Genomic DNA, 113,276 nt, shown 5'->3' with positions numbered 1-113,276 from the left:
CATTGGTGAAACGTTTTACTTCTTCTGTTGGAATGACACCAACATCAAGAATAGCTTTAGAAACATCAATGCCGATAAACAGATTCTTTCCCATAGTCTTTCTCCTTTCCCGTTCTTGCAGAATGCGGGATCCAGATGGTCCCCAGTCAACTGTTCGGGCTATTGGGAGGAAGGGAATGACGCCTTACGCTCTGTGACGGGCTTGGTGTCCCAAAACACGATCAAGCTGTCATTCCCTGGCTACTTGAAAGAACATTAGATGCTACACGCTGAACATACAAGGTCACAGAGGTCACAGAGGATTACAAGAAAAGACGGCAAAGTGAAGAGGTCGCTGTTGGATCTCTCTATTGTTTTCCTCCGCGAGCTTCGCGGCTTCGCGTGAGTAACTGCCGTTTTCAGGTTTACAGGATACATATTCTTCAGGGAGTTTAGGTATGCGACAATTAAAATGGATGATGGCATTGCTGGCTGTATTCTTTGTAAGCTTGATTACTGTTCCGGCCCAGGCGGGCATCCCTGCGCTGACCACCCCTGCCACCAGTAACCTTGGGGCCAATCAGGTTACCCTGACCGTGCAGGCCAGTGAAAACGGCACCGGCTATATTACGCTGCTGCCCGGCAGCGGCACACCGTGCGGCACCGGCGCGCAGGTGAAAGACGGCCTTGACAGCAACGGCAGTCCGGCATTTCGACGTGGCTCTTTAAAGCTTTCTGCCAATTCCTCCGGCAGCTACACCATAGCTAACCTGATCCAGACGACAAATTACACCGCCTGTTTTACCGCCGATGACGGCATATCCCTGCAGCCGACCCCGGTGACAGCAAACCTGACCACAGTTGCCGCCGCAACCTACAGCAATCCGGTATGGGAGCTGCTGGGTAATCCCGGTTTTACAAGCAGTAGCGACTATCATGCGCTTGCTTATGCACCGGATGGCACACCGTATCTGGCGTATTTGCACAATACATCCGGTACGGTGCTGAAGTGGGATGGCGCTGGCTGGGTCACCGTGGGGAGTCCGGGATTTTTCACGAGTGATTATCCCATCTCTCTGGTTTTTGCTCCGAATGGAACCCCCTATATTGCGTATGAAGATTCCGTAAACGGCATGAAACCCACCGTGAAAAAATTTGACGGCAACGACTGGGCTTCTGTGGGAAATGCCGGGTTTTCATCTGGTATCATCGACTATATGTCTTTGGCGATTGCCCCGGACGGGACCCCATATACTGCTTTTACTGAAGTTGAAAATAGCATTACCAGGGTAATGAGATATGACGGCAGCAGTTGGATGCCCGTGGGTGGGATTGCATTTTCAGATGCGACAAGAGCGGCTCTCGTATTTTCACTGAAATTCAGCTCGGCCGGAGTTCCGTATATCTCGTATCTCAGCTCTGACCCAACTCAAGCTTCTGGTATGACAATCGGTGTAAAAAGGTTAAACAGCGATAGTTGGGAGCTGGTGGGAAACTCGGCGTTTCCCTTTGCCACCCCCGGGGGGTGGGGGCTTGCGTGCCCGTTGGCCTTTGCTCCTGACGGCACCCCCTATCTGGTGTATTCGGATGCAGTAAACGCTGGTAAAGCCACGGTGATGAAGTTTAACGGCAGCAGCTGGGATCTGGTGGGAAGCGCCGGATTTACACCCGAAGCAGGCTGGGCTTTCTCTTTGGCATTCGCACCTGATGGCGCCCCCTATCTGGCATATGCAGGTGGCGTCGGCCTCCAAAGCGGTGTAATGAAATATACCGGCGGCAGTTGGATTACGGTCGGGGACGCCGGGATCATGAAAGCGAGAGACACATCTCTGGCATTTGCTCCTGATGGCACTCCCACTGTAGCCTTTAAGGATTCTCAATTCGGCAATAAAATTACCGTAATGCGCTTTGCAAGCCCTCCTGTCCCGCCGGTGCTCATCTCAATCTCTCCATCCAGCGGCCTTGCTGATGTCAACACAAACGTAACCATAACCGGTACCGGTTTTAGCAATGCATTGCGTGTGATGTTTGGCAGCAAAAATGCCATAAGTTTTGTCGTCAACTCAGACAGCCAGATCACCGCCGTGGCTCCTACGGCGGCAATTGGTGATGTGGTACATGTTACGGTTACAACCTACAACGGTACCAGCGCCACCAGTAGTGCCGATCTGTTTACCTACGGCAAGTATGCCCAGAACGCTATTTTTACTGCAGCCCCTGTCATTTTCATTGGGGGAACCGGCGTTGTCAGCGCACATTCTTCGCTTGATGACGCATTGTTACACCTTCCTGCAACCTACAGCTCACTGACCCCGGAAACCTGTACCATAACAAGTTCATACACCATCGATACCACCTTTACTGGTTCCACCTATTATTACGTAAGTACGTCTCTTCATAAAATTACGGATTACGCCGTGATCAAAGCTGATAAAGTAGGTACCTGCACTATTGCGGTTGATTTTCCTGAAACTGCGGATCATGCCGCAGTACGGGGGACTCAATCTATCACCATAATCCCTGCTGTAGCGCCACCCCTCACAGCTCCGACAGTATCCAATCTGGGGGCCAACCAGGCTACCCTTACCTTTCAGGCCAGCTATGACAGCATCGGCTGGTTTACCCTGCTCGCCGGCAGCAACGTCCCCTGCGGCAGCGCCAATCAGGTGAAGGCCGGCCTTGACTCCGCCAACAATACGGCCTACAGACGTGGCTCGCTCTCACTTACCGGAAACACTCCCGGCCACTACACGGTCAGAAACCTGTCAGGTAATACGCAGTACACACTCTGTTTCATAGCAGACAACAGCATGATTCAGCCGACACCGGTAGCCGTCAATCTTACAACCAATGCAGCAAAGAACTTTGCCCTCCCTGTATGGGTAGTTTCAACGTACCAGGCCATGTATGAGTCTCCCAGTGTTGGCGGCATCAGCTTCGCTCCGGACGGCACCATCCACGTGGCGTATAATAAGGATGATCCAAGTGTTCGTTATTCTCAGACTCACCAACAAGTAGATCGAATTATCGGCAACAATGCATATAATCTAAATGAGTTTAATTGGTTAACGTGGACAGGGTATATCGGTACTGTCAGTCCTGTATTCGCCCCGGATGGAACACTGTCCATCATAGATGCTCGCTCAGTGCAATCATATATTTCTTACGGCGGGGGCAGTGGATGGAATAAAAAACAGTTAACCACGGAAGATATTTTTAGTGGGAGCGTCGCCTTTGCTCCCAACGGAGAATTATACGTGGGGGCAAAGGTAAAGCTTGGTGGTATAGATTTGGATCTGGTGCGCAGATTTGATGGTACAAACTGGGTTGATGTCGGCACGCAGTCGCTATTGCAGAGTCCAGGGGCGTTTCCTAATAACTTCATTGCTTTTGCCCCGGATGGCAGTCTCTATCTGGCAGGTAACCAAAAATTTCTGAGGTTTGACGGCAGCGACTGGGTCTCCGTGGGGGAGTTGTCTGCTGATATTACTGCATTTGCCTTTGCTCCTGACGGAACACTCTGGGCGGCTGCAGGAGCACCAAGTAAAATCTACAAATTTAATGGCAGTGACTGGTTCGATATGGGTTCCGATGGTACCACGAGCGGACGTGGGGGGGTCACTTCCATCGCCATTGCTCCCGATGGTACTCCGGTTATTGCCGGAACCGATGGTGTTTGGCCGGAAAAAGTATATGTAAAGAAATTGAGCGGTAGTAGTTGGGTGTCGCTGGCAGATCTGGATTTACCGGATAATATGTCTCGATTGAATAACTCCAGGAATGTCGCTGTTACCTTTAGCCCGGATGGCACCCCGTATGTGGCATACGCTCCTTTTTCTCCTAATACCTACACAGTACTGCGTCTGGTTGATACCGCACAGTATGTCACCTACAACGGCAATGGCAACAGCAGCGGCAGTGTGCCGGTTGACACTACCGGCTATGCCCAGAACGCCACAGTCACGGTTTTGGGTAATAGCGGCGTACTGGCAAAAAACGGTTATGTCTTTAACGGTTGGAACACGGCAGCCGACGGCAGCGGCGCCAGCTACCAGCCCGGCGCAACCTTTGTCATGGCTGCCAGCAGCACCCTCTACGCCCAGTGGGCTGCCCCGGTTGCGCCGCCGTCAGGGCTGGTCTCCTGGTGGCGAGGGGAGAGAAACGGGCTGGATGTTCTGGGAACAAACAACGCCACACTCCATAGCGCCACCAGCTTTAGCTTTGCATCCGGCAAGGTTGGTCAGGCCTTCAGCTTCAGCGGGACGATCTCTGAATACCTTGATGCGCCCAGCAGTGCTTCACTCAACTTCGGCACGGGTGACTTTGCCATCGCCACCTGGGTCAAGTCCAGCGACAACGGCAGCTACCGGCGGCTTGTTACCAAACGTACCGGTGGCACCTGGTACTCTTTAGCTCTTAATGACGGCAAGGCTTTCTTTGAAATAGCTGGTGGTGTTAATTGCACGTCTTCCACCACTGTTGCCGATGGTAAGTGGCATCACATTGTTGTCAGCAGAGATCCAACAGGCACCTCGTCCCGGAAATACCGACTTTACATCGACGGTGTTGAGAACACGTCTCTGGATGATGGCGGCCTGAACCTGGACAACAGCGCCCCGCTGGAGATCGGCAAATGGGCTGCCGAATCCTATGGTGGCATTTACTCCGGCCTGATGGATGAACTGCAGATCTTCAGCCGTTCCCTGAGCGCCACAGAAATCCATGGTATCTACAATGCCGGACCAGCCGGGCTGGCACTTGTCCCAACCGTCACCAACATCTCTCCATCCAGTGGTTTTGCCAGTGGCGGCACCAGTGTCACTATTACCGGCAGCGGCCTGAACAACGCGACCGCAATTAAATTTGCTGCAACTGATGCCACCGATTTTTCTGTTAACTCAGACACCCAGGCAACCGCCACCTCTCCAGCCGGTGTAATCGGCCAGACCGTAGATGTCACCGTCACCACCCCCGGCGGCACCAGCGCCACCAGCAGTGAAGACTTGTTCACTTACACCCTGCAGTACCAGGCCAAAAACCAGACCACCGGTAATTCCTACAGCACCCTGGCCGAGGCGATTGCCGTCGCATCAGCCGGGCATGAGATCCGGGCCTATGGCGGTCAGTTTGACGGTACCGTTACTCTTGGCACCTCGCTTAACCTGTACGGTGGTTATGATGGCATGTTTAGTGTTAAGGGCAGCCTGCCCACCACCCTGAACGGCAGCCTGACCTTGAACGGCGGTACTACCAAGGTGGACAGCGTCACCGTCAAAGGTGTTTTGAGCATCAAGGGCGGCAGCTTGCAGGTAAGCGGGGTGGTGGTGAAATAGAAAATAAAATAAATTCAAGTGGTTTTGTTGCATTGTCGGAGTTTTGTGCTTTAATTGATTAGAGCGTTCTTTCTATAAAGAACGCTCTTTGACTTCTACGTACCACCATGAAGGGCGGTTCTTATATGAGACGACTTGTCCTGATGGCAGTGAGGCTCATGTTATACCCAATAAAAATGAATCAGGAGACTAGCATGAAACAGATCAGGGCAATTTCATTTGTACCAGCAGCAGTGTGCTTTATTGCTACCTGCACCCTCTCGTCAACAATGCTTTATGCCGGTGATACCCAGATAATCGGAGACCTGAAAGTTGATAGGCTCTACTTTAGCGGTGACCCGAACCACACGCTTATTACAAAGCCTTCGGATTTTCCTGCACCATGGACAATCAGCAATACTGATATTTATTACCAGACCGGCAATGTCGGTATCGGTACCCCGACTCCTTCACAAAAACTGGATGTTATCGGAACAATAAAGGCAACAGCATTTCAAGGCGATGGGTCAGCATTAACCAACATCTCTGCCATTGCCACAATTGCCGATAACAGTATCACTGACGCCAAAATAAGTGGACCGATCTCTGCCGCCAAACTGGACCTGAGCACCGTTCAGAAGAAATACGGCAAGGTTGCCGTTGTTGCCCAGAGTGGTGGTGATTACACAAACCCTGTAACTGCAATGGATGAAGTGGCCTTGTGGTGTGGTACCCCGTCATCCACCAATACCTGCCTGCTTAAGATTATGCCGGGGACATACACCGTACGATCCCCCGGTCTGGTCATGCTGCCCTACATTGACATCGAGGGATCAGGGGAAAAGGTGACGAAGATAACCTCTACGTTAAGTTCTGCATCATATCCACTCACCATTGCGACGGTGATGGGGGCTACTAATGCCGAGCTTCGTTTTCTTACCCTGGAAAATATCGCTACGGCAAATTACTCAACGGCCTTGCTGAATATCTCGGCATCGCCATCACTGCTTCATGTAACAGCTACCGTATCCGGGACGGCATTAAATAACTATGGCGTAGCCAGCATCGCATCCTCGTTCCCGACCATGACCAATGTAACCGCCACCGCATCAGGAGCGACAAACAGCAATGCTGGCGTTTTCAACAATTCATCATCCCCCAAAATGACCAATGTAACCGCCATTGCATCGGGGGCGGGAAGCAGCAGCTATGGCGTAGCCAACATCGCATCATCATCCCCGACGATGACCAGTGTGACAGCCACTGCATCGGGAGGGGCATCCGAAAGTGCTGGCGTTTTCAATAATGTATCTTCTTCCCCGGTTATGATCAATGTGACAGCCAGCGCATCGGGGGCTACAGTCAGCAACTATGGTGTTATGAATAACGCCTCTTCATCTCCGATGATGATCAACACCAACGCGGCAGCCACCGCATCGGGAGAGACAGGCCTCAACTATGGCGTTTTTAACAGCAACACCTCTTCCCCGACGATGACCAATATGACCGTCACTGCATCGGGTGGGGAGGTCTCTTTTGGTGTCAGAAACAACAATTCATCCCCGACAATGACGAATGTGACGGTCGGAGTATCGATGGGTTACCACGCCGCTGTGGGCATTTATGGCGAATCTGGCGGAACGATCAAGATTAATAATTCTGTGATCAAGGCACCGACGCATACTATTCACAACGATACTGGTACTGCGATTTTTGTCGGAAACACACAACTTGATGGAGGATATGCAATTAACGATAACGGGGCGACGCTTACCTGCGTCGGGGTTTATGATCGGTACTATTCATCACTTTCGAGCACGTGCGAGTACGTGCCAGTAAAGTAAGCTTGTTTCGCGCTCTCTCTGTCTCTGTAAAGAACTGTGTCAAACCTCTGCCTACCATCCTGAAAGGCAGCCTGCAGGTAAGCTGGGTAGCGGTGCCGTAGCAGGTAGAAGCTTGGAAAAATAGTTTGCCGCTAAAGAACACAAAGAATCACAAGGAAAATTGTTTTCAGTACCTCATGAAAAAGGAAAAAGGTCGCTGTTGGATTTTTTAGCTTTTCCTCCGCGAGCTTCGCGGCTTCGCGTGAGTACCTGCCGTCTTCTGGTTTATGGGATACACCTTCTTCAAGGAGTTTTGCATGCGACAATTGAAACTGATGGTGCTGCTGCTGTTTTCAATGCTGTTGCTGTGCAGCAGCCAGGTCTGGTCACTGGATCGCTTCGTCGATCTGAATGACGGCACCATGCTTGATACCGTCAGCAGTCTGCGCTGGCTGAAGAATGCCAACTGTTACGGGATACAGAATTGGGATGCGGCTAAGTCGTCTGCAGCCGGTCTGGCATCACCATCCTGCGGATTGAGCGATAGTTCCACGACAGGTGACTGGCACCTGCCCACCATTGATGAGTTGAGTGTTTTTGTTAATGCCGGATACCGCGATGATACGCTCAATGCTGCCGGGTTTAACAACGTCCAGGCGGACAACTACTGGTCTTCCACTGACTGGTTTTACTACACCTTGGACGCCTTGTTCGTGGGCATGGGCGACGGCAACACGGGTGCCGCCAGTAAGGTCTTCTTCAACTACGTATGGCCAGTTCGTGCCGGACAGCATTGGTCATTGGGGGCTTTGGTTATTTTGGGGGCACCGGATTTTGGCAACCAGATTCTTGGTTCTGTTTCGTCTGGCCATCAGTTTACGTTGCAAAACAGCAGCGCAAACCCGCTTACTGTTACCTCAATCGCCCTGAACGGAACGGATTCCGGGCAGTTTACCCTTGCCACTGGTGGAACAAACCCCTGCAGCAGCCTTACCTCGCCAACCCTGGCTACCGGTGCAAGCTGCACCGTGCTGGTCAGCGCCAAACCAACAACTATCGGCAGTAAGAGTGCCAACCTGACGGTTACTTCAGGCGGCTTGAACGTGAATGTGCCGTTGACTGCTACGGTTTCACCTCTGTCTGTTACCTACAACGGCAATGGCAGCAGCAGCGGCAGTGAGCCGGTTGACAGCACCGGATATACCCTGAACGCCACAGCTACGGTTCTGAATAACAGCGGTGGGCTGGCAAAGACCGGCTACGTCTTTAACGGCTGGAACACTGCAGCCGATGCCAGCGGCACCACCTATCAGCCCGGCGCAACCTTCAACATTGCTGCACCAACCACGCTCTATGCCAGATGGACTGCCCCCATTACACCGCCATCATCGCTGGTCAGTTGGTGGCGGGCCGAGGGTGACGCCCTTGATACACGCGGCGGTCTTGTGGGAACAGCGACTTCAGGCATAACCTACACCGCAGGCAAGGTTGGTCAGGCATTCAGTTTTAGTGGCGTTTTTAATGGTGCATCGCCCTCATACATTACCGTACCTGATAATCCTCTGCTTAACTTCGGTACACACGAATTTTCCATTGCCACCTGGATCAAGACGACCAATACCGGTAGTTATAAGCGTATAGTGACAAAACGGATAACTGACGGGGCAACGGCATGGTATTCACTGGCTGCCCATAACGGTAAAGTTCTTTTTGAAACTGGTGTCAACAACATTACCTCTTCTGCCACGGTTACTGACGGGCAGTGGCACCATGTTGCCGTAACCAGAGACCCGGCCAGCAGTTCACCGCGAAAATTTCATTTGTATATTGATGGGGTAGAGGATGCTTCAGTGCCTGACAGCGGAGCGAATCTGGATAATGCCTGCCCACTTGAACTGGGCAAATGGTTCAACGAAAATTATTACGATGGCATTTATTCCGGCCAGATTGATGAACTGCAGTTCTTCAACCGCGCCCTGGCAGCTGTTGACGTTCAGAATATCTACAACGCCGGCAGTGCCGGACTGGCGCTTGTTCCGACTGTTACCGGCATCTCCCCTGCCAGAGGTCTGGCAACCGGAGGAAGCCAGGTGCTGATCACCGGGACTAATCTGGCCAATGCCAGTACGGTGAAATTTGGCGCTACAACAGTCGCCGGTTTTACCATTGTCTCCGATACCCAGATTACCGCGATAGCGCCTGCTGGTACAGTTACCAGCATCGTCGATATCTGTGTAACCACGCCCGGCGGCACCAGCGTTGCCAGCAGTTCCTCGAAATTTACGTATACCGGGCTTGTCAGTTGGTGGAAGGGTGAAGGAAACGCCCTTGATGCGGTGGGTGGTCTTAACGGTACGGTTGGTTTGTATCCATATTACACTCCCGGCAAGATCGGCCAGGCATTCTTTTTTACCGGCAATCCGACTGGATATGTCACCGTACCTGATAATCAGAAACTACGCTTCGGGGTGGATGAATTTTCCCTGGCTGTTTGGGTGAAGACATCAGATGTCGGTACATGGACACGGGTTATAACAAAACGTCCTGCTTCCGGTGCCACTGCCTGGTATTCATTGGGGGTTTCCGGCAACAAGGCGATCTTTGAAATCACCGCTGGTACCCCACTAACCTCTGCACTGCCGGTTGCCGATGATGCATGGCATCATATCGCCGTAACCAGAGATCCTGTTGGCAGCTTACACCGAAAATTCCGTCTGTACGTTGATGGTGTCGAAGATGTTACCATGGATGACACTGGCGTGAATCTGGATAATAACGGCCCGCTGGAGATCGCCAAATGGGCCATTGAAACACCGGGCGGTGCAATACTCAGGGGATCTATCGATGAAGTGCAGCTGTTTAATCGCGCCCTGACAGCCACTGAAGTTCTGGAGAATTACCATGCGGTCCCAGGAGTTGCATGGCCACTTAGCGTCACGAAAACAGGCAGCGGCACGGTAACGACCAATGTCTCTCCCGGCACCTTAAGCTGGTCAGACAATACCGGCACGGCAAGCTACCCGGATAGCACTTCGCTCACGCTGACCGCCATTCCTGAAAACGGGTCCGGTTTTAGCGGCTGGGGCGGTGACTGCAGCGGCACTGATACCTCCCGTTCACTCAGCATGTTTGTCGGCCATACGGCAAGCGCCAGTTTTTTTGTAAACGATTATGTCCGGCTTGGCGCTTTGACAACCCCCTATGGCACCCTGCATCACGCCTATGCTGCGGCACAACCTGGTAATCTTATCAAGGCGCTGGGATTGACCTTTACGGAGGATCTGACTATTGATCGTGGCCTGAGCGTCACCCTGCAAGGCGGGTATGTTGCCGGTTTCGGCAGCCGTAGCGGCAGTACGACATTGAACGGCAGGCTGACAATCAGCAGCGGTAGTCTGGTGGTGGATCAGTTGATCGTGGCTGGTGCCATATCCGAGTGAAGATCCTGAAAGTTCTGCTGCTTGATAATGTCTGATGGCTACTTGCTTTGACGGCTGTTTTCGGTATTGCCCTGAACGGTACTGATGTCAATCAGTTTAGCGTGACAATCGGCGGCTGTTCATTCTGCATCAGCCTGTAGGTAAGCGGGGTAGTGGTACAGTAGCAGGTAAGGGCTTGGAAAAAGCAGTTGGCCGCTAAAGAACGCAAAGATCTCAAAGAACTGAAGAGTAGTTAGAATGCGTTTCAAACCTGCCTGCAAGCGGTTGCGTAAAACATAGCTACCAGTCTGTTCTTCTTTTGTTTCCTTGTGCTCTTTTGCGGCAAAAACCGTTTTGGATGTTTTTAAATAACTCAGGTGGTTTAGTTGCGTTGTTGAAGTTTTATGCTTTAATCAATTGATTGTTCATTCCATTGTCAGGGGAAAGTTGTTCACCGCAGGAGATAATCAGGCAACATGGCCGTTTAACCGGAGTTTGTTGCCGGTGAACGGCCATGTTTGGTAAGGAGGATCATATGAAAAGGCATCTTGTTGTATGTCTGGCAGTAACGATTTTGATTCTGACAGGGTACGCCACGGCCCAGTGCGGCTCATGGTCATTACTGTTGGGCGGCAATAACAGTGATTCTGCTGCCTCTGTCCAGCAGACAGCAGATGGTGGCTTTATTGTTGCCGGAAACACCTCTTCATTCGGCACAACTGAACAGGATGCCTGGGTACTGAAGCTTAACGCCTCTGGCGAAGTGGTGTGGCAGAAAACCTATGGCGGTGAAGGGTACGATTCAGTCAGTGCCATCCAGCAGACCGCTGATGGCGGCTATATTGTGGCAGGTTATACAAATTCCTATGGCGCAAATAGCAATGGAGATGCCTGGGTACTGAAGTTGGATGCCTCTGGCGAGGTGGTGTGGCAAAAAACCTATGGCGGTGAAGGGTACGATTCTGCCAGTGCCATTCAGCAGACAGCTGATGACGGCTATATTGTGGCAGGCTTCACAAATTCTTTTGGTGAAAGTTACGATGCCTGGGTGCTGAAGTTGAATGCCTCAGGCAACGTGGTGTGGCAGAAAACTTATGGGGGAACCACTGACAGCGACGAGGCTGTTGCTATTCAGCAGACAGCAGATGGCGGTTATATTGTTGCCGGAACCACGTACTGTTTTGGTGCCGGCAATTCTGATGCTTTGATAGTTAAATTAAGTGAGAATGGAACCATAGAATGGCAAAAGACTTACGGTGGGACAGGTCTCGAGAGTGCTTCCGCAATCCAGCAGACAGCCGACCTAGGGTACATTGTGGCTGGCGTTACCACCTCGTTTGGCGCGGGGGGGCTTGATGGCTGGCTGTTGAAGCTGGCGGAAAATGGCACAGAAAGTTGGCAGAAAACCTGGGGCGGGTCAGGTGGAGACAGTTTCTCTTCTGTCTGGCAGACAGCCGATGGTGGCTATATCGTTGCCGGATCAACAGGATCTTCCGGCGCCGGCAACGGGGATGCCTGGGTGCTGAAGCTGAGTGAATACGGTAGCGAAGTGTGGCAAAAGACCTATGGCGGAGCAGCCGGTGATTCAGTCAATGCGGTTCAGCAGACATCTGATAACGGCTACATTGTTGTCGGCTCAACAGCCTCCCTGGGACTGCAAACCTTCGATCTATGGGTGATGAAGCTTGAGCAGGATGGCAGTTTGGATGGTTGTTACAGCATTGGTGAAACCGCAAATGTACCGCAGAACAGTGCAGCAGGAACAGTCGCTTTTTCCTCACTGACGCTTAGTTCATCCACAGCGACTGCCGTGGACTCACAGGCGACGATAGCCGAAACATCAGCTTCCCCTTCCATCTGCTCCTTGACTCAACCCCAACTGACACTCTCGGTTTCAAAGTCAGGTCAGGGAATAGGAACAGTAACCAGTTCACCATCCGGCATCAGTTGCGGCACGAAATGCTCGAATTACTTTAACAACCATGCATCTGTAATCTTGTCTGCCTCTCCTTCAAGCGGTTCCTACTTTAGCGGATGGGGGAGTGCGGAGGGCTGTACCACCGGCACCTGTACGGTGACGCTATCGGATTATAATCGTGGTGTCACAGCCGCATTTGGCCTGATTGTTAACGGAGCCTGTGGCAGCAGCCAGGCGAAAACATTTGATACGGCCCCGACTCAAAATCTCTGTCTGACCGGAACCCCCACAGTTGTAGGCTATAACGATGGTAAGTGGGTCTGGAGCTGCAACGGATCGCCAGGCGGCTCTACGGCCAGCTGTTGGGCCCACATCACCCAGGTCGGCCTTTCGGTTTCAAAAACCGGCAATGGCACGGTTGTGAGTAATCCGGCAGGCATCAACTGCGGAGATGACTGTGATGCATTCTATCCATATGGAACACTGGTAACCCTTACGGCAATCCCGGAAGCGGGGTTCAGAATTGGCGGGTGGGGTTTTTGGGGCCCGTCGTGCCCAATTAGTGAGACTTCCTGTGGACGTGCAATGACGTCACCCGCAATCGCGAATGTCACCTTTCTCCTTGATCCAAAGGCAAGGATCGGCAGCACAGCTTTTGGTACGTTGCAAACCGCCTATAACGCCGTCGGTAACACCGGCATTATTGAAGCCAAGGCAGTGACCTTTAGTGAAAATCTGACCCTTGACCTAGGAACCTATTTTACTCTGAATGGTGGCTATGCAGATGACTATCTCAGCCGCACCGGCTATACCACATTGGATGGCAATCTGATTATCAGTAGTGGCGGCCTGACAGTTGACCGGCTGGTGGTGAAGTAGCCGGATGGGGGTTTGATAGTGAAATGTCTTAAATACATCTCCCTATATGATTTTCTTGTCCTAGCGCAATATTATGATCGTAAAGTTACACAGGCCGCTCCCAATCGGGGCGGCCTGCTTTTATGTCAGGGAACGTCTGCTTGAGCTTGAAAAGAGTCATCCACCCCTGGCCAGAATCTACGTTTTAACTCATTCAGCAGGGGGACAAGAGATTTGCGGTCAACGGCGGAGATGCTGATGGCGTTGTGGCGGCGTTTGGCCTGGGCTATCCGCAGGAAGGCGATGGTGTCTTTTTTCTTCAGTCCTTCCAGTTGATCGGTCTTGTTAAAGACCACCAGTTCCGGTTTTTCAGCCAGACCCAGTTCGGCCAGGATGGTGCGGACCTGGGAGATCTGGTCTTCAAAGCGGGGGTTGGAGGCATCCACCAGATGCAGTAGCAGGTCGGCATCCTGCAGTTCCTCCAGGGTGGCCTTGAAGGCACCCATCAGGGAGACCGGGAGGGAGCGGATGAAGCCGACGGTGTCGGTGATGATGACCTCCCGCTCACGGGGCAGGCGCAGGCGGCGGCTGGAGGTATCCAGAGTGGCAAAGAGCAGGTTCTCGGTAAAGATCTCGCTCTGGGTCAGTCCGTTTAACAGGGTGGATTTGCCGGCGTTGGTGTAGCCAACAATGGAGATGATCGGTATCCCGGCCTTGACCCGGCGGCTGCGGCGTTGTTCTCGATCGCGGGAGAGTTCCACCAGTTCCCGCTCCAGTGCGGTGATCCGGTCCCTGATCCGGCGGCGGTCGATCTCCAGCTTGGTTTCACCCGGTCCACGGCCGCCGATACCACCCATCAGCCGGGACATCTGGACCCCCCGGCCGGTCAGGCGGGGCAGCAGATATTTCAGCTGGGCCAGTTCTACCTGTACCTTGCCATCACGGCTTTTGGCCCGTCCGGCAAAGATATCCAGAATCAGCTGGCTGCGGTCAAGGACCTTCAGTTCTGTCATGGTGGAGATGGCCCTGACCTGGGCCGGAGTCAGTTCCTGATCAAAGATCAGCAGGGTAGCGCCTCGCTGCAGGGCACGGATTACCACTTCCTGCAGCTTGCCTTCTCCCATCAGGGTGCGGGGATTCAGCTTGCGGGGCAGCTGGATAAAGCTGTCCAATACCTGTACCCCGGCGGTGCGGGCCAGTTCCTGTAGCTCTGCCAGTGAATCATCCACCTCACGCCGTTCACCACCGGCCCTGACCGAGATCAGGATCGCCCGTTCCTGGCCATCTTTGGCCTGCGCCTCTACCTGAATCGCCTTGTCAAGGCTGCGCTCCAACGCGGTGATAAAGGTACTGTCGTACTCAACCGCCTTTTCCAGCAGTTGCGGAGGAAGTACGCTGATGCCGCCCGGTTCGGTGGAGAGGTGGGCCAGATGCACGATACTGCGTCGCCCATCAAGGGGCCCGATTGCGGCGATCAGGTCAAGCCTGAGCAGCTTCAGGTCGGTCAGGTCATCTTCGGTCAGTGGTTCTGATTTCAGGTGGGTGTGGAGCAGGCGCAACCCCCGCAGCCGTTTGCGGCCCAGGGGGTACTCTTTCAAGTCGGGGATCAGCAGCCCTTTTTCCGTACCGATCAGGATCAGTTCGATGGCGCCGTGACGGTTAACCAGCAGGCCGATCTGGCGGCGCAGTTCAAGGGAGAGTTCAAGCAGGCGGATGGCCAGTTCAGCTGAACAGAGTTCATCAGCCGGAATGCGGCGACGGTAGAGACGTTCTACCGCCTGAATCTGGCTCTGTTTCAGCCCTGCAAGGTTGCCGTGGATTTCTTTGATGGGACGGTCTCCGTTAGATGCCGGTTATGTTGTAGCCGGCATCAACGTAATGGATTTCACCAGTAACCCCGGAGGCCAGGTCGCTGCAGAGGTAGAGGGCAGACTTGGCTACTTCTTCCTGGGTGATGTTGCGGTGCAGAGGTGCCCGCTCTTCAACGGTGGAGAGGATCTGGTTGAAGCCGTTAACACCGGCTGCTGCCAGGGTCTTGATCGGGCCGGCCGAGATGGCGTTGACCCGGATGTTATCTTCACCCATGCCGGCAGAAAGGTAGCGTACTGATGCCTCCAGTGCTGCCTTGGCAACCCCCATCACGTTGTAGTTGGGGAATACTTTTTCTGCACCGTAGTAGCTCATGGCCAGGGCGCAGGCATTGCGTCCGGTCATCAGCGGCTGGGCTGCTTTCAATAAGCCGATCAGGGAATAGGCGCTGATATCCAGGGCGGTGGCAAATCCTTCCCGAGTGGTGGAGAGGATGGTGCCTTTCAGTTCTTCCTTGTCAGCAAAGGCGACGGAGTGGATCAGGATGTCGATTCCGCCCCAGCGCTGCTGTGCCAGATCCATCAGTGCTGCTATTTCTTCATCGCTGGTTACGTTACAGGGAGCTACGCTGGCTCCTATCGATTCAGCCAGGGGGCGAACCCGCTTTTCAATCGCCTCACCGGCGTAGGTCAGCATCAGTTCCGCACCTTCGGCCTGAAACAGTTTGGCCATGGCCCAGGCAATACTTTTTTCATTTGCAACGCCAAGAATAAGCGCTTTTTTACCTTCCAACAGTCCCATCAACTCCTCCGGAAACCGTATCAATGACCTCTGCCGATTGGTTGGCTGAGGCCTGATGGTGTAGTATCTGCTGCTCAAGACGGGCAATCCGTCCTTCAAGCCGTATAAGTGTTGTGTGTGATTCCATAATTTGACGCCGCAGCCCCAGCAACAGCATGGGCAGACTAAGCCAGATAGCCGCAAAGAAGAGGCCCAGCAGGATCGACATGATCATGAATCCGCCAACAAATTCCATTGAACCGGATGCCCCCTTTCTGCGTCTAATGATAAGCGGATAGGCTATACCATACCTGAGCATAAATGGCAAACATGCAAAAGACGTGAAAAAACAGGACTGCTATGCTACAAGTCGTGATTATGCACACACTTATTCCGATTACATCCCCTCTTTTTCTGGTCGGTGCGGAGCTTGACGAACAACCGGCATGGTCTACGATCTTTGGTAACGATAATCCGCTGGTGCTGGAGATCGGCTGCGGTATTGGCGATTTTGTGGTTGCCATGGCGACCCGGCACCCGGAGCTTAATTTTATCGCCCTGGATTTCTACAACAAGGGCTGTCTGAAGAGCTGCAAACGGGCAGATCGGGCCGGGTTGACCAATGTCAGGATCGTGCGGGATGAGGCCCGCACGTTTATCCGGCGCTGTCTGCCTCTGGCTTCACTGCAGGCGGTCTTTATCAACTGCCCTGATCCGTGGCCCAAGCGCTGTCAGCGCAAGCGGCGGCTGGTGAACCAGGAGTTTGTCAGTTTTATGGAACCGTATCTGAAGCCTGGGGCGCTTTTTCATTTTGCCACTGATTTTGATGATTACGGGGTTGATGTGGCTAATCTGTTGCGACGTCAGGCCGGATTTGAAAACCTGCTGGCACCTGATCACTGGCGCCATGATCTGGAAGGGTTTCCCCGTACCAAATATATGCTGAAGTTTATGGCTGAAGGTAAAGAGATCTATTTTGTGCAGTACCGTCGTCGGGCGGAGGAGTAGGGCAGAGGAGGTACAGCCATGTCGGATAACGGCGAGAAGCGGAGCATCAATATCTTTAGACCGCTGCAAGGCACCATGCGGGGTGAGGTGCAGGTGATCGCCCTGTTGCTGGCAGCCTGTCTGCTGGCGGTGGTGGGGACCCAGGTGGGGATATGGGTTTTGGAGGAGTCACTGGATGGCTTCTGGCTGACGGAACTGATCTTCTTTAACCTGCCGATCCATTTCTGGATTTCGGGTCAGTTTCTGCCACTGCTGTTTATTGTGCTGGGCCTGATATTCAACCTTTGGATGGATCGCCATGAGCTGCGGCGGATGGAGGGAACCATCCGTTTCAGGGCGACCGGTCGCAAAAAAGGGGAGGTGCCCTGATGGTGGCAAAAGGTGTGCAGTTTATACCGCTTCTGATGGTTGCCGGCATGTTTCTGCTCTTTATTGTCAGCGGTCTGGGCAGCAAGATGCGCCAGACCAGCGATTATGGCTTTTCAGGCAGCTACAGTGGCCGTGTCGGCAGCGGGGCAGCCATTGCCAGTAACTGGATGAGCGCTGCCAGTATCCTGGGCCTGGCCGGTCTGTTCTATCTGAAGGGCTATTATGCCATGGCCTTTGTGATCGGCTGGACCGGTGGCTATGTGCTGCTGCTGGTGTTGATGGCGACCCAGATCCGGCGTTTTGGCAAGTTTACCGCCCCTGATTTTGTCGGGTTCCGGTATGAGTCAGCCACTGCCCGTACCCTGGTGGCCCTGATTTCCATTGTTATATCGGTCATCTATTGCGTAGCCCAGTTCAGGGGGATCGCCCTGCTGGTCTCCTGGCTCTTTGGCCTGCAATACAAGGAGGCGGTCCTGACCGGCGCTGCCCTGCTGGTTGCCTTTGTGGTGGTTTCCGGCACCCTGGGGGTGATCAGAAACCAGCGTCTGCAGTACTTTGTACTGATCATCGCCTTTGTGCTGCCGTTGATGTTCATGAATCGTAAGCTGGGCTACTTCTGGGTGTTGCCACAGTTTGGCTATGGCGAGGCAGTCACTACTCTCCAGGAACAGTTCGGTTTTTTCTGGTCAGAGCCGTTTGCCTCCATCTCGCTCTTCCAATGGCTGGCACTCTGCTTCACGCTGATGTTTGGTACTGCCGGACTGCCCCATGTGCTTTCCCGTTTTTATCTGGCTCCCAGTATGCGTGATGCCCGTTGGGGCGTAGTCTGGGGCCTGTTCTTCATCTCGCTGATCTACTGGTCTGCCCCGGCCTACGGGGTGCTGGCCCGTCTGTTTGATGCCCGGGCCGGTAACACCTTTAAACTGCCTGATCCAACCCAGGCTGATCTGGTGACTTTGACCGCAGCCATCCAGGCTGGTCTGCCGGTCTGGGTGGTGGGGTTGCTGGTGGCAGGCGGTATGGCTGCAGCTTTTTATGCTGCTGGCGGATTGTTGCAATCCGGTGCAGCAGCCTTTGCCTATGATATCTACCCACGCCTGATCCGGCCCAGCGCCACAGATAGCGATAAGGTGACCGTGGCCAAAGGGGTCTTTCTGGTTCTGGCCGGGATTGTGATGGCATTTTCCCTGAATCAGGTGGGGTTGATTGCCGAGATCGCTGCGGTGGCCTTTGCCCTGGCTGGAAATACCATCTTTCCTGCCTTTCTGCTGGGCATCTGGTGGAGTCGCACCAATGCCTCCGGTGTGGTGACCGGTATGCTGGTTGGCGTTTTGATTACGTTTTCATCATTATTGCTGGGGGATCTGGTCCCGCTGGTGAAAGTGATTTTCCCGCTGACCTCATCGGCCTTTATCGGTGCGCCGGTGGTCATTCTAGTGATGATCGTGGTTTCTCTGCTGACCCGCCCCCCCTCAGATGAGATGGTGGCCTTCCTGATTCGCGATGTTCACGACACGGGAGGGAAATAATGGCGCTGCTGCTTGCAAAAGGTGAAGATTTTGCTTCCTGGCGCGGGGTGGAAGAGTTCGCGGTTGCCTATCGCGATGCAGCGGTCAGGTTGGCAACCCGGAAACATCCTGAGGGGATTGCTCATCTGCTGGAATTGATGGAAGATCTGATAGCCGCTGTGGATCAGGAAAACAGTGCCATGGGCAATGAGCTGGGGCGATTGGTTGATGAACTGGCCCATGCCTCAGAACAGGGGCAGCTGCGCAGTCTGCTGACCGGCTTCTACGATCGTGCCTATCAGCATTTTGCCCGTTTTGGTTCGCCGGTTGCCCTGTTTCGTATGAGCGAGACCTTCTTGCATGCCTTGGCAGATTGTTGCCTGCGGTTGGCCAGGAATCAGATTGAAGACCCCTTGCCACCGGTTGCCTTGGTGGTGATGGGGCCGGCTGGCCGTCGTGAAGCAACCCGTTTTTGTCGGGTACAGCTGGCGCTGGTCTGGGATGGCGAGGTGCCTGAAGCGTTGATGCTGCAGTTGGGAGAGGAGCTGGTGGCCTGGTTGCGGGTCTGTGGTGTTAGCCTTGAAGAGACCATAACACCGCAGAATCCTGATTGGCGGGGCAGTTTGGAGCAGTGGCAGGACCGCTTTGAATCAGCAGCAGACAAGCAGGATCAACGGGTGCTGATCGAACTGCTGCGTCTGGCAGACCGGACCGTGCTGGTGGGTGAGAATGGGGTTGCTGACAGGTTTGGAGTGTTGTGCCAGCAGTATCTCAGTCAGCGGAGCTTTGTTGGTAATCTGGTTGATCGTTGTCTGACGCTCTCCAACGGCATCGGCATGATGGGTAGCCTGAAACTTGCAAAAAGCGGTCCCCACCGGGGCGGGTTTTCGCTGCTGGATCACGCCTTTCTACCCCTGGCAGCCGCGATTGGCGGGCTCTGTCTGATGCACGGTGTCGATCTGGTTGGGACGCCGGAGCGGTTGCGGGGGCTGGTTCGGATCAGCAAGCTGGATGTTGATCTGGCAGAGCGGACCCTGCATGCCTGGCACTGTTTCAGCGAACATCGACTTGTCCTAGAACAGACCGCCATTCCCGGTCAGGACTGCCGGGATATCCTGCATCTGATGCCATCAACCCTGAAATCAGCAGAGGCAGAACGTCTGAAACTCTCTCTGGAAACCGTTGCAGACCTGCAGCGCTATCTGCAGGTAAGTTTTGGTGCCTATACATGAGCAATGGTTTGAAGATATCGCTTTCAAGCGGATCTTTGTTTACCCTGCCAATGCGCCGGGCCTTTGAGCTGTCTGCAGAGGCTGGTTTTGACGGGGTGGAGCTGATCATCAACCAGGATTTCCAGCGGGTAAACCCGGTTAAGGTGGTGCGTTCGCTGCAAGAGATTGCGCCGATCAACTCCATCCATGCCCCCTTTATGCCGCTGGACGGCTGGGGCGGTCCGATTCAATCGCTGTTCCACAGTATTGAGCTTGCCGCAGATACCGGTATCCCTCTGGTTAATTTTCATCCACCCTCCTGGATGGGGCTGGAGGTCGGATTCTGGCGTTGGCTGTATCGAATTCGTGATTTCCAAAAGGAGATCGGCCTTGATGGTGAGGTGCTGGTCACCATCGAAAACATGCCCTGTGTCGGTCGCTTTAAGCTGAATCCCAATATCCTCGCTGCAACCGGGGATATGATTACCTTTATTCATGATCACAACCTCTTTCTTACCTTTGACACCACCCACATGGGCTCAGGTAAGGCCAACTTTATCAACGACTTTTACCTGTTTTACGAGTCAGGCCGGATTCGTAATATCCATTTCTCTGACTATGGTTTTGATCGGGAACACCTGATCCCTGGCCACGGACGCCTGCCCCTGACCCGCTTCCTGAACCACCTGAAAAATACTGATTACAAAGGCTGTGTCACCCTTGAAGTCAGTCCCCATGAATTTCCAAAAAATGAAGAGGTCATCCTGCAAAGTCTGAAAGAGTTACAGACCTACATGCGGGTTGAAACCGGGATGCTGCCGGTTGAAGCGATGGAGCGTTTTGAGATGCCACCTGTTGATATTGACGAGGGGGAAGGTAACGGGTCTGACCAAGGAGGAACAGGGTATGACAGCACCAATACTGCTGGTTGAGATTGCGGACGGTAGTGCCATCATAACGGTCAACAGGCCGTCCAGCATGAACTCCATGACGCTTGCCACGCTACAGGAACTGGACAGGGCTGTGCGGGAACTCTCAGCCTCTACAGAGGTGCGGGCGGTCATTATTACCGGAGCAGGTGAAAAGGCCTTCATCGCCGGTGGTGATATCAGCATGTTGAAAAATTTGAGTCCTGTTGAGGCACGGGAATTGGCCCTGCTTGCACATGGGATCTGTAACGCCATTGAGCAAAGCCCCAAACCGTTTATTGCCGCAGTGAACGGCTATGCCCTGGGGGGTGGCTGTGAGCTGGCCATGAGTTGTGATATCAGAATAGCCGCAGAACATGCCCGATTCGGCCAGCCAGAGGTCAACATCGGTACCCTGCCCGGTTTCGGTGGTTCACAACGCCTGCCACGTCTGGTGGGGAAGGGCAGGGCACTTGAGATGATCCTGACCGGTGACATGATTGATGCCCAGGAAGCCTGGCGGATCGGCTTGGTGAACAAGGTGGTACCTCAGGCAGAGTTGATGAACACGGCCAGGTCCCTTGCAATAAAGTTGGCAGGCAAAAGTCAGATGGCCCTTAAACTCTGCAAAGAAGCGGTGATCAATGGCCTGGAAATGGACCTGCAGCGGGCCTGTAGCTACGAGGCCGATCTGTTTGCCCTGAGCTTTGCCACCGCAGACCAGCAGGAAGGGATGGCCGCATTTCTGGAAAAACGTGCGCCGGTTTTTCATGATCGTTAACCACTGACAGCAGACTCTGGTTTGGAAAGGAGACTTGATATGCAATCTGTTTTTCGTATGCTGATACTTGTGCTGGTACTGGTATGTGGGCTGGTGACAAGCTCTCCAGCAGTCGAGTGGCAGCTGAAGGAGATGGGGGTTGGTATCTATGATGAGTCCCAGGGGTATGACACGGTACTCACAGTGCTCCAGCGGGGTGAACGCTGGTCGCAAAAACAGCTGTATGACCAAGGTTATTTTGCCAACCGGGAAAAGAAATTCGGCGCCTGGCTGGTGGGGCCTCCGGTGGACAGCTATCTGAACCGTTTCGGAACGCCACAGTTTGGCTGCAAATACCGCCTGACCGAGCCCTCCGGTAAAAGCACCATGTTTGGGCCCCATGGTTTTTATAAACCTGGATTTACCACTGTTTTTATCAATGCCAGCGGCCAGACCGGCTCTTGGAAGATCGAATTTTATCTCTGGAATCGTGACACTGACAGAGAAACTCTGGTGGATAGCAGGGTGTTCGTTATTGAACCGTAAAGTGAGTTTGTTTTTGTTTTGGGGCTGTTCTAGATAACTAAAATTGTCTAGGACAGCCCCGAATGGCGCTAGTTTAAGGCATTTCAGCATGGTAAAACAGCTGAAAATATTTGCTATAAATGGCATAATGTGTCATGAAAAATTCACAGCCAATGTTCCCCGATTTTCATCTCCAGACTCTCCGTCGTAAGCCTCGTTCAGAGGCACAGAAACTTGCCGAAAAGCTGGCACTACTTCAGCAAAAATCGTCCAAAAAAATAGGCGAGCTCTTTGAAACGTTCATCCCCAAGGTTTTTCTCAAACCGGAGAAGGAAGGGGCTATGAGCTGCAGAAGGTTGTTTTCAAAAGAAAATACCTTTTGGGCTTTTTTTAGCCAAGTACTCGACGCAGATGGCGGCTGTAAAGAGGTTATTCGTAAGCTCCAAGCCTACGCATCTCTCAGAGGGATTTCCTTTCCTTCATCATCAACAGCCTCCTACTGCACAGCCCGCAAGAAGCTTAGCATAGAAACCCTCACCGGTATCTTTGAACATACCGCCAAGGATCAAGGCAGGTTGTCAGGGACTGGACGTCTAAATAACTGCCGGGTGATTGTTGTCGATGGCACGGGCGTAAGCATGCCGGATACCTCCGAGAATCAGGAAATCTGGCCGCAATCGTCAGGTCAAAAACCGAGATGTGGATTTCCTACTGCCCGCATATGCGCCTGTTTTTCACTATCAAGCGGGGCCTTGCTCAGCTATGCAATCGGAAACAAAAAGAGCCACGAGCTCCGACTATTCCGCCAACAGTGACTTTTTTTGTACAACCCCAAAAACAAATTTACCTGCCGCCAACTGTGCAAATAGCACCACAGCTATCCGCTAGTCCCCACCAATCCCGTACCGTTTCATCTTACGCCAGAGGGTTGTCTTGTTAATTCCCAGCAGGCGGGCGGCCTCCAGTTTGCGTCCATTGCAACTCTTCAGCACCCGCAGGATATGTTCCTGTTCTGCCTCATCAATCCGCAGCGGTTCTTCTTCAGATGTACCGACAGATTCACCCTGACAGCCGATCAGCAGACTTTCCGGCGTCAGTTCAGACTCGGCTTCCAGGATCATGGCCCGCTCAATGATGTTCTCCAACTCCCGCACATTTCCGGGATAGTCATACTGTTCCAGCAGCCGCATGCCGGTTGGAGCAATACCGGTGATACGGGGATTAATGGCGGCATGGCCGGCCAGAAAATGTTCCGCCAGCAGCCGGATATCTTCACGACGCTCCCTAAGTGACGGCACCTGCAGGGTAACCACCCCCAGCCGATAGTAGAGATCAGCGCGGAACCTGCCCTGACGAGCCTCTTCTTCCAGGTCCAGGTTGGTGGCTGCGATGATCCGGCTGTCAACCGGGATGGAGATGCCACCGCCGACCCGCTGTACGACCCGTTCCTGCAGCACCCGCAGCAGACGCACCTGAAAGGCGTTGGTGGTGGTGCCGATCTCATCAAGAAACAGGGTGCCACGACTTGCCAGCTCAAAATAGCCGATCCGTCGGGCATGGGCACCGGTAAAGGCCCCTTTTTCATGACCAAACAGTTCGCTTTCCAGCACCCCTTCGGCCAAGGCGCCGCAGTTGACCGCCACAAAGGGCTGTTCCCTGCGAGGCGACCATTGGTGGATCGCCCGTGCCACCAGCTCTTTGCCAACCCCGGTTTCACCTTGAATCAGCACTGTGCTGTCAGTGCGGGCAGCCCGTCTGGCAAGATCAAGCAGCTGTTGCATCTGAGGATTTCTGGTGAGGGGTATGTGGCGTGAGCGCTGGCGCTCCTGTTCGCTACGGTAGAGTGCGACCTCGTCTTCAAGCCGCCGTTCTTTCAGTGCCCGGTTGATCCGCAACAGGACATCATCAGGATCAAACGGCTTGGCGATAAAATCGTAGGCCCCCTGCTTAACCGCAGCAACCGCACTTTCCAGGGACGAATGCCCGGTAATCACAAAGACAATCACCTGCGGATCAAGCTTGATCAACTGTCCCAGCAGCTCCTGCCCCCCCATGCGCGGCATTTTCAGATCAGTCAGGACAATATCAGCGCCGTGATGGCTGAAATGCTCCAACGCATCGGCACCGTTGCTGAAACTGTGTACCTGATAATCCGGCCCCAGCATCCGGCTCAGAATCTTACAGGTCAGGGAATCATCATCAACCACCAGTACTCTGATCATACGCTGTTCTCCGATATAGTTTCCTGAAAACGGCAGCTATTCACGCGAAGCCGCGCCTCCGCGTGCAATGGTTTTAAGGATTATTCACCGGCAGCACCACGCTAAAGGTTGTTCCTCTGCCAGGCTGGCTTGCAACATCAATCCGCCCCCCCATCCCCTGCAGCATGCCGTAGCTGACCGAGAGCCCCAGGCCGGTCCCCTGCCCCACCTCTTTGGTGGTGAAAAACGGGTCAAAGATCCGGTCAAGATGTTCAGGAGGGATGCCACAGCCGGTGTCTTCAAAGTCAATCTTCAGGTGATCGTTGTCCGGTGTGACGGTAATGGTGATGTTTCCGCCCGGCGCGGCATCAATGCCGTTTAGCAGGATATTGACAAAGACCTGCCTCAGTTGATCACCATCCAGGAAGAGCATTGGCAACTCACCCCCTGCCTCCATTTTTAACGTAACCTGCTGTTTTTCGGCGCGCAGGCGCACCAGTGAAACCGCCTCAAGCAGCAGATCTGTTGGATTATGATTGGCAGGACTACCTTCCGAGCGCCGGGCAAAACTGAGCAAACCACCAATGATACCGCTGCACTTGCCGGCCTGATCAGCAATATCGTTCAGATCCGCCACTAATGCCGTTCGGTCGCACTCCCCCTGCTCAATCCCTTTACGGCTTAATACCGCCAACGCCTTGATGTTGCCCAGTGGCGTGTTCAGTTCATGGGCCAGTCCGGCAGCCATTTCGCCAATAGAGGCCAGTTTTTCGGTGTTGCGGATCTGTTCCTCCACCCGCAACTTCTCTGCTGCCTGCTGCTGCATGGCATCTGCCATCCGGTTGATCTCGGTGGCCAGAAAACCAACCTCGTCTCCGGCAGTAACACTGATCCGCTCTGCGGGATGCTGCCCCATCCGCCGCACCCCATCCACCACCTCTTGTAGCGGACGGGTTAAGGAACGGGCAAAATAGAGCGAGACTGCCGTTGCCAAAATCACCACCACCACGGCCCACAGACCGGTCAGGCGCCCAATGGTGGCGAGCGGTTCCAGAAAGAAATCACGCTTGGCATTGACCACCACCACCCAGCCCCGGTCTTTCTGGGCATAGGGGGAATAAAAGGCATGGGCCAGCATATCCCGGCTGCGGGGATCACGGGTGACACCATGGTCGCTGGTCAGCCAGACAGTGGTAATTTCTGGGGGATAATCGTTCAGGACCGTTCGATGACTGCCGGTCTGATCGCCAAATTCGCAGGTGGTATCCCGATGAAAGAGATAGATGCCGTTGCGTTTTTTGTCGGTCGGATTACGCTCCACCAGAAAGGCGCTACCCTCCTGCTCAGCAATGACTCGGTTGATCAGCCGACCGGCCTGATCCCCCCAGACATTGATCACCAGTACACCGACACGTTTATCGCCTGCCAACAGCGGTATGGCAAACCGGACCATAGCAGGACAGAACGCCTCTTCCTCATCAATCTTGCCCCGTTCAAGGTTTGAGATCAGGATACTGTTCTCCGGCAACTGCAGGGCAGATTGAAAGAAATCCCGGCCACCAACAAAATGCACCATCGGCATTCGGTACGGCGGCTGTGGAAGCCCGGCAGCCTGATTCACCTTGCCCTCCTTGACCTTGACCAGTACATGCCCGGCTGGATCAATCAGGCGGATCGCCTGTAGGGTTGGATCAAGCTTTTGCCACCCCAGAAAGCTCTGCTCCATCCGTGCAAGCGCGGTTTTCAGCTGTAACTGACTGCCCGAAAGCGCAGCGACACGGAAGGCAGCAAGCTCTGGCGATGCAGCCATAGTCCGCAAGGTGGTCTGCGAATGATCAACCAATTCTGCCAGCCCCTGGGCAGAGCGGCTAGCCAGGGTGCTGACCTGACGCCCAGCATTTTGCTGCAGAATATGGGCGGTGGTCAGGATAATCAGGGCAGAGAAGGCGATCAGGGCAGGCACTGCCACGCCCAGCAGGGCAATCAGGGTCTTACGACGAATTCCAAGACGTTGCATGGCAACTCCATGGTGCAGTTTGCACCCAAAGAAAAATACTACGGGGTTAGGACAGGTGCAAATTGCACCCAAGCAACCATAGCCCATTCCAGAGAACTACGCAACAACCTAAAACAACAGCTGTTTTTATAGTGGCATGCATTATGTATTACCTATCTGTCGAAATAGATGATCACAAGGAGGATATCATGAGGACAATCGGGCTGCTGCTGATCCTGCTACTGACAGGCTCTGTTGCGTGGTGCTTTGATGCAGGCTCAAGTTGTGTTACCTGCCACAGCGACCGTGCAAAACTGAAAGAGCTAGGGGCCGAGGCGATGTATCTTGATCCGACACAGGTTGACCGGGAAGCGGGTATGAAGGGCAAGCCAAGCTGTGTGGACTGTCACCTGGGTGACCCCAAGACGAGCGACAAGACTGCTGCCCACAAAGGGATGCTGGCGCCGTTTCTGGTGGCTGCCGGCAAGAACCACAAGGGGCAGGCCATATCCCGCGAGGCAGCCGGTGCCCTGCAACCATTGACACCAAAGGGCAAGGGGATGAACAGCATGATCCCCAAGGGTGACCCTAAAAAACTGGAGGCTGCTGGGATCAAGAAAATTGTCGGTATTCAGTGGCATGACCGCGATCCTGAGACCATGGCCTATGCCCCCAAGGTTGCCGAACAGACCTGTGGAAAGTGTCATGCCAAGGCGGTCAAGGAGTACAACAGCTCTGCCAAGGGGCTGACCAAGAACCAGCGCGCCTTCAGGGACTGGTCTGAAAAACAGCCTGGTCCGCAAAACTGCGGTATGTGGCCCGGCCAGAATGGAGAAAATATTCGTCAGCACACCTCTGTACCCTACACAAAGGCGATGAACGGCGCCATGGAGCGTTCCTGCAATATGTGCCATGCCTCTTGCAATGACTGTCACTTCAAACCGGTGGCAGGCAAGGGCACCCACTCCTTTGGCAAACCGGACACCCCAAGCTGCTATGGTGGCGGCAGGGCCAGTATCTGCCATGCCGGACCGATGGACCGACGCCGCGGTGCAGGGTATGTCCGGGGTGAATACGCCTTCCCGGCCAACCTGCCCCAGGGTGCCCATGTCAAGGCAGGTCTGGAATGTCTTGATTGCCACAAGCCGGCCAACCACCAGTTCGGCCACCTGGCTGCCGACGATGCCCGCAACGCCTGCAAAAACTGCCACGGCCAGATCGTGAAAGCGGTGCAAAGTTCAAGCCATGGCAAGGTTGATTGCGCCTCCTGTCACGTTACGGTGTCCGGCGCGTACCAGTATACATTCTGGGGTCAGGGACATTACTACGGGGTAGAGACCCCCTACGGTAAACACAAGGAATATTACGGCACCCGTGACCTGCCGACCATCATCAAAAACGCAGCCGGACGCTATATTCCGGTTAAGCCCTATCCGATGGCAGTATTAAATCAGACCACAGAGCTTGGCCCCACCGGACTACTGTTCCGGGCAATCCCGCAGCGCACCGTAGCGGGTAACCCGAAGATCGGTGAGCCGGTCACCTTTGAGGTGGCCCGTTCCGCAACTGATGTGAATGATGCCTATATTGTGGTTGGTACCCGCAATGACCTGTCTGGCGGCAACATGGCCATTCTCTGGATCCAGATGGACAAGTTGAGCCATGCCATGGGCAAGCCCCGCAACTGCGGCAGTTGCCATGACAGCAAAGCCCAGGTGGGCAAATCAGAGTGGAGTTACTTTGAAGATCGCGATGTGACCAAACCATTCAAGGGCAGCTACACAATTAGTGCAGACAAAGACGGTATCCGGTTCAGCAACGTTGCCTGGGAACAGCCTTCACTGGCCCCCAACCGCAAGCTGCAGGATATCGCCCCGTTTGCCGTGCTTCCCACCACAGCCTGGGATGTAAAGGGAATCAACTTTGAGCTGCCGTACAACAAGGCCAGGACCGACAAGACCCGTAAGGAACTTGACTCATTTCTGGCTAAATTGGACAAACAAAAGGCTGACCCCAAGACAGCAGAGATTCGCAGCGTTGCCTACCATAATCTGGCCATGGCAAAGCAGATGCTGAAACAAAAGTAGCCGGACAGAACAGCACAAACACCAACGGCCACTCCTTTTCTGGGGTGGCCGTTAGCAGTTTCAGCTATGAGAACAACTTTTATTTCACCAGCTTGTGGCAGAACAGACAGCGATGCTTGGGAGGGTGGTTCGGTGGCAGTTTGATGTTGTTTTGGGCGTGGCACGGCTCACAGAACTTTTCTGCATCTTTTTTGGCCGGTCTGAAAAATGCCTTTTTAAAGAGAGAAGCATCTGCTGCAGGGGCATTTTTATACGCAATCTCATAGACCTGCTTGTGGGTAGCATTATTGGGCACCGGCTTGGTTTTTTCTTTACCGGAAATAGCAATAAATATGGCAAGAATTGTAACAACCAGGGCAATAAAGAACCAATCCCGCTTTTCAATCTTCATACCTGCACCTAATCCTTGATAAACAGAAAATAAACAATCACCCCACCGATTCCAAGACCAAAGGCGGCAAAAGGAATCAGGCTTTTTAACCCCAGCTCTGTACCGGGGGCAGGCATGGCAAACTTGACCATTACAATCAGCCCCACCAGGAAAAACAGGGTTAACAACACTGTTTTTGATCTCCTGTAGATGCCGAAAAACAGGACACCAAGCGTTATCAGCAAAAAGACCCAATTGGAAAAAATCTGCTGCAAGGTCAGGTTCTGAATGGTGTTCATCAGGTTCTGGGTTTCAAAGGGACGTAAGGCTTCCACCGTTTTTTCAACCATTTCCTGCTTTTCCATACCACCTCCTACCAGCCAGAATACAATCATGCTAACGCAAAAAGACTCTTCGGGCAACTGTCCCGCCAGATCAGCTCAAGAAATCCATCACTTTATCCAGGAAACCCTTCTTCATTGGATGGGCCTCTTCGCCGCTGATCTTGGCAAACTCCTCCAGCAGTTCTTTTTGTTTTTTATTCAGATTGGTGGGAGTTTCAACCTTAACAACCACCAGCTGATCCCCACGGCCATAGCCCTGCAGTGAAGGAATACCCTTGCCCCGCAGACGGTAGATCTTGCCAGACTGCGTGCCATCGGGGATCTTCATGGATACTTTGCCGTCAAGCGTCGGCACTTCGATCTCACAGCCCAGGGCTGCCTGAGCAAAGCTGATCGGGATCTCGCAGATAACATTGTCATCCTCGCGCTGGAACAGTGGGTGTTCTTTAACGGAAATCGCCACATACAGATCACCGTTGGGTCCGCCTTTAACCCCCTGTCCACCTTCGCTGGTAAGTTTCAGACGGGAACCGGTTTCAACGCCGCCCGGCACCTTGACCGAGAGGGTCTTGGTATCCTTAATGCTTCCCTTGCCACGGCAATCGGGACAGGGATCATCAACCACCTTGCCTTCACCGTTACACTGCCCACAGGTCTTGCTAACACTGAAAAAACCCTGTTGGTAACGCACCTGACCGGCACCACGGCAGGTGGGGCAGATCTTGGGATCAGTACCCGGCTTTGCACCGGAGCCGTTACAGGTACTGCAGCGCTTGGCATAGGGGACTTCAATCTTCTTCTCGCACCCAAAAGCGGCCTCTTCAAAGGAGATCTCCATATTGTAGAGCAGATCATCGCCCCGCCGCCCCTGGCTTCGACGGCCATTACCACCGCCGAAGATGTCACCGAAGATGTCGCCAAAGATATCTCCAAAGGGAGAACCGGCCCCAAATCCACCGCCAAACCCACCACCAGAGAAACCACCGGCACCGGATACACCGGCATGACCGAACTGGTCATACTGGGCCCGTTTCTGGGCATCGGAAAGGACTTCGTAGGCCTCGGTGGCCTCCTTGAACTTTTCTTCAGCCTCTTTGTCCCCCTGGTTTTTATCCGGGTGGTGCTGGATTGCCAGCTTGCGGAAGGCCTTCTTGATTTCTGTCTCAGAGGCGTTCTTATGGACGCCGAGTATCTCGTAATAATCGCGCTTATCGCCGTTTGCCACGCTTCAATCCTTATCAGTCAGAATACAGATATAGGGGCGGGTCTAAAACCCGCCCCTACCATTACAGCCGGATACGTTCGTATCGACTACTTCTTTACTTCCTCAAAGTCCGCATCAACGACTTTCTCATCCTTAGGCTTTGCACTGCCTTCCTGATGGCCACCACTGCAATCTGCACCGCAGTCACTTCCGCACGAATCAGCGCCCGGTTGCTGGGCCTGGGCATACATCGCCTCTGCCAGCTTATGGGCAGCCTGGGCCAGCTCATCAGTAGCCTTCTTGATCACTTCTGCATCGTCACTGTCCATGACCTTCTTCAGGTCGGCAATCTTATTCTCGATATTGCCTTTTTCAACAGCATCCACCTTATCACCAACATCCTTCAGTGACTTTTCGGTGCTGTAGATCATGGAGTCTGCCTGGTTACGGGCCTCAATCGCCTCACGCTTTTTCTTGTCTTCTGCAGCGTGGGACTCGGCATCCTTAACCATCTTGTCGATCTCTTCCTTGGACAGGCCGGACGAGGCGGTGATACGGATCGATTGTTCCTTGCCAGTACCCAGATCCTTGGCAGAGACATGCACAATGCCGTTGGCATCAATATCAAAGGTCACTTCAATCTGTGGTACGCCGCGGGGTGCAGCAGGAATACCGGTCAGTTCAAAGTTGCCCAGCGTCTTGTTGTCACGGGCCATTTCACGCTCACCCTGCAGTACGTGGATGGAAACCGCAGGCTGGTTATCAGCAGCCGTGGAGAAGGTCTGGGACTTGCGGCACGGGATGGTGGTGTTCTTTTCGATCAGCCGGGTCAGCACACCGCCCAGGGTCTCGATCCCCAGCGAAAGCGGGGTTACATCCAGCAGCAGCACATCCTTGACATCACCCTTGAGCACGCCGCCCTGGATACCGGCACCAATAGCAACAACCTCATCAGGGTTAACCCCTTTGTTCGGTACCTTGCCAAAGATTTCCTGTACACGCTGCATAACCGCCGGCATACGGGTCATACCACCCACCAGAATAACTTCATCGATCTCGGATGCAGACAGACCGGCATCCTTCATAGCAGTACGGCAGGGGGCTTCCAGCTTGCGCAGCAGATCATCGCAGAGCGACTCCAGCTTGGCACGGGACAGCTTCAGATTCAGGTGCTTGGGACCGCTGGCATCAGCCGTGATGAACGGCAGATTGATGTCAGTTTCCATGGAGCCAGACAGCTCGCACTTGGCCTTTTCTGCTGCTTCCTTCAGACGCTGCAGGGCCATCTTGTCGCCACGCAAGTCAATGCCTTGATCTTTTTTGAACTCGTCAGCGATCCAGTCGATGATCTTCTGGTCAAAGTCCTCGCCACCCAGGAAGGTATCTCCGTTGGTGGATTTCACCTCAAACACGCCGTCACCCAGTTCAAGTACGGATACGTCAAAGGTACCGCCGCCCAGGTCAAACACGGCGATCTTCTCATCCTTCTTCTTGTCCAGACCATAGGCCAAGGCAGCAGCGGTCGGCTCGTTGATGATCCGCAACACATTCAGACCGGCAATCTTACCGGCATCCTTGGTTGCCTGACGCTGTGAGTCATCAAAATAGGCCGGTACGGTAATAACTGCATCCGTCACGGTCTCGCCCAGATAGTCTTCAGCGGTCTTCTTCATCTTCTGCAGAATAATGGCCGAGATCTCCGGCGGAGAATATTTCTTCTCACGTACATCAACCCAGGCATCACCATTGTCTGCCTTGACGATCTTGAACGGGGAAATGGCGATATCCTTCTTGACCGCTTCAGTCTCAAACTTGCGGCCGATCAGACGCTTGATAGCAAAGAGGGTATTTTCCGGGTTGGTGACTGCCTGGCGCTTGGCCTGCTGGCCAACAATCCGCTCACCTGCCTCGGTAAAAGCCACCATTGAAGGGGTGGTACGGCTGCCTTCAGAGTTGGCGATAACGATCGGCTCCCCGCCCTCCATGATTGCTACGCAGGAGTTGGTGGTTCCAAGGTCAATGCCGATAACTTTACTCATGAGTGTAATTCTCCTTCCAAAAATGTCTTCTAATAATCAACGTGGGTATTGGTTTTTAAAAAAACAAGGGGTAGCTGAAAATAAATCTAGGGATTCTTGGCAACCGACACCATGGATGGCCGTAGCAAGCGTTCTTTCAGCAGGTAGCCCTTCTGGAACTCCTGCACAATGGTGTTGGCCGGATGCTCGCTGGTCTCCACCTGGGCCATGGCCTGATGGAATGCCGAGTCAAACAGCGTGCCGCAATTCCCATCCACCGCACAGACCCCGAACTTCTTCAGTGCCGTCTGCAGTAGGGTATGGGTCATCTTGACCCCTTCAACCAGGGCAGGCAGGCCATCTTCATTGGCATGATCAAGGGCGCGCTCAAGGTTATCCAATACCGGCAGCACCTCTTCCACCAGCGACTTGATGCCGTAATTCAGCAGTTCTTCCTTTTCACGGGAGGCACGCTTGCGGTAGTTTTCCAGGTCAGCGCGCTCACGCAGCAGCTTGTCCCAGTTATCTTTTGCCTCCTGCTCTTTTGCTGCAAGTTGCTCCTGCAGTTGAGCAATCATCTGCTCCGGTGTTACCTCGCCAGCTTCAACCACCGGCTCCTGCTCTGTCTGTGCATCAAGATTTTCTTTATCCATGATATCAAACTATCCTTTCAGAACAGCCTGCATCTCGCAGCGTTCGTTATCGTTCTGTCAGCAAGCGGCTGACCAGTTGTGCCGTATAATCAACTATCGGAATGACTGATGAATACCCCATCCGGGTCGGACCAATCACCCCCATCAGTCCGATGGTGTTGGCATCGGTCATATAGGTAGAGGTAATCAGACTCATGCCGGCTATTTCTTTCAAAGGGGTTTCTGAACCGATAAAGATCTGGACCCCCTGCGCCTGCATGCAGTTACCCAACAGTTGCGCTAATCTGCCTTTTTCTTCAAATGCCTGAAATATTTCCCGCATTTTGTTAACATCGTTAAACTCAGGCTGCTCAAAAATCCGGGACTGACCGGTGATGAAGACCTCATCCTGCTCATGTGGCAATGCCTGTTGTGACAGGCTCAGCGCCTTGGTCATCATCTGATCATACCGGTTCTTTTCCAGCTCCATCTCTGCCAGAATCTTTTCCCGCACCTGACTGATGGAGAGACCTTCAAGGGTACTGTTCAGGTAGTTGGACATCCTGACCAGATCTTCAGGCATAAAATCCTGATCAACCTCTATGATCCGGTTCTGCACAGCGCCGCTACAGGTAACCAGAATGGCCAGAACACGTCGGGAACCAAGCTTGATGAACTCAATCTGGCGAAACAGACTGGTGGTAAAACGCGGCGCCACCACAATGCCGGTATAGTTTGAAAGACTTGAAAGAGTCCGACTGGCCTCACGCAGCAGGTCGGTCAGGTTACCGCCGGTTTCCCGGCAACGCTTCAGGATCTCTTTTTTCTCCGTATGGGTAATCGTCCGTAACCCGACCAGGGAATCAACATAAAAACGAAAGCCCTTGTCGGTGGGAATCCGTCCGGCAGAGGTGTGGGGCGATGCCAACAGCCCCAGCTCTTCAAGACTTGCCATGACATTACGCACCGTGGCCGAAGACAGGGACAGGGCATGACGCCGGGCAACAGCGCTGCTGCCAACCGGCTCAGCTGTGGCGATGTAGTCTTCGACAATCGCCTCCAGAATCTGCCTGCTTCGTTGTGAGAGTGTCAGATCAACCATGACACATCCTTTACCCGTTTCTTTCCCTGCTATCAGCCGTATAAGCGCTCTGTTAGCACTCTATAAAGTTGAGTGCTAACAGGTCACAAGGTAATCAGCAGGCCTCTATTTGTCAAGGCCATATTCAAACAAACCAGGACAGGACTCAGCCGCAAAAAACCAGTAAAGAGCTTGCCTGCCGGAAAGAAACGCTATATATATAGTTATTCAAATAAATACAGGAGGATGATCGCGGTGTCCTGGCAGGCAATCGGCATATTTGATTCCGGAGTAGGTGGCTTAACAGTCTTGCGTGAACTGACCCGAGCCCTGCCCCAGGAAGACACCATCTATTTTGGTGATACGGCACGGGTTCCCTATGGAACCAAGTCACCGGACACGGTTATCCGCTACTCCCAAGAGATCGCCTCATTCCTGATCAAACGAGATATCAAGCTATTGGTAGTCGCCTGCAATACCGCCTCTGCCGTAGCACTGCCAACCCTGCGCCGCTCTCTGCCGGTTCCGGTGGTCGGTGTCATAGAGCCCGGAGCAAAACGGGCAGCAGAAGTAACCCGTAGCGGTGTTGTTGGCGTCATCGGCACCAGCGGCACCATCCGCAGCAGCGCCTACTCCCGGGCCATCAAGCGTCTGAATCCAGAGATTTCTGTGCTTGCCAAACCCTGCCCGCTCTTTGTTCCCCTCGCCGAAGAAGGCTGGATTGACAATGATGTAACGCTAATGACCGCACGACTCTACCTTGAAGAACTTCGGGAAGCACAGGTTGATACACTGGTGCTGGGCTGCACCCACTATCCCTTGCTGAAAAAGATCATAGCCGAGGTTATGGGACCGGAGGTCACCCTGGTGGACTCTGCCGAAGAAACCGCCCGCACTGTGGCGTCCATCCTGCAGGCAAAGAACATGCTGCGCCCACCGGCAGAACTGGGCAACCACCACTATTATGTCACTGATGTACCAGCCGGCTTTATACGAGTAGGCAATCGTTTCCTGGGCGGCAAGCTGGGGGATGTGTACCAGGTTTCACTTGATGACTGTCGGCTTAGCACGGAGAAAGACTGATGGCGATACAACACAAACAACGCATCGGCGCTGATGTTATAGTACCCTTTATCCTGATTGCCCTGGTATTTGGCGGGCTATTCTGGCAAAAATATCAGGAAGCGCGCCAACTCCCCGATGCCCCTCCCGGCAAACAAGGACCGGCTGTAACCAAAAAGGTAACGCTCTTTTTTGGTGATGATGAATCCCACCTGATCCGGGAGGCCCGTGAAGTTGAGGCCTGTGAAGACCGGACCACCTGCCTCCGCTCACTGTTGGAAGAGCTGTTTGTCGGCCCGGTAGGCGAACTGACTGCTGTTATTCCTGAGTGGGCCACAATCAACAGCGTTAAAATTGAAGATAATCTGGCTACTGTCGATCTGAGTAAAGACTTTGCTGAATCACTGGAGCCGGGCAGCTCAGCTGAAATGATGGCGGTCTATGCAATCGTCAACACGATCTGCAACAACATGCCGGAAATACAGCGTGTAAAGATCACCCTTGATGGCAACCAGACATCGCAACTGCGCCACCTCGACCTGTCCGAGCCACTGGAACCTGATTACTCTCTGGAGCCGCAGCCTGCTGCAACACCACAGCAGGGGAAAAAGTAGAGGAAACCAACCATGCTGCTGGGCTACAACCATAATATCAACTACAAAGACTCTGTGTTTCATATCCAGACCGAAGACAGCGGCGTTAAAAACCCCCATATCATCACCCTGCTGTACCGGGAAGGTGTGATCCTCTGTTCAAAAAAAACCAGCTACGCCGACATCCTCAGAATCGACAACCTGGAAGCGGTTGTAGAAGACCTGATGAAGGAACAACACAAAGATATGCTCCGCCGCCTGAAAGGCGGTGAGTTTGACGAAAAGGCTTTTGGCGCCCCCCAGCAAGCAGAAGCAAAGCCTGTGGAGCCAAAGCAGGAAAGCACCACTCCTTCTGCTCCACCTCCACCGCCAGTCGCTCCTGTAGTAGATACCTCAGTGGCCACCAGTGGCGTTGATCTGCTCTTCCAGGAAGCGGTACAGACAACATCAACAAACGCAACAGAACCACCCAAAGCAGCCGAAGCACCCACAAAAAAACAAGATGCTGTCAGCCTGGATGACGCAATCCTTAATTTCTTTGGCGCATCAAAATAACAAGAACCAGATATTGACAACTTTTTTCATGCTCAGCGAGAAATACCATAAAAAAATATTGACTCTTATCCCGACATTTGCTAAATAACTTTTCTCACCAAGCGGGAATAACTCAGTGGTAGAGTGCAACCTTGCCAAGGTTGAAGTCGCGAGTTCGAATCTCGTTTCCCGCTCCAATAAAAACAATCACTTACGGTGATGCGACCCCGGATTTTGACCATTTTTTGACCCAAAATGGACAATCCGGGGTTTCTATTTTTGGCTGTTTGCATCAGCATAGCTGTCAGCCTTGCCGAAGTTCAGCTTGGAAAAATCAGGCTGCACAACCGCTGACTGCAGATGAGACAGCTGCTGCCCCTCATGCATTTCTGTTGCTAACATGCTTGCGAGTTTTTTTATAGCCTCTGGAGACATTCCTGTTGCCGGAGTTGGATCAAAACCCAGCTCCTGCAAGTAGATATGCGGGAACGACCGCTTGAACTCCTCAGGATCCAGAATATCCCGTCCCAGGTGTTCCAGGATAGACTCCTTCTCTGCCAGCAAACCTTCCCTAAAATCACCGTATGTGTCTTCGGTCAGCGTTGAACGTGACGAGTGTCCCGTCAGATTTTTCAGACGCGTTGAATCTACCCCTAGCAGAACCATCCAACCGACAAACGTGTGGCGTAGGCTGTACATGTTTCGGTGCGGAAGGCCTGCGGCCTTCAATGCCGGGCCCCAGATCCGTTTCAAAATAGTTGTGTAATTGAGGGGAGTTTTGCCATCCTCCATGGTAAACACATACTCGCTTTGGGAAGATTCTGCTGCCTGCTGCATAATGTTGTTAAAATTTGACCCCAGTCTTAGCTCACGCGACCGGAATGTCGTTTTTGCCCGGTTTTTCTGGACACCGCGGGAGTAGGATCGCTTGATTTCAATATGGTCATCGTGAATGCAATCTTTCTTGAGTCCCTTTAACTCAGAGAAAATCATGCCCATCCGCATAGCCTCAAACAGAGGCCGATAATGTATCGGCACATGCATAATGAAATTCAGCCATTCACTCAGCAGCCATACTTCACGCGGTTTATGCCTGACGTCGCCGTCTTCATCGAAAAGCGCTTCAATCTTTTTGATCCGCCGGAATGCCGGTTGAAATGGATCAGCATACGGCCACTTGTAATCTGAGCAGGCCTCTTGATACATCTTCCTTAGAAGATTGAGGATGTTTCGCATTCTCACCGCCGACAGGTATTGGCCCTGACGTTTCCCGCTGATATGTTTAAGATTACGAACAAACATCTTCAGTGTGGATGAGGTTAGCTCAGCAAATGTCAGGTGCCCAATCATCGGCTTAATTCTTGATTCTATGAGATCCGTGTAATCAATTTTCATAGAAGCATGGATCGTTTGTTTCTCCTCCTCCAGCCAGCTGTCCGCATATTCGCTGATGGTAACATCACCTGGTTTTACAACAGGCACGCCATAGAGCGACCGTTCCATTGCTACGAACTTGTCCAACATCTCTTGATCAGCATCCGGGAAAAATTCTTTGAATCTGAAGCTCTTGTTTTTTAGGGCAGCTCCAACGTCGTTCAAAAAAACAGCCAGATCTCGCTGATTGCTTGGCGTATCCTCCATGCCGCTGGTCATACGAACGCGCTCTTTATAAATCCTACAGTCAATATGCAGATACCCACGTACTACCCTAATGTTGCCAAATGTATGTTTTACTTCCATTTTATGTCCTTTCCATGGCACACCCCCTCAGACGAATTTCGTTCGCCTAAATAGGATACGCCTGATTATGCCGCCTGTATAGTCGACCGTTTTACCTGAAATGCAGGTTTTCGACCACCAGATCGTGAATTTGCGATATCTGACAATCCTCCTCTGCGACTCGCCTTCGGTTTAATCAGATCCTCAGTCGATTTTATTTGAGGCTGGATTGTTAATGCAGCTTCAACCATCAACTCCTCTGCAGAGTTTGGCTCTGCGTTTGCCTGAGCAACAGTCATTCCCATCCCCATCTGCATAAGCAATTGGTCGCGCATCACCATTTCACGGCATGGCCAGAAAAATTTCTTTTCTGATCCGTCCGAGATGTAATCAAGACCATCGACATAGTGTCCATCCCTAATTCGCTGGAAAATAGAGGTCCGCCCCAATTTTCTGCGCTCACTGAACTCAGCCAGTGTCAGTATGTCGGTGGTTACCAGAGCCAATGAGCCGTCCTGTCCGTTAATGCTGTTGCCTGATGAATTCTATTAAAGCAAAAACCAGATCGAAAATTCCAGTCGAGGCCAAAGATTTATTTCTTGTGATATTAGCGTGTTATGATTTGAGGCAAAAATAATTAAATTTTTATTCAGAAGAATTTCTAAAAAACAATGGATATGATATAATTCAGCATGCTGATTATATGTATACTGAATTATTGTAAGGAGGTCCCATGACCGAACTGTTGGAACGCTACACCGAACATCTACGCTGGTTAGCTGAATACAGCCTACTGCCAGCCCACCTTTTGGCTGTTGGACACTGGTATACGCCAGCCGTATGCGTTGGCTGCCTGGCGCTTTTGGCTCATGTTGCTGTAGCTGCCAGCCATCTCCGGTCAGACACTGTCAGGGCGTAGAGGGGAGGATTTCATGGGTACTACTGTCGATAACATGGCATTACTGTCGAGAAACGGACATCAGCCCAGTTCTGTGTCGCCTCTACGGGTGGTTGTTGTTGACGATGCAGTGCTGTCAGGACCAGCGGATGGACAAGTTCTGTCCTGGCGACCACTGCTGCTCGAAATCAGGATTCAAGAAAATGAATTGGACTATTTGAATCGGGTTGCCAATTGTCAGGCTAAACGGGCCTGTGGTGCTGGTGTTGCATGGGCATCAGGCCAGATTGTCGACCACTGTGACGGGCTGATCAATGAGATTATCCATGGCATGATGGATGCACATACAAAACAGGCTGTCCGCCTCGACAGGTTGTTTATGCTGGTAGCGATAGTGGGGTTGGTTATGATCCCATTCAATCCCATGGTAGGCATGACGTTTGTAATGCTCTGCATGCTGATTGGATGGATTGTATGGTTGGTTGCACAGCAGCGTAATCGCAAATTGGCAACACTGCTGATCCAGCTGGATGACACGCATGATGCGCGAGTTGATCTGATATGTCTGCTACATATCCGACAGGATGTATTGCGCGGCGGTGTTCAATGAATTTGCCCTGTCGTGATTATCGGTGGCCACCATACCGGGTCATATGGCGTTTAGCGCAGATCAAACGGGTCGGATCAGTGCGACTGGCGCGAGCCCGGGTCAGACAGGACCGCTTTCGTTGGTTTGAGAGTCATGGCGTGATCGTAGCGATCATGGAGGCTGGCCCATCAGCTCCGCGAACACTGGCAACCTATGCCACACAGAACCCTGATGAGGTGGTAGACGGCTATATCCAGCCGTTTTTGAGACTGTATCCTGGCGGTGTGGATATAATGTCCTGCGATGAATACTATGGGTGGCCCTGGGGCGAGGCACTGTGGTCGGCATTTCATGATGATGATCTTAGCCATATCGGTATTGAACGCCGGACCGAGCCACTGCTTGAAGATTGGGCGAGCAGGCCGGTGCCCGGCTGGGAACCGGTTGATCGAGGTAAATCCGGTCTATCGATCATCAGCCATACCAATGCTCCCGATGGTGAGGAGCTGATTGTAGCGGTAGAACCGGACCGGATAGCCATTTATACAGGAGACATATTCTCATCACCGACACTGACACAGAAAAGGTTAGCCATGGCGGTGCCGCACTATGCGCCGGACACGGCAGCGTTGTCGAGATACCTGCCCCATCGCCTGCTGCATGAGGCAAAATACATCATGCGCTGGTATCGTAAACTGATTTACGATTTGGTACTGGCAGAGGCCAGAACGGCCATGGTCTGATCTGCTCCATGAGCAAAAAAATGGTAGAGTTAAATACGCAGTATTTTAAATGCGGATCTTGTCACTTGATAATTGCTCGAATCCCAGGAATTCGAGCTTTTGGCAGTGAATTTTCGGAAAATGGTCGCATAAGTAACTGCGTTACTTGTGATGTGGATTTTGTCACTGAATGGACTGAAATAGCAGCTATGAGATACGGCCGTTTTCAGGTCGCAATGAACTACGCCAGTCGGACCAGTGACGTTGTCTATCAGATATGGTGCCGGTGATGGCGGTCAGACTGCTATCCAACTGTTTACCAAATAGTCCCATTGCCTCATCGACCGACAAGCTGACATCCATTCGGGCACTCAATCGATCGCTGCAGTCCTGGCTAGCGATCATGACATCGGGATAGGCGCTACGGACCTGATTGGTTAGTGCATGAATGGCGTTGCGTTCACCTGACATGCGAAATTTGATCATAATTATGCTGCCTCCTGTTCAATTATTGGAGTTGTGACACGTGGTCGGCCCCTGCGCGAGCTTTTAACCGCTGTCTGTTCTCCAGCAATAGGTGTGCCGGCGCCTGATTGATCAGTTGTCGGTTGTGTCGGTTGCTCGACCGTTTGACTCTGTTGAACTGCGGCAGCAGGTTGGTCGGCATGTATGGACACACTGGCTACTGAGAACTGGACCAGCAGCGCAGTGTTGACCTGCTCAAATGTTGCTGCCCTGGCCCGCTCTGTGGCGGCCTCAGCCCTTGTCGCATCCAGTTGGCGGGACATGTTGTTCAATCGATCCTCCAGATCATTTATCCGCTGGTAAGCTGACTCCAATTCCTCAGTCATCAGTGCAGTCTGCTGTTGAGCCTCCTGATTGTTATGCTCGATGCTCTGATTGAGGCGCCTGGCAAACTCATCATCAGTATTTTTCTGGATACCGGCCAGCATACGGGCCAACTCGCCAATGCTTGCCTGAGTCTGCTGTACGGCTCTGTCCAGCAACTGCTCGATCTCCGGGCGCAGGACAGCGGGTTGCTGCTGGCGTGACGGTGCAGACGTGGCCTGCTGCAGTTCAGCCATCACCTCGTTGCGTAAACGGAGGACCGTGCTGGCAGATGGATTAAGGTCATAGGTTTTTCTGATAAATGCGGAAATCTCATGTGACGGCGGCGTCACACCGTCGATACGGCTGACAATGCCGCGCTCTCTGCAGTCAACTACAGCCTCAACCACCATCTCTCTTGTACATATTCTCCGCCCTGTTGATGCATCCATTACCTGAACCCTCCTGGCAATACTCAGTAGTGAGTAGTATCGTAATACTCAGTAATACCGTTTCAGTACTACTGGACAGCATGTCCTGCGTGTTGAATATATCGCAGGATCGGTGCCGTGAGATCATCATGGCAAATCGGATGGGCAAAAAGCAAATCACCGGAGCATTTTTTTACAACAAGCCGTTATTATGAAGTTTTATTAAATGTGATATGTCAGGTATGTATGAACAAAAACATCGACATTTGCACTATATCTGGTACCGCAAACAGATGAAGGAACAACTTCCGGAACTGCTGGACAAGTGGCAGCAGGTCATCGGTGTGCAGATTGACAGCTTTGGCATCAAGCGGATGAAGACCCGCTGGGGCACCTGCAACCCAACTGCCCGGCGTGTCTGGCTGAATCTTGAGTTGATCAAGAAGCCTATCCACTGCCTTGAATACATCATCGTCCATGAGCTGATGCACCTGCTGGAAAAGCATCACAATGACCGCTTTAAGGCGTTGATGGACCAGTATCTGCCGCTGTGGCGGCAGTACCGTGAAGAGCTGAATCGGCAACCATTATGCGGTGATGAGTAGGTGGAGTAACCTTGTTGAGGCTGAAAAGCTATGCGTGTTTACCCATTCTTGATGTACTGATATAAAGTCTCACGACTTATACCTAAATCACGTGCAATTACGGCCTTTTTATCTCCAGCCTGCACTCTTTTTTTAAGCTGATTAACCTGTTCAACCGACAAACTTTTTGCCCGCCCCCGATAAACCCCACGTCGTTTTGCAAGCGCAATACCCTCACGCTGACGCTCACGTATAATCGACCGTTCAAATTCAGCAAAAGCACCCATAACTGACAGCAGCAACGTCCCCATAGGAGTTGTTTCATTTGTGAAGGTTAGCCCTTCTTTTACAAATTCTACTGTCACGCCCATGCTCGTCAGTTGTTGCACAATTCGTCTAAGGTCATCAAGATTCCGAGCCAGGCGGTCGAGGCTATGCACAACAACAACATCACCCTCCCGGACGTAAGACATCATTGCTGATAATTCAGGCCTTTTTGTGTCCTTTCCAGATGCTCTGTCGCTGAAAAGTCGATCAAACTGAACTTGGTCTAGTTGGCGATCCGGATTTTGATCGTAAGAGCTCACCCTCACATAACCAACCCGCTGCCCTGTCATATGTCCCCCCGCAATATGTCAGATTAAGATCTAAACATATTTTAACACATGTCAGGTAAATACTAAAATGATTCTATTCTGACACTGTAGGGGCATGATGCCTGACGTCAAGTTGGAGTAGACCCAAACTAGGCACAAATAATAACATGCTTTCTCCATAGCTTAACGCAAGACACGCTCAATCCCGATCTTCGCAGCATTCACACACCTCATTCAGCCATTCTGTAAACTTAGCCCAGGGTTCGGGCAACAAGTCTTGATTGAAAACATCTCGCAGCCATTGTTGTAGTCAGTCACCGCAGCTTAGTAATCACTCCAAAGAAGATAGATTATAACAAGTTACGCACCAAACAGGCCCGTAGAGATATCTACGGGCCTGTTTATTCAAAAAACACTTATATACAGCTTAGCGATTTGCTGGATTTTTAGGATCACCCTTGTAGCCAAGCGCTTTCCAGTCCAGACGCCCTTTATCACCGTGGCAGTCACCACACTTGAGAGCCTTATCTTTGGGAGCAACCATATGGTTTACCGCCCAGACCATTGAGGTCTCAATAAAGCCATACTTGCCACTGTAGGGTTGGTTGGCAGCTTTCATACCTGCCTCTATTGCCTTGTTCCAGTCATACTTGACCCAGTAAGCGGTCTCACTGGTCGGCGGCCCAAAAGTATTCACCACTGCGACGGTGTTGTTAACACTGTCATAAGGCTGCTTGCCACGCATGATCTTAAACGGCATGATTTTAGCGTTAGGGTCTTTACGATCGCCCTTAGCCGCTGACAGCTTGACCACCTTGGAAGGATCAATCTTGTCACCGAGCAAAACCCGATCAACGGTTCCATTATACCACTCATAGGTTGGGACAACATCTTTATCCCACTTAAAGTCACCTTTCATCTTAGCATACAGATGTTCACCATACTGATCATGCTTGATCTCTTCGGGCTTCAGGTTTTTACCGGCAGTGGACCAATCCCACCATACTTTGGTTGCTTTGGCTTTGGCAAAAGTCGGGATATGGCAGGTCTGACAAGCGACCTTTTTGGCATGCTTGTTCAGGAATCCGTTTTTATGCACGTTCTCTTTGTGACAGTCAGTACACCCCATGATACGGGGACCTGCGCCAACTGATACTGCAATTGCCTCCCCTTTGATAGCATGATCCTTGCCACCCTTATGACAGGACTGACAAGTCATCTTTGCCTTACCGCCCATATGCACATCAATTTCAGCTGATGGGTTCGCAAGAGAGGAATCCAGATCACCATGCTTTACCCTGTCTCCTCCGCCGCCATAGAAGTGACAGGATCCACATGCCTGACGGGTAGGTTTGCCAACAGACTGGGCCACCTTCACCAGATCGACCTTGCTATCTGGGTTGCCTGCACCTGCTGGTGTCTTTTTGTAGGTGCCGGTGGTTTCATGGCAGACCAGACAGTCTACGTTCTCAGCTTTGTTAAAATCGAAACTCTTATCCTTCCAGCCATAGCCAGCATGACAACTGGTACAGCGCGGCCAGTTGGAATCAATGGCAACACAGAAGTTGTTAAGGGCGTTCTTTTTACCGTACTCCATCTCCTTGCCGTTAATTTTCTGCTTTTTAGCCCAAGTCCAATGGACGGACTTCATAAACGACTTGGTCTCGGCCTCATGACATTCCATACACTTCTTGGTCACTTCAGGACCTGTCTTGAAAGGACCAGCACCGACGTAATCGGCATGGTTGCCAGCGATTGCACTTGTTGCCAGGGAAAGCCCCAGCAACAACGCTGCCCGCGCCATCAGCTTCTGCAGTTTCATACGCATCCTCCTTTTGGGATTACCTCTAAACGAGGTCAAAATATATGAATATCCATATAAATACTTAATATAATTAAATGTATTTAACAATGGCCCTTATACGGTATTCGGGTTATAAGTCAAGATATAGAATTAATATACATTAAGGTTAGAGAGATAATGAAAGTGCTTCCGTCCTTGGTCAGGCTGTTTTTAAATCGTTTTATCCCGGCTTCGTTGATCTATATCAGCAGCATGCTGTTTCTCTTTGAAGTGGATGAACATGCCCACAAGACCTTCCTGACGCAGATCGGCGTAAGATCCGATGATCAGTTTTTGGGACAATTGCATGCACATCTGCTGGGTTCGCTGATACCGGTCGGATTACTGCTCTTTGTGGCGATTAGCGTGGTCTGTCTTCTTTTTGCCATCAAGCGCAAACAGCAACTTATCAGTGATTCTAAGCAGCAGGAGCATCTGTACAAAATCCAGCTATTGCTGGACTCAACCCAGGAGGGGATCTACGGCACTGATCATCACGGTTGCTGCACCATGGCCAATAAGGCCTGTGCCCGGATGTTGGGGTTTGACACCCCGGAGCAGTTGCTGGGGCAACAGATGCATAACCTGATGCACCACACCAGAGCAGACGGCAGCCACTATCCGGCTGAGGAGTGTACAGCCCACCGGATGAGTGAAACCGGCGTGGTCAACGTGATTGAGAACGAGGTATTCTGGCGCAGGGATGGCAGTTTTTTTCCGGTATCCTACAGTGTGCTGCCGATGCGGGATGGTCAGCAGGCGGTTGGTATGGTCTGCAGTTTCATGGATATAACGGAAAAACTCCAGATAGAGGAGCAGTTACGCCAGGCCCAGAAAATGGAGGCGGTGGGGCAGCTTTCAGGCGGTATCGCCCACGACTTTAATAACATACTGCAGATTGTATCCAACAATACAAGACTTGCCATGGAACGTTTTGACAAGACTGATTCACTCTATGACAGCCTGCAGGAGATGATAACCGCAGTAGAGCGTGGTTCAAATCTGACCCGCAGTATGCTGGCCTTCAGTCGCAAACAGTTTATGCGGATGAAACCACTGGAGCTGAACCGAATGCTGACGGATGCCTTGCTGCTGGGCCGGAAATTGTTACCCAAGACGATTCAGCTTGAGTTTATCCCCTGCGTTGAAGAACTGCATGTTACGGCTGACAGTACCCTGCTGCAGCAGGTCTTGTTTAACCTCCTGACCAATGCCCGTGATGCCATGCCTGCCGGCGGTACCATTACGGTTGCGACCAAGAAGGTGTTGATTCCTGATCAGGAGTTGTTGCGGCTCCACAACTCTTCTCACCGTGGGCCTTTTGCCCGTTTGATGGTGACTGATCAAGGGAGCGGTATTCCAGAAGAGATCAGGCAGAAGATATTTGATCCGTTTTTTACCACCAAAGAGGTGGGCCAAGGTACCGGCCTGGGTCTTTCAATGGCCTTTGGTACCCTGCAGCAGCATGGTGGCTTTGTTTCCATAGCCTCATCCTCAGACGAAGGCACGACCATTGCGGTTTGTCTGCCGATTCAAGAGCCCGGTTCCGCTTGATCAGCATAGTATCTCCAGCCGAATATCCCCCTGCATGATTCCTTCATACAGCAGCCTTCTTTCCTGCCATATACTGTATTACAGTCTTATCAGCATCTTAGCCTCATAATCACGTTATTTTTTCGGTTTGGTGCATAGCAAAGCAATACTCCTCAGCGGATCATTGACCCCCGCCCGCCTTGGCCTTGCCATAATTTTATCGCAATAATATCATTCAATTACAACTAAATACCATAAGTAGCCAGCCGTTGGCACTGTCTGTGCTTATTAGAACAACAAGCGGGAACTGATGCAGTAAAAGGGGGATGTCATGAAAGCAACAATCATCAAAATGATCATAGCACTAATCGGCGCAGGTGCAGCAGCAGCTTTTGCAGCAACAACCGGTGCTGGCGCTGAAGAAAACGGCCTGTTGATCTGGGCCTTCATAGGCTTTGGTGTCATGGTGATTATGGTGCAGGCGGTACCGGCCATGATTCTATTTGCCTCAATGCTGAAAGGGCTTTTTGCCCACTCAGATAAAGAAATTACCGTCAATAAACACTGAAGGGGTCAGCTATGAACCGGATCTTAATCGCTGAAGAGCACCCTGAATCACGTAAGGTAATGGCAGACCTCTGTATGGAAGCCGGTTATAACGTGACCGTCACCACCACGGCTGCTGCGGTACTGCAGGGGATCTTGAAAAAAACAGCACAAGTTATTTTATTGGGGAGCAGCTTTGATGAACTGGCAGCAACAGACCTGATTCCGCTTTTTAAAAAGTGCTGCCGAAACCTGACCATCATACTGGTATCAAACGAGGCTTCATTGCCGGTGATTCGCAAGATGCGTAACGAAGGGATTTTTTATCACCTGCTCCGGCCGGTACTGCCCGAAGACAGGGAAGAGTTGAAGCAGGTTATCAACTGTGCCTTACACCAACCAAAGCGTTGCTACTGCTAGATCAAAAGGAGAAATGCCATGAAAACAACCGCAACTATGATCAACACCGTAACCCTGCTGCTTGCAAGCCTGACAACCGCCTTTGCTTCTGCCGGTCATGGTGATGTCATTGATACCAGCCTGACCTATAACAGCGGCATTCTGGTGCTGGCATTTGCCGGATTCCTGGCCCTGGTAGTTGTTGTCCAGACCATCCCGGCACTCATCAGTCTGTACGGCATGATCAAGGGCGCAGCTGAGGCAGTTAAAAACAAGGAAGCTCGTTCAACCTCATCCAACAGGTAGCTAACCATACAGGAGGATACCACCATGTCAGCACTTTTCGATACCATAGGCCATGTAAAATCTGTCTACACCCTGGTTGATTTTTACCAGTATATCAAGACCGTTGAATACCTGATCTGCGTTGCCTTCTTTGTCGGTTTTCCCATGTTCTATCGCTACATGATGAGCGGCAAGAACAACACACAGGAAACTGCACACTGACCCAGTACAGTAATCCTCGTGTACACAGGGTGTCTAATTCAGAAGACACCCTGTGTATACGTTTCTCTGAGTAATCTACTTCTGCCGGACAAAACCAAAGTAACCAATCCATGACCATAATCAAGACAGCTATACCGTACTACGGCTCACTCACCTATGAAGGCAAAGGGTTTGAGCGGATCTTTTTCTTGCTGGAATACGACGACAGAAACGGAAGCACCAGCAATGTCAACATGGGGGTCTGGGATGCCAGCGAACAGCCTCTTTTAGCTGCGTGGCTGATTTCTCTGAATGTCAAACAGCTTGTCTGTACCCATATGCCTGAAAAAGAGATTAAAGAATCAATGTTGAAATCAGGGATCTGCGTCGTTAATGCAGCTGATGAATCTGCAAGCAGGATCCTCTCAACACTCTGTCTGATCTGATTTCCCTGAGATGGGCAGCATTCAGAGAAATGTTCTTGTAATTGTTTGCCTAATTGAACGTTAAAAATGCCCGTGACTTTACTCGCAGGCGGCCAGGTCCGCATATACTCAGAAGGAGGCCTGGTATATTCCGGCCCCCTTCTGAGGTTTGCGGTTTACTGTTTCGTGGAGCTTTGGCATACTGCATACCATTAAAATACATTCATGTTTAATCCTGAACCTGTGAGGGGGAATGCCATGACCGTATCTGAAGAGTTACGAGCCGTTGCCTGTGAGCAAAACCGTGATGCTGAACTGCCTGACAGTCTTCTGGCAGAGATTCTTGCCGTTGCTGAAACGGCAGCCCTGCCGGAGCATGAACCGGAACTGAAAAAGCTGATTGGTCAGCTACGCAATTTTGACCTGTATGCCGGTACCGGTTGTTTCAGTGAGACCTGCAGTGTTAAGGATATTTCGGAAACCCTGAAGCGTATTTCAAACCCTTGAGGTTACTAAACCATGCAGATCACTATTCCCAGCATCGGATCCATTGAGCTGAAACATCTGGTCTTTGACTATAACGGCACCATTGCCCGTGATGGCCTGTTACTGTCCAATCTTGATAAGACCATTACAGATCTTGCAGGCAGGATTACCATTCATATCCTTACTGCAGACAGTGGTGGCACAGTAGCGCAGGAGGTTGATGGATTGCCCTGTACGCTGCATATCATTGCAAGCGGAAATGAGGCAGAGCAGAAGGAGGCCTATGTCCAGGCATTAGGCGCTGATTCTGTGGTCTGCATCGGTAATGGTGCCAATGACCGGCTGATGCTGAAGGTCGCCCGGCTTGGCATTGCGGTGCTGGAAGGTGAAGGCAGCGCTGTCAGCGCCATCCTGCAGGCGGATATTGTCGCCCGAAGCATCTATGATGCCCTCGGACTGCTTATGGTTCCTCAGCGGATTGCAGCCACTCTGCGCAGCTGACCTAAACCAGTTCTTCTTGTCAGATCTTTTCATCCCTCCCTTGCTGCTGCCGGGGAGGGTTTTTTTTGTAGCATCCTCGCCCTCTCTCTTCAGCTATACACCTGCAGACCACGTATATATTGCGTATACACCATAAATAAACACCGCAATAACGGCTAGTTGCAATTGCATTTATCCGTCATGACAGGGTGCTGTCTGCATCTGTGTATCCTGATTGTATACAGTATACACAAATCAAAACCATGTTTTGGATACATGATACGATATTAATTATTCAACTATACCAGCAGGTTAGTGGCTAACTTTCTGCTCGATTCAAGACTGGCACGATGCGTGCTCTAGGTTAAGTGTATTTTAATGATTCTTGAGAGACTCCCGGAGCGTAAACATGAAAAAAGTCTTGAAAATACTGGTTCCGATAGTTGCCGGTAGTGCAACCGCCGCATCTGCTGCGGCAAGCGGTGCAGAACCGGGCGGCAACGGCATGCTGGTCTGGTTCTTCATCGGCTTTGGCGTCATGGTTGTGCTGTTCCAGGCCGCCCCAGCTGTTGTGATGTTTGCATCGATGATGAAAGGGCTGTTTTCCAGCAATCCGGCTGAGGCCTCCTTCTCTCCGTTTAAGGGAAAAGGCAACAAGTAGACTTTTCTCCAGGAAACAGAGGTAACCGCTATGCAAGGTGTTCTGATAGCAGATGAAAACGTTGAATCCCGCAAGGTGCTGGCCGACCTCTGTATTGAGGCCGGCTACAATGTGATGGTAACCACCTCGGCCGCAAACGTACTGCACGGCATTTTGAAAAAGTCTGCCCAGGTGGTGTTGTTAAGCAGTGAATTTGATGAACTGGCAGCAGCAGAGCTGATTCCGCTGCTGAAGAAGTGCAGTCGTGACCTGACCATTATTCTTGTCTCGGACGAGACCTCGCTGCCGGTGATCCGCAAGATGCGTAAGGAAGGGATCTTTTATCACTCCCTGAAGCCGATCGATCCGGCAGATCGGGAAGAGCTGCGTCAGGCCGTGGCCTGTGCCTTTGAGAATATGAAAAATTCATAACGCCGGAACCAGTAAAGCAAATACAGCCGATCATCAATCGGCACAGATAAAAGGAGGATAGGATCATGACGGAGTTATTCAGTGCAATTGGACATGTCAAGTCGGTGTACACGCTGGTGGATTTTTACCAGTACATCAAAACGGTTGAATACCTGATCTGTGTTGCGTTCTTTGTCGGTTTTCCGATGTTCTACCGGTACATGATGAGCGGCAAAAGCAGCACGCAGGAAGCAGCCCACTAGGAACATCCGGTTTCTGCACTTACTACCGGTATCTACAGCGATACCGGCCATCTTTTACAAGGAGAGGGCTATGCATGCAGTAAAGCGACAGATGATCCTGGGAGTGACAGGCATACTGATGATGCTGGTATCCAGCGTCTGTTTTGGAGCCGGTATTCCGGACAAGGTCACCATCAACTCAATTCAGAAGTACTACGCCCCGGTCAGTTTCAACCACGCAGCCCACATCAACAAGCTGAAAGACTGCGGTCTGTGCCACCACCACACCACCGGAGCTCAGGTTACCGATCCCAACTGTGCCCGTTGCCACAAGAACAGTGGTGCCCAGGCGGTGGTCAGCTGTAAAGGGTGTCACACCGCAGAGCCGTTTACCCCTGAGGCGCTCAAACAACAGCGTGATCAGCAGCCGCCGATCTATCACCGTGACAAGCCGGGTCTGAAAGCTGCCTACCATATCAGTTGCCTGGGATGCCACGAGAAGATGCATGGACCAACCGGCTGCCAGGATTGCCACAAACGGAACGATGGCGGCGATGCCATCTTCAAGTCCGGCAAATACGCCCCCAAGGCACCTGCCAAGCCTAAGGCAGCACACCACTGAACTGATATCCACGGGAAGGAGAACGTGTACCATGATTGAACGTCGAGATTTTCTGAAAGGGTGTCTGGCCTGCGGTGTAACCGCTGCAACAGTATCTGTTGCCAGTGGAAAGGCGATGGCAGCCGGTTCATTTGAAGGATACCCGGATGCAATGGGGGTGCTGGTTGACCTGACCCGTTGTGTTGGCTGCCGTAGTTGCGAGGCCGCCTGTAACGCAGAGCAGAAGTTGCCGGAGCCTGATCTGGCATTTGATGACACGTCTGTATTCAGCGACAAGCGGCGTACCACAGAAAAGGCCTATACGGTTGTTAACAAGTACCAAGTGGCCGACAAGGAAACCCTGTTCCGCAAGATCCAGTGTAACCATTGCACCGAGCCGGCCTGCCTCAGCTCCTGCTTTGTAAACGCCTACACCAAGACCAAGGAAGGTGCGGTTATCTACAACGCCAAGGTCTGTGTCGGCTGTCGTAACTGCATGATCGCCTGTCCCTTTAATATCCCGGCGTACAGCTACTCAAGCCCGCTGAACCCGCTGGTTAAGAAATGTATCTTCTGCTACGACACCCGCCTGAAAGATGGCAAGCCACCGGCATGTGTCGATATCTGTCCACAGCAGGTCATGACCTTTGGTCGCAGGGCAGACCTGATCAAGCTGGGCCATGACCGGATTCAGGCCAACCCGGCAAAATATGTGGACAAGCTGTATGGTGAAAAGGCCGTTGGTGGCACCAGCTGGATGTATCTGAGCAGCGTTGATTTCGACAAGGTCGGTTTTGACGGTCATATCCAGAATGAGCCGATCATCTCCAACGTCAAAGACTTCCTGGGATTCGTGCCAATGGTACTTTCCATCTGGCCAGCCCTGTTTACCGGCGTTCACCTGCTGGCAACCAAAAACAAGGACGGCCACCATGACCATGAGGAGGGAGATCACCAATGAAACAGTTTCTGAGCCGTAATCCCAGCACGCAGATCATTGACAGTCTGCGCAAGGATAATGATAAGGGTCGTCCCTGGACCCTGATGGAAAAGATCTTCCTTGGTCTGACACCGCAGCAGTACCTTTCTCAGGCCATGAGCAATCCGCTGAACTGGATCTTTGCCGTGATCTTCCTGATCGGTTTCCCGGTTCTGATCGGTCGCTACATCTTCGGTCTCTCTTGGGCCGTAGGTGACCCGTACGATAACGCCTGGGGTCTGTTTCTGGCCTTTGGTCTGTTCGGCATGGTGCCGCTATCATCATCCGGCTTCCAGCTTGGCTCTGCGGTTGAGGTGTTCGGACGCCATGATTTTGAACCTATTGAGCGTCTGGGTATCCTGAACGGTATCCTTGGTTACTTCTTTGCCGTCATGTTCCTGATGGTTGACCTTGGGCAACCCTGGCGTCTGCCCTACCCGATGGTGGTCTCCTGGGGTCCTGAAGCGGTACTGTTCCTGGTGGCCTGGCACGTTGCCACCTACCTGTCGGTACAGGCTGCAGAAACATCCACCGCCTTCTTTGAATGGATGGGCTGGCCGGCTGGCAAGACCTTTGTAAAAAAGATGGCCCTGGGTCTGGCCGTAGCCGGTATCATTCTCTCAACCCTGCACCAGGGCGCTCTGGGCGCGCTTTCCACCTATGCACCGGGTAAGGTTCACCCGCTCTGGTATTCAGCGTCATTCCAGTGGCTCTACTTCTTTGTCTCCTCACTGCCTGGCGGCCTTTGTATGGTCATCGTAGTCAGTACCATTGCAGTAAAGACCATGGGCTGGCGTTGTGACGGAACCTTTAAAAACAGCCTGAGCAAGCTGCAGATCGCCCTGGCCAAAGGCGCCTCCATGGGCCTGATCACCTACCTGACCATCCGTCTGATCGGCATTGCCCATGACAACAAGTGGGCCTACCTGGGAACCGGCTGGGGTGCCTGGTGGATGTTCGAGATCGGCTTTGGGGTTGTGCTGTCAATGATCCTGCTGACCGCAGGCATCAGAAACAACAGTGTTACCCTGGTACGGATGGGTGCCTGGACCACCATCATCGGTGTCGTGCTGAACCGCCTGAATGTCTACATGTTCACCTTTAACTGGCAGCAGGGACATGTGCATATTCCGCCAATCCGCGAGATCATCATCACCGTTACGGTCTACTCGGTCTATATCGTTACCTACCGTGCAATCCTGTACCGCTGGCCGATCCTGTTCAAATGGAAGACCCGCTACAGCGAGTATGCGGTGCTTGAACCCACACCGGCAGCCATTGCCGAGGCCGAAGCTGCAAGCAGCAAGTAATACAACCGACCATCCCTCTGTCTGACACCATGCAGGCAGAGGGATTCAGGAGATCGTCATGAAACGCGCCCTAACACTCGCATTGGCAGGACTGGTCGGTCTGATGGCCACCCATGCAGGTGCGATAGATTTGAAAGAGATCAATTACGACACCAAAGGTGCCGGCAAGGTTGTATTCAGCCATAACAAGCACCTTGCAAAGAAGTCAGTTCGCGGTAATGCGGCCTTTAGTTGTGCCACCTGTCACACCGGCAACAAGAGTAAGAAACACTACACCATGGCAGATATGTACAAAGGTCAGTCCTGTGGAGCCTGTCACAACGGCAAGCAGGCCTTTGATGCCCATGAGTGCAGTAAATGTCACCAGGTAAAAGAGATCGTCTATCAGGTCAAAGAGACCGGACCAACCCCTTTCAGTCATGCCAAGCACCTGGCAAAGGTAAAGGATTGTGCGACCTGCCACACCAAGCTGTACAAGACCGGCAAGAACCCCACAGTCAGCATGGCAGAGATGGAAAAGGGCAAGTCCTGTGGTTTCTGTCACAACGGCAAAAAGGCCTTTGGTGTGGACAAGTGCAGCAAATGCCACAAGAGCCCGGAGCTGACCTACACAACAGCGCCGGTGCCCAAGGCAACCTTCAGCCATGCCTTCCACACTTCGGCCTATAGTTGCAAAGATTGCCACAACACCATTGTGAAGCCGGATATGAAGAAGAACAAGCGGGTCAGTATGGCTGATATGGAAAAAGGGCAGTCCTGCGGTGCCTGTCACGACGGTAAGGTAGCCTTTTCAGTCAAGGACGACTGCGCCAAGTGCCACACCGGATTCAAGCTGCCTGCCAAAATGACCTTTAAAAATAAAAAAGGAACGGTTATCGGCCACTTCAGCCACCAGTTTCACACCGCTGCCTACCAGTGCAATGACTGTCACACCAAGTTGTATCCCTACGGTAACGGGAAACGGATCACCATGAAGCAGATGGAAAGCGGCGCATCATGTGGCGCCTGCCATGACGGGAAGTCGGCATTCTCGGTCAAGGGCGACTGCCTGAAGTGCCATAAGAGCTCCTGAAATGTTATGGTCGGCAGGGGGAGGCGCACCCCTCTGCCGACCCTTTTTAGGCTTACTGTTTTAATTCAAGGCGCTATCTACGGAGGTGCCCAATGCTCCAGAGTATCGCTACCCGAACAATCGTTCCGGTTGGTCTTGCCGTCACCGGCTTTGTTGCTATCTGCTGCTTAAGTCTCTATTCAATCATGAAACAGGATATGATTGAAGATGCTGCGCAAGGGGGGCGAAATATCGCCAATACCGTTGTGCTCTCGACCCGCTACGCCATGCTGCATAATGATCGCCAGCATCTTGGCAGCATCATTGCCAACATTGGCCAGCATCAGGGGGTTGAGCATCTGCGGGTATTCAATCATGATGGATTTATCACCTTTTCCCGTAACCAGACTGAGATCGGCCAACAGGTCAATAAAAAGGTAGAAGGCTGCAGTGGCTGTCACAGCGGAGAAAAACCGGCTGAACAACTGGCTGCGGTAAAACAGACCCGCCGGTTTACCAATGAGCGTGGCGTTGAAGTATTAGCCATGACACAACCGATCTACAATGAACCTTCCTGCTCAACCACCTCCTGTCACTACCACTCTCCTACACAAAAAGTCCTCGGTATGCTTGATATCGGGCTTGATCAAGGGCCACTTCAAAATTCACTCGCGTTAATGCGCTACCGTATGATAGTGTTTACACTTATGACTTTGGTTCTAACCGTGGGCGGTGTTGCTGCCCTGCTGAACCGCTCATTCTTTGTTCCACTAAAAAAACTACTGGCTGTTACCAGCGACGAAAAACCGTGTGATTTTGAACAACAACTGGAATCAGGCTACGGTGAGCTTTCCATTCTGGCCCGTAACTATCAACGAATTGTCGCACGTTTAAATGATACCCGTGAAGCGTTGGCGCGCTGCCGAAATTGCAGCAAAGAAAAGGATGATACCGAAAACGGCTAGCGGCCTGAAAGCTGGTTGGGATTCAGATAGCGGTATCATGCGGTAACCGGAGAAGGTCTCATCCCATGTCCAATCAGGAAACCGGCAGCACGCTGTCTCAGGAAGCGCAGCGTACCGCCCTGCAGGAATCAATTCGCAGATTGCGTACCCGCTCCCATCAGGGACTGTGGGCCATAGCTGCTTTTGCCTGCACCAGTGTTCCGGCCATGCTCAGCGACCGGATCTTCCCCCCCCTTACCCCTGCAGTAAAAAAGATGCTGGGCACCCCGCCCTCCAGCAACATGATCAGCGCCTTGCTGGTGGTCTATGCTTTTTCCGCCATTCTGCTGGTACTGGGCAGGATCACCAACGGCTCCCCCAAGATGGTCTCCTTCAGCCATATCGGCTACCTGATCTGCTTCTATGCCTTCTACTTTTTTTCAGGAGTGCTGCCGGAGAACTTCTGGGCCGTGCTGGCCACTGGCATGACAATCTTAAGCCTTGAAAGCTACCACATCTGGTCGTTAAGCATGGCTCAGATCAGAGAAGAGGAAGAAACGCTTGCAATACTGGAGCGGAGAATCGGGCAGGAAAAGTAAATAAGGCTGGTATCACTGAAAGGTGAACCAGCCTTATCTCTTTGAGGAACGCTACTGAACCTCTTTTTTGGGCAGCAGTTCTACTTCATTTCCTTCTGTCGCAGTTTTGAAGTTCTTGATGCTCTTACCCATGGCAGCGCCGATCTCCGGCAGCTTGCCTGCTCCAAACACCACCACCACAATCCCCAGTATCACCACCAGTTCCGGCATTCCAAATCCAAACATATTCTCTCTCCTCTATGAAGCGTTTATATGGTTTTGACAGTGCAGACAGCGCCGCAGATACAACAGCGACATGCCGTTCATATGAAAGTAATGACCGCAGCGCGGGCAGCGTGCCAGGGCAGAGTACAGGGCGGTAATAAACAGCACCACCACCCAGACAGAGAAGGTGATGGCCATGCTGCGAAAGGTGGGGGAAATCTTGTTGGCCACCCACATTAGGGGCATATAAGCGATAACCGTGGCGAAAAAATATTTACGCCGTCTGCGGATCAGATCCATCGCCTGTTTGAAGGCAACAGGATCTGGCTGATTGGGCAACGCACAGACGGTGGACGCTGCTGCTGGCAGCTCATCAGATTCTGAGGGGCGAGCCAGGGACTCGCCCCCGTCATACTGACTATCAGTCCCGTGCATTGGCCCGTACAGTCTGCTGCTGTCTGCTGCTTTCTTCTGCAGTCTTTTTGATCATGTTGTAGAGGCTGATAACGGCAGGTATGGTCTGCACCACTACCACCAGGGCCAGGAAGCCGGCAAAGGCCAATACCAGGATGCCGCTGTTATAGGTCAGGCTGGTATCAATATGGTTGGCGTGATCTGCGGAAGCAAAGGCGCTACTCATGCCAATGACAGACAATGCAAGGGTGGTAAGGGCGGTGCGAACAGATTTCATGGCTTTGTTCTCCTTGATAAAGATGGTTTGGTATGAATCAGATTTATTTGTGACTTGTCACTGATGCGGTGGTGCTGGATTCAGATGGGCTGAAAACAGCCTTGGCCATCGAATAGAGCAGAACCAGGGCTGGAACAGCCTGCACCATCAACACCAGTACGCCAAAGCCGATAAAGAACCAGACCAGTGGTCCACCGCCATCCTGCAGTGCGCCGTCTGCTGCAAATGCTGAAGTTGCACTGCCGCCGAGCATCGGGATCAAAAAGTTAACGATTTTAGTTTTCATGGCATCCTCCCAGGGTGCTGCGTATGATCGATAAACGATGATCTGTATAGAGCACAGAGGATGCCAAACATGAAAATATCGAAAATAAAAATGCAACCAACTGTAATTGATCAACTTATTTTTAGAGACAGTGACCGTTTAAGCGGTTGCTGGATTGCTTGCTGTATGTTTTAGCTATGCAGTAGCAGATTGAAACTGTATGCCAAATACCAGCTAACATTCTTAAATTACTGATGATATAAATTATATGCACTCATTCGTAGTTGTATGCGGCAGCTATGCAGTTGCTGCTTGTTTTGATTAAACCCCCGGATCGGTCTGGTTACTGTCAGTGCAAGGGGGCAGGCTGATACTGAAGGTTGTGCCAACACCAATGCTGCTTTCAGCGGTAATGGTGCCGCCATGGGCCTGAATGATGCCGTAGGAGACCGACAGTCCCAACCCGGTACCACCGGTGCCTTTGGTGGTAAAGAAGGGATCAAACAACTTTCCCAGTTGTTCTTCCGGCACGCCGTAACCTGAATCAGAAATTCGTAGTATAACACCGCCTGCCGGATCACCTGCTCTGGCTGTGATAATCTTCAGTTCGCCCCGTTTAAGATCCTGCATGGCCTGGCCTGCATTGATGAAGATGTTGATGAAGACCTGTTTAAGCTGGTTCTGGTCAGCCATGATCAGCGGCAGGTCATTGGCCAGTTGGCGCAGGATCGCGACATTCTGGAAGACAGACTGGCATTCAACCAGCCGCAGGGAATCCACGACAACCTGGTTGATGTCACATACCGTCATCTTGGGTTGGTAATCCCGGGCAAATTCCAGCAACCCCTTGACAATACCGGCGCAGCGCTGGGCTTCGCTGCTGATGGTCTCCAGATCTCCCTTTAACGCCGGATCAAGCCGTTTATCCTTGGCTGCCAAGGAACTGAAGATCAGGATGCCGGAAAGCGGGTTGTTGATCTCATGGGCAATACCGGCCACCAGTTCTCCCAGCGATGCCAGTTTTTCTGTATGCACCAGCTGCATCTGCATCCGCTGCAACTGTTCCGAGCGGTCTCTTACCTTTTCTTCAAGGGTGCGTCCCCATTCCTCCAGATCATTGCGGGCCTGTCGAAGGTTGTTGGTCATCAGCTGAAAGGCACGCATCAGCTCCCCCAGCTCATCATTGGAAGTAGGCGTCATTTCGCAATCCAGTTGTCCCTGGGCCAGCCTGGCGGTGTGGCGAAGCAGTTCATTGACCGGTCGATTAACCAGATGCAGGGTAAAAAAGGTCAGTGAGGCCCCCAGCAGGATGATCAGCAGCACCGTCAGCAGAATGATCCGGTTGCGATAGGAGGCAAGATCCGCCTTGAGCACATCCAGGGATACAATGATATCAACCACCCCCAGTACCTTGGTGGAAGCGACATGGGCATGACAGGCAGCTGTGGAGCAGCTTTGTTCGTTCTGTACCGCTTTTGCCAGTCCCATAACCTGCTTGCCATTGGGCAGGGTAAAGAAACGGCTGCGCTCAAGCAGCGGCGGGCGGATCAGCGTCTGTCCCGGTTTGTGGCAAAGGTTACACTGGGCTGCTTTCTGATCCAGCAGTTGCCCGATTTCATCAGTGGCGGTTGAGTGGACGATCACGCCGCTGCGATTGATCATCCTGATCCGCTCAATCCCTGGACGGTTGGCCACTTCATTGATCATCTGGTAGACGACGACACGATTGTCCACCAGCATCTGATGGTGGGTCATCCTGATGATGGTGGATGCCAGGTTGTCAAGATCCCGGATGGTGTTGTTGACCAGCAGTTTTTGCAGGTTGTTGATATTAACCCAGGCAAACAAGGTCATGAACAGCACCACCACGGTGCCGGTCAGGATAGTCAACTTTTGAATCAGCGAGAATCGGCGTGGTAGTAGTTGTCTTAACAGTTGGTCAGGCTTCAACATAATCCCTGGCCGATATGCCAAGCTTCTTCATCATGGCCTGGAAGTTGGGGCGCAGCATGCCGGTCTCTTCGGCAGCGCGGGTAATATTGCCCCGGTTGCGTTGCAGGGCATTTACCACAAAGGCCTTTTCAATATCTTCCACCGCCTGTTCCCGCAGGTGGCGCTTGGTCTCTTTCAGCTCTTCCACACTCAACGGCACAGCCGTGTAATCCAGCAGTATGGCCGGGCTTGCGGCATGGTTCAGCTCCAGATCATCCGGGGTAATCAGGCTGTCTTCAGCCAACACCACCGCCCGCTCAATGATATTTTCAAGCTCCCGCACATTGCCGGGGAAGCTGTAACTCTGCAGTACCTGCATCGCCCCGGCAGTCACCCCTTTGATATCCTTACCCACTTCTTCGGCCACGGTGCGTACCGTGTGCCCAACCAGCAGCGGTATGTCACCGATACGATCCCGCAAAGGCGGCAGATCCATCGGGATGATATTTAAGCGGAAAAACAGATCCTCCCGAAAGGTTCCTTCTGCCACCATCTCACGCAGGCTGCGGTTGGTGGCTGCCACCAGTCTGATGTTGATCGGGGTCGGCTGGGTGCCGCCGATCGGGGTGACCTCCCGTTCCTGCAGTACCCGCAGCAGTTTGGCCTGGGTGGTCAGGCTCAGGTTGGAGACTTCATCCAGAAACAGGGTGCCGCCCTCCGCCACCTTGAACAGGCCGGTCTTGGTGTGCATCGCCCCGGTAAAGGAGCCCTTGACGTGGCCGAACAGTTCTGATTCAAGCAGGCTTTCCACCAGCGAGGTGCAATCCACCGCCACAAAGGGGTGATCCCGTCGGGAACTGTGCTTGTGGATGGCACGGGCCACCAGCTCTTTGCCGGTGCCTGATTCGCCGGTGATCAGCACGGTGCTGTCAGTGGGGGCAACCTGCATGATCCTGCGATAGACCTTGACCATCTCATGGCTCTTGCCCACGAAACGATCAAACCCTTCGCCATCCCGCAGCTCCTTGAGCAGGTATAGATCACCAAGGTCAACAACCCGCTGCTCAAGGGCCAGCCTGATGGTGTTCAGCATCTCTTCCGGGGTAAATGGCTTGGCAATATAATCCACCGCCCCCAGCTTCATTACCTCTACGGCGCTGTCAACGGAAGAATAGCCGGTAATGAAGATCACCGGCAGATCCGGCTGGATCTCCTTGATCGCCTTCAGCACCTCCATGCCGCTGATGCCGGGCATCTTCAGGTCAGTGACCACCAGATCAAACGGCTCCTGCTTGATCCGTTCCAAGGCAGCATGGCCATTGGCAAAGGTCTCCACCTGAAACGATTCTGACTCCAGAATCCTGCGTACCCCTTCGCGAATGGCAGGCTCATCATCAATTACCAGCAGCTTTTTTACGTCATCCATGGGAGCCCCTGTTCAGTAGTGGTTATTCAATAACGCTGTTCAGCCGGGAGAGCAGTTCGTCAAGATTCAGCTCATAACGCACTGCAACCTCCCTAAGCGTGCAAAACAATGCCTCACAACAGAGGCAGACCCCAAGCCGCTGGCCGTAACGGTTAAACACAGCCTCGGTTTCAGGGTGGTACTCCACCAGTTCCAGCACGGTGCTATCCGGTGTAACCTGGGTAAACATCAACTGGCATGATCCAGGGCTACCACCGGTTTGAGCAGCTTCTGAAACAGCTCTGCAGTGGTAGAGCTGGCATACCGTTGCAAAAACGCTACTCCGCTGTCACCGGCCTCGGCAATCTGGGGATCAATCGGCACTGACCCCAGAAACGGCACCCCCATATCATCGGCCATCAGCTTGCCGCCACCGGATTGAAAGACAGCGGTCAGTTCTCCGCATTTGGGGCAGACAAAGCCGTTCATGTTTTCAATCACCCCCAGCACCGGCAGGTTGATCTGACGACAGAAGGAGATGGATTTGCGGACATCCACCGCAGCCACCTTTTGCGGGGTGGTGACGATCACTGCGCCGTCTGCCCCCTCAAGGGTCTGGCAGACTGAAAGCGGTTCATCGCCGGTGCCTGGAGGGGAGTCCACAATCAGGTAGTCCAGATCACCCCAGGCCACATCGCGGATAAACTGGGTAATCACGCCGGTCTTCATCGGACCGCGCCAGATCACCGCTTCATCCTGCTCTTTCAAAAAGAACCCCAGCGAGATGACCTTCATGCCGTTCAGATCTACCGGTACCAGTTCACCATTGCCTTCCAGAACCTGGCTTTTTTCCAGGCCAAGCATGGTGGGTACACTGGGACCATGGATATCCACATCAAGCAAACCGACCTTCTTGCCAGCCAGATGCAGCCCCATGGCCAGGTTGACTGCCACGGTACTTTTACCAACACCGCCTTTACCGGACATCACCACAATCTTGTGTTTTATCCTGCAGAGCCGCGAGGCCAGACGACGGCGATCTTCAAATTCCTGCTCGCTCTCAGTCAGTTTTTTACTGGTTGCCGAGCAGCTGCTGGATGAGCATGATTCACATGCTGAAGGTGGGCAGGCCTGCTCCTGCGAACTGTTTTCCTGTTGTGCTGCGTCCATACTGATGCCTCCTGAAGAATAATAAGTCTCTAAAGCAACTCTGTTACCTGTTTCCAGATAACGCGAATATCATCGCCAGCCCCTGCATCAAGTTCTACCACCGCTTTTTGTTGCAGTTGTGCCTGGGTTACCGAGCGGTCGTAACGGATCCGTCCGGTTACTGCTGCACCGGCAGATCGTGCAGCTGCTTCAATTTTTTCAGTCTGTTGCGGATTGATGTCCCACTTGTTGACACAGACAGCCGTAGGGACAGAAAAATGCCGGGCCAGGGCCAATACCCGTTGCAGGTCGTGCAGGCCGGATACGGTTGGCTCAGTCACCACCAAAGCCAATGATACACCGCTTAAGGAGGCGATCACCGGACAGCCGATACCGGGAGGACCGTCTGAGATGATCAGCGGAATCCGTTTGTCAACGGCAACTGCCCAGGCCTGTTCCCGTACGGTGGTTACCAGCTTGCCGGAGTTCTCGGCAGCAACACCCAACTGGGCATGGACCATCGGGCCGCAGCGGGTGCCAGATACCATCCATTCTCCACAGACCCGTTCAGGAAAATCAATCGCCTTGTCAGGGCAGAGACGGTAGCAGACACTGCATCCTTCACAGGCAACCGGATCAATCCTGCAGACTGCCCCATCCTTGCGGATGGCGTCAAAGCGACAGCTATCCATGCAGATGCCGCAACCGGTACAGTCCTGCGGCCGGATGACCGCTTCGTGGCCACTCATGAAGGCATGACGTTGTTCAACCATCGGGGTAAGCAGCAGATGCAGGTCGGCTGCATCCACATCACAATCAGCCAGCACCGCCTTGTTGGCTAACAGGGCAAACGAGGCGGTGACACTGGTCTTTCCGGTACCGCCTTTACCGGACAGCACCACCAGTTCGCGGATATGATCCTTGCTCATGGCGTACCTCCCGGATGAGTCAGCTCGTGCTTAAGCTTTGTCGCCAGTTCTGAAAACATCTGGCCATACTCAGGCAGTGCCAGGGCAACCAGATCTCCCCGTGAGGTGACTTCGGCAATCTGTCGATCATCTGGCAGGGAAAGCAGGATCGGCAGGTTTTCGGCCTGGCAGTAGCTATGCAGACCGACCAGATCTTCACCAGCCCGGTTTACCACCACGCCGCAGGGCAGTCCAAGCTCTTTGGCCAGGGCTACCGCCAGTTTCAGGTCATGCAGGCCAAAAGGGGTCGGGTCGGTCACCAGCACCAGATAATCAGATTCACGCAGGGTGGCAACCACCGGACAGGATGTGCCGGGGGGAGCATCAAGGATGGCTGGAACATCGTCCAGCAACTGATCCCGCACTGCACGGATCACCGGTGGAACCAGCGAGACACCGACCTCCAGCCTGCCTTCAATCAGCCTGATCGTACCTGATTGTCCAACCGAGATGGTGCCAATCCGATGGGGATGTTCCGTAAGGGCGCCGGTTGGGCAGACCAGCGCGCAGCCACCGCAGCCATGGCAGAGTTCCGGAAAAACCAGCGCCCTGCTTCCCAGAGAAACAATCCCGCGAAACTGGCACAGTTCACCACAGGCCCCACAGCCGTTGCAGCGTTGGGGGTCCACTTCCGGCACCAGCATGGTGACCTCGTGCGGGGTCAACTGCTCGCAGCGCAGGAACAGATTGTCGTTGGGCTCCTCCACATCGCAATCGGCCAGCTGCACCGGTTCTCCGAACATAGCTGCCAGGTTCAGGGCCACGGTGGTCTTGCCGGTGCCCCCCTTGCCGGATGCAACGGCGATTCTGTATGCGTTTTGTTTGCGTGCCGCTGCCATTACCAGTGTCCTTCAACATCAGAGTTTTCTGCAGCAGGCAGTCTGCCGACCAGTAGCTCATGCAGGGCCTCATCAACGGTTGCAGCATTGCAGTTAAATACCTGTACGCCGGCTGCAGCCAGCACCTTGAACGCCTTGGGGCCGCAATGACCGGTTACAAGGGTGTCAACTCCCGCCTTTACGACAGTTTCCGCGGCTTGAATGCCGGCACCTTGGGCTGCATTACGGCCTTGCTGATTTTCTATAATCTGGACGCTTTTTGACTGCAGATCGTAGATCAGAAAGCGTGCTGCACGCCCAAAACGGGGGTCCAGTGCTGCAGAAAGCTCTTGTCCGGCGGTGGTAAATGCAATTTTATTCATAGCTTCTCCTGACTAAAAAATGCGCCGGTGCCTCTCCCTCCGGTAAGACACCGGCGCTCCCGCATTGCTCAGCCTTCACAGGTGATAGGCCGGCATGATCGGGAATCCACTAGCGTTGGCCACGTCCGTTGCCACATCCATCACCCCGGCGGCCTTTGCCGGTGCCGCAGCTGCGAGGTCCCCTGCAATTCGTAGCAGACGGTTGCTGCTCAGCGGCTGCCTGACTTTGCGGCTGCTCCTGGTTTGTCATGGCCGGTTGATTGTTCTTGTTACACTGGCCACGTCCACGTCCGGTTCCTGAACCAGCTCCCATTGGTCCTTGTCCATTTCTGTTTGGCATCTGTATTACTCCTTTGTCTGTTCTGACATCATGACGCACGCATTTCTACCGGGATAGCGCCGTGCGCCGTGCCGCTTGCCCCGGTGACAGCCCGGCATACTCAGCTCACCATCCTTCAGCCGATCAGCCAGGCATGCATGTATAACCTGATCCAGATCCCCGGCAATAAACGAGACCACCTGCATTCCCCGTTCGGCCAGCGCCTGGTAGGAACTGCGGGTAATGGCGCCGCAGACCAGTTGTTCAACCTGCAGCGTGCTTAATCGCATGGCCCGCTCCTGCGGATCATCACTGGAAAAGCGACGTCCTGTCTGGCCAACGATCCGGCCTTCTTCAACGTCAACAATCCAGAAATGTCTGGCAACATCAAATACCGGCGCGATCCGTTCGTTCCAGAGAGAAAATGCGATTCTCATTACCTTGCGTCTCCAGACAGGTAGTACATTACATGGCGTATACACTATGCAGTGACCATGCCAAGGATCTCTAGGTTGGTAACTTACTGGTTATGCAGGTATAAATTTGAAATGGGAGTTGTTTTGCAGGACTTTGGGTAGTGATTAAGCTACTCTGCTTGGTGGGTTTGGTTGCAACAATAGAACTCTATCGCCTTGATCGTCCATCCTGCCCTGGAAGCACTATACCGAGCTGTCTGATCTTGCGAAACAGGGTGGTTTTATGCATGCCCAAGGCCTTTGCTGTGGCCAGACGATTAAAACCGTTCTGTTCAAGGGAGGTCTGGATCGCCTGAGCCTCCATCTGGGAGCGGGCATCCTGCAGTGAGACCGGACCGGCAGAACGGCTGCCATGAAGGGTCAGTTCATCGGGCAGGTGGGGAATCTCAATCGTACCGTCAGGGCAGAGTACAAAGGCCCGCTCAATCACGTTTTCCAGTTCACGTACATTACCGGGCCAATCATGGGCCATCAGTAGAGAGAGCGCTTCAGGCGCCATGCATCGTACCGTGGCATGGTGCAAGTGGTTGAATTTGATAATGAACTGCTCCACTAACAGCGGGATATCTTCTTTACGCCGTCTTAGCGGTGGAAGCTCAATCCGTACCACATTCACCCGATAGTACAGATCCTCACGAAAGGTTCCGTTGCGGGTTAACTCGGCCAGATCGCGGTTGGTAGCAACAATGATCCGGGCATCGGTTGTAACAGAATGTGTACCGCCCAACGGTTCAAAACAGTGCTCCTGCAACACCCGCAAGAGACGGACCTGTAATGCCGGACTTATCTCCCCGATCTCATCCAGAAACAGGGTGCCGCCTTTGGCCAGGGCAAAACGGCCCGGCTTGTCCTTGGTGGCTCCGGTAAAGGCCCCGACCTTATAGCCGAACAGCTCAGACTCCAGCAGGGTATCCGGCAACGCCCCGCAGTTAAGCGCAATAAACGGTCCTTTGCTCTGCTTACTTAAACTATGAATGGTCCGTGCCATCAGCTCCTTGCCGGTGCCGGTCTCACCATTAAGCAGAACCGTACTGGGGCTGACGGCGATGGTGGGGATCACCTCAAACAGGCGCTGCATCAGCGGACTGCGACTGACAATATCCCCCATATGAAAACGCCCCTCAAGCTCATGGCGTAGTGTTTCAACTTCACTCAGGTCACGAAAGGTCTCAGCGCCGCCAACCACTTTACCGCTGTTGTCTTTCAGCACCGCTGTGGATAGACTGATCGGAATCCGGTTGCCCTCTTCATCAATGATATAGCCGGAACGACCGATGACCGGTTTGCCGCTTTTCAGCGTCTTGCGCAGGGCACAGTCGGTCTCACACATATTGGAACGGAACACTTCTGAACAGAGCCGCCCAATGGCATCTCTGCGTGAGATACCGGTAATCTCTTCCGCAGCCCGGTTAAAAGAGGTGATTCTCCACTCAGGATCAACGGTAAAGACACCATCGGAGATACTTTCAAGGATTGCGTCGGTGGTGGCTGGTGCTGTGACAGGGGTATGTCGAGGGGATTTGCTCATAGTGGGTAGTATACTGCAAATGGCGTTCTGTTACAGCAGAAAGTGGATTCTTCAACAGCTTTGATCGGGACACGCATTAGTTGAACGCAGGTAAAATACTTATGCTGCTTGTCTGGCGGATTGATGCCAGACTCCGTCCATTGGCTGTATCAGCGGACTAAAACATAGAACGATACGTTGACTCCTTTGACTTATGAAATACGCGGAGATGGAGTATCCGAGGGGCAGGAAAACTGGAATGAGCATTTTAGACTTACTTGTTGTCATCAAGAAAAGGAGACTATTTCATGAGATGTCTGACCGTGGAAGATGACGTTACCAGCCGTCTACTGCTGCAAAGGATACTGTCTGTTTATGGATGTTGTGATGTTACGGTAAACGATCTTGAGGCGTTGGTGGCGTTTGATCTGGCTCACATGGAAGGGATGCCATATGATATGACCTAATCTGTCTTGATATCATGATGCCGGAAATGGATGGACAGTAGTTGCTGTAAAATATACAGAAGCCGAATGTGACCATTTTTTTGACAACAGCGCTGAACTCTTATGGACGGCTCTGTATATTTGCGAACGATACTCGCCTGTAGGAGTGCCAACACTTTCTAAACAAACAAATAATAGCAGATAGTTACACAGCAAAAACCTTGTGTGAATTGAGGATTCGAATCTCGTTTCCCGCTCCAAGAACTCACCAGAGGAATCCGTAATGGATTCCTCTTTTTTTATTCCGTCTCTAACCAAAACTTTCATCAAACGGTAACCAGGCATTCAGGATGGAAGATCAGTACAGCTCGTACTTCAGCAGCCTGCATTCCAGTGGACCGTTAAACAGCACAAAGCGACGGGAAGGTTTCAGACCCACCAGCTTTGCTAGTTCCAGGTCTCCGGCCAGCAGATAGGCGGTCCAGCCGGTGAAACGGCGCTTGAAGACCTCGCCGATTTTGCGGTACAGGACCTCTAACTCCTGTCGATCGCCCATCCGTACACCGTAGGGCGGGTTCATCACCAGCACCCCCTGATGGCCGCACGGTTCTGATTCCTCAAACGGTTTGCGATCAAAGGCCACCTGATAGGCCAGCCCGGCCCGGCGGGCATTCTCGCGGCAGGCTATGATTGCCCTCGGGTCCTGATCATAGCCCAGCACCGGCAGTTCCAGGCTTTCGGCTGCCTTGGTCTGTTCTTCTTTGAGTACCTGTTCCCACAGCCTGCGATCAAAATCGCGCCAGCGCATCAGCCCAAACTCCCGTCCAGCACCTGCTACCTGCCCCAGAGCAATGGCGGTCCCTTCCAGCAAGAGGGTGCCGGAGCCGCACATCGGGTCAAGCAGCGGCACGCTGCCGTCCCAGCCGGTGTGCAGCATGATGGCGGCTGCCAGGGTTTCACGCAGGGGGGCATCATTACGATCCAGACGCCAACCGCGCCGGTCCAGCGGATCTCCGCTGGCATCCAGTGAGACACTGGCCTGGTTCTTGGCAATATGCAGGTTGATCCGCAGATCAGGTGCTTTGGTGTCGATATTGGGACGGCTGCCGGTTGTGTCCCGCAGCAGGTCAACAATGGCATCCTTGGCCTTTAAGGCGGCAAAGTGAGAGTGGGTGATGGCTGAATCCCGCACAGTGCAGTCCACTGCCAGGGTCATGGTTGGGGTCAGCAGCTCAGCCCAGGGCAGGTTGCGCATGCCGTCATACAGTTCCTGTGGTGATCCGCAGGGAAACTGCCCAAGCTGCAGCAGTATCCGGCTAGCGGTCCGTACCTGCAGCAGGCTGCGGTAGAGAGTGCTACGGTTGCCGCTGAAGCTGACGCCGCCCCGTACTGCTGTGGTCCCTTCGGCCCCCAACCGCCCCAGCTCTGCAGCGGTAAGCTCTTCGGCCCCAAGCGGTACGGTGGCAAACAGGTTAAGCTGGTTGTCCGGCTGTCTGACTACGGTGCTTTTGCGACGGAGTATGGTGCGTTGTTCAGTCATGATCCTATCCTTTGCTGCCATGCTGCTTCAATCTGGTGACGGGTTGCCTCCAGGCTGGAACTGTTGTCGATAACCACCACGCCGAAGCGTTCTTTTTCTGCAAGCGGCATCTGGGCCGCAACGATCTGCTCTGCCTGTTTTTGATCGCAACCATCGCGGGCCATCAGGCGTGCCAGCTGCACCTCGGGCCGTACCGTCACTACCCAGATTTCATCCACCCTGTCGGTGGCATTGGCCTCAATCAGCAGTGGCGCCATATAGACCACCACGTCGCAACCGCGGATTCGTGCCTGCTCAATCTGCTGCAGGGCAAGCTCTTTAATGGCCGGGTGTAGGATCGCCTCAAGCAGCTGCCGTTTGGCTGGTTCGCTAAAGACCATCTCCCGTACTGCCTGACGGTTCAGGCTGCCATCCGGTAGCAGGGCCTGCTGTCCAAATAGCTCCACAATCCGTTGCAGGGCAGCAGTTCCCGGCGCTACGGCATCCCGCGCAAGTTGATCCGCATCAATCACCTCTGCACCCTGTTCGGCCAGGAGTGCCGCAACACTGCTCTTGCCGGTGGCTATTCCGCCTGTCAGTCCGATAGTCAACATGACGCAATAGTAGCAGAGCATCACTGGGCTGGCCAGATTTTTCCCTTGAGTTGGCAGGGCCGATAGTGTAAAAGATTTAGTTCACGGGCGGTTAGCTCAGCTGGATAGAGTGTTGGCCTCCGAAGCCAAAGGTCGTTGGTTCGAATCCAATACCGCCCGCCAAATCAGCACAAGAGGGGACCATTGGTCCCCTTTCTATTTCATGCTGCGGAGGTGTCCCATGGCCAGAGGTGGTTTTGAACTGTCTGATGCCGTAGCACCACTGGTCATCCGTATCCCGCTGGGGCTGATCTTTCTTGCCCACGGCTCCCAGAAGCTGTTCGGCCTGTTTGGCGGCAGTGGTTTAACCGCAACCTTCAGTGTTTTTGAGCAGAAACTGGGGATTCCGCCGATTTTTACCCTGTTGGCGATCATTGCCGAGTTTGGCGGTGGCTTGGGGGTGCTGACCGGATTTCTGACCCGTGTCTCAGCTGCCGGTATCTCCTCAGTGATGGCGGTGGCCATTTACAAGGTCCACTGGGCCCATGGTTTCTTTATGAATGCCAACTGTGTCTCAGGCCGGGGCCACGGTATCGAATTTCCCCTGGCCCTGCTGGGGATGGCGGTCTATCTGATGGTGGCCGGTGGCGGTAAGTGGTGTATCGACCGCCTTATTTTTAGAGCCTAGCAGTGACAATTAACCTATCAGGCGGGCTTTTGCCCGCCTTTTCTGTGTAAGGAGCAGTAGCGTGGAAGCTATGTACAATCAGGAAGAAGTCAATAAACGACGTACCTTTGCCATCATCAGCCACCCTGACGCCGGTAAGACAACCATTACCGAGAAGCTGCTGCTGTTTGGTGGCGCGATCCAACAGGCTGGCGAAGTGCGGGCACGTAAATCCGGTCGCCATGCCACCTCAGACTGGATGGAGCTGGAAAAACAGCGGGGCATCTCGGTCACCTCATCGGTAATGAAGTTTACCTATGACGGCTTTGAGATCAACCTGCTGGATACCCCCGGTCACAATGATTTTTCCGAGGATACCTACCGGGTGCTGACCGCCGTTGACTCAGCCCTGATGGTGATCGACTCGGTTAAAGGGGTGGAGAGCCAGACCAAGAAGCTGCTGGATGTCTGCCGTCTGCGTGATACCCCGATCATGACCTTTATGAACAAGCTGGACCGGGAAGGACAGGAACCGCTGGACCTGCTGGATGATGTGGAGAAGAATCTGGGGATGCAGACCGCCCCCATGACCTGGCCGATCGGGATGGGTAAGCGTTTTCGGGGCACTTACCACCTCTACAGCAAAGAGGTGTTGCTGTTTGATCCTGATGCAGAGCACGGTGTTGATCGGATTGTGACCGTACAGGGGCTGGATGATCCGCTGCTGGATGAACTGCTGGGTAGCCAGGCAGAAGAGCTGCGTAATGATGTGGAGCTGCTGGAAGGTGCTGCCCATCCCTTTGATCTGGATGCCTATCTGGCTGGTCGTCAGACCCCGGTCTTTTTTGGCAGTGCCATCAACACCTTCGGGGTGCAGCAACTGCTGGATACCTTTGTGCAGCATGCCCCCCATCCCCGTCCCCGTGCCACCACCACCCGGCTGGTCTCTCCCTTTGAAGAGCCGTTTTCCGGGTTTGTGTTCAAGATTCAGGCAAACATGGACCCGGCCCACCGTGACCGGATCGCCTTTTTCAGAATCTGCTCAGGTCGATTTGAACGGGGTATGAAGGTGAAACATCTGCGGCTGGGACGGGATTTTCAGATCAGCAATGCCACCATCTTCATGGCCCAGGATCGCAGTAACGTGGAAGAGGCCTTCCCCGGTGATATTATCGGTATCCACAACCATGGCACCATCAAGATCGGTGACACCTTTACCATGGGTGAGGATATGAAATTCACCGGTATCCCCAGCTTTGCACCAGAACATTTCCGTAAGGTGCGGTTGCTGAATCCGATGAAGTCCAAGGCTCTTGAAAAAGGGCTGGTACAACTGGCAGAAGAAGGCACAACCCAGGTGTTCAAGCCGATCTTTGGTGCTGATTGGGTAGTTGGTGCGGTTGGTATTCTGCAGTTTGAGGTGGTGTTGCACCGGCTTGAGTTTGAGTACGGGGTCAAGATCGCCTATGAACCGGTGGCCTATGCCACGGCCCGCTGGGTTACTGGCGAGAAGAAGCTGATGGAAGAGTTTGAGAAGAAGGAGAAGATGAACCTGTATATTGACGGAGAGGGCAAGCTGACCTACATGGCTGGTAGCCAGTGGCGGCTGGATAATACGGTTGAGAACTGGCCGGACCTGGAGTTCCACGCCACCTCCGAGCATTCATAATGGCATTGAATCTGAAAGCCACCTGGCGGGCGATGACCGATCTACCCACGGATCATTTTCCGTTGATCCTGCCTGATGTACACAAGGTTGCGGCCTTCTTTATCCTGCGTCGCCTGAAACGCCTGGGCTATTCCAACTGTCGGGTAGACAGCAGTGCTAAAGGGCTGGTGGTGTACGCCCAAAGATAAAAAAGGCGACCAGTTGTAGACTGGTCGCCTTTTTAACAACAACAGCAAAATGGGCCTCAGCCCATGAATTTGCCGATTTCATAGCCGATCTGTCCCAGCGGCAGCACTTCATCAGCCACCCCGCCATCAACGCAGGCCTTGGGCATGCCGTAAATGGTTGAGGTCGCCTCATCCTGCACCAGCGTCACCCCGCCTTTTTGTTTCAGCAGTTGCATCCCTTTGAAACCATCATTACCCATGCCGGTTAAGACCACCCCCAGCATTGAACCTGCAGTTGCCTCTGCCATGGATGAGATCATCAGGTCAACGGAAGGGATATAGACGTATTGGGGATAGGCGGTGGTGGGTGCTGTCTTGACTACTAAACCGCTGCCACTTCGTACCACCTGGGTATGCATACCACCAGGTGCAACCAGAATGGTGCCGGGCTTAACCTGCTCGCCGTCAACCGCCTCTTTAACCGTAATAGAACATTTAGCGTTCAGGCGGTCTGCATAGGGGCCGGTAAAGGCCTTGGGCATATGGATCGCCACCACAATACCATAGGGAAAGTTCATCGGGATACGGGAGATGACCTCCTGCAGCGCAACCGGTCCGCCGGTTGAAGCACCAATGCCGACATGGGTGATTTTTTTACTGTGGATCTTTGATGTCTTGACTGCTGCACGTGGGGGTGGCGCAGTCAATGTGCCCGGACGAGGCATACTCAAGCCGGCTGCTGGCCGAAGGATGCGAGAACGGGTCGCTTCACGAACTTTTTTAAGTAATTCTTCTTTGAAGATGTTTTGTGCATCGGATGAATCAGTTACGTTTTTGGGGATATAGTCCAGGGCACCGGCATCCAGTGCTTCAAAGGTGGCCTTGGCCCCTTCATTGGTAAGGGTGGAAACCATCAAAACCTTGGTGGGAGCCTTGGCCATGATCTGCTTCAGGGCAGAAATGCCGTCCATGCGGGGCATCTCAACATCCATGGTAATTAGGTCAGGCTTGAGGGCAATCGCCTTTTCAACCCCTTCAACCCCATCACTGGCGGTGCCGATGATTTCGAGGGAAGGGTCTTTAACCAGAATGCCACGAATAGCCATCCGCATGAAGGATGAATCATCTACGATCAGTACACGGGTTTTAGCACCCGACGCTGGAGAAAACATCATGCCTCCGTAGGTTATGCCTTGGAAAATATGGATGTGACCAGTTCCTTGACATCAGGAACGGCATCATCCAGTTCATAGCAGAATCGTTCAATATCAAGATCTTCAAGGCTGGGATGTTGCTCTTTAAGTATGGCCCAACCCTCTTCTTCTGAGAGGTTGAAGCTGGCCCAGGCGTTACCTCCGTAGTAGAGATCCCGAACTGAGCAGAACAGGTCAGCCAGATTGATGATAGCGCACAGTACAGGGTCGCTGGTGGCCTCACGCGGGCTGTGGTGGTACAGAACCACTTCCTTGTAGGCTTCCTGGAAATTCCATTTTTCAGCGATACAGTAGCCGATTTCATTATGGGTGGTGCCGAATTCTTCCAGCTCCATGTCAATCAGACGTACCGGTCGTTCCTTGATTGCAGTCAGTATTTTTGAGAAGGATTCCGCTTGATAATAGCTCAGCACAACCTCGCCGATATCATGCACGATCCCTGCAAGGTAGGCCTTCTCAATATCCGGGTAGCGGATCTTTTCTGCAATGATCTTGGAAACCATGCCCACACCAAATGAGTGGGCCCAGAAGGTGCTGATGTCAATCACACCACCCTTGTCTTCAAAGGCACTGATGAATGATGAGGTGAGGGCGATCTCTTTTATGTGGCGGATACCAAGATAGACCAGAGCCCGCTTCAGGGAGGTGATTTCCTGATTTGCGCGATAAATGGGGGAGTTGACCATCTTCATGACCCGGGCGGTCATGACCAGATCGGTCAGCATCAGGTCTGCTACCTTGTCTACATTGACATCCGGGTCGTCAAGCAGTTGCAGCACCTGGGTAGCCACCACCGGAATTGTGGGCAGATCGTCAATTTTAGCCACCAACTGGCGGGCTGTTTCCATCATTGCCTGTTTATCCATCGTGGGGTCCCCCGTTATTTCTTATAACCAAAACCGCCTGGAAAATGGACGGTCTTGAACTTGTCGTTAACGCCGTGAAGTGATTCAGACTGGCCAACAAAGAAGTATCCGTAGGGTTGCAGGTTGTTGTAGAAGTGCTGCACAACCTTTGATTTTGAAGCGAGGTCAAAGTAAATCAGGACGTTGGCACAGAAGATAAAGTCAAAACTCTTCATGAAGACCATCTTGGTGTCGTCATAGAGGTTCATTTTGTTGAAGGTGACAAATTTTTTGACATCAGGAGAGAGAATAAACTTGCCGGCATCCTCCTTGAAATATTTTCTCTTGTACAGATCTGGCACGTTGCGGACCGAGTAGGCGTTGTAAATCCCTTCCTTGGCCTGGGCAACCACGGTTTCATTGATGTCGGTACCGATGATTTCAATGATCCAGTCTTTGAGGATGGTCGCGCGCTTTTCCAGAAGCATCATGGCCAGGGTGTAGGCCTCTTCACCGGATGATGAAGCAGCAGACCAGATCCTCAACTTGCGGAACCCCATCTTGCTTTTGGCTTCAACTATTTCCGGCAGGAATTTGGTCTCAATGGCGTTTAGCTGAGGCACACAGCGGAAGAAATAGGTTTCGTTGGTGGTGACTTCATCCAGCAGAAACCGCAGCTCTTCGCCGCCACGGGGTGACTTGAGCAGGCCGTAATAATCCATGGCGGTCTTGGTGCCGGTGGCCTCCATACGCTTGGTAAGACGGCTTTCAAGGAAATATTTTTTTGTGGTGTGGAAGTACATCCCGCACAGGTTGTAAATAAAGTCGCGTAGTAGTTCAAAATCTTTATCAGATATGGCCACGTTTGATCCCTCTCTCGTGTTAAGCGTCTGCTGCTCTTAGCGTGCGCCTGATGTTCCTTCACCGCCATCAACCATGCCGACCGGATCAACAATCAATGCCACCCGTCCATCACCCAGAATGGTTGAGCCGGCAATGCCGGTGACGTTGGCCAGGTATTTACCCAGCGATTTGATGGCCACTTCCTGCTGGCCCACCAGACGGGTTACCACCAGACCAACCCGCTTGTCAGCAGAGCCGATCACCACGATGTAGCAGAAGTTGTCCTGCTCGTGGCAGCGCTTGACGTTGAAGACCTGCTCCAGGCGGACCAGCGGCAGCACCATGTCACGCAATTTAAGTACTTCCTGACCGCCGATCACATGGAACTCACGTTGATCAACCCGCAGAGTCTCAAGCACTGAGGCCAATGGGATGGAGTAGATCTCCCCCTCAACCTCTACCAGCAGTGACTGAATAATGGCCAGGGTCAGGGGCAGGCGCAGGATGAATTCTGATCCCATCCCTTTTTCGCTCTTGATCTCGATCAGGCCGTTCAATTTTTTGATGTTGGTCTTGACCACATCCATGCCAACGCCACGGCCTGAAAGGTCAGAGGCCTGATCTTTTGTGGAAAAACCGGGCAGGAAGATCAGGTCAAACATCTCACGCTGGCTCATGGCCGCCAGTTGATCTTCGGTGATCAGCCCTTTTTCAATCGCCTTACGGCCGACCCGGTCAGTATCGATACCGCGGCCGTCATCTTTAATACTGATGATGATGGAGTTGCCTTCGTGGATAGCTGCCAGAATCAGAGTGCCGGTGCGCTGTTTGCCTGCGGCGATACGGTCATCAGGCGTTTCAAGACCGTGATCCATGGCGTTACGGATCAAGTGGATCAGCGGATCGCCGATTTCATCCACAACAGATCGATCAAGTTCAGTCTCTTCACCAAAGATCTGCAGGTCAACCTCTTTGCCCAGATCGCGGGCCAGAGAGCGAACAATACGGGGGAACTTCTTGAAGACTTTTTCCACCGGAATCATCCGCATCTTCAGAACCTGCATCTGCAGTTCAGAGGTGACGAAACTCATCCGTTTGGCCAGCTTGCCGAATTCTTCACTGAACAGGATATGGTCAGAGGTTCCGCCCTGAAGATCCTGATTCAGCTGGATCATCCGGTTACGTTCCAGCACCAGTTCGCCAACCTGGTTCATCAGGTCGTCAAGACGTTTGACGTCAACCCGGACCGTGGTGTTGTCGGAAAGGTCGTCGCCACCACCCTTTTCTCCGCCTTTGGGAGGGGCTGGTTTTTTTGCCGCTTCAGGGGCAGGACGGGGCGCCGCAGGAGGCATGGCTGCTGCAGGAGGGGGCTCCTGGGCAGGTTTTTGTTCCGGCTGGGGTGCTGCGGTTTCTGCGCTGGCAGGTGCGTCTTCTGCTGCTGCAGGGGGCGGAGTCTCTGCAGCAGGCTGGGCCGGAGCAGCTGGCTGTTCAGTAAGGAGCGGAATGAGCTTATTGATGGTTTCATTGATCTCACGATCAACAATTTCACCACCCTTAATGTCTGCCACCAATGTTTTGACCAGGTCTGTGGCTTCAAGCACCACATCCATAATCTCGGAGGTCAGTTGCAACTCACCCTTACGGAGGCGGTTCAGAACATCCTCGGTTTTATGGGTGACCCGTACCAGCAGATCAAACCCCAAAAAGCTGGAGGCCCCTTTAACCGTGTGGATGGAACGGAAGATCCGGTTCATCAGCTCTGGATCATCTGACGCTTTTTCCAGGGCAATCAGGTCGTCGTCCAGCTTCTCCAGAAGCTCAGTTGTCTCTGCCAGAAATCCTTCAAGAAGTTCCTGGTCTTCGCAATCAATGGGCATTGCACACCTCGCCATACAGAGATGGAAGTGAAGGGAAACAGAACATACTTACTTATAAGTTTCCAAAAAGTTGACGCTCGTCCTGGGAAAACATCTTCTGTAAATCAAGCAGAACCAGCAGGCGCTCGGCCTGATTGATCACACCGGCAATACATTCCTGATCAATGCCACTGGTTACAACGGCAGGCGACGGCTGGATCTCGCTGCTGGATATACGGATAACCTCTGAAACGGCATCCACGATAAAGCCCATCAGCTCACCTTCTACATCCATAACCATAATGCGGGTCTGTTTGTCGTATTCAAGTTCACACAGACCGAAACGGCGACGCATATTGATGATTGGGATAACCTTGCCCCGCAGGTTGATTACCCCTTCAACATAGTGGGGAGTATTGGGAACCCTGGTGATACTGGGCATTCTGATGATTTCACGTACCTTCAGGACGTCTACGCCGTACTCTTCGTTGTCCAGGCTGAAGCTGACCAGTTGAATCAGTTCACCATGATCACCAGTACGTGCCTCATTGCTATTCATCGGCACCAGGGCATTGGACATGGAAACCTCCTTCAGGGATAAGACTTATATCAGTATAAATTTAGAAACAATTTAGTTTGCTGCAGTCCCAGATGTAGCAGGATACTGCCAGAATGCCTGTATATGTACCATGCAAGCCGTACCTGTGCAAGCAGATGGCGCAGTGAAACTGTTTTTGTTGATAGAAATGTATATTATAAAATATTCATATTTTTATGATGGGTCAGATAATTGACATTGGTTGGGATGCGTCATATACTTTAAGGCAGTGCTCCACCAAGGTAGGTGTTGTGTGTTATAAGGGGTTGTTATGCTTCCTAAAAGCTCTTTTTGTGTTCTTGGTAGTGATCGTAAAACCCGTGACCTCGTGTCAGCGTTTCTGACATATAAGGGCTATGAAACGGCTGTATTTGATGCTGAAGTGGATATTTTTGACACTCACCCGGTACGCTCGCCCCGGATTCTGGTTGCAGATCAGCCATCACTGTTTGCCAGTTCATCGGATGCCCTGCAACGGCTCTGGCAGGTTGATCCAGAGCTGGTGGCGATAGTCTACGGTCAGCCCGATGCTGCCCGTACATTGCCCCATGATGAACGGTTGATTTTTCTGCCCAAGCCGCTGAACCTTGATGAGCTTGAAAGTGTGGTAATGCGGGCTCTGGAATATCAGGCCATGAAGGTGCGGGCCCCTGAGCAGCCGATTGATGAATATCCCCATTTTCTCTGTTCTACCATCATTGGCAGAAGCCGCCAGATGCTTAATCTGTTTGAGATGATTGAAAAGGTTGCTGAATCCAGTGCAACGGTCTTGATTCAGGGAGAGTCAGGAACCGGCAAGGAACTTGCAGCCCGTGCAATACATCAGCTTTCAGGCAGGAGCGGCAGGAATTTTGTGCCGGTCAACTGTGCTGCCATTCCTGATGATCTGTTGGAGAGCGAACTGTTTGGCCATGTGAAGGGCTCGTTCACCGGCGCCTATGCCAACCGGATTGGTCGATTTGAGATGGCTGACAAGGGAACCCTGTTTCTGGATGAGATCGGCGATATGAAGGCGACCCTGCAGGTCAAGCTGCTGCGGGTGCTGCAGGCCAAGGAGTTTGAGCCGGTTGGATCAACCCGTTCCCAGAAGGTGGATGTGCGGATCATTGCTGCATCCAACAAAAACCTGGATGAACAGGTGGCCACCCGTGATTTCAGGGAGGATCTCTACTACCGGCTTTCAGTGATCCCGATTACGATTCCCCCCCTGCGGGACCGGCGTGAAGATATTCCGCTCTTGATCAACCACTTTCAGGGGCAGTTTAACCGTGACCGGCGACGTCTGGTGAAAGGCTTTACCCGCGAAGCGCTTGAGATGCTCTGTAACTACGATTGGCCCGGCAATGTGCGGGAGCTTGAAAATCTGGTGGAGCGGATGATAACCATGAAGGAGAGCGGGTTTATTACGGTGGATGATCTGCCTGAAAAATATCTGGCACCCCGTACGGTTATACAACAATCTGCAGCAGTATCAGGCACTGTCAGTACGGCTAAAGAGCTGCCTCCGGAAGGGATCTGTCTGAACAGTGCCGTTGATGCCTTTGAAAACGGCCTTATTATACAGGCCTTGCAACGCACTGGCGGTAACAAAAAAGAAGCTGCAACCCTTTTGAACCTGAAGCGGACAACCTTGATTGAGAAGCTGAAAAAGAAAAACCTGCAGTTCCCCTGATCGGGGAGGACCTGAATGTCGATTAATGCAGCCCAGACAATGTCGTTATTGCAGAGTATGCTGCGGGAACAGTCCCGCCCGGCAGCTGAGCAGCCTGTAACCACAGCCTCGTCCCGCTTTTCAGATCGATTGGATGCCGTGATCGACCGTAGCATGGTGCCTGCAGATGCTTCACCCGAGGCGGTACAAAATGCGGCAGAACTGCTGCAGCTGACCACCTTGCGCAGCTCGCTGGAGCTGCTGGCGGATCATCCCGATACTGATGGTGGCATGACACTGCCCATGGCAACTCTTCCCGCTTCTGGCTCACCCCAGGTCGCTTCACCGATCAGTGCCTACCTTGCAAATCTTGCCAATGGCGAAACCCGTACAAGCCATCCTGCCAAGCAGCCTCTGCCTGAGCTGGAAACCGAGCCCGGTCCCAAGGCACCAGAGCAGGTGGAGCGCCGTTCGTCCCGCTTGTCGGATGCATCCCCGTCAGTCAACATTGAGCAGACCATATCCAAGGCAGCACAACGCTATGGCGTTGATGCCGGGCTGATCAAGGCGGTTATCAAGGCAGAGAGTAACTTTAACCCCCGGGCTGTTTCCCACGCCGGTGCCCAGGGGTTGATGCAGCTGATGCCTGCTACTGCCCGAGGACTGGGGGTCAGCAACTCCTTTGATCCAGAACAAAATGTGATGGCCGGCACCCGGTTTTTAAAAGGACTGCTGGACAGGTATAACGGTGACCTTGATTCAGCCCTGGCAGCCTATAACTGGGGTCCGGGCAATGTGGATCGCAAACCGGACCGTCTTCCCCGTGAAACCCGTGAGTATCTGGTGAAGGTAAAACAGTATTACTCGGCATTTACTGCCTGATTGAGAGCCCCTATGCAGTGTCTGACTTCCTTGCGCCATTTCTTCCATCTCATCTGTGTTGTTATTGCTGTGATTGCGGTTCTGAAAAGCCATCAGGTGCAGGCTGATCTGTTTCAGTACACTGATAAAGATGGCACCGTGGTTATGGTGGATGATGAGGGCAAGATTCCATCCCAGTATCGTAAAAAGGTCAAGAACAGCCGTTCTTCCAGTGGCGGGGATCGTTATACCGGGGTCACGGTACGGGGCAACAAGGTGTTGGTACCGGTAACCCTCAGTTTTCGTAACGAAACCATCCAGGCTCGCATGCTACTGGATACCGGTGCCAGTGTAACCACCATCTCGCCGCAACTGGCAAGTCGGCTTGGTATCAAACCTGAGCATACCAGCCGGTCTGTGGGCAGGGTGGCTGATGGCAGTTTTATTACCGCCTATAATACGGTTGTTGATTATATGCAGGTTGGACCAAAGACCAAACATAGTGTGGAAGTCGCTGTGTTGCCGATGAATGGCCCGGCAATGGGGTTTGATGGCCTGCTGGGGATGAACTTTCTGGGAGATTTCCGGTACCATGTGAATCTGGGCAGCCAGACCATTGAGTGGGTGCAACACTGATCACAACAGATCCACCGGGTCGATATCAATCGCTGCTCTGACGGTTGCCGGAAGTGACTGCTCCCTGCGGTAGGCGGTTAACAGACGCCGCAGTGCGGCCCGGCTGGCGTCCTTCAAAAGAATCTGCTGACGAAAACGCCCCCGCAAGCGGTACAGTGGCGCCGGTGCCGGTCCCAGGATTTCAACCCGCAACCCCAATCTGCTCTTAATGGCACGCAGTACTGCGGCAGACTGCTCAGCCGCTGTTGTCAGACTCTTTTCGCTGGTTGCTGAGAGTTTGATCGCAGCCAGAAAACCATAGGGTGGATAGTTCAGCTCCTGCCGGAATAACAACTCTTCCTGGTAGAACCGTTCAAAGTCATGATCAGCGGCGTAGGCGATGCCGTAGTGGTCCGGTGTCATGGCCTGCAGCAGTACCCGTCCTGCCAGTTCTCCCCGTCCAGCCCGTCCAATTACCTGTGAAAGCACCTGAAAGGTACGCTCTGTTGCCCTGAAGTCCGGCAGGTAGAGGCTTCCTTCAGCCTGAAGGACACCCACCAGCGTGACACCGGGAAAGTCGTGTCCCTTGGCGATCATCTGGGTTCCCACCAGGATATCCACTTCGCCGCGCCCAACCTTGTCCAGTATCCGGGCATGGCCTCCCTTGCCACCCGTGGTGTCACTGTCCATCCGTGCGATCCGTGCATCGGGGAATCGTTCCAGCAGTTCATGCTCAATCCGCTCAGTACCTACCCCCATCTCTTTCAGCTCCAGCTCACCACAGGCAGGGCAGATGCAGGGGGCTGGCACCTGGTAGTCGCAATAGTGGCAGAGGCTTTTTCTGCGCTGGCGATGGTAGGTCAGAGAGACCGAACAGTTGGGGCATTGCAGATCAGCACCGCAGGAAGGGCAGACCAGCCAGCTGGCAAAGCCTCGCCGATTCAGGAACAGCAGGCTTTGCTCGCCCCGCTCCAGGTTTTCGCTCAGGGCCTCGATCAGTTGGGGTGACAGCGGCGATTCGGCAGTCATACGGGTGTTGATGATACTGGTTGCTGGTAACGGTCGGTTAGCAACCCGTTCCGGCAATGACAGGTAGCCCAGCTTTCCCTGCTGGGCTGCAAAGCGGGTGGTGATCAGCGGTGTGGCAGAGCCAAGCAGTACGGTTGCCTGCTCCTGCTGTCCCCGTACCAGAGCCAGGTCACGGGCATTGTAACGCAGGCCATCGGACTGTTTAAAGGATGCCTCATGTTCCTCATCCACCACTATAATGCCGATCCGTTCCAGCGGGGCAAAGATGGCAGAGCGGGCGCCGATCACAATCCGCACCTCGCCACGCCGGATACGGCGCCATTCATCGTAGCGTTCACCATCGGAAAGGGCGCTGTGCAGCACGGCGATGCCGTCGGAAAAACGGGCGCGAAAACGCTGGACAAGCTGAGGGGTCAGGGATATTTCAGGCACCAGCACCAGGGCGTTGTTGCCCGCAGCCAGGGTATGGGCGATCCCCTGCAGGTAGACTTCGGTCTTGCCGCTGCCGGTAATGCCATGCAGCAGAAACGGGGCAAACTGTTTGTTATCCACGGCAGCCAGGATGGTTGTCAGTGCCTGCTGTTGGTGCAGGGTCAGCGATTTTGGCGAGTCTTTTGCAACAATCAGCCCGGCAAACGGGTCGCGATAGACTTCACGATCGCTGGTCTGAACCAGCCCCAACTCCACCAGCCTCCGCAGGTTGGGACTGCATTCACCAAAGCGTGTCTTAAGTTCTGCTGATGAAACCGGCCCGGACTGGCGTAGAAAGGCGAGGATATCCAGTCCTTTGCCTCTAAGTTTGGCTGGGGCATCAGCCGACAGTGCGCTAAAGATACGCTCGTGCCGGATTTTTTTGCCGCCGCTCACCGCTTCGCCATCAGCGCTGCTACGGCTTTGCAGGTTGATACCGCTGGGCAGGGCGGTCTTAAGTACCTCACCCAGCGGATGCAGGTAGTAGTCGGCAATCCATTGGAAAAATGTCAGCTCTGCATCGGTCCAGAGCGGTTCCGGGTCAAGGACATCCAGCAGATCTTTCAGCTGCTGCCCCTCAGGTGGCCTGCTGAAACGCAGTACATAGGCAGTTACCTTGCGTCTGCCAAACGGGACAAAGACCCGTACCCCCGGTTGAATCCGGCTGGCAAGGGGTTCAGGTACCCGATAATGAAAGGTGGTGTCCAGGGGAAGCGGGACAGCAACTTCAACAGTACGTGGTTGTTGATTGGTTTCTGCCTGATTTGGTTGAGTATGTTTGATCTCTGTGGTAGTCACGATGGTTGTCAGTATCTTTCAGCCATGGCGTGGTGACAAGAGGAAAGTGGTGGGGAGAGCCAGAAAACCATGAACCTGTTTCTGCTTGTTTTTCTGCTGATCTACGGTGCAGCTCACTGCTGGTTTGTTTTCAGGCTGATGCAGGCCTTTCCGGTACTGCAAACCTGGTGGCTGTTTCCGGTTGGCTGGTGCCTGTTGATGGTGGCTGCGCCGATACTAAGCCGTCTGCTGGAGCGTGAAGGGCAGACCTTTGCTGCATCTCTGGCAGCCTATATCGGCTATAGCTGGATGGGGCTGCTGTTTCTCTTTCTTTCCCTGTCAGTGTTTCTGGAGCTGGTACGTCTGCTTCACTGGTCTGTCCATTTCTTCCTGCGGCTGCCTGACCTTGGACTGTTAGCGCCTCGCCCTGGTTTCCTCTGCTGTTTTGGTCTGGCCCTGCTGATCAGCTGTTATGGCTGGTTTGAGGCAGGTAAGCTGAAGGTTGAACAGCATCGGGTCATAACCTCCAAGCTGCCCAAAGGGGCTGCCAGGGTAAGGGTGGTCCAGATTTCTGACCTGCATATCGGCCTGATTGTCGGGTCACAGCAGGTGCAGCAGCTTGTGGCCACTGTGAAGAGCTTGAAGCCGGATCTGCTGGTTGCCACCGGTGATATTGTGGATGGCCACATCAGCCATGTTGATGGCGTTTCGCAGATGTTGCGTGAGCTGCAGCCGCCGTTGGGGATGGTGGCGGTGCTGGGCAACCATGAGTATTATGCCGGGCTTGGGTCATCCCGCAGGTTTCTGGAACTGTCAGGCTTTCAGCTGTTGCAGGATCAAACCACGCTGGTTGGTGCGTATCTTGCCCTGGTGGGGGTGGATGATCCTGCTGCCAAACGGTTTGGAAGAAACGGGATCGCAGATGAAACAGGTCTTTTGGATGGCATTCCCCATGATCGGTTTGTGCTGCTGCTGAAACATCGCCCGGTGGTGGTTCAAAAAAATATCGGGCAGTTTGATCTGCAGCTTTCCGGTCATGTGCATAAGGGGCAGATCTTTCCCTTTAATCTGCTTACCTGGTTGAACTTCCCGGTGCGGGCCGGGATGAACCAGCTGGCAGGCGGTAGCCGCCTGTATGTCAGTCGCGGTACCGGTACCTGGGGGCCGCCGATCAGGTTTCTGGCACCACCAGAGCTGACCGTGATAGATCTTGAGCCTGCCCAAAAATAAACCGGCCTGCTATCATTGACAGCAGGCCGGGCTTGGATGCCACGTTGAGTTGGAATCAGGACTACCAGTATTTTTTTGGTGGCTCTGTATGACCCACCTTCTTGATTTCACCATCAATAATCTTGAACATATCGCCACTTTCACAGGTCCATTCGTCCCCCTCTTCAGGCGGGTTCGGAAAGTTGCGATGCCCCAGGAAGACCTCTGCATCATCAATAAAGCCGAACCAGTCCAGTGACCCGGTCATCCAGATTTTTGTTTTCAGTTCCATATTAAAACTACTCCTTGTTTAGTAAAGAATGGGCAGACTTTCAGGTAAAGCGGCAGTAAATGTCAATATTTTTTTCATGGCTGGCATGTTGTCTGCAGCTTGACTTTCAGCAGTGGAATGGTTACATCTTCAAAACATACCATACTAGTCTGCTTTCAGCCTTCTAACAGATTGTAACAGGTGATGCCATGCCACGTTCAGGCGGGAAAAAACCGTCGTTTGCAGGACAGTACAACCGGCACCTTGAGGAGATGCGTTCGCTACTGCGTACCCTTGATCCCGGTTTGGCTGCAGAGGATGAAGGCAGCCTGAATGCTGCCATGGATATTTACGAAACAGATCGGCATCTGGTGCTGGAGTTTGATCTGCCAGGTATAAGCCCTGAACAGATCAGCCTAGTCCAGCGTGGCATGGTCTGTGTGATTCAGGCGGATAAGCTGTCTGATACGCCTGACGAGCCGGTGCGCTATCTTTGTCTGGAACGCCATTTCGGGCGGCTGCGTCGTACGGTACGGCTGCCGGATCTGGTTGATCCAAGCCATATCCGTGCTGAATATCAGTGCGGGGTCTTGCGCATCATTTGTCCCAAAGGGCAGGAGCGTCGTATTTTGATTAAGGAGTTAACACGTGAGCAAGTCTGATCAGGAATCAAACACTAACGAACCAGTCATCGTGACGGAAGAGGAACTGAAGATACCGGAACAGTTGCCGCTTTTGCCTATTCGCGATGTAGTGGTCTATCCCTTTATGATTATTCCGCTCTTTGTGGGGCGCGAGATGTCGATCAAGGCGGTTGATCAGGCCCTGGCCGGTGACCGGATGATCATGCTGGCCACCCAGCATGATATTGGTGATGAAGATCCTACGCCGGATAAGATCTACAATGTCGGCACCGTGGCCATGATCATGCGGATGCTGAAGCTGCCGGATGGTCGGGTCAAGATTTTGGTGCAGGGGCTGGTAAAGGCCAGAATCGCCGAGTTTGTTGAGTTCAAACCGTTCCATACGGTACGGATTGAGCGTCTGGTTGAGCCGTCGGCACTGGATACCCTTGAAACCGAAGCCCTGATGCGTACCGTGCGGGAGCAGCTGACCAAGATTTCCGAGCTGGGCAAGCAGATTTCGCCAGAAGTGATGGTGATCCTGGAGAATATCTCTGACCCTGGCAGCATGGCTGACCTGATCGCCAGCAACCTTGGTCTGAAGCTGTCTGAGGCCCAGATGCTGCTGGAGATCGAAGATCCGGTTAAGCGCCTGACCAAGGTGAATGATCTGCTGGCCCGTGAACATGAGATGTTGTCGGTGCAGGCCCAGATTCAGAACGCAGCCCGGGAGGAAATGGGCAAAAACCAGAAGGAATACTACCTGCGGGAGCAGATGAAGGCGATCCAGCAGGAACTGGGCGATAACGACGGCAAGGAAGAGCTGGAAGAACTGCGTAAATCGATCGAATCCGCCAAAATGCCGGAAAACGTGCAGAAAGAGGCCTTGAAACAGTTGGGGCGGCTGGAGCGGATGCATGGTGATTCCGGTGAGGCCGGGGTGATCCGCACCTATCTGGATTGGCTGATTGAGATCCCCTGGTCAAAGACCACCCGCGACTCGCTGGATATCATCCGGGCCAAGAAGATCCTGGATGAGGACCACTCCTATCTGGACAAGGTGGAAGAGCGGATTCTGGAATTTCTGGCAGTCCGCAAGCTGAACAAGAAGATGAAAGGGCCGATCCTCTGCTTTGTGGGGCCTCCCGGCGTGGGTAAGACCTCGCTGGGTAAATCCATTGCCCGTGCCCTGAATCGTAAGTTTGTCCGCATCTCACTGGGGGGGGTGCGTGATGAAGCTGAAATTCGCGGCCACCGTCGTACTTATCTGGGGGCTTTGCCGGGCCGGATCATTCAGGGGCTGAAGCAGGCTGGCACCAAAAATCCGGTCTTCATGCTTGATGAGCTTGACAAGCTGGGCTACGATTATAAGGGCGATCCATCGGCAGCCCTGCTGGAGGTACTTGATCCCCAGCAGAACAACGCCTTTTCAGATCACTACGTCAACCTGCCCTATGACCTTTCAAACGTCCTGTTTGTGGCCACGGCCAACCACAGCGATCCGATCCCTTCGGCCCTCTATGACCGGATGGAGGTGATCAACCTCGCCGGGTATACCGAAGAGGAAAAACTGGATATCGCCACCCGCTATCTGGTGCCGCGCCAGATGAAGGACAACGGACTTAAGGCCAAACATATTGTGTTTGAGCAGGAGGCACTTAAGGAGATCATTGCCAAGTACACCCGTGAGGCAGGTCTACGGAGCCTGGAGCGGGAGATCGGCAATGTCTGCCGTAAGGTGGCCCGCAAAATCGCTGAAGGGCACAAGCGTCAGATCAAGATTAACCCTGCCATGGTGGCCACCCTGTTGGGGGCTGCCAAGTTCCTGCGGGATGATGAGATGGATAAGAACGAGATCGGCGTGGTTAACGGCCTGGCCTGGACCTCGGTGGGTGGTGAGGTGCTGCATATTGAGGCCACCACCATGCAAGGGAAGGGCGGTCTGTCCTTAACCGGACAGCTGGGGGATGTCATGAAGGAATCTGTCCAGGCAGCCCTGGCCTATATCCGTTCCCACGGCTCAGAATTTGCTATCGCTCCTGAATGGTTTCAGGAAAACGAAATTCATGTCCATGTTCCGGCCGGTGCAGTGCCCAAGGATGGCCCTTCAGCAGGCTGCGCCATGGTAACGGCCCTGGTATCGGTGCTGACTAAGGTTCCGGTCAGGAAGGATGTGGCCATGACCGGTGAATTCTCGCTGCGGGGCAAGGTCATGCCGATCGGCGGATTGAAGGAGAAGATTTTGGCAGCGGTGCGGGCCGGCATGAAGACGGTCATCATCCCTGAGCAGAATAAGAAGGACCTTGAGGATATCCCGAAAGATATGCAGAAGAAGGTTAAAATAGTGCCGGTGAAAGAGATCGATGAAGTACTGAAACTGGCCCTTGAGAAGTTTCCGATTCCAGCCCCCAAGGGCAAGGCAAAGCCCGCCACGCCGAAGGTTGTGGTCAGGCCGAGTAAAGAAATTTCAGCGTGAAAGGTCTGGCAGAGCTTGGTGAATTTGGTCTGATCGATCAGATTCGCGCCCGTTTCCCCCAGCCAGTGGCGCCTGAGCTGGGAATCGGCGATGATGCAGCATTACTTTCCCCCTCTGCCGGCAGTCAGGTGGTTGTTTCCACTGATCTGCTGGCAGAGGGGGTTCATTTTGATCTGGGCTTTGGCCCGGCCCGGCTACTGGGGCGCAAGTCTCTGGCAGTCAACCTCTCCGACATTGCCAGCATGGGGGCTGTTCCCCGCTGGTTCTTTCTCTCGCTGGCCATTCCGGCCGGATTCCCGCTTGAAACCATTGAAGGCTTGCTGGATGGTCTGGCTGAACAGGCTGCTGAATACGGCTGCATCCTGGCTGGTGGCGATACCTGTGGATCAAAGAGCGGACTAGTGATCTCGGTTACCATCATGGGGGAGCAGCGGCCTGAGCTGATCCTGAAACGGAGCGGTGCTGTGCTTGATGATGAGGTCTGGGTCAGCGGCAGTCTGGGCGATTCTGCCCTGGGGTTGCAACTGCTGATGGAAGGCAAACGGTTGGGGCAATCCGATGATTATCTGATGCAACGTCAACTTGATCCGACCCCGCGCTGCGATCTGGGACGAAAACTGGCAGAGGCTGGTCTGGTCAATGCCATGATTGATATCAGTGATGGTCTGCTGGCTGATCTGGGACATATTGGTGAACAGTCCGGCTGCGGCGCAGAGATTCAGCTTGGACAACTTCTCCTTTCTCCTGCATTTCAAGCCTACGCTGCCAATCAGCATGCCTTCCCCTGGCAGCTGGCAGTCAGCGGTGGCGAGGATTACGAGCTCTGTTTCACTGCCCCGGTCTGTAACCATGGGGCTATCCAAAAAATATCAAAAACTACTGGCATTCCGCTTACGGTTATTGGTAAAATAACCAGCTCAAGACAGGTTCAAGCGATCCTGCCTGATGGAACAAACTTCCAGCCATCTGCTTCCGGCTATACCCATTTTTGACCCTCATCTGAAAGGAAACTGTACCGATGTCTACCCCGATTACTGCCCAGCAGGCCCTGCGCTGCGCCAATACGATCCGTCTTCTTGCTGCTGATGCTGTTGAAAAAGCCAACTCCGGTCACCCCGGCCTGCCGATGGGCTCTGCAGATATGGCGACCGCCCTGTGGGGCGGCTTCATGAGCTTCAATCCTGCTGACACCACCTGGGCCAACCGTGACCGTTTCATCCTCTCTGCTGGCCATGGTTCCATGCTGATCTATTCACTGCTGCACCTGTTCGGGTTTGATCTTTCCATGGATGAGCTGAAAAACTTCCGTCAGTGGGGCAGCAAGACTCCAGGTCACCCGGAGTTTGGGCATACACCCGGCGTTGAAGTAACCACCGGTCCTCTGGGCCAGGGTGTGGCAAACGGCGTTGGCATGGCCCTGGCTGCCAAGATGGCTGCTGAGCGGTTCAATACCCCTGACTTTTCACCCATTACCCACCGGGTTTTTGCCATTGTGGGTGATGGCGACCTGCAGGAAGGGATTTCCTACGAGGCAGCCGCCCTGGCTGGTCACCTCAAGCTGGGCAATCTGGTCTATCTCTATGACAGCAACAATATCACCATTGAAGGTAAAACTGATCTGGCCTGGTCTGAAGATGTTGCCAAGCGTTTTGAGGCAGCTGGCTGGCATATCCAAAAGGTGGATGGCCATGACCATGATCAGGTTACGGCTGCCCTTCAAAATGGCATTGCCGAGACCGCTAAGCCTTCACTGATCATCGCCACCACCCATATCGCCTACGGTGCGCCCAACAAGCAGGACTCTTCCGGTGCCCATGGTTCGCCACTGGGTAAGGATGAGATTGAGGCTACCCGCGCCAACCTGAGCTGGGAGGAGAAGGCCTTTACCGTTCCGGCAGATGTTGCTGAGCAGTGTGCCAAGCGAGTAGCAGAGCTGAAGGCTGGATATGATGCATGGCAGGCAGGTTTTGCTGGCTGGCGTGTTGCCAATCCTGAAAAAGCTACTCTGTGGGATGCCATGTGGCAGAAGCAGATGCCTGAGAATCTGGCTGAAGAACTGCTGGCTGTGGTTGCCGGTAAGGATGGCGCAACCCGCTCCCTGTCCGGTGCCGTTCTGCAGAAGGTAGCAGCCCTGTTGCCTGCACTGGCCGGTGGTTCTGCTGACCTCTCCCCTTCAAACAACAGTGACATCAAAGGTGGCGGCTCAGTACAGGCTGGCGCATTTGGCGGCCGTAACCTGCACTTTGGTATCCGTGAGCATGCCATGGGGGCTATCTGTAATGCCATGTCACTCTATGGCTGCTTTATCCCTTACGGCGCAACCTTTCTGGTCTTCTCCGACTACTGCCGTCCGGCAGTACGTCTGTCCGCCCTGATGCAGCAACAGGTGGTCTACATCTTTACCCATGACTCCTATGCGGTAGGTGAGGATGGCCCGACCCATCAGCCGATTGAGCATACCGCTTCCCTGCGGCTGATCCCCGGCCTGCAGGTAATCCGTCCGGCTGATGCCGATGAGACCGCCCTGGCCTGGTATGCTGCCATGAAGTATCACAATGGTCCCACCGCCCTGATCCTGACCCGTCAGAAACTGCCGCTGCTGCCGAAACCGGCTGGTTTTAACAAGAGCCTGCCGCTGGCAGGTGGCTATGTGCTGGCTGATGTTGCCAATCCTGCGGTGGTGCTGATGGCATCCGGTTCAGAGGTCTCCCTTGCCATGGATGCTGCCAAGTTGCTGGCTGACAAAGGGATCGCAGCACGGGTTGTGTCAGTGCCGGATGTGGGCACCTTTGTGGCCCAGTCCACAGAGTACCGTGCTTCTGTACTGCCCAAAGGGGTCAAGCGGGTGGCCATTGAGGCTGGTCGTGGCGAGTCCTTTGGCAAGCTGCTGGGTGAAGAAGGCCTGTTTATCGGTTGGGAACAGTTTGGTGCATCAGCACCGGCAGAGATCCTGGCTGAGCAGTTTGGCCTGACTCCGGCCAAGGTGGCTGACAAGGTTGCAGGGTTTATAGCTGCCTGAAAGACACAATAGAACGCGGATAACGCGGATCGGACGGATAGACGCGGATAAGGCTAAAAAAGGAAGGGATATAACCTTAAAGACAAAAAAACAGGGATAAAATCAAAAGGTTTTAGATTTTGCCTTTACCCTGAAAAATGTTTTTAAGTTTTTAATCCGTGTAAATCCGCTTAATCCGCGTCATCAGCGTCATCAGCGTTCTATCATTATGGCTTTTTATCGAATTTACTCATTGGATTTCACATGGAACTGGTGCCGCTGCTCAAAAACTCCCTGCTGTTCTCCGGTCTGAACGACGCTGATCTGGCATCACTGGCAGCTATCACCGTGCGACGCAGTTTTGCCAAAGGTGAGACACTGTTCAGTGAAGGGGACGAGGCTACCGGTTTTTATCTGCTGGTGTCAGGGCATCTGAAGCTGTGCCGTGTTTCTTCTGATGGTCGGGAAAAGGTGCTGCATTTTGTCCGGCCTGGTGAAACATTTGCGGAAGCTGCCTTTTTCGGGGATGGTCGGTATCCGGCTGAATCCCGAGCCCTTGAAGCTGGTGAGGCGTTGTTCCTGCCCAGGCAGGGCTTTATGAATCTGATGGAGAAAAACCCTCAGTTTGCCTTAAATCTGGTGGTCTCTCTTTCTCTTTCATTGCGTCGTTTTGCCCGCCAGATAGAAGAACTGACCTTTGCCGATGTTGCCTCCCGGCTGGCCTCGTTTCTGATCAAACGGGCTTCTGAACAGTCCACCAGCTACAATGGTATTACCTATCTGGAGCTGGGGATCAAAAAAGGGGAACTGGCAGCGCAATTGGGCACTGCCGGTGAAACCGTTTCCCGCACCTTCCGTAAGCTGAAGGAAGAGGGAATTATTGAGCTGGATGGCCGTAAGGTAACGGTTCTGAATATGGATCGACTGCAGCAGCTGGCCACCCGTCAGGCGTGAAAGGATAGTGCATGTTAATCGTCATGAATCACACTGCTACCCAGGCAGATATAGATAACGTCATTGCAACCGTCAGTGAAATGGGGTTTACCGCAGCCCCGATCCCTGGTGGAGAGCGGACTGCCATTGGTGTGCTGGGCAACAAGGGCTATGTGGATGATACCAAGATTCGCGATCTGGCCGGTGTACAGCAGGCGATCCATGTTTCCAAGCCGTACAAGCTGGTCTCCCGTGATTTTCACCCGGAAAATACCATTGTTGATGTGGCCGGAGTCAAGATCGGCGAAGGCCAGCGGGCCGTGGTGGTGGGGGGGCCATGTGCGGTTGAGTCAGAAGAGCAGATCCTGAAAACTGCCCGTTTTGTCAAACAGTGCGGAGCTGATCTGCTGCGGGGTGGCGCCTTTAAACCTCGCACCGGCCCCCACACCTTCCAGGGCTTGCGTGAAGAAGGGCTGAAGCTGCTGGCCAAGGCACGTGAAGCAACCGGCCTGCCGATTGTAACCGAGGTGATGAGCCCGGACAACGTTGGCCTGGTGGCTGAGTATGCTGATCTTTTGCAGGTTGGCGCCCGTAACATGCAGAATTTTGACCTGCTGCGGGAACTGGGTAAGATCAGAAAGCCGATCCTGCTGAAGCGTGGTATGAGCGCCACCATTGAAGAGTTTCTGGCTGCTGCTGAATATATCCTGGCAGAAGGGAATGAGCAGGTTATCCTCTGTGAGCGGGGGATCCGTACCTTTGAGACCTCCACCCGTAACACCCTGGATCTTGCCATGGTGCCGCTGGTAAAAGAGCTGACCCATCTGCCGGTGATGGTTGATCCATCCCATGCCACCGGCAAGCGTAGCCTGGTCACCCCCATGTCCAAGGCTGCACTGGTGGCTGGTGCCCACGGTGTGCTGGTGGAAGTTCACCCAGAGCCGGAAAAGGCCCTGTCAGATGGCCCACAATCCCTTACTTTTCCTGGGTTTGAGGCGTTGATGGCTGATTTGAAGCGTTTGCAGAACTACCTCGGTTCTTGTGCATAAAGCGCTTGAAAAAAAAGTCTGCTGGGTCTAGGATAAAACCGTAAACAATTGCTCTCTGCTCTGCCCGTTGTACCTGTAGCGCCCGGGCGGAATACTTGTTGAAACGGGGATCGTTCCCTGCCGTGGTGTGCTGCCCTCAATACGTGGGAACTGCCTGAAACGGCATACTGAGACCCATCTGTGTAGGAACTCGCCAGAGGACCTTTTAAGGTCAACGTCAGAGCGGAGAGACGAAACAACGAGAGGGGATGCGGATTTTAAGCATCCCCTCTCCAGTTTTGGGAGGATGTACCCCTGGCCAGAGGGATGTCGTCAGATCAGTATGTAGAAAAGACGTTTCTGTACCTGCTGCTCATTTCAATTGTGCTGCACGTGGCAGTCTTTGTATCGTGGTATTTATGGCCAAAGGAGCAACAGCAGCAGATTTCAGAGCCTACCTTTATTGATCTCCAGGATATGCCGGAGCTCAAGACTCCTCCAACTCCGCAGCAGGACCAGAAGGCGCGTCCATCAGACCAGCGTCGCCGAGTAGCCAAAGAAACCGCCCCCCGGCAGGTAACTCCAGGTATTCCTACTCCTCCCCGAACAGCCCCAACACGTCAATCCGCCAGGGTTAAGCCTTCAGCAGCCCCCGGACGTCCCGGTCCGGCAGGCCCGCCTGCCAAGCCATCGGAAGCGGGCAGTTCTGTTAATGAGCTGTTACGTCGTAAACCGCAACAACAGGCAGGCACAGGAGGGGGCGGAGGTACCAAACCCCAGCCCAATCTGGCCCCCAGTGCTAGTCGGATGGCCAAGCTGGAAGAGAGCTATCGTCGTCGTTTTGCCGATGATATTGATGATGGTTCAACCCGTATCGGTCTCAATACCAATGATATTCAGTTCGGTTCTTTCCTGAAACGTTTTGAAACTGCGGTGTACGGGGTCTGGCGTTACCCGCAGGAGGCAGCGCTTAAGGGGATTGAGGGAGTAACGCCGGTAAAGATTACCTTTAGCAAAAACGGTGAGATCAAGAAGGTTCAGTTACTGGAAAGTTCCGGTAGCCGGGTACTTGATGATGAGGTATTTAGAACACTGCGTCTGCTTGGACCGATGGGTAACTTTCCCAAAAACTACGACAAGGATGAGTTTCATCTGATTGCATTCTTCCAGTATGGTAATGCCCGCGGCAGGTTGCGGTAGCTTTTGGGGTCAGGGCTGTACTACCAGCCGTAACGGGCGCTGGCGTTGTGCATCTGCCGGAAAGAGGTAGATGCGTGTGCTGCCGTCGAGCTCTTTCTCAACTTGTTCCTGCTGGTAGGAGAGGGCAAGGGCATCAATAATCTTTTGTGCTGTCTGACCTGCTGTTTCATCCCCCCTGATGTTTACCAATTCCACCTGGTGTTCCTCCAACAGACGGCTGTAGGTATAGGCCTCAGCAATCTGAAGTCCACAGGTTACCATAAGATCCAGCTGCCCATGATTCACCGTGGCAACCGGTTTCAGGACCAGGCCATTTAACAGTGATTCTGTCGGAACCGTGCGGGCCAAGGCAACGGCAATCCGCTCAGCCAGTTGGCAGGCATTATCTCCCCGGTGTAGAATCAGTTCTGACTGTTCAGGAACAGGTTGTGGTAGTGGTGTAAGGGCGATTTCAGGCTGCTTGACTGCAGGTTTTGCATCTGCAATTGCTGGTTGTTTCTTTGGTGTTGCCTTAGCCTCACTCTTCTTTTTTCTGGGGGGGGCAGCCTTCTTGGGTGCAGTCGGTTGTGATGGCTTTTTTAGCTCTTTCAGATCCAGATCAAAACCGGGGGCAGCCCAGGAGATCTGTGCCAGAAACAGCATCAGTGCAGAACTGAACAGTGCTGCTGGTGCGAGTAGTCTGCTGTATATGCGGTGCCTCATAGCTAATCCTTATTCTTTCAACGGCTTCAGTTCAGGTTGTCAAGAAATGCCCTGCTTTTTAGTGGATGGGTACAGTGGCTGCTGATCTGTCGATCCAGCAGGCGTCCTGCTGCCTCCAGCTCTGTATCAGAAAACCTGATTTTTCCAAAACTGCCGGTCTTCATGCAATCAGAAAGCGGTTGCAGCAGTGCTGTATCCAGTACCGGACGATAGCCCAGAATATTCAGGACGTTTATTTCAAAAAAACGGCGGTCTGCTGCTGATCCTGTCTGGGCTGCCAGATGGTCAAACAGCGTGGACAGCAGCCTGAACAGTCTGGGCAGGGGATGTCCTTCCGGGGTCAACGCCTCAACCAGTTCGCAAGCATACAGTGCCAAGGCCAGAGATTCAAGCTGTTCACGCAGTTCCGGGTAGCAACTGCTCTGCTCGATCCGTTCAATCCTGCTTAAACCGTCTTCTTTCAGGGACAAGGTTACTTCAAGCCGATTGGTCGGTTCCAGCTGTCCGCCAAACCGCTTACGACTGGCCCGCGCAGACTTGGCAAACCCTCGCAGACGACCATGTTCCAGGGTGAAGAGTGAGACAATCCGGTCGCTCTCCCCGTAGTTAAGGGTTGAAAGGATTATGGCGTGACATTGCTCGGATTTCATAGTCATGCTTTTACCCCGGTTTCAGATCGTGGATGATCTCAAGGCGGCGAGGAATTCGGCGACGCAGGCGTATATGACCATACGACGAGGAGCCGATGACGAGCCAACGAAGAGAGCGCCGCGATCTGGAAGCGGTATCAGTGGGCTTCGCTCCAGTTCTTGCCAAAGTTGATATCCACTTTAAGCGGTACCTTCAGCGCCACAGCCTGGGACATCTCCCGATTTACCAGTTCCCGCATCTGTTCCAGCTCAGATTCTATGACCTCAAAGACCAGTTCGTCATGCACCTGCATGATCAGGCGGCTCTGCAGCCCTTCGGCACGGATGGCGCGATCCACGCCAAGCATGGCCTGCTTGATGATATCGGCAGCAGAACCCTGAATCGGGTAGTTGATGGCGTTGCGTTCAGCAAAGGAGCGCAGGTTGCCGTTGCTGCTGGTGATATCTGCAATCGGCAGTTTACGTCCCAAGATGGTTGTGACGTATCCTGTCTCTTTTGCGCTGCTGATGCAGGAATCAAGAAAGGCAATCGCCCCGCAATGGCGCTCTTTGTAGGCAGCAATAAACTTCTCTGCCACGTTGCGGGCAACCCCCAGCTGCTTGGCCAAAGAAAACGCCCCCTGGCCATAGATGATGCCAAAGTTGATGGTCTTGGCCTGACGACGCATCTCAGAGGTAACCATCTCCGGGAAAATTTCAAACACCTCGCTGGCAGTACGGGTGTGGATGTCCTCATCACGGCTGAAGGCATCGCAGAAAACCGGATCACCCGAGAGGTGGGCCAGCACCCGCAGTTCAATCTGGGAATAGTCAGCTGCCAGGATACAGCTGCCTGCCGGGGCGATAAACGCCTCGCGGATACGGCGGCCTTCATCAGTGCGGATCGGGATATTCTGCAGGTTCGGCTCCGAAGAAGAAAGCCGTCCGGTGGCAGTTACCGCCTGATTATAGGAGGTATGGACACGGCCTTGTTTATCTGTCAGCTTAGCCAAGGCGTCGGTGTAGGTGGACTTCAGTTTTGCCAGTCCGCGGTAATCCAACAACAGCCGGGCAATCTCATGTTCCTCTGCCAGGCCGGTCAGTACCTCATTGTCAGTGGAGCGGCCGGTCTTGCCCTTGGTTTTCTTGCCTGCCTGCAGGCCCAGCCGCTCAAACAGCACCTCTTCCAGCTGCTTGGGTGAGTTAAGGTTAAACGGCCCGCCCGCCAGTTCAATGATCCGCTTTTCCAGCTCCTGCATCCGCCCGCCAAAACCATGGCCCAGTTCAGCCAGATAGCCCAGATCCAGCAGCACGCCATGCTGTTCCATCCGGGTCATGATCTCCATCAGCGGCATCTCCAGCTCAAACAGCAGCTTCTCCAGCCCCTGCTCTTTCAGCATTGGTAGCAGTTTTTCATGCAACAACCAGGTGGCATCGGCATCTTCGGCCGCATAGCGGGTGGCCTTTTCAACCTCCACCTCGCTAAAGCAGATCCGGTTCTTGCCAGAGCCGGTCACTTCGTCGTAGGAGACCATCTTGTGATTCAGATGCTCCTGCGCCAGGGCATCCAGGCCGTGGCCACCACGGGAGGGGTTTAGCAGGTAGGAACAGAGCATGGTGTCGCACCAGCTGCCCTGGACCTCCAGTCCGGCAACCGCCAGTATCTGCAGGTCAAACTTCAGATTCTGCCCAATCTTGCGGATGGCCGGGTTGCCAAAGGCGGCACGCAGGCGCTCCAGCACGGTTTGCCGTGGCAGCTGATCCGGCATCCCCAGATAGCGGTGCCCCACCGGGATGTAGAATGCTTCGTGGGCCTGCAGCGAAATGGAGATCCCCACCAGTTCTGCGCTGCGTGGATCAAGGCCGGTGGTCTCGGTATCAAAGGCAAAGGCTTGGGCTGCTTCCAGCCGCTGAGCCAGTTTTTCCAGATCGTCTGGCGCCAGGATGCAATGGTACTGGTCAGTCTGCAGGGTGGCCTGGGCGGTCATCTCCTTGATCAGGGTGTGGAAGCCGTACAGCTTGAACAGCTCATTCAGTCGCTCGGTATCCGGCTCCTGGGCCAGCAACTGATCCGGGTGCAACTCATAGGGCACATCCTTGATAATGGTGGCCAGGGTGCGGGAAAGCCGAGCTTGCTCGCTAAACTCCCGCAGCTTTTCACCAACCTTGCCCGGTACCTCTGTAGCCCGTTCCAGCAGACTGTCCATGGAGCCAAACTGCTGGACCAGCTTAATGGCGGTTTTCTCGCCAATCCCCGGCACACCGGGGATGTTGTCGGAGGTGTCACCGGCCAGCCCCAGGATGTCGATCACCCCTTCCGGTCCCACGCCAAAACGCTCATGCACCTGGGGGATGGCAGAGGTCACGTTCTTCATGGTATCCAGCAGGGTGGTCTGCTCAGTTACAATCTGCATTAGATCCTTGTCGCCTGTCACCACCACCACCTTGCCGCCGGTCGCTTCCCAACGGGCTGCCAGGGTGCCGATCAGGTCATCGGCCTCAAACCCTTGCAGTTCCACCACCGGGATGTTGAAGGCCCGCACCAGATCGCGGATCGGCCCGATCTGTTGGCGCAGATCATCGGGCATCTCGGCCCGGTTGGCCTTGTAGGCCGGGTACAGTTCAGTGCGGAAGGTGACCCGCCCCACATCAAAGACCATGGCCAGGTGCTGCGGCTGATAATCCTTCAGCAGCTTCAGCAGCATCTGGGTAAAACCGTAGATGGCATTGGTGGGAAAACCGCTGGGAGACGACAGCCGCTTGATGGCAAAGTAGGCCCGGTAGAGGTAGGAGGAACCGTCGATCAGGTAAAGGGTGTTGTTGTCAGGATTCATGGGGGGTCCAGTTTCTGGGTCTATTTTTGCGTGTACTGTGTGTTGCAACGGGGTCGGCCTTGACCCGCCCTGTCTTTTGGGGCGGTCGGGGTCCAAGGACGTGGCTATATGCTTAGTTTCCGGTGTTTCTATTTCCAATCTAACAGATAGGCAAGGAGTCCAATAATGATGATTAGCAGGAAGAGGCCGGCGATAATCCACAATTCTCTCTTTTGTTTACGCTTGTCTCTCTGTCCCTCGAAATATTCCATCTGGGAATATCCTTTGAAAGTGACACGATCAAAGATAAAAGCTCCTGTAAGGGATAGAATGGCAACCCACAGATAGATGTCATTATGCTTTTTCAGTATGTACATTGCGAATATCGAGTAGCTTCCGGTAGCCAAGATGACGGCCTTGAAAACGCTTCGTAGCATTCTGTTGCTCTTTTTTTCTTTAATAAACATGGTTACAACTTTCCCTCACATAACTCATTATTGACCGGTTCACGCGCGTGAACCGGTGATCTTCCCAAACTGAACATTTATTCCGGTAGTCCTCGCTAATTCTCCCGGTTAATCAGATTCACCACGACCTTCACAATCGTATCCTTCTCTTCCGGCCTGCTCTCGGCAATCAGCAGGGTCAGCGCCACCAGGGCGTTGTCAGCCAGACGTTTGCCACCATCTGGCCGGTAGAGACAGTTACAGCCGCCCAGGAAGTAGACGAACAGTGCCGCAGCAATCCGTTTGTTACCATCGGAAAAGGCGTGGTTCTTGACTACAAAGTAGAGCAGGTTGGCAGCCTTTTCCTCCACACTGGGGTACAACTCTTTACCACCAAAGGTCTGGTAGATGGTAGCTAAAGCACTCTTGAAGCCGTCATCCTTCTCCAGACCAAACAGCCCACCAAACTCCCCCTTCATTGAGGCTACAATACTGATCGCCTCATCGTACCCGAGAACATAATCGCTATTCTGGGTGGTGGAGCCGATGCTAAGGGTGCCGTGGTCGTAGCGATCCAGCGTGGTCAGGGCATAGGCGTAGTCAGTGATAACCGCCAGCAAGCCCTTGGCCTCTTCAAGCCCGATTTCCTGTTGGGCAATCGTTTGCTCCAGCAGGGTAACGGTCTTGCGCAGGTCGTTCAGCTTCTCGGTCTGTTCCTGCAGGCGTTGCTGGTTGAGGGTGTAGCCTTTAACCAGGTGGTCCCGCAGGGTTTTGGTGGCCCATTGACGGAATCTGGTTCCCTGCTGGGATTTAACGCGGTAGCCGACAGAGATGATAACATCAAGGTTGTAGTGGGCCGTATCATATTGTTTGCCGTCAGTTGCAGTTATTCGGAAATTCCGAATAACTGAATTTTCTTCAAGCTCACTCTCTTTAAAGGCGTTTTTTATATGTTCATTGATTGTCGGAACAGTTTTGCCAAATAACATGGCCATCTGTTTTTGCGTTAGCCAGACAGTTTCCTGGTCAAGTTTGACCTCCAGCATGGCCTTGCCGTCAGTAGCCTGATAAATCAGTATGTTGCTGGTTTGATCAGTCATGGTGTAGTGCTCTCTACAAAGTACGTAATCTGAGTGTATGTACCATCTCTTCCGCCGTGTACACCGGTATTTTTGATTTGCTGAAATCCTTCATATTGCGCGTAACAATCGCTTCGGCCCCGATATAACAGGCAGACTGGTAGATCACTGCGTCTTCGAAATCAGCAAATCCTGCTCCCACTGCAGATTCAAGAACAGTACGGTTGACTGGAGCTATTTCAAACAGTTGCAGCAGCTTTTTTATTTCCTGCTGAGCCTGCGCTGGACCTACTGCCTTTGCAGTCAGGTAAAAGATCGTGGTGATGGTGGTGGCGCAGAGGCAGCCGCTGACGGTTCCGTCTTCAACCTTTGAAAACAGTTCTGCAGCGGAGTCGGCAAATGGTGTCCGATCCATGAGCAGATCAAGGACAATGTTAGTGTCTAGCAGCAGTTTCACCGGTGTTTCTCCTCCAGATAGGCTCGGTAGTCATTCTCATCCAGCTTTGATTCCCGCAGGAGGCCACGCAGTGACTGGGTTATGGGGCTGGAAGGTGAGACCATCTGAGGTTTCTGTGAGGTTAGCAGCCTGAAGTAATCGGCCACTACCTGAGAAACAGATTTTCCGGCTTGCGCCGCATAGACTTTAGCCTGTTCAATCAGATGATCTTCCAGTCGCAGTGTGAGTTTGGTTTGCATGATGGTTGCTCCAATAAAAGGCCATGACGTACATATGTTTATATATTATACGTCATGGCCTTTGGGGTGTCAATCGATTCGGTACAGCTGCGTTAGCTGGTATGCACCCGCATTACTTTAAAATCACCCCGGCCTCACCTTGCGCAACAACCTGAACAGACAGGCGATCATTCAGCACCGCCGCTTCTCCCAGTGAGAGCGCTTTAACCGTGCCGGTCAGCCTGACCCGCTCGGCCAGCTGCATTGTTGACAGGGATGCGGATGCCTTGACGCGGGCCTTTTCCAACTGTTCCACCACGGCGCTGTCCAGCTTCTCTTTAATGGTGCTGCGGATTTTGCTGCTAAACAGCCAACTGCCGGTGCTGATCAGCCATCCGGCGTTTTTGGTGTCAAAATCAACCTCTTCAAAGGTCAGGCGGTTGGTCTGCGGGCTGTAGACCGGCTTGGCCAGCACGGTCAGCTCGCCGTCAAAATCACCGGTACTGGTCAGGTTCACCATCAAACGTCCTTCTTCACCTTTCATGCTGAACTTTTTGATGGTGATCTTCTTGTCTTCACCAAAGGTCTTGTCCAGCAAGACCGGGTTCAGGGCCGTTACCAGATCTTCAAAAAAGATATCGGTGGCAAGCTGGATATTAAAATGCTTATCAAAGGCCGATACCTGCTGTACCGGCGGCAGGGGCCGCGCCGGAGCTGCAGCCGGTTTGGGCCCGACGGTTATGGCTGCGCCGGTGATAACACCAATCGACAGTCTGATCTGATTGTTTGTGGCCAGCAGCGGACTCATGACAATCTTTTCCGGTGTCAGTTTCAGCCAGGTACTGAACTCCTTGCTGACCATGGACGGGTTAAAGGCGTTCTGCCACAGGGGGGCAACCTTGGCCCGCAACTGGACCGCATCGTTTACCTTGTTATCGATGATCGGCGCCAGCAGCCGTTGTACCGGCTGGGTAATGCCTTCAACCATACTTTTCGGTTTCAGGGAAAGCGGCCCTAGCTTAAGGGTGTCAGCCAGATTGTCTGACAGGCCGGTATAGTACAGCTCGGTCTTCAGCTGCCAGTCCGGGGTAACGTTTATCCTGGCCTTAAAACGCAGCCCGGCCCGCAACGGATAGCTTTCATAGAAGCCATAGCTGAAGACCAACTGCACCGGCAGGGTCAGGTAGATAAAGTTATCGCTGGCTGTTATTACCACAGGCCCGGTGCGCTGAACCGTCACCGCTGTGCCCAGACCACCTTGCCCCTTGTACAGATCCTTGGGCAGTGACTGGTTTACAATAGCGCTGAGATCAGCTGCCGGGGCTTCAACACTCAGGTTAATGGAAGAGGACGGCGCACCGGCAGAGGCGGATGTTGCCAGACAGAGCAGAATGATGAGTAACAGGTGACGGAACACAATCAGGTCTCCTTTATGAGCATGAGTGCGGCAGGTCAGCAAAAATCAGAATCCGCTAAAGAGAAAATCAAGGGCTGCGATGATCTCCTGGCGATACTCTTTGAGGGAGCCGACGTTATCCCCTAAATGGACAAGGGCCACACCGGCCAGCTCTGCCGTGGACATGACAACCGTGGTCTGTTGTACCGGAAAGCTGGGGTTCAGGTGGGTTGCTGCCTTGCCGAAGGCGGCAGCGGTATAGAGTGGAACAACCACTCGTGTTGCCAGATTTTCTAAAAAATCTGCCTGCAGATCCAGCAGATACGGGATCGCCTGACAGGTTTCAGGGTTGCGGTTGGTGTAAATGTCAAATTGTGCCATTAGAACTTCCTCAGGCCGTCGCTGAAGAGACCATTTTGAGCAATGCGCTGGTTGTACGCCTCAACAGCGTCCTGATTTTCTCTCAGCCATTGCTGTTGCTTCTGCTCACGCAGCAGCTCGGCAAGTCGCAATTCCAATGCCTGTGACAGGTTGATCTGGTGTTCTTTGGCCTGTTGAAGCAGATCACGATTAATGCTGACGTTGGTGGGCTTTTTAGGGGCGTTTGTGTCGTAAATGGCTACCTGCATGGTGGGCTCCTTATGCGCATTGCTTCTACGCATATACTATCTGCTTGGAGCGTGCAGTGCAAGTTGTTTGGATGATCGGTTTGGTTTTCACCCTCAGCGGGCTTCCACGTCAGCAGCATGATAGTGTGCATAGTGCAGGTCTGTCTGCTGTTTATACCCTTTGCAGCAGGCGGCTGCAATCAGATCAAGGACAGGATCGGTAAAACCGTTCAAGAAGGCGTAGCCATTGTTATCTCGCAGGTGGTGCTGTGCATGGTGGCGTTTTGACAGCAGCAGGCCGATCTTTGCCAGAAACGCGGTTGTCGGCGAAGTTGAGCTGTGGCAGAGGTAGTGGGAAACCTCGGCCACGGATGAGAGGATGCCGATGTAGACAAGGGTGTATAAAACGGCTGGATTGATCACAAACAGGGCCTGCAGTACAGCGATCAACAGCAGATAGCCAACCAGCCAGACCTTTGATCCGGTTTCCGTAAAATAGACCATCAGCAGGTTGTGTTTTTGATACTGCGGGGTCTTGTGGTGCAGGTGGAAATTGGCAATCAGCGGTCCGTCAAGGGATTCATAGCGGTCATTGTTATCCATGTACATATGCACCAGACCGTTGATGAAGTCAGTCAGCAGGTAGGCTGCACCAATCGAGAAAACCTGCCAGACAGGGCCGATTGATACCGGCCAGATCCGATAGAGCAGGTAGATCTGCAGACTGATATTTGTGGTTGAGACCAGCAGCCCAAACACCCTGTATCTGCTTTGGGAACTGTACAACGCCATGGCAGCGTTAAACTGCTCTTGTTTGGTTGAGATCTCCAAGGTGTATGCTCCTGGTATCTGGTAAACGCATTATGAATTGCCGATAATTACTCGGTAGTCCACTTTGTAATCAAGGTCAGTTGCTGCAAAAAATACAACAACTCAATTACGCTTCCTCTTCCCGTGTAAACAGCAGAAAGGCCATTGACGGGCGTTTGCTGCTCTCCCGCATGGCAAACTGCATGCCGTCGAAGCTCCATCCTTCGGCGACCTTCTCGTTTAAGGCCTCTTCAATGGTCTCTTCGGTTACATTGGACAGTTCAACTACCTTGTACTGCAGCATGGTGCACCTCCGTTCGAGGCATACTACCTGATTTTACAAGCCGGTTACAATCAGGAAAGGCTGATATGTCAATACGATGGAGCCAGTCGGAGAAGGTTCAGGATGAATGCAGGTGGGAGAGAACAGGATGCCAACGCTGCAACCGCCCTGACATGCACGAGCGGTTGCAGCGTTATGAAACTATCAACTACTTGATGATGATGTTGTGTATGGTGACTTCTCCACTAGCGATACTCAGTGTTCCAACTAGTGAGGTGTAGCCGGTGGTTGTCTGGTAACTGGCGTCATTGGGGTCTTTGCCTCCATCAAGCGTGATAGCCCATGCCTGATTAAAGTTCAGGTCTTCATAGAAGTCATGGATATGGGCCAGGATTATTGCCCCGTTTCCTGCAGCATCATAAGCGGACTGCAGGGTTGCAAAACCGGTCCCGATGTCTCCGGCCAGGATCGCCTGGAAGTTGGGGTTGAAGGTTACGGTTACATTTTTATCGCTGTCCATGGTGAGTACGCATGGGTTTGGGCTGAGGTCGCAGGCTCCTCCCCAACTGCTGAAGACGGATTTCCAGTCGGGTGCAGCCCCCAGGCTTACGGATGCGACAGAAACAGGCATGCTGCAGCCTGGACCTAACCCCTTTTCACAGGCAATTCCTGCAGGAGTGCTTGTGACCGTACCACTGCCGCTGCCGTTGAAAGCGGTAATGGTTAAGATCGTGCCAACCGTTTTGGTGTTGGAATAGGCGCTGATACCGCTGGCATTCTTGGCCCTTACTCGGAAGTAATAGACGTTGCCGGGGGTGAGCCCGCTGACTTGGTAGGATGCATTGTTGGGTACCTCCAGGTCATGGTACGTGCCGGAAAAACTGTTGAAGTTGGTGTCGGTGGAGACATCCAGCAGGTAGCTGACGGCACCGGTGACAGTGCTCCAGTTGGCTGTGAATCCATCGGCTGTCAGCCCTGTCGCAGTTATGGCTACCGGTGCAGCCGGAAGGGTAATTACCCCCACCAGGTTCGAGATGGCGCCGGTGCCGCTTATGTTTACAGCCCGCAACCGGTACCAGTAGTTGGTGCCGGGGGTGAGGCCGGTAACAACAGAACTGGTGCCACTGACAGGAAGGCTGTTATAGCTGGGCAGGATGGTAGTGAAATTGCTGTCAAGTGCCACATCCAGCAGATAACCGGTCGCATCCGCAACGGTTGTCCAGTTGGCGGTAAAGGCGGTGGTACTGATACCTGTCGCAGAGGTGGCCAGTGGAGTTGCGGGCAGCGGCGCCACAGGCAGCGGGTTGGAGTTGGTGCTGGTCTCGATTCCATTATAGGAGCGCAGCCGGTACCAGTAGGTCGTTCCAGCAGTGAGGCCGCTGATGGCAGAGCTGGTTGCCAGGCCAACATCCTTGCCGTTGTAACCGGATAGCATGGTGGTAAAGTTCAGGTCGCTGGCCACGTCCAGGTAGTAGCCGGTTGCGCCGGCAGCCGGATTCCAATGGGCGGTAAAACTGGTGGCGGTCCTGTCTGTTACACTGGTTGCTAAAGGCGGTGCCAGGCCGATGGTGACCGTACAATCAGCAGTGACTGGAGCGGTTTTGTAGATTGTGCCGTACCGTGTACCGCCGCAGCCGCTGATAATCGGGGTAAGTGGGCCGGGAATGCCGATCAGAAGATAATCTCCTTCATAGGACGGTACGGTGGATGCTGCAGGAATAACAGTTAATCCTGACGTGTTGGCGATGGATACCGTATGCTGCACCCGCGGCGGCTGTGTATCCAGAACTCCCGGCGCACCACCCTGCAATCCCCAGATAACCACCGTGCCGTCGCTCTTCATTGCCAAGCAGTAGTTTTTGCTGGATGCAATGGCAACCACTCCAGATTGCACGGCTGCGGGCAACGCTGTCTGCCCATAGCTGTTATCCCCCCAGACCTGTACCGAACCATCGCTTTTCAGCGCCATGGAGTGCGAGTAACCAGCCGCAATGGCGACTACCCCACTAAGCCCCTGGGGGATATTGATCTGGCCGCTGCTGTTTGCGCCCCAGCCGGTGACGGTACCGTTGCGCTTTAACACCAGCGAGTGGGTGCCGCCAGCGGCAATGGCGGAAACATCAGACAGGCCGGAAGGCACTACTGCCTGTCCGTAGGTGCTCAGTCCCCAGGCCACCACGGTGCCGTCGTACTTTAATGCCAGGGAATGGTAAAACCCGGCCGAGATGGCGGCGACCCCTGCAAGGTTGTACGGCGCTGAGCCACTCCCCCCCCAGCCGATGACCGTGCCGTTGTTGTGCAAGGCCAGGGATTGGGTGCCACCGGCAGCAATGGCGACGATATTCTGCAGGGCTGTAGTGGGCACTGTTGCTTTATTGTAGGTATTATCCCCCCACGCCACTACGCTGCCGTTTGTTAATGCCAGAGAGTGATTGTCGTAACCGGCTGAAATGGCCGTTACGTTGGTATGGGTAAGGGTGGCGGGCGCCTGTCCGTTGTAGTTGTAGCCCCAGGCTGAGACGCTGCCGTCGCTTTTTAATGCCAGCGAATGGGCCCCACCACCGTCAAGGGCAATTACCCCGGTCTGGGCTGCGGCCGGTAGCGTAATCTGGCCATAGCGGTTGTCCCCCCAACTCGTCACCGTACCATCGCTTTTCAGTGCAAGGGAATGAAAGTACCCGCCGGCAATTGCCGTTACATTATCAAGGTTCGCCGGTACCGTGGCCTGTCCGCAATAATTTGTACCAATGCAGTTGTTATTGCCCCAGGCCACCACCGTATGATCGTCTTTCAAGGCCAAGGAATGATTGGCGCCCGCGGCAATGGCTACCACGCCGCTCAGAGTTCCCGGTACTGTGGTTTGTCCGTAGGTGTTACTGCCCCAGGCTACCACGGTATGATCGTTTTTTAATGCCAGTGCATGATTTGAGCCGGTCGCGATCGCGATTACTCCGCTTACGTTACTCGGAACATAGATGGTTGCAGCGCTGTCTCCCCACATGACCACGGTGCCATCGCTTTTTAAGGCCATAGAACGGTAACCGCAGGCGGCTATGGCGGCTACGCCGCTGAGCCCGGCCGGTATCGTAATCTGTTTTTGAGCGTTTGATCCCCAGCCTACCAGGGTTCCATCGCTTTTTAGCGCCAGGGAATGATAATCTCCTGCTGCAATGGCAATCACATCGGTCAAGCCTTGCGGAACCGTGGCCTGCCCACTTTCGTTCTGGCCCCAGGCAACCACCGTGCCGTCACTTTTCAGCGCCAGAGAGTGCTTGTAGCCGGTGGCTATTGCCGTGACAGTGCTCAGGCCGGCCGGGATATTACCCCCGTTGAATGAGTTGTCGTCTCCCCAGGCCACCACCGTCCCATCGCTTTTCAGTCCCAACGAGTGCGTGCTGTTGGATGCAATCCTGACAAATCCCTGGGACGCTGCCAGGCCGGTGTTGGCTAAGGCGCTCAGTAGCAACAAGACCAGTAAAAGTACTGTTGTCACGTGTCGTGTCATATTCATGCGTATCTCTCCTGTGACTGCCTTTGCACTGAACAACTCTGCTGCTACTTGATGATGATGTTTTTAATGGTGACTTTTCCGTTGGTGATGCTCAGCGTTCCCACTACTGACGTATAGCCGGTGGTTGTCTGGTAGCTGCTGTCATTGGGGGCTTTGCCTCCATCAAGCGTGATTGCCCGCGCCTGGTTAAAGATCAGGTCTTCGTAAAAGTCATGGACATGGGCCAGGATAGTTGAGCCGTTTACGGTTGCATTGTAGGCGGACTGCAGGGTGTTGTAGCCGGTTGTCGGTACACCTGCCAGGATAGCCTGGTAGTTGGGAGCAAAGCTTAGTGACACGCTTCGATCACTGGCCAATGAGGTCAATGAACAAGGGTTTGCACTGCTGGTGCATGCCCCGCCCCAGCTTCCAAAAACTGATTTCCAGTCCGGTGTGGCGGTCAGGTTTACGTTGCTGCTGAAGCCAAAGGTGTCACTGCATCCAGTGCTAGAGCCAGAGCTGCAGGCGATACCGGCCGGATTACTGGCCACCGATCCGCTACCGGTAACTGCGGTTATCGTAACCACCGGCCCGGCAATAACTATGTTGGAGCTGGGGCTGAAGCCATTGGCGTTCTTGGCCCGTACCCGGTAATAGAAGATCTGGCCGGGGTTAAGGGTGCTGATGTCAATCAGGCGCGAGGTGACATTACCCACGTTCAGATTTTGGTAATCCGGCAGATAGGTGGCAAATGTGCTGCTGGTGGAGACATCCAGGCGGTAGTCATCTGTGCCCAACGCCGCGTTCCAACTGGCAGTGAAGGAGGTGGCGCTCTTGTTACTGGCCGGGTTGGCGACCGGTGCCGGTGGTACGGTTGTGACACTCACGCTATTGGAGTTGCTGCTGTAACCGCCGGCATTGTGGGCTCGTAGCCGGTACCAGTAACTGGTTCCGGCGGTGAGGCCGGTGACCGTCGAGCTTGTGCCGGTCACGGTTATGCCGTTGTAGTTGGCAACTGGATGAGTAAAGCTGCTGTCGGTTGCCACGTAGAGCAGGTAGTCGTCGGCATCTGCAACCGTGGTCCAGTTAGCCGTAAACCCGGTCTGGGATACCACCGTGGCTGCCGTTGCGGTGGGCAGACCAGGCGGGGCCGGTGCCGTGGATGTAGCGATCCGGCTAGAGTTGGCGCTGGTCTCCGTGGCGTTCCTGGCACGGACCCGGTACCAGTAGGTGACAAGTGGCGACAGGTTGCTGACCTCGTAGCTGGTGACGTTGCCTACATTCAGGTTGTTGTAGCCGGGGAGCATGCTGTTAAAACCAAAATCAGTGGCCACATCAAGATAGTAGCCGGTAGCGCCCGGTACTGCGCTCCAGTTGCTAATAAAACCGGCATCATAACGTCCGGTGGCCGGCTGTATTACTGGTGGCGCCAGGGTAAGCGTAACCGTGCAGTCGGCAGTAATCGGGCCGGTCTTGTAGGCGGCGCCGTCTGGGGAGAGCGCACCGTTGCAGCCGCTGACATTTGGCACTAAAGGGCCGGAGAAACCCAGCAGGATATAATCGCCATGGTAGGCCTGGCGTGTGCCGTTACCGCCAATGATCGGTATCCCCAGGTTGTTGACAACGGTCACGGTGTGCTTAACTGCCTGGGGTACCGTGGTCTGGCCAGTGCCGTTATACCCCCAGGCCACAATTGTTCCGTCATTCTTCAGGGCCATGGCGTGGAAATCACCGGCGGCAATGGCAACAACGCCAGTGAGGCCGGATGCGCCAGAGAGCTGGCCATAGTTGTCATCCCCCCAGGCCACCACGGTGCCGTCGCTTTTCAGGGCCAGGGAAAAGGCGTTACCGGCAGCAATGGCTTTCACCCCGGACAGCCCTGACGGAATAGTCGTCTGTTCGCTGCCGTTGTATCCCCAGGCTACCACCGTACCGTTGCTCTTCAGTGCCAGAGAATGGTTACCACCGGCGGCTATATCAATAACACCGGTATAGGCTAATGATGCCGGTGCCTGGCCACTGCTGTTGTCCCCCCATGCCACCACGGTGCCGTTGTTTTTCAGGGCCAGTGAATGGTTAGAACCAGCGGCTATGGCGGTTACTCCGGACAGTCCGGATGGCACGGTAATCTGTCCAGAGCTGTTGCTTCCCCAGGCCACCACACTGCCATCACCTTTCAGTGCCAAAGAATGAAAAGCACCGGCATCCACTGCGGTTACACCGGTATGCGAGATAGTTGCCGGTGCCTGCCCGGCCGTGTTATTGCCCCAGGCGACAACGGTTCCGTTGCTTTTCAACGCCAGGACGTGGCTGTTTCCTGTGGCAAGTGCGGTTACCCCGCTTAATGCGCCTGATGGTATGGTTGTCTGTGAGTAGCTGGATGACCCCCAGCCAGTGACAGATCCGTCGCTTTTCAGCGCAAATGAACTGCCTGCACTACCGGCAACCTTGGTATACCCGACCGGACTCACGCCAGGTGTGCCGCTGGTGTAACCCCAGATCACCACGGTGCCGTCCCCTTTCAGGGCCATGGAACTGTAACCGCCGGCAGCAATGGCCACCACCCCGGTGAGTCCGGTCGGTACTTCGGTCTGGCCGTAGGTGTTACTCCCCCATGCCACCACCGTGCCGTCACTCTTCAGGGCCAGGGCGTGGTAATCACCTGCGGCAATGGCTACCACATTGCCAAGCCCCTGCGGTACCGCTGATAAATCGTAATAATTCTGATTGTCTCCCCAGGCTGTCACGCTTCCGTCACTTTTCAGGGCCAGGGAAAAGTAAATGCCTGCGGCAATGGCAGTGACACCGGATTGTGCACTGTCCGGCACCGTGGCCTGACCGAAATCATTAGATCCCCAGGCCACCACTGAACCGTCAAAGCGTAATACCAGGGCATGGCTTTCGCCGGCGGCAATGGCTGTTACCTGGGACTGAGCTCCGCTGGGAATAACATCCAGATTGTAGCCGGTCCATCCCCAGTGCACCACTGAACCATCGTTTTTCAGGGCCAGTGAGAAACTGTTGCCAGCAGAGACAGCAGCAACATTGCCTAGCCCCTGGGGCACAGTGGCCTCACCAGAATCGTTGTTGCCCCAGGCCACCACTGTGCCATTGTTCTTTAAAGCTACGAAGTGATAGGCTCCCACTGCAATGGCCTTGACCCCGGATTGGGCCTCGGCCGGTATGCTGTTGTTGCTGTACCAGTCCCATCCCCAACTGGTCAGGCCGCCATCGCCCCTTAGAGCAAGGAATTGGGTGTTGTTAGTGGCAATGCCGGTGATGCCGGATTGGTTCTCTGGTGGCACCGGTCCATAGCTGTTGCTTCCCCATGACACGATGCTGCCGTCGCTCTTCAGGGCCATGGAACTGTAACTGCCAGCAGCTACTGCCACCACCCCGCTCAGGCCGACCGGCACTGCGTTCGTACCACCGCTACCGGTATCTGCCCCCCAAGCCACTACCGTGCCGTCGCTCTTCAAGGCAAGAGAGCGGAGCTGACTGGCCGTAATGGCCACCACCCCACTCAGGCCGACCGGCACTGCGTTCGTACCACCGCTACCGGTATTGTCCCCCCAGGCCACTACCGTACCATCCTCCTTCAGTGCCAATGAAAAATTGTTGCCGGCAGCAAGGGCCACCACCCCGGTCAGGCCGGCTGGTACCGCGTTTGTCCCACCTGCGGCTGTGCCATTGCCCCAGGCCACCACGGTACCGTTACTCTTCAAGGCCAGGGAGTGGTCAGAGCCAGCGGCAATGGCGATCACATCAGACTGGGCAGCCACTGGCACGGTGATGGTGGCGGGCGCGGATGCAAAGCTGCCCCAGTCAGCCACTGAACCGTCACTCTTCAAGGCCATGGAATGGTTTAAAAAGGCAGTGATGGCAACCACCCCGCTCAGCCCTGACGGTACGCTGGTCTGACCAGAATAATTTTCCCCCCAGGCCACCACCGTGCCGTCACTCTTTAATGCCAGGGAGTGCTGGTAGCCTGCTTTGATTGCCATCACCCCGCTCAGGCCGTTGGGAACAGACATCTTCCTGTTATATGAATTCCCCCCGCCCCAGGCGATTACGGTGCCATCGCTTTTCAACGCCAGGTTGTGGAGGTCACCACTGGCAATGGCGATGATGCCGCTGCTGGCTGCCCAGACCGTGCTGCCCCCTAGCATCTGTAGTATCAGCATCACCAGCAATGTAACGGTTGTTTGGCGTACTGTTTTCACGATCTTCTCCTTTGTGGTAACCGCTGTTACCGCCCGTGGGTCTGAAACTACAGGTCCGGGGCAGAAGGTTGTCTGTCTAAGTGTATCTGCTTCAATACCTGCAGTGATCTTACAATGAACTTACAAACCGCAAAAAACAGTTGGAACTCTTGAAAAAAATGTCAGGCTCATCTGCTGTATTCCCACGTCTCTTGGACTGTTTTTTCGCCACTTGGTGACCTGCGTTTTTCTCCGTACTGTTGTAAAAGCTACCTTGACAATCGCTAAATCAGTTGTATCTAAAACTGTACGGGAATACAGATGGTTAGCCCGTTAAGGAGAACCTATGAGTGGTGATTGCTGCGAACATACCCTGCTGGTCGATGACCCCCGCCTGAAGCTGGTGGAGCGGGCCATGAAGCGGTTACAGTACCAGCCGGATGCCCTGATTGAGGTGCTGCATACGGCCCAGGAGGCGTTCGGCTACTTAAGTCGTGATCTGCTGTCCCATGTGGCGGCCCAGTTGAAGCTGCCGGAAAGCCAGGTCTTTGGCGTGGCCACCTTTTATCATTTCTTTACCCTGCGTCCCAAGGGTGAGCATTCCTGTATCGTTTGCACCGGCACGGCCTGCTATGTCAAAGGGGCGGGCGAGATTCTGAATACGTTGGAGCAGGCCGCAGGGATCAAGGCCGGTCAGACCACGGCTGATGGCAGGCTGTCGCTGGGTACGGCCCGCTGCCTGGGTAACTGTTCTTTGGCGCCGATGATTACCATTGATGATACGGTCTATGGCCCTGAGAAACCGGAGGGTGCGGTTGATAAGCTGAACAGGCTGCTGGAGGTACCCCATGAACAGGGTTGAACTGGCTGAACTGGCTGAAACGGTTACTGCCCAACAGCAGTCCTGCCGCCTGCGGTTGCTGGTCTGCTGCGGCACCCCCTGTGTAGCGGCCGGTGCTGAGGCGGTGGTGGCGGCACTGAGGGAAAAGCTGGCAGCACTGGGTAATCCGGCTGATCTGGAGCTGGTGGGAACCGGCTGCCAGGGTCCCTGCAGTCGTGGCCCGTTGTTGACGGTGCTGCGTCCCGGTCAGCCTGAGCAGGTCTGGCAGAAGACCACCCCGGAGCTGGCAGTTTCGATTCTTGAGGCAGAGCTGCAGCAGGCACCTGTTCCGGATGAAAACCTGCTGCCTGCAGACTGGCCGTTTTTTACCCGCCAGACCAGGCTGGTGCTGGCCAACAGCGGCAGGATCGATCCTGAAAACCTTGAACAGTACATTGCCTGTGGCGGTTACGAGAGTCTGGCTCAGGTACTGCATGACATGACCCCGGATCAGGCCTGTGACAGCGTGGTGCAGAGCGGCCTGCGGGGCAGGGGTGGGGGCGGTTACCCCACTGGTCTTAAGTGGCAGTTGGTGCGCAAGGGCAGTGGCAGCCGCAAGTTTATCGTGGCCAATGGCGATGAGGGTGACCCCGGCGCTTACATGGACCGTTCTCTGATGGAGTCTGATCCCCACCGGATTCTGGAAGGGATAGCCATTGCCGGGTATGCCATTGGTGCAGAGCAGGGCTACATCTATGTGCGGGGCGAGTATCCGGTGGCGGCCCAGCGTCTGCGCAAGGCCATCAAGGATGCGGAACGGGCCGGGCTGCTGGGCAGCCGGGTGCTGGATTCCAGCTTCAGCTTCAGGATCGACATCAGGATCGGGGCCGGTGCCTTTGTTTGCGGCGAAGAGACCGCACTGCTGGCTTCCATCATGGGCAGGCGCGGTCAGCCCCGCATCCGTCCCCCCTATCCGGCTGAGGCAGGGCTGTGGGGTTGTCCCACCCTGATCAATAACGTTGAGACCTTTGGCAACATCCCCTCCATCTTCAGCATCGGCCCCCAGGCCTTTAACGCCATCGGAAACGGCAAAAGTCGTGGCACCAAGGTGTTTGCCCTGTGCGGTGAGGTGGTCAACAACGGCCTGATTGAAGTGCCGATGGGGATTCCGCTGCGGGAGATCGTGTTTGAGATCGGCGGAGGGCTGGCAAACGGCGCAGCCTTCAAGGCAGCCCAGACCGGCGGCCCCAGTGGTGGCTGTATTCCGGCAGAAAAGCTGGATACGCCGGTGGATTACGAGAACCTGCAGGCGCTGGGCTCCATCATGGGCTCCGGTGGTCTGATTGTGATGGGGGAGCAGAGCTGCATGGTGGATGTGGCCCGCTTCTTCATGGAGTTCTGTCTGGATGAGAGCTGCGGCAAGTGCGTGCCCTGCCGCACCGGCACGGTGGAGATCTACCGCCTGCTTTCACGGATCTGCAACGGCAGCGCCTCTCAACGGGATCTGCAGACCCTGGAGCAGCTTTGCCAGATGGTGAAGGATACCTCGCTCTGCGGGCTGGGGGCGGCGGCTCCCAACCCGGTGCTCTCTACCCTGCGTTGGTTCAGGGCTGAGTATGAGGCCCATGTGAGCCAGCGGCGCTGTCCGGCCGGGGTCTGCACCATGGATCAACTGCCGCTGCACCTGCTGGGTGAACAGCTGCTGCAGCGGATCGCTGCACTGCGCTGTGACGGGGAGGGATACTGATGCCGGCTATAACCCTGACCATCAACAACGACCTGATCTCTGCCCGTCAGGGCCAGACCCTGCTTGAAGTGGCCCGTGAGCACGGGATTGAGATTCCCACCCTCTGCCATCTGGATGGCCTTGAGGCGATGGGGGGCTGCCGTCTCTGTCTGGTGGAACTGCAGGGGGCTCCGCGCCCGGTTCCCTCATGCGTCACCAAGGCAGCAGAGGGAATGGTGGTGACCACCCATAGTGACAAGCTTGTGGAGTACCGCAAGATGCTGGTGGAGTTGCTGCTGGCGGAGCGGACCCATACCTGTTCCATCTGCGTGCAGAACAACAACTGCGAGCTGCAGACACTGGCGGCAAAGCTGGGGATCGACCATGTCCGCTTTGACTACCTGCACCAGCAGCTACCGATGGATGCCAGCCGCGAGCGGTTTGCCCTGGATCACAACCGCTGCGTACTCTGTTTACGCTGCGTGCGGGTCTGTGATGCCGTGGAAGGCGCCCATACCTGGGATGTGCGGGGCAGGGGTTCCACCAGCCGGATTGTGGCTGATCTGGATCGTCCCTGGGGTACCAGCACCAGTTGTACTGACTGCGGTAAATGCGTCCAGCTTTGCCCCACCGGCGCCCTGTTTAAGAAAGGGGCTACGGTTGGAGAGATGAAAAAGGAACGCAGCTTCCTGAACCGGATTCTGGAACGGCGGCGGCTGGCAGCCCAAGGGGGTACGCCATGAGCCGGTTACGTCTGGCAACAGCTTGGCTGGGGGGCTGCTCCGGCTGCCATATGAGCTTTCTGGATCTGGGGGAACAGTTGATTGAGATCTCTGATGCAATCGAACTGGTCTATGGTCCGCTGGTGGATGCCAAGGAGTTCCCGGAAGGTATGGATGTGACCCTGATCGAAGGGGCCGTGGCCAATTTTGAGAACCTTGAGCTGCTGCAGCAGATCCGTAAACGGTCAAAACTACTGATCAGTTTTGGGGATTGCGCCATTACCGGCAATGTAACCAGTTTACGCAACTTCTTCAGCGTGGATGATCTGCTGACGGCGGTCTACCATGCCGGTCCCGGCAGCGCACCCCGCAGCGATGAAGCGGATCAGGTGCTGCCGGAACTGCTGCCACGGGTGCTGCCGCTGCATCAGGTGGTGGAGGTGGATGCCTACATCCCCGGCTGCCCTCCTGATCCTGAGCGGATACTGGCGGTTTTATCGTCCCTGTTGAAAGGGGAGGCGGTAACATTGAGTGAAGTCCAGAGGAGC

110 protein-coding genes, 2 tRNA genes and 1 other RNA gene (1 of these 113 only partly in view) are annotated in these 113,276 nt (G+C 53.6%); 59 read left to right on the top strand and 54 right to left on the bottom strand.

Going from position 1 to position 113,276, the window contains the following annotated elements; all coding sequences use genetic code 11:
- Positions 1-437: 437 nt before the first annotated feature.
- The 4 genes from B5D39_RS07510 (at position 438) to B5D39_RS16755 (ending at position 13,330) form a co-directional block, all read left to right on the top strand.
- Positions 438-5,312: a LamG-like jellyroll fold domain-containing protein gene (locus tag B5D39_RS07510; protein WP_078789840.1), complete on the top strand. Its 4,875-nt coding sequence runs from the start codon at positions 438-440 to the stop codon at positions 5,310-5,312.
- A gap of 194 nt (positions 5,313-5,506) precedes the next feature.
- Positions 5,507-7,135, top strand: a complete 1,629-nt coding sequence (locus tag B5D39_RS07505) for an autotransporter outer membrane beta-barrel domain-containing protein (RefSeq protein ID WP_078789839.1) — start codon at positions 5,507-5,509, stop codon at positions 7,133-7,135.
- Between the two features lie 296 nt (positions 7,136-7,431).
- Positions 7,432-10,554 (top strand): LamG-like jellyroll fold domain-containing protein, encoded by a 3,123-nt coding sequence (locus B5D39_RS07500; RefSeq protein WP_161947447.1) that lies wholly within the window; start codon positions 7,432-7,434, stop codon positions 10,552-10,554.
- A gap of 514 nt (positions 10,555-11,068) precedes the next feature.
- Positions 11,069-13,330, top strand: a complete 2,262-nt coding sequence (locus B5D39_RS16755; RefSeq protein WP_161947446.1) for an InlB B-repeat-containing protein — start codon at positions 11,069-11,071, stop codon at positions 13,328-13,330.
- A 125-nt stretch (positions 13,331-13,455) separates the two neighbouring features.
- On the opposite strand, the gene hflX is transcribed toward B5D39_RS16755, so the two are convergent.
- The 3 genes from hflX to B5D39_RS07480 are packed head-to-tail and all read right to left on the bottom strand — an operon-like array spanning position 13,456 to position 16,154.
- The gene (gene hflX, locus B5D39_RS07490) at positions 13,456-15,108 is read right to left on the bottom strand and encodes a GTPase HflX (RefSeq protein ID WP_425274631.1); all 1,653 of its coding nucleotides are present in this window, start codon (positions 15,106-15,108) and stop codon (positions 13,456-13,458) included.
- Between the two features lie 43 nt (positions 15,109-15,151).
- The gene (locus tag B5D39_RS07485) at positions 15,152-15,919 is read right to left on the bottom strand and encodes an enoyl-ACP reductase FabI (protein ID WP_078789836.1); all 768 of its coding nucleotides are present in this window, start codon (positions 15,917-15,919) and stop codon (positions 15,152-15,154) included.
- Entirely contained in the window at positions 15,900-16,154 is a 255-nt protein-coding gene (locus B5D39_RS07480; protein WP_078789835.1) for a hypothetical protein, read from the bottom strand. Before B5D39_RS07480 ends, B5D39_RS07485 begins: the two co-directional genes overlap by 20 nt.
- 122 nt (positions 16,155-16,276) lie before the next feature.
- Between B5D39_RS07480 and trmB the strand changes: the two genes are divergently transcribed.
- From trmB to B5D39_RS07440, 8 genes are all read left to right on the top strand, one after another.
- The gene (gene trmB / locus B5D39_RS07475) at positions 16,277-16,906 is read left to right on the top strand and encodes a tRNA (guanosine(46)-N7)-methyltransferase TrmB (protein WP_078789849.1); all 630 of its coding nucleotides are present in this window, start codon (positions 16,277-16,279) and stop codon (positions 16,904-16,906) included.
- Positions 16,907-16,924: 18 nt separating this feature from the next.
- On the top strand, positions 16,925-17,275 hold the full coding sequence (locus tag B5D39_RS07470; protein ID WP_078789834.1) for a DUF4212 domain-containing protein: 351 nt from the start codon (positions 16,925-16,927) through the stop codon (positions 17,273-17,275).
- Positions 17,275-18,804: a sodium:solute symporter family transporter gene (locus B5D39_RS07465; RefSeq protein ID WP_078789833.1), complete on the top strand. Its 1,530-nt coding sequence runs from the start codon at positions 17,275-17,277 to the stop codon at positions 18,802-18,804. The genes B5D39_RS07470 and B5D39_RS07465 overlap by 1 nt, the downstream gene beginning before the upstream one ends.
- Positions 18,804-20,015 carry a putative nucleotidyltransferase substrate binding domain-containing protein gene (locus B5D39_RS07460; RefSeq protein ID WP_078789832.1) on the top strand — a complete coding sequence of 404 codons (1,212 nt, stop codon included), beginning with the start codon at positions 18,804-18,806 and terminating at the stop codon, positions 20,013-20,015. Before B5D39_RS07465 ends, B5D39_RS07460 begins: the two co-directional genes overlap by 1 nt.
- On the top strand, positions 20,012-20,926 hold the full coding sequence (locus tag B5D39_RS07455) for a sugar phosphate isomerase/epimerase family protein (protein ID WP_078789831.1): 915 nt from the start codon (positions 20,012-20,014) through the stop codon (positions 20,924-20,926). Before B5D39_RS07460 ends, B5D39_RS07455 begins: the two co-directional genes overlap by 4 nt.
- A complete protein-coding gene (locus B5D39_RS07450) occupies positions 20,901-21,683 on the top strand; it encodes an enoyl-CoA hydratase-related protein (protein ID WP_078789830.1) in 783 nt (260 codons plus the stop codon). Before B5D39_RS07455 ends, B5D39_RS07450 begins: the two co-directional genes overlap by 26 nt.
- A 39-nt stretch (positions 21,684-21,722) precedes the next feature.
- A complete protein-coding gene (locus B5D39_RS07445; RefSeq protein WP_078789829.1) occupies positions 21,723-22,208 on the top strand; it encodes a hypothetical protein in 486 nt (161 codons plus the stop codon).
- Between the two features lie 134 nt (positions 22,209-22,342).
- Positions 22,343-23,002 (top strand): transposase, encoded by a 660-nt coding sequence (locus tag B5D39_RS07440; RefSeq protein WP_208610557.1) that lies wholly within the window; start codon positions 22,343-22,345, stop codon positions 23,000-23,002.
- Between the two features lie 69 nt (positions 23,003-23,071).
- Here B5D39_RS07440 and B5D39_RS07435 read toward each other — a convergent pair whose 3' ends face one another.
- Positions 23,072-24,409, bottom strand: coding sequence for a sigma-54-dependent transcriptional regulator (locus tag B5D39_RS07435; RefSeq protein ID WP_078789828.1), 1,338 nt, complete (start codon positions 24,407-24,409; stop codon positions 23,072-23,074).
- A 73-nt stretch (positions 24,410-24,482) separates the two neighbouring features.
- Positions 24,483-26,405 carry a sensor histidine kinase gene (locus tag B5D39_RS07430; RefSeq protein ID WP_161947445.1) on the bottom strand — a complete coding sequence of 641 codons (1,923 nt, stop codon included), beginning with the start codon at positions 26,403-26,405 and terminating at the stop codon, positions 24,483-24,485.
- 188 nt (positions 26,406-26,593) lie between these two features.
- On the opposite strand from B5D39_RS07430, the gene B5D39_RS07425 reads away from it, so the two are divergent.
- Positions 26,594-28,471 carry a cytochrome c3 family protein gene (locus B5D39_RS07425; RefSeq protein WP_078789826.1) on the top strand — a complete coding sequence of 626 codons (1,878 nt, stop codon included), beginning with the start codon at positions 26,594-26,596 and terminating at the stop codon, positions 28,469-28,471.
- A 79-nt stretch (positions 28,472-28,550) separates the two neighbouring features.
- Here the strand turns inward: B5D39_RS07425 and B5D39_RS07420 are convergent, their stop codons facing one another.
- The 6 genes from B5D39_RS07420 to hrcA form a co-directional block, all read right to left on the bottom strand.
- Positions 28,551-28,862, bottom strand: coding sequence for a cytochrome C (locus B5D39_RS07420; RefSeq protein ID WP_078789825.1), 312 nt, complete (start codon positions 28,860-28,862; stop codon positions 28,551-28,553).
- Between the two features lie 8 nt (positions 28,863-28,870).
- A complete protein-coding gene (locus B5D39_RS07415) occupies positions 28,871-29,206 on the bottom strand; it encodes a hypothetical protein (protein ID WP_078789824.1) in 336 nt (111 codons plus the stop codon).
- Between the two features lie 70 nt (positions 29,207-29,276).
- A complete protein-coding gene (gene dnaJ / locus B5D39_RS07410) occupies positions 29,277-30,410 on the bottom strand; it encodes a molecular chaperone DnaJ (protein ID WP_078789823.1) in 1,134 nt (377 codons plus the stop codon).
- Positions 30,411-30,496: 86 nt separating this feature from the next.
- Complete coding sequence (gene dnaK, locus B5D39_RS07405; protein WP_078789822.1) at positions 30,497-32,428, bottom strand: molecular chaperone DnaK; 1,932 nt, start codon at positions 32,426-32,428, stop codon at positions 30,497-30,499.
- 86 nt (positions 32,429-32,514) lie between these two features.
- Positions 32,515-33,060, bottom strand: a complete 546-nt coding sequence (gene grpE / locus B5D39_RS07400) for a nucleotide exchange factor GrpE (protein WP_078789821.1) — start codon at positions 33,058-33,060, stop codon at positions 32,515-32,517.
- 46 nt (positions 33,061-33,106) lie between these two features.
- Positions 33,107-34,141, bottom strand: a complete 1,035-nt coding sequence (gene hrcA / locus B5D39_RS07395) for a heat-inducible transcriptional repressor HrcA (RefSeq protein WP_078789820.1) — start codon at positions 34,139-34,141, stop codon at positions 33,107-33,109.
- A 234-nt stretch (positions 34,142-34,375) separates the two neighbouring features.
- Here hrcA and murI point away from each other — a divergent pair, with 234 nt between their 5' ends.
- The 4 genes from murI (at position 34,376) to B5D39_RS07375 (ending at position 36,506) form a co-directional block, all read left to right on the top strand.
- Positions 34,376-35,203 (top strand): glutamate racemase, encoded by an 828-nt coding sequence (gene murI, locus B5D39_RS07390; protein ID WP_078789848.1) that lies wholly within the window; start codon positions 34,376-34,378, stop codon positions 35,201-35,203.
- On the top strand, positions 35,203-35,796 hold the full coding sequence (locus B5D39_RS07385; RefSeq protein ID WP_078789819.1) for a GerMN domain-containing protein: 594 nt from the start codon (positions 35,203-35,205) through the stop codon (positions 35,794-35,796). The genes murI and B5D39_RS07385 overlap by 1 nt, the downstream gene beginning before the upstream one ends.
- A gap of 12 nt (positions 35,797-35,808) precedes the next feature.
- The gene (locus B5D39_RS17345) at positions 35,809-36,330 is read left to right on the top strand and encodes a hypothetical protein (RefSeq protein WP_244161373.1); all 522 of its coding nucleotides are present in this window, start codon (positions 35,809-35,811) and stop codon (positions 36,328-36,330) included.
- Positions 36,331-36,431: 101 nt separating this feature from the next.
- Positions 36,432-36,506: transfer RNA gene (locus B5D39_RS07375), tRNA-Gly, on the top strand.
- Between the two features lie 76 nt (positions 36,507-36,582).
- Here B5D39_RS07375 and B5D39_RS07370 read toward each other — a convergent pair.
- Positions 36,583-38,049, bottom strand: a complete 1,467-nt coding sequence (locus tag B5D39_RS07370; RefSeq protein WP_078789818.1) for a tyrosine-type recombinase/integrase — start codon at positions 38,047-38,049, stop codon at positions 36,583-36,585.
- A 65-nt stretch (positions 38,050-38,114) separates the two neighbouring features.
- Positions 38,115-38,534, bottom strand: a complete 420-nt coding sequence (locus tag B5D39_RS07365) for a hypothetical protein (RefSeq protein WP_078789817.1) — start codon at positions 38,532-38,534, stop codon at positions 38,115-38,117.
- 227 nt (positions 38,535-38,761) lie between these two features.
- Between B5D39_RS07365 and B5D39_RS07360 the strand changes: the two genes are divergently transcribed.
- The 3 genes from B5D39_RS07360 to B5D39_RS07350 are packed head-to-tail and all read left to right on the top strand — an operon-like array spanning position 38,762 to position 40,258.
- Positions 38,762-38,947 (top strand): hypothetical protein, encoded by a 186-nt coding sequence (locus B5D39_RS07360; protein ID WP_078789816.1) that lies wholly within the window; start codon positions 38,762-38,764, stop codon positions 38,945-38,947.
- Positions 38,948-38,960: 13 nt separating this feature from the next.
- A complete protein-coding gene (locus tag B5D39_RS07355) occupies positions 38,961-39,536 on the top strand; it encodes a hypothetical protein (protein WP_078789815.1) in 576 nt (191 codons plus the stop codon).
- On the top strand, positions 39,533-40,258 hold the full coding sequence (locus B5D39_RS07350) for a hypothetical protein (RefSeq protein WP_208610556.1): 726 nt from the start codon (positions 39,533-39,535) through the stop codon (positions 40,256-40,258). Before B5D39_RS07355 ends, B5D39_RS07350 begins: the two co-directional genes overlap by 4 nt.
- 186 nt (positions 40,259-40,444) lie before the next feature.
- Here B5D39_RS07350 and B5D39_RS07345 read toward each other — a convergent pair whose 3' ends face one another.
- Positions 40,445-40,723: a hypothetical protein gene (locus B5D39_RS07345; RefSeq protein WP_078789813.1), complete on the bottom strand. Its 279-nt coding sequence runs from the start codon at positions 40,721-40,723 to the stop codon at positions 40,445-40,447.
- A gap of 2 nt (positions 40,724-40,725) precedes the next feature.
- Entirely contained in the window at positions 40,726-41,517 is a 792-nt protein-coding gene (locus tag B5D39_RS07340; protein WP_139366707.1) for a hypothetical protein, read from the bottom strand.
- A 212-nt stretch (positions 41,518-41,729) separates the two neighbouring features.
- Here B5D39_RS07340 and B5D39_RS07335 point away from each other — a divergent pair, with 212 nt between their 5' ends.
- Positions 41,730-42,101 carry a SprT-like domain-containing protein gene (locus B5D39_RS07335; RefSeq protein ID WP_078789811.1) on the top strand — a complete coding sequence of 124 codons (372 nt, stop codon included), beginning with the start codon at positions 41,730-41,732 and terminating at the stop codon, positions 42,099-42,101.
- Between the two features lie 38 nt (positions 42,102-42,139).
- Here B5D39_RS07335 and B5D39_RS07330 read toward each other — a convergent pair whose 3' ends face one another.
- Both B5D39_RS07330 and B5D39_RS07325 read right to left on the bottom strand, forming a co-directional pair.
- Complete coding sequence (locus B5D39_RS07330) at positions 42,140-42,697, bottom strand: recombinase family protein (protein ID WP_078789810.1); 558 nt, start codon at positions 42,695-42,697, stop codon at positions 42,140-42,142.
- 406 nt (positions 42,698-43,103) lie between these two features.
- A complete protein-coding gene (locus B5D39_RS07325; protein WP_078789809.1) occupies positions 43,104-44,498 on the bottom strand; it encodes a tetrathionate reductase family octaheme c-type cytochrome in 1,395 nt (464 codons plus the stop codon).
- Between the two features lie 159 nt (positions 44,499-44,657).
- On the opposite strand from B5D39_RS07325, the gene B5D39_RS07320 reads away from it, so the two are divergent.
- The 17 genes from B5D39_RS07320 to B5D39_RS07250 all read left to right on the top strand — a co-directional run bounded on the left by B5D39_RS07320 (position 44,658) and on the right by B5D39_RS07250 (position 55,651).
- A complete protein-coding gene (locus tag B5D39_RS07320) occupies positions 44,658-46,073 on the top strand; it encodes a two-component system sensor histidine kinase NtrB (protein ID WP_078789808.1) in 1,416 nt (471 codons plus the stop codon).
- A 310-nt stretch (positions 46,074-46,383) separates the two neighbouring features.
- Positions 46,384-46,620 (top strand): hypothetical protein, encoded by a 237-nt coding sequence (locus B5D39_RS07315; RefSeq protein ID WP_078789807.1) that lies wholly within the window; start codon positions 46,384-46,386, stop codon positions 46,618-46,620.
- 11 nt (positions 46,621-46,631) lie between these two features.
- Positions 46,632-47,018 carry a response regulator gene (locus tag B5D39_RS07310; protein WP_078789806.1) on the top strand — a complete coding sequence of 129 codons (387 nt, stop codon included), beginning with the start codon at positions 46,632-46,634 and terminating at the stop codon, positions 47,016-47,018.
- A gap of 18 nt (positions 47,019-47,036) precedes the next feature.
- Positions 47,037-47,303: a hypothetical protein gene (locus tag B5D39_RS07305; protein ID WP_078789805.1), complete on the top strand. Its 267-nt coding sequence runs from the start codon at positions 47,037-47,039 to the stop codon at positions 47,301-47,303.
- Between the two features lie 24 nt (positions 47,304-47,327).
- On the top strand, positions 47,328-47,504 hold the full coding sequence (locus B5D39_RS17115; protein WP_167370384.1) for a hypothetical protein: 177 nt from the start codon (positions 47,328-47,330) through the stop codon (positions 47,502-47,504).
- 110 nt (positions 47,505-47,614) lie between these two features.
- Complete coding sequence (locus tag B5D39_RS07300) at positions 47,615-47,929, top strand: hypothetical protein (RefSeq protein WP_078789804.1); 315 nt, start codon at positions 47,615-47,617, stop codon at positions 47,927-47,929.
- 237 nt (positions 47,930-48,166) lie between these two features.
- A complete protein-coding gene (locus B5D39_RS07295; RefSeq protein ID WP_078789803.1) occupies positions 48,167-48,415 on the top strand; it encodes a GSU3529 family protein in 249 nt (82 codons plus the stop codon).
- A 12-nt stretch (positions 48,416-48,427) separates the two neighbouring features.
- A complete protein-coding gene (locus tag B5D39_RS07290; RefSeq protein ID WP_078789802.1) occupies positions 48,428-48,895 on the top strand; it encodes an HAD family hydrolase in 468 nt (155 codons plus the stop codon).
- 388 nt (positions 48,896-49,283) lie between these two features.
- Entirely contained in the window at positions 49,284-49,535 is a 252-nt protein-coding gene (locus B5D39_RS07285; RefSeq protein WP_078789801.1) for a hypothetical protein, read from the top strand.
- A 30-nt stretch (positions 49,536-49,565) separates the two neighbouring features.
- On the top strand, positions 49,566-49,946 hold the full coding sequence (locus tag B5D39_RS07280) for a response regulator (RefSeq protein WP_012469764.1): 381 nt from the start codon (positions 49,566-49,568) through the stop codon (positions 49,944-49,946).
- Between the two features lie 65 nt (positions 49,947-50,011).
- Entirely contained in the window at positions 50,012-50,188 is a 177-nt protein-coding gene (locus B5D39_RS17110; RefSeq protein ID WP_167370383.1) for a hypothetical protein, read from the top strand.
- A gap of 70 nt (positions 50,189-50,258) precedes the next feature.
- On the top strand, positions 50,259-50,789 hold the full coding sequence (locus tag B5D39_RS07275) for a cytochrome c3 family protein (protein ID WP_078789800.1): 531 nt from the start codon (positions 50,259-50,261) through the stop codon (positions 50,787-50,789).
- A 31-nt stretch (positions 50,790-50,820) separates the two neighbouring features.
- The gene (locus tag B5D39_RS07270; RefSeq protein ID WP_279627300.1) at positions 50,821-51,729 is read left to right on the top strand and encodes a 4Fe-4S dicluster domain-containing protein; all 909 of its coding nucleotides are present in this window, start codon (positions 50,821-50,823) and stop codon (positions 51,727-51,729) included.
- On the top strand, positions 51,726-53,057 hold the full coding sequence (locus B5D39_RS07265) for a polysulfide reductase NrfD family protein (protein WP_078789799.1): 1,332 nt from the start codon (positions 51,726-51,728) through the stop codon (positions 53,055-53,057). The genes B5D39_RS07270 and B5D39_RS07265 overlap by 4 nt, the downstream gene beginning before the upstream one ends.
- 58 nt (positions 53,058-53,115) lie before the next feature.
- Positions 53,116-54,129, top strand: a complete 1,014-nt coding sequence (locus B5D39_RS07260; protein ID WP_078789798.1) for a cytochrome c3 family protein — start codon at positions 53,116-53,118, stop codon at positions 54,127-54,129.
- A gap of 92 nt (positions 54,130-54,221) precedes the next feature.
- A complete protein-coding gene (locus B5D39_RS07255) occupies positions 54,222-55,073 on the top strand; it encodes a hypothetical protein (RefSeq protein WP_078789797.1) in 852 nt (283 codons plus the stop codon).
- 65 nt (positions 55,074-55,138) lie between these two features.
- A complete protein-coding gene (locus B5D39_RS07250) occupies positions 55,139-55,651 on the top strand; it encodes a menaquinol oxidoreductase (protein ID WP_078789796.1) in 513 nt (170 codons plus the stop codon).
- Between the two features lie 51 nt (positions 55,652-55,702).
- Here B5D39_RS07250 and B5D39_RS07245 read toward each other — a convergent pair whose 3' ends face one another.
- The 14 genes from B5D39_RS07245 to B5D39_RS07180 all read right to left on the bottom strand — a co-directional run bounded on the left by B5D39_RS07245 (position 55,703) and on the right by B5D39_RS07180 (position 65,789).
- Positions 55,703-55,876 (bottom strand): twin-arginine translocase TatA/TatE family subunit, encoded by a 174-nt coding sequence (locus B5D39_RS07245; protein WP_078789795.1) that lies wholly within the window; start codon positions 55,874-55,876, stop codon positions 55,703-55,705.
- Between the two features lie 12 nt (positions 55,877-55,888).
- Positions 55,889-56,290: a hypothetical protein gene (locus B5D39_RS07240; protein ID WP_078789794.1), complete on the bottom strand. Its 402-nt coding sequence runs from the start codon at positions 56,288-56,290 to the stop codon at positions 55,889-55,891.
- Positions 56,277-56,546 (bottom strand): hypothetical protein, encoded by a 270-nt coding sequence (locus B5D39_RS07235; RefSeq protein ID WP_078789793.1) that lies wholly within the window; start codon positions 56,544-56,546, stop codon positions 56,277-56,279. Before B5D39_RS07235 ends, B5D39_RS07240 begins: the two co-directional genes overlap by 14 nt.
- Positions 56,547-56,589: 43 nt before the next feature.
- Positions 56,590-56,832 (bottom strand): hypothetical protein, encoded by a 243-nt coding sequence (locus B5D39_RS07230; protein ID WP_078789792.1) that lies wholly within the window; start codon positions 56,830-56,832, stop codon positions 56,590-56,592.
- Positions 56,833-57,132: 300 nt separating this feature from the next.
- Positions 57,133-58,764: a sensor histidine kinase gene (locus B5D39_RS07225; protein ID WP_078789791.1), complete on the bottom strand. Its 1,632-nt coding sequence runs from the start codon at positions 58,762-58,764 to the stop codon at positions 57,133-57,135.
- Entirely contained in the window at positions 58,751-60,169 is a 1,419-nt protein-coding gene (locus tag B5D39_RS07220; protein WP_078789790.1) for a sigma-54-dependent transcriptional regulator, read from the bottom strand. Before B5D39_RS07220 ends, B5D39_RS07225 begins: the two co-directional genes overlap by 14 nt.
- Before the next feature lie 22 nt (positions 60,170-60,191).
- Positions 60,192-60,398: a hypothetical protein gene (locus B5D39_RS07215; protein ID WP_078789789.1), complete on the bottom strand. Its 207-nt coding sequence runs from the start codon at positions 60,396-60,398 to the stop codon at positions 60,192-60,194.
- On the bottom strand, positions 60,398-61,318 hold the full coding sequence (locus B5D39_RS07210; protein WP_078789788.1) for an Mrp/NBP35 family ATP-binding protein: 921 nt from the start codon (positions 61,316-61,318) through the stop codon (positions 60,398-60,400). The genes B5D39_RS07215 and B5D39_RS07210 overlap by 1 nt, the downstream gene beginning before the upstream one ends.
- A 29-nt stretch (positions 61,319-61,347) precedes the next feature.
- Positions 61,348-62,226 (bottom strand): ATP-binding protein, encoded by an 879-nt coding sequence (locus B5D39_RS07205; protein ID WP_078789787.1) that lies wholly within the window; start codon positions 62,224-62,226, stop codon positions 61,348-61,350.
- Positions 62,223-63,104 (bottom strand): ATP-binding protein, encoded by an 882-nt coding sequence (locus tag B5D39_RS07200; RefSeq protein ID WP_078789786.1) that lies wholly within the window; start codon positions 63,102-63,104, stop codon positions 62,223-62,225. Before B5D39_RS07200 ends, B5D39_RS07205 begins: the two co-directional genes overlap by 4 nt.
- Entirely contained in the window at positions 63,104-63,466 is a 363-nt protein-coding gene (locus tag B5D39_RS07195) for a NifB/NifX family molybdenum-iron cluster-binding protein (protein ID WP_078789785.1), read from the bottom strand. Before B5D39_RS07195 ends, B5D39_RS07200 begins: the two co-directional genes overlap by 1 nt.
- Before the next feature lie 109 nt (positions 63,467-63,575).
- On the bottom strand, positions 63,576-63,806 hold the full coding sequence (locus B5D39_RS07190; protein ID WP_078789784.1) for a DUF5320 domain-containing protein: 231 nt from the start codon (positions 63,804-63,806) through the stop codon (positions 63,576-63,578).
- Positions 63,807-63,811: 5 nt separating this feature from the next.
- On the bottom strand, positions 63,812-64,222 hold the full coding sequence (locus B5D39_RS07185) for a NifB/NifX family molybdenum-iron cluster-binding protein (RefSeq protein ID WP_078789783.1): 411 nt from the start codon (positions 64,220-64,222) through the stop codon (positions 63,812-63,814).
- Positions 64,223-64,409: 187 nt separating this feature from the next.
- Entirely contained in the window at positions 64,410-65,789 is a 1,380-nt protein-coding gene (locus B5D39_RS07180; RefSeq protein ID WP_078789782.1) for a sigma-54 interaction domain-containing protein, read from the bottom strand.
- 287 nt (positions 65,790-66,076) lie between these two features.
- On the opposite strand from B5D39_RS07180, the gene B5D39_RS16935 reads away from it, so the two are divergent.
- A complete protein-coding gene (locus B5D39_RS16935) occupies positions 66,077-66,235 on the top strand; it encodes a hypothetical protein (protein ID WP_153304306.1) in 159 nt (52 codons plus the stop codon).
- A 337-nt stretch (positions 66,236-66,572) separates the two neighbouring features.
- On the opposite strand, the gene B5D39_RS07175 is transcribed toward B5D39_RS16935, so the two are convergent.
- A complete protein-coding gene (locus B5D39_RS07175) occupies positions 66,573-67,775 on the bottom strand; it encodes a THUMP domain-containing class I SAM-dependent RNA methyltransferase (protein WP_244161372.1) in 1,203 nt (400 codons plus the stop codon).
- Positions 67,751-68,347, bottom strand: coding sequence for a dephospho-CoA kinase (coaE, locus tag B5D39_RS07170; RefSeq protein WP_078789846.1), 597 nt, complete (start codon positions 68,345-68,347; stop codon positions 67,751-67,753). The genes B5D39_RS07175 and coaE overlap by 25 nt, the downstream gene beginning before the upstream one ends.
- An 85-nt stretch (positions 68,348-68,432) precedes the next feature.
- Here coaE and B5D39_RS07165 point away from each other — a divergent pair.
- From B5D39_RS07165 to B5D39_RS07150, 4 genes are all read left to right on the top strand, one after another.
- A tRNA-Arg gene (locus tag B5D39_RS07165) sits at positions 68,433-68,509 on the top strand.
- A 58-nt stretch (positions 68,510-68,567) separates the two neighbouring features.
- On the top strand, positions 68,568-69,014 hold the full coding sequence (locus tag B5D39_RS07160) for a DoxX family protein (protein WP_078789780.1): 447 nt from the start codon (positions 68,568-68,570) through the stop codon (positions 69,012-69,014).
- 70 nt (positions 69,015-69,084) lie between these two features.
- Positions 69,085-70,662: a peptide chain release factor 3 gene (locus B5D39_RS07155; RefSeq protein WP_078789845.1), complete on the top strand. Its 1,578-nt coding sequence runs from the start codon at positions 69,085-69,087 to the stop codon at positions 70,660-70,662.
- Positions 70,662-70,850 (top strand): hypothetical protein, encoded by a 189-nt coding sequence (locus B5D39_RS07150; RefSeq protein WP_078789779.1) that lies wholly within the window; start codon positions 70,662-70,664, stop codon positions 70,848-70,850. Before B5D39_RS07155 ends, B5D39_RS07150 begins: the two co-directional genes overlap by 1 nt.
- Positions 70,851-70,906: 56 nt before the next feature.
- Here the strand turns inward: B5D39_RS07150 and B5D39_RS07145 are convergent, their stop codons facing one another.
- Genes B5D39_RS07145 through B5D39_RS07125 form a run of 5 tightly spaced genes read right to left on the bottom strand, consistent with a single transcriptional unit; the run spans position 70,907 to position 76,167 of the window.
- Complete coding sequence (locus B5D39_RS07145) at positions 70,907-72,001, bottom strand: protein-glutamate methylesterase/protein-glutamine glutaminase (RefSeq protein WP_078789778.1); 1,095 nt, start codon at positions 71,999-72,001, stop codon at positions 70,907-70,909.
- 14 nt (positions 72,002-72,015) lie between these two features.
- Complete coding sequence (locus B5D39_RS07140; RefSeq protein ID WP_078789777.1) at positions 72,016-72,909, bottom strand: HDOD domain-containing protein; 894 nt, start codon at positions 72,907-72,909, stop codon at positions 72,016-72,018.
- Positions 72,910-72,923: 14 nt separating this feature from the next.
- Positions 72,924-73,751 (bottom strand): CheR family methyltransferase, encoded by an 828-nt coding sequence (locus tag B5D39_RS07135; RefSeq protein WP_078789776.1) that lies wholly within the window; start codon positions 73,749-73,751, stop codon positions 72,924-72,926.
- Between the two features lie 36 nt (positions 73,752-73,787).
- Positions 73,788-75,608 (bottom strand): chemotaxis protein CheA, encoded by a 1,821-nt coding sequence (locus B5D39_RS07130; RefSeq protein ID WP_078789775.1) that lies wholly within the window; start codon positions 75,606-75,608, stop codon positions 73,788-73,790.
- A 52-nt stretch (positions 75,609-75,660) separates the two neighbouring features.
- Complete coding sequence (locus tag B5D39_RS07125; RefSeq protein ID WP_078789774.1) at positions 75,661-76,167, bottom strand: chemotaxis protein CheW; 507 nt, start codon at positions 76,165-76,167, stop codon at positions 75,661-75,663.
- Positions 76,168-76,456: 289 nt separating this feature from the next.
- Between B5D39_RS07125 and B5D39_RS07120 the strand changes: the two genes are divergently transcribed.
- Genes B5D39_RS07120 through B5D39_RS07110 form a run of 3 tightly spaced genes read left to right on the top strand, consistent with a single transcriptional unit; the run spans position 76,457 to position 79,333 of the window.
- Positions 76,457-77,857, top strand: coding sequence for a sigma-54 interaction domain-containing protein (locus B5D39_RS07120; protein WP_078789773.1), 1,401 nt, complete (start codon positions 76,457-76,459; stop codon positions 77,855-77,857).
- A gap of 15 nt (positions 77,858-77,872) precedes the next feature.
- Positions 77,873-78,718 (top strand): lytic transglycosylase domain-containing protein, encoded by an 846-nt coding sequence (locus B5D39_RS17340; protein WP_078789772.1) that lies wholly within the window; start codon positions 77,873-77,875, stop codon positions 78,716-78,718.
- A 12-nt stretch (positions 78,719-78,730) separates the two neighbouring features.
- Positions 78,731-79,333 (top strand): retropepsin-like aspartic protease, encoded by a 603-nt coding sequence (locus tag B5D39_RS07110; RefSeq protein WP_078789771.1) that lies wholly within the window; start codon positions 78,731-78,733, stop codon positions 79,331-79,333.
- On the opposite strand, the gene priA is transcribed toward B5D39_RS07110, so the two are convergent.
- Positions 79,334-81,610: a replication restart helicase PriA gene (priA, locus tag B5D39_RS07105; protein ID WP_139366705.1), complete on the bottom strand. Its 2,277-nt coding sequence runs from the start codon at positions 81,608-81,610 to the stop codon at positions 79,334-79,336.
- Between the two features lie 69 nt (positions 81,611-81,679).
- Between priA and B5D39_RS07100 the strand changes: the two genes are divergently transcribed.
- Positions 81,680-82,819: a metallophosphoesterase gene (locus B5D39_RS07100; RefSeq protein WP_078789770.1), complete on the top strand. Its 1,140-nt coding sequence runs from the start codon at positions 81,680-81,682 to the stop codon at positions 82,817-82,819.
- A gap of 61 nt (positions 82,820-82,880) precedes the next feature.
- On the opposite strand, the gene B5D39_RS07095 is transcribed toward B5D39_RS07100, so the two are convergent.
- Positions 82,881-83,090, bottom strand: coding sequence for a hypothetical protein (locus B5D39_RS07095; protein WP_078789769.1), 210 nt, complete (start codon positions 83,088-83,090; stop codon positions 82,881-82,883).
- Between the two features lie 188 nt (positions 83,091-83,278).
- On the opposite strand from B5D39_RS07095, the gene B5D39_RS07090 reads away from it, so the two are divergent.
- The 8 genes from B5D39_RS07090 (at position 83,279) to B5D39_RS07055 (ending at position 92,327) form a co-directional block, all read left to right on the top strand.
- A complete protein-coding gene (locus B5D39_RS07090; protein ID WP_078789768.1) occupies positions 83,279-83,731 on the top strand; it encodes an Hsp20/alpha crystallin family protein in 453 nt (150 codons plus the stop codon).
- A complete protein-coding gene (gene lon / locus B5D39_RS07085; protein ID WP_078789767.1) occupies positions 83,718-86,168 on the top strand; it encodes an endopeptidase La in 2,451 nt (816 codons plus the stop codon). The genes B5D39_RS07090 and lon overlap by 14 nt, the downstream gene beginning before the upstream one ends.
- A complete protein-coding gene (gene thiL / locus B5D39_RS07080; RefSeq protein ID WP_244161371.1) occupies positions 86,165-87,160 on the top strand; it encodes a thiamine-phosphate kinase in 996 nt (331 codons plus the stop codon). Before lon ends, thiL begins: the two co-directional genes overlap by 4 nt.
- 26 nt (positions 87,161-87,186) lie before the next feature.
- Positions 87,187-89,187, top strand: a complete 2,001-nt coding sequence (gene tkt / locus B5D39_RS07075) for a transketolase (protein WP_078789766.1) — start codon at positions 87,187-87,189, stop codon at positions 89,185-89,187.
- 243 nt (positions 89,188-89,430) lie between these two features.
- Positions 89,431-90,120 carry a Crp/Fnr family transcriptional regulator gene (locus tag B5D39_RS07070; protein WP_078789765.1) on the top strand — a complete coding sequence of 230 codons (690 nt, stop codon included), beginning with the start codon at positions 89,431-89,433 and terminating at the stop codon, positions 90,118-90,120.
- An 11-nt stretch (positions 90,121-90,131) separates the two neighbouring features.
- Positions 90,132-91,148, top strand: a complete 1,017-nt coding sequence (aroF, locus tag B5D39_RS07065) for a 3-deoxy-7-phosphoheptulonate synthase (RefSeq protein ID WP_078789764.1) — start codon at positions 90,132-90,134, stop codon at positions 91,146-91,148.
- A gap of 49 nt (positions 91,149-91,197) precedes the next feature.
- A non-coding RNA gene (gene ssrS / locus B5D39_RS07060) (6S RNA) lies at positions 91,198-91,381 on the top strand.
- Between the two features lie 73 nt (positions 91,382-91,454).
- A complete protein-coding gene (locus tag B5D39_RS07055; protein ID WP_078789763.1) occupies positions 91,455-92,327 on the top strand; it encodes an energy transducer TonB in 873 nt (290 codons plus the stop codon).
- A 9-nt stretch (positions 92,328-92,336) separates the two neighbouring features.
- Here B5D39_RS07055 and B5D39_RS07050 read toward each other — a convergent pair whose 3' ends face one another.
- The 14 genes from B5D39_RS07050 to B5D39_RS06985 all read right to left on the bottom strand — a co-directional run bounded on the left by B5D39_RS07050 (position 92,337) and on the right by B5D39_RS06985 (position 109,481).
- A complete protein-coding gene (locus B5D39_RS07050) occupies positions 92,337-93,029 on the bottom strand; it encodes a hypothetical protein (RefSeq protein WP_078789762.1) in 693 nt (230 codons plus the stop codon).
- Between the two features lie 26 nt (positions 93,030-93,055).
- Positions 93,056-93,685 carry a DNA repair protein RecO gene (recO, locus tag B5D39_RS07045; RefSeq protein ID WP_244161370.1) on the bottom strand — a complete coding sequence of 210 codons (630 nt, stop codon included), beginning with the start codon at positions 93,683-93,685 and terminating at the stop codon, positions 93,056-93,058.
- A gap of 131 nt (positions 93,686-93,816) precedes the next feature.
- Entirely contained in the window at positions 93,817-96,492 is a 2,676-nt protein-coding gene (polA, locus tag B5D39_RS07040) for a DNA polymerase I (RefSeq protein ID WP_078789760.1), read from the bottom strand.
- A gap of 128 nt (positions 96,493-96,620) precedes the next feature.
- Positions 96,621-96,938: a hypothetical protein gene (locus tag B5D39_RS07035; protein ID WP_078789759.1), complete on the bottom strand. Its 318-nt coding sequence runs from the start codon at positions 96,936-96,938 to the stop codon at positions 96,621-96,623.
- Positions 96,939-97,033: 95 nt separating this feature from the next.
- Positions 97,034-98,017, bottom strand: a complete 984-nt coding sequence (locus B5D39_RS07030) for a virulence RhuM family protein/type II toxin-antitoxin system death-on-curing family toxin (protein WP_078789758.1) — start codon at positions 98,015-98,017, stop codon at positions 97,034-97,036.
- A 13-nt stretch (positions 98,018-98,030) separates the two neighbouring features.
- Complete coding sequence (locus B5D39_RS07025; RefSeq protein WP_078789757.1) at positions 98,031-98,453, bottom strand: type II toxin-antitoxin system VapC family toxin; 423 nt, start codon at positions 98,451-98,453, stop codon at positions 98,031-98,033.
- Entirely contained in the window at positions 98,450-98,692 is a 243-nt protein-coding gene (locus tag B5D39_RS07020) for a DUF6364 family protein (protein ID WP_078789756.1), read from the bottom strand. Before B5D39_RS07020 ends, B5D39_RS07025 begins: the two co-directional genes overlap by 4 nt.
- 112 nt (positions 98,693-98,804) lie before the next feature.
- Entirely contained in the window at positions 98,805-100,088 is a 1,284-nt protein-coding gene (locus B5D39_RS07015) for a DUF4403 family protein (RefSeq protein WP_078789755.1), read from the bottom strand.
- A gap of 45 nt (positions 100,089-100,133) precedes the next feature.
- The gene (locus B5D39_RS07010) at positions 100,134-100,448 is read right to left on the bottom strand and encodes a CcdB family protein (RefSeq protein WP_078789754.1); all 315 of its coding nucleotides are present in this window, start codon (positions 100,446-100,448) and stop codon (positions 100,134-100,136) included.
- Positions 100,448-100,696, bottom strand: a complete 249-nt coding sequence (locus B5D39_RS07005; RefSeq protein WP_078789753.1) for a type II toxin-antitoxin system CcdA family antitoxin — start codon at positions 100,694-100,696, stop codon at positions 100,448-100,450. The genes B5D39_RS07010 and B5D39_RS07005 overlap by 1 nt, the downstream gene beginning before the upstream one ends.
- Before the next feature lie 93 nt (positions 100,697-100,789).
- Positions 100,790-101,506 (bottom strand): fatty acid desaturase CarF family protein, encoded by a 717-nt coding sequence (locus B5D39_RS07000; RefSeq protein ID WP_078789752.1) that lies wholly within the window; start codon positions 101,504-101,506, stop codon positions 100,790-100,792.
- A gap of 106 nt (positions 101,507-101,612) precedes the next feature.
- Complete coding sequence (locus B5D39_RS06995) at positions 101,613-101,789, bottom strand: DUF4177 domain-containing protein (RefSeq protein ID WP_078789751.1); 177 nt, start codon at positions 101,787-101,789, stop codon at positions 101,613-101,615.
- A 187-nt stretch (positions 101,790-101,976) separates the two neighbouring features.
- Positions 101,977-105,279, bottom strand: a complete 3,303-nt coding sequence (locus tag B5D39_RS06990; RefSeq protein WP_078789750.1) for a fibronectin type III domain-containing protein — start codon at positions 105,277-105,279, stop codon at positions 101,977-101,979.
- A gap of 44 nt (positions 105,280-105,323) precedes the next feature.
- Positions 105,324-109,481 (bottom strand): fibronectin type III domain-containing protein, encoded by a 4,158-nt coding sequence (locus B5D39_RS06985; RefSeq protein WP_078789749.1) that lies wholly within the window; start codon positions 109,479-109,481, stop codon positions 105,324-105,326.
- Positions 109,482-109,806: 325 nt separating this feature from the next.
- On the opposite strand from B5D39_RS06985, the gene hoxE reads away from it, so the two are divergent.
- The 4 genes in view from hoxE to B5D39_RS06965 are tightly spaced (each overlapping or abutting the next) and all read left to right on the top strand, a layout consistent with a single transcriptional unit that may run on beyond the window.
- Positions 109,807-110,322, top strand: a complete 516-nt coding sequence (gene hoxE / locus B5D39_RS06980; protein WP_078789748.1) for a bidirectional hydrogenase complex protein HoxE — start codon at positions 109,807-109,809, stop codon at positions 110,320-110,322.
- Complete coding sequence (locus tag B5D39_RS06975) at positions 110,309-112,027, top strand: NuoF family protein (protein WP_078789747.1); 1,719 nt, start codon at positions 110,309-110,311, stop codon at positions 112,025-112,027. Before hoxE ends, B5D39_RS06975 begins: the two co-directional genes overlap by 14 nt.
- Entirely contained in the window at positions 112,027-112,749 is a 723-nt protein-coding gene (hoxU, locus tag B5D39_RS06970; protein ID WP_078789746.1) for a bidirectional hydrogenase complex protein HoxU, read from the top strand. The genes B5D39_RS06975 and hoxU overlap by 1 nt, the downstream gene beginning before the upstream one ends.
- Positions 112,746-113,276, top strand: partial view of an NADH-quinone oxidoreductase subunit B family protein gene (locus tag B5D39_RS06965; protein WP_078789745.1) — the 5' portion only. It continues 9 nt past the right edge of the window; the window shows 531 of its 540 coding nt (coding positions 1-531); it begins with the start codon at positions 112,746-112,748; its stop codon lies beyond the right edge, outside the window. The genes hoxU and B5D39_RS06965 overlap by 4 nt, the downstream gene beginning before the upstream one ends.

The organism is Trichlorobacter thiogenes, from assembly GCF_900167465.1.
Taxonomy (GTDB): Bacteria; Desulfobacterota; Desulfuromonadia; order Geobacterales; family Pseudopelobacteraceae; genus Trichlorobacter; species Trichlorobacter thiogenes.
The sequence above is the reverse complement of the archived record's forward strand: the minus strand, read 5'-3'. Positions and strand labels throughout refer to the sequence as shown.

What these genes read in the sequence shown, in the direction of transcription:
- B5D39_RS07185 (WP_078789783.1), bottom strand. Translation starts at nt 64,222, where the DNA reads ATGAGAATCGCATTTTCTCTCTGGAACGAACGGATCGCGCCGGTATTT.
- B5D39_RS07370 (WP_078789818.1), bottom strand. Translation starts at nt 38,049, where the DNA reads ATGGAAGTAAAACATACATTTGGCAACATTAGGGTAGTACGTGGGTAT.
- B5D39_RS07195 (WP_078789785.1), bottom strand. Translation starts at nt 63,466, where the DNA reads ATGAATAAAATTGCATTTACCACCGCCGGACAAGAGCTTTCTGCAGCA.
- dnaK (WP_078789822.1), bottom strand. Translation starts at nt 32,428, where the DNA reads ATGAGTAAAGTTATCGGCATTGACCTTGGAACCACCAACTCCTGCGTA.
- B5D39_RS07090 (WP_078789768.1), top strand. Translation starts at nt 83,279, where the DNA reads ATGCCACGTTCAGGCGGGAAAAAACCGTCGTTTGCAGGACAGTACAAC.
- B5D39_RS07280 (WP_012469764.1), top strand. Translation starts at nt 49,566, where the DNA reads ATGCAAGGTGTTCTGATAGCAGATGAAAACGTTGAATCCCGCAAGGTG.
- B5D39_RS07240 (WP_078789794.1), bottom strand. Translation starts at nt 56,290, where the DNA reads ATGCACGGGACTGATAGTCAGTATGACGGGGGCGAGTCCCTGGCTCGC.
- B5D39_RS07440 (WP_208610557.1), top strand. Translation starts at nt 22,343, where the DNA reads ATGAAAAATTCACAGCCAATGTTCCCCGATTTTCATCTCCAGACTCTC.
- B5D39_RS07305 (WP_078789805.1), top strand. Translation starts at nt 47,037, where the DNA reads ATGAAAACAACCGCAACTATGATCAACACCGTAACCCTGCTGCTTGCA.
- B5D39_RS07210 (WP_078789788.1), bottom strand. Translation starts at nt 61,318, where the DNA reads ATGGACGCAGCACAACAGGAAAACAGTTCGCAGGAGCAGGCCTGCCCA.
- B5D39_RS07220 (WP_078789790.1), bottom strand. Translation starts at nt 60,169, where the DNA reads ATGGATGACGTAAAAAAGCTGCTGGTAATTGATGATGAGCCTGCCATT.
- B5D39_RS07070 (WP_078789765.1), top strand. Translation starts at nt 89,431, where the DNA reads ATGGAACTGGTGCCGCTGCTCAAAAACTCCCTGCTGTTCTCCGGTCTG.
- B5D39_RS07265 (WP_078789799.1), top strand. Translation starts at nt 51,726, where the DNA reads ATGAAACAGTTTCTGAGCCGTAATCCCAGCACGCAGATCATTGACAGT.
- B5D39_RS07145 (WP_078789778.1), bottom strand. Translation starts at nt 72,001, where the DNA reads ATGTTTTCTCCAGCGTCGGGTGCTAAAACCCGTGTACTGATCGTAGAT.
- B5D39_RS07510 (WP_078789840.1), top strand. Translation starts at nt 438, where the DNA reads ATGCGACAATTAAAATGGATGATGGCATTGCTGGCTGTATTCTTTGTA.
- B5D39_RS07200 (WP_078789786.1), bottom strand. Translation starts at nt 63,104, where the DNA reads ATGGCAGCGGCACGCAAACAAAACGCATACAGAATCGCCGTTGCATCC.
- B5D39_RS07180 (WP_078789782.1), bottom strand. Translation starts at nt 65,789, where the DNA reads ATGAGCAAATCCCCTCGACATACCCCTGTCACAGCACCAGCCACCACC.
- B5D39_RS07235 (WP_078789793.1), bottom strand. Translation starts at nt 56,546, where the DNA reads ATGAAATCTGTTCGCACCGCCCTTACCACCCTTGCATTGTCTGTCATT.
- B5D39_RS07310 (WP_078789806.1), top strand. Translation starts at nt 46,632, where the DNA reads ATGAACCGGATCTTAATCGCTGAAGAGCACCCTGAATCACGTAAGGTA.
- B5D39_RS07245 (WP_078789795.1), bottom strand. Translation starts at nt 55,876, where the DNA reads ATGTTTGGATTTGGAATGCCGGAACTGGTGGTGATACTGGGGATTGTG.
- B5D39_RS07485 (WP_078789836.1), bottom strand. Translation starts at nt 15,919, where the DNA reads ATGGGACTGTTGGAAGGTAAAAAAGCGCTTATTCTTGGCGTTGCAAAT.
- B5D39_RS07140 (WP_078789777.1), bottom strand. Translation starts at nt 72,909, where the DNA reads ATGGATAAACAGGCAATGATGGAAACAGCCCGCCAGTTGGTGGCTAAA.
- B5D39_RS07445 (WP_078789829.1), top strand. Translation starts at nt 21,723, where the DNA reads ATGCAATCTGTTTTTCGTATGCTGATACTTGTGCTGGTACTGGTATGT.
- B5D39_RS07450 (WP_078789830.1), top strand. Translation starts at nt 20,901, where the DNA reads ATGACAGCACCAATACTGCTGGTTGAGATTGCGGACGGTAGTGCCATC.
- hrcA (WP_078789820.1), bottom strand. Translation starts at nt 34,141, where the DNA reads ATGGTTGATCTGACACTCTCACAACGAAGCAGGCAGATTCTGGAGGCG.
- B5D39_RS16755 (WP_161947446.1), top strand. Translation starts at nt 11,069, where the DNA reads ATGAAAAGGCATCTTGTTGTATGTCTGGCAGTAACGATTTTGATTCTG.
- B5D39_RS07420 (WP_078789825.1), bottom strand. Translation starts at nt 28,862, where the DNA reads ATGAAGATTGAAAAGCGGGATTGGTTCTTTATTGCCCTGGTTGTTACA.
- B5D39_RS07020 (WP_078789756.1), bottom strand. Translation starts at nt 98,692, where the DNA reads ATGCAAACCAAACTCACACTGCGACTGGAAGATCATCTGATTGAACAG.
- aroF (WP_078789764.1), top strand. Translation starts at nt 90,132, where the DNA reads ATGTTAATCGTCATGAATCACACTGCTACCCAGGCAGATATAGATAAC.
- B5D39_RS07295 (WP_078789803.1), top strand. Translation starts at nt 48,167, where the DNA reads ATGACCGTATCTGAAGAGTTACGAGCCGTTGCCTGTGAGCAAAACCGT.
- B5D39_RS07505 (WP_078789839.1), top strand. Translation starts at nt 5,507, where the DNA reads ATGAAACAGATCAGGGCAATTTCATTTGTACCAGCAGCAGTGTGCTTT.
- B5D39_RS07270 (WP_279627300.1), top strand. Translation starts at nt 50,821, where the DNA reads ATGATTGAACGTCGAGATTTTCTGAAAGGGTGTCTGGCCTGCGGTGTA.
- B5D39_RS07275 (WP_078789800.1), top strand. Translation starts at nt 50,259, where the DNA reads ATGCATGCAGTAAAGCGACAGATGATCCTGGGAGTGACAGGCATACTG.
- B5D39_RS07055 (WP_078789763.1), top strand. Translation starts at nt 91,455, where the DNA reads ATGTCGTCAGATCAGTATGTAGAAAAGACGTTTCTGTACCTGCTGCTC.
- B5D39_RS07225 (WP_078789791.1), bottom strand. Translation starts at nt 58,764, where the DNA reads ATGTTGAAGCCTGACCAACTGTTAAGACAACTACTACCACGCCGATTC.
- B5D39_RS07300 (WP_078789804.1), top strand. Translation starts at nt 47,615, where the DNA reads ATGACCATAATCAAGACAGCTATACCGTACTACGGCTCACTCACCTAT.
- B5D39_RS07470 (WP_078789834.1), top strand. Translation starts at nt 16,925, where the DNA reads ATGTCGGATAACGGCGAGAAGCGGAGCATCAATATCTTTAGACCGCTG.
- hoxE (WP_078789748.1), top strand. Translation starts at nt 109,807, where the DNA reads ATGAGTGGTGATTGCTGCGAACATACCCTGCTGGTCGATGACCCCCGC.
- B5D39_RS07460 (WP_078789832.1), top strand. Translation starts at nt 18,804, where the DNA reads ATGGCGCTGCTGCTTGCAAAAGGTGAAGATTTTGCTTCCTGGCGCGGG.
- B5D39_RS07215 (WP_078789789.1), bottom strand. Translation starts at nt 60,398, where the DNA reads ATGTTTACCCAGGTTACACCGGATAGCACCGTGCTGGAACTGGTGGAG.
- B5D39_RS07150 (WP_078789779.1), top strand. Translation starts at nt 70,662, where the DNA reads ATGGCATTGAATCTGAAAGCCACCTGGCGGGCGATGACCGATCTACCC.
- B5D39_RS07205 (WP_078789787.1), bottom strand. Translation starts at nt 62,226, where the DNA reads ATGAGCAAGGATCATATCCGCGAACTGGTGGTGCTGTCCGGTAAAGGC.
- B5D39_RS07230 (WP_078789792.1), bottom strand. Translation starts at nt 56,832, where the DNA reads ATGAAAACTAAAATCGTTAACTTTTTGATCCCGATGCTCGGCGGCAGT.
- B5D39_RS17115 (WP_167370384.1), top strand. Translation starts at nt 47,328, where the DNA reads ATGTCAGCACTTTTCGATACCATAGGCCATGTAAAATCTGTCTACACC.
- B5D39_RS07355 (WP_078789815.1), top strand. Translation starts at nt 38,961, where the DNA reads ATGGGTACTACTGTCGATAACATGGCATTACTGTCGAGAAACGGACAT.
- B5D39_RS16935 (WP_153304306.1), top strand. Translation starts at nt 66,077, where the DNA reads ATGAGATGTCTGACCGTGGAAGATGACGTTACCAGCCGTCTACTGCTG.
- B5D39_RS07425 (WP_078789826.1), top strand. Translation starts at nt 26,594, where the DNA reads ATGAGGACAATCGGGCTGCTGCTGATCCTGCTACTGACAGGCTCTGTT.
- B5D39_RS07500 (WP_161947447.1), top strand. Translation starts at nt 7,432, where the DNA reads ATGCGACAATTGAAACTGATGGTGCTGCTGCTGTTTTCAATGCTGTTG.
- B5D39_RS07120 (WP_078789773.1), top strand. Translation starts at nt 76,457, where the DNA reads ATGCTTCCTAAAAGCTCTTTTTGTGTTCTTGGTAGTGATCGTAAAACC.
- B5D39_RS17340 (WP_078789772.1), top strand. Translation starts at nt 77,873, where the DNA reads ATGTCGATTAATGCAGCCCAGACAATGTCGTTATTGCAGAGTATGCTG.
- B5D39_RS07010 (WP_078789754.1), bottom strand. Translation starts at nt 100,448, where the DNA reads ATGGCACAATTTGACATTTACACCAACCGCAACCCTGAAACCTGTCAG.
- grpE (WP_078789821.1), bottom strand. Translation starts at nt 33,060, where the DNA reads ATGGATAAAGAAAATCTTGATGCACAGACAGAGCAGGAGCCGGTGGTT.
- tkt (WP_078789766.1), top strand. Translation starts at nt 87,187, where the DNA reads ATGTCTACCCCGATTACTGCCCAGCAGGCCCTGCGCTGCGCCAATACG.
- B5D39_RS07320 (WP_078789808.1), top strand. Translation starts at nt 44,658, where the DNA reads ATGAAAGTGCTTCCGTCCTTGGTCAGGCTGTTTTTAAATCGTTTTATC.
- coaE (WP_078789846.1), bottom strand. Translation starts at nt 68,347, where the DNA reads ATGTTGACTATCGGACTGACAGGCGGAATAGCCACCGGCAAGAGCAGT.
- B5D39_RS07155 (WP_078789845.1), top strand. Translation starts at nt 69,085, where the DNA reads ATGTACAATCAGGAAGAAGTCAATAAACGACGTACCTTTGCCATCATC.
- B5D39_RS07350 (WP_208610556.1), top strand. Translation starts at nt 39,533, where the DNA reads ATGAATTTGCCCTGTCGTGATTATCGGTGGCCACCATACCGGGTCATA.
- B5D39_RS06995 (WP_078789751.1), bottom strand. Translation starts at nt 101,789, where the DNA reads ATGCTGCAGTACAAGGTAGTTGAACTGTCCAATGTAACCGAAGAGACC.
- B5D39_RS17345 (WP_244161373.1), top strand. Translation starts at nt 35,809, where the DNA reads ATGCTGCTGGGCTACAACCATAATATCAACTACAAAGACTCTGTGTTT.
- B5D39_RS07250 (WP_078789796.1), top strand. Translation starts at nt 55,139, where the DNA reads ATGTCCAATCAGGAAACCGGCAGCACGCTGTCTCAGGAAGCGCAGCGT.
- B5D39_RS07430 (WP_161947445.1), bottom strand. Translation starts at nt 26,405, where the DNA reads ATGCAACGTCTTGGAATTCGTCGTAAGACCCTGATTGCCCTGCTGGGC.
- recO (WP_244161370.1), bottom strand. Translation starts at nt 93,685, where the DNA reads ATGACTATGAAATCCGAGCAATGTCACGCCATAATCCTTTCAACCCTT.
- B5D39_RS07330 (WP_078789810.1), bottom strand. Translation starts at nt 42,697, where the DNA reads ATGACAGGGCAGCGGGTTGGTTATGTGAGGGTGAGCTCTTACGATCAA.
- B5D39_RS07255 (WP_078789797.1), top strand. Translation starts at nt 54,222, where the DNA reads ATGCTCCAGAGTATCGCTACCCGAACAATCGTTCCGGTTGGTCTTGCC.
- B5D39_RS07160 (WP_078789780.1), top strand. Translation starts at nt 68,568, where the DNA reads ATGGCCAGAGGTGGTTTTGAACTGTCTGATGCCGTAGCACCACTGGTC.
- B5D39_RS07465 (WP_078789833.1), top strand. Translation starts at nt 17,275, where the DNA reads ATGGTGGCAAAAGGTGTGCAGTTTATACCGCTTCTGATGGTTGCCGGC.
- B5D39_RS07385 (WP_078789819.1), top strand. Translation starts at nt 35,203, where the DNA reads ATGGCGATACAACACAAACAACGCATCGGCGCTGATGTTATAGTACCC.
- B5D39_RS07125 (WP_078789774.1), bottom strand. Translation starts at nt 76,167, where the DNA reads ATGTCCAATGCCCTGGTGCCGATGAATAGCAATGAGGCACGTACTGGT.
- B5D39_RS07290 (WP_078789802.1), top strand. Translation starts at nt 48,428, where the DNA reads ATGCAGATCACTATTCCCAGCATCGGATCCATTGAGCTGAAACATCTG.
- B5D39_RS07480 (WP_078789835.1), bottom strand. Translation starts at nt 16,154, where the DNA reads ATGGAATTTGTTGGCGGATTCATGATCATGTCGATCCTGCTGGGCCTC.
- B5D39_RS07095 (WP_078789769.1), bottom strand. Translation starts at nt 83,090, where the DNA reads ATGGAACTGAAAACAAAAATCTGGATGACCGGGTCACTGGACTGGTTC.
- trmB (WP_078789849.1), top strand. Translation starts at nt 16,277, where the DNA reads ATGCACACACTTATTCCGATTACATCCCCTCTTTTTCTGGTCGGTGCG.
- B5D39_RS07035 (WP_078789759.1), bottom strand. Translation starts at nt 96,938, where the DNA reads ATGTTTATTAAAGAAAAAAAGAGCAACAGAATGCTACGAAGCGTTTTC.
- B5D39_RS07345 (WP_078789813.1), bottom strand. Translation starts at nt 40,723, where the DNA reads ATGATCAAATTTCGCATGTCAGGTGAACGCAACGCCATTCATGCACTA.
- B5D39_RS07110 (WP_078789771.1), top strand. Translation starts at nt 78,731, where the DNA reads ATGCAGTGTCTGACTTCCTTGCGCCATTTCTTCCATCTCATCTGTGTT.
- B5D39_RS07260 (WP_078789798.1), top strand. Translation starts at nt 53,116, where the DNA reads ATGAAACGCGCCCTAACACTCGCATTGGCAGGACTGGTCGGTCTGATG.
- B5D39_RS06975 (WP_078789747.1), top strand. Translation starts at nt 110,309, where the DNA reads ATGAACAGGGTTGAACTGGCTGAACTGGCTGAAACGGTTACTGCCCAA.
- B5D39_RS07455 (WP_078789831.1), top strand. Translation starts at nt 20,012, where the DNA reads ATGAGCAATGGTTTGAAGATATCGCTTTCAAGCGGATCTTTGTTTACC.
- B5D39_RS07100 (WP_078789770.1), top strand. Translation starts at nt 81,680, where the DNA reads ATGAACCTGTTTCTGCTTGTTTTTCTGCTGATCTACGGTGCAGCTCAC.
- B5D39_RS07340 (WP_139366707.1), bottom strand. Translation starts at nt 41,517, where the DNA reads ATGGATGCATCAACAGGGCGGAGAATATGTACAAGAGAGATGGTGGTT.
- B5D39_RS07325 (WP_078789809.1), bottom strand. Translation starts at nt 44,498, where the DNA reads ATGAAACTGCAGAAGCTGATGGCGCGGGCAGCGTTGTTGCTGGGGCTT.
- polA (WP_078789760.1), bottom strand. Translation starts at nt 96,492, where the DNA reads ATGAATCCTGACAACAACACCCTTTACCTGATCGACGGTTCCTCCTAC.
- B5D39_RS07130 (WP_078789775.1), bottom strand. Translation starts at nt 75,608, where the DNA reads ATGCCCATTGATTGCGAAGACCAGGAACTTCTTGAAGGATTTCTGGCA.
- B5D39_RS07435 (WP_078789828.1), bottom strand. Translation starts at nt 24,409, where the DNA reads ATGATCAGAGTACTGGTGGTTGATGATGATTCCCTGACCTGTAAGATT.
- B5D39_RS07315 (WP_078789807.1), top strand. Translation starts at nt 46,384, where the DNA reads ATGAAAGCAACAATCATCAAAATGATCATAGCACTAATCGGCGCAGGT.
- B5D39_RS07190 (WP_078789784.1), bottom strand. Translation starts at nt 63,806, where the DNA reads ATGCCAAACAGAAATGGACAAGGACCAATGGGAGCTGGTTCAGGAACC.
- hoxU (WP_078789746.1), top strand. Translation starts at nt 112,027, where the DNA reads ATGCCGGCTATAACCCTGACCATCAACAACGACCTGATCTCTGCCCGT.
- B5D39_RS07285 (WP_078789801.1), top strand. Translation starts at nt 49,284, where the DNA reads ATGAAAAAAGTCTTGAAAATACTGGTTCCGATAGTTGCCGGTAGTGCA.
- B5D39_RS06990 (WP_078789750.1), bottom strand. Translation starts at nt 105,279, where the DNA reads ATGAATATGACACGACACGTGACAACAGTACTTTTACTGGTCTTGTTG.
- B5D39_RS07335 (WP_078789811.1), top strand. Translation starts at nt 41,730, where the DNA reads ATGTCAGGTATGTATGAACAAAAACATCGACATTTGCACTATATCTGG.
- B5D39_RS07030 (WP_078789758.1), bottom strand. Translation starts at nt 98,017, where the DNA reads ATGACTGATCAAACCAGCAACATACTGATTTATCAGGCTACTGACGGC.
- B5D39_RS07050 (WP_078789762.1), bottom strand. Translation starts at nt 93,029, where the DNA reads ATGAGGCACCGCATATACAGCAGACTACTCGCACCAGCAGCACTGTTC.
- B5D39_RS07175 (WP_244161372.1), bottom strand. Translation starts at nt 67,775, where the DNA reads ATGGCAGCAAAGGATAGGATCATGACTGAACAACGCACCATACTCCGT.
- B5D39_RS07415 (WP_078789824.1), bottom strand. Translation starts at nt 29,206, where the DNA reads ATGGAAAAGCAGGAAATGGTTGAAAAAACGGTGGAAGCCTTACGTCCC.
- B5D39_RS07360 (WP_078789816.1), top strand. Translation starts at nt 38,762, where the DNA reads ATGACCGAACTGTTGGAACGCTACACCGAACATCTACGCTGGTTAGCT.
- B5D39_RS17110 (WP_167370383.1), top strand. Translation starts at nt 50,012, where the DNA reads ATGACGGAGTTATTCAGTGCAATTGGACATGTCAAGTCGGTGTACACG.
- B5D39_RS07005 (WP_078789753.1), bottom strand. Translation starts at nt 100,696, where the DNA reads ATGCAGGTAGCCATTTACGACACAAACGCCCCTAAAAAGCCCACCAAC.